Origin of the sequence: Chryseobacterium daecheongense, assembly GCF_003729955.1 — a bacterium.
Classification (GTDB): Bacteria; Bacteroidota; Bacteroidia; order Flavobacteriales; family Weeksellaceae; genus Chryseobacterium; species Chryseobacterium daecheongense.
Map to the genome: position 1 here is coordinate 692,058 of NZ_RJTX01000002.1, position 115,343 is coordinate 807,400.

The 115,343-nt window shown below is 36.8% G+C and carries 92 protein-coding genes (2 of these 92 cut by a window edge); 59 read left to right on the forward strand and 33 right to left on the reverse strand.

What is annotated here, in order from left to right; genetic code table 11:
- Together EGI05_RS11675 and alaS are read right to left on the reverse strand one after the other, a co-directional pair.
- Positions 1-913, reverse strand: the 5' portion of a protein-coding gene (locus tag EGI05_RS11675; RefSeq protein ID WP_123263197.1) for a peptidase associated and DUF5686 domain-containing protein. 1,502 nt of this gene lie to the left of the window's left edge; the window shows 913 of its 2,415 coding nt (coding positions 1-913); it begins with the start codon at positions 911-913; its stop codon lies off the left edge, out of view.
- A gap of 130 nt (positions 914-1,043) precedes the next feature.
- On the reverse strand, positions 1,044-3,647 hold the full coding sequence (alaS, locus tag EGI05_RS11680) for an alanine--tRNA ligase (RefSeq protein WP_123263393.1): 2,604 nt from the start codon (positions 3,645-3,647) through the stop codon (positions 1,044-1,046).
- Positions 3,648-3,963: 316 nt separating this feature from the next.
- Between alaS and EGI05_RS11685 the strand changes: the two genes are divergently transcribed.
- From EGI05_RS11685 to msrB, 4 genes are all read left to right on the forward strand, one after another.
- Entirely contained in the window at positions 3,964-4,515 is a 552-nt protein-coding gene (locus EGI05_RS11685; RefSeq protein WP_123263198.1) for an RNA polymerase sigma factor, read from the forward strand.
- A gap of 15 nt (positions 4,516-4,530) precedes the next feature.
- Positions 4,531-4,803 (forward strand): hypothetical protein, encoded by a 273-nt coding sequence (locus EGI05_RS11690; RefSeq protein WP_123263199.1) that lies wholly within the window; start codon positions 4,531-4,533, stop codon positions 4,801-4,803.
- Positions 4,804-4,883: 80 nt separating this feature from the next.
- Complete coding sequence (locus tag EGI05_RS11695; protein WP_123263200.1) at positions 4,884-5,330, forward strand: DUF417 family protein; 447 nt, start codon at positions 4,884-4,886, stop codon at positions 5,328-5,330.
- A 20-nt stretch (positions 5,331-5,350) separates the two neighbouring features.
- On the forward strand, positions 5,351-6,442 hold the full coding sequence (gene msrB / locus EGI05_RS11700; RefSeq protein ID WP_123263394.1) for a peptide-methionine (R)-S-oxide reductase MsrB: 1,092 nt from the start codon (positions 5,351-5,353) through the stop codon (positions 6,440-6,442).
- 41 nt (positions 6,443-6,483) lie between these two features.
- Here msrB and EGI05_RS11705 read toward each other — a convergent pair whose 3' ends face one another.
- The 3 genes from EGI05_RS11705 to EGI05_RS11715 form a co-directional block, all read right to left on the reverse strand.
- Positions 6,484-7,350, reverse strand: coding sequence for a tail fiber domain-containing protein (locus EGI05_RS11705; protein ID WP_123263201.1), 867 nt, complete (start codon positions 7,348-7,350; stop codon positions 6,484-6,486).
- 265 nt (positions 7,351-7,615) lie between these two features.
- Positions 7,616-8,461: an ABC transporter permease gene (locus tag EGI05_RS11710; protein WP_123263202.1), complete on the reverse strand. Its 846-nt coding sequence runs from the start codon at positions 8,459-8,461 to the stop codon at positions 7,616-7,618.
- The gene (locus tag EGI05_RS11715; protein ID WP_123263203.1) at positions 8,454-9,365 is read right to left on the reverse strand and encodes an ABC transporter ATP-binding protein; all 912 of its coding nucleotides are present in this window, start codon (positions 9,363-9,365) and stop codon (positions 8,454-8,456) included. The genes EGI05_RS11710 and EGI05_RS11715 overlap by 8 nt, the downstream gene beginning before the upstream one ends.
- A gap of 94 nt (positions 9,366-9,459) precedes the next feature.
- Here EGI05_RS11715 and EGI05_RS11720 point away from each other — a divergent pair, with 94 nt between their 5' ends.
- From EGI05_RS11720 to EGI05_RS11740, 5 genes are all read left to right on the forward strand, one after another.
- Positions 9,460-10,842, forward strand: coding sequence for an AAA family ATPase (locus EGI05_RS11720; RefSeq protein ID WP_123263204.1), 1,383 nt, complete (start codon positions 9,460-9,462; stop codon positions 10,840-10,842).
- Between the two features lie 42 nt (positions 10,843-10,884).
- Positions 10,885-12,006, forward strand: coding sequence for an NAD(P)/FAD-dependent oxidoreductase (locus tag EGI05_RS11725; RefSeq protein WP_123263205.1), 1,122 nt, complete (start codon positions 10,885-10,887; stop codon positions 12,004-12,006).
- On the forward strand, positions 11,999-12,301 hold the full coding sequence (locus tag EGI05_RS11730; RefSeq protein WP_123263206.1) for a hypothetical protein: 303 nt from the start codon (positions 11,999-12,001) through the stop codon (positions 12,299-12,301). The genes EGI05_RS11725 and EGI05_RS11730 overlap by 8 nt, the downstream gene beginning before the upstream one ends.
- Before the next feature lie 90 nt (positions 12,302-12,391).
- The gene (gene prfB / locus EGI05_RS11735; RefSeq protein ID WP_123263207.1) at positions 12,392-13,504 is read left to right on the forward strand and encodes a peptide chain release factor 2; all 1,113 of its coding nucleotides are present in this window, start codon (positions 12,392-12,394) and stop codon (positions 13,502-13,504) included.
- An 86-nt stretch (positions 13,505-13,590) separates the two neighbouring features.
- Positions 13,591-14,286 carry a DedA family protein gene (locus tag EGI05_RS11740; RefSeq protein WP_123263208.1) on the forward strand — a complete coding sequence of 232 codons (696 nt, stop codon included), beginning with the start codon at positions 13,591-13,593 and terminating at the stop codon, positions 14,284-14,286.
- A gap of 41 nt (positions 14,287-14,327) precedes the next feature.
- Here EGI05_RS11740 and EGI05_RS11745 read toward each other — a convergent pair whose 3' ends face one another.
- A complete protein-coding gene (locus EGI05_RS11745; protein ID WP_123263209.1) occupies positions 14,328-15,191 on the reverse strand; it encodes an alpha/beta hydrolase in 864 nt (287 codons plus the stop codon).
- A gap of 152 nt (positions 15,192-15,343) precedes the next feature.
- Here EGI05_RS11745 and EGI05_RS11750 point away from each other — a divergent pair, with 152 nt between their 5' ends.
- Positions 15,344-16,225: a DUF808 domain-containing protein gene (locus tag EGI05_RS11750; protein WP_123263210.1), complete on the forward strand. Its 882-nt coding sequence runs from the start codon at positions 15,344-15,346 to the stop codon at positions 16,223-16,225.
- A 103-nt stretch (positions 16,226-16,328) separates the two neighbouring features.
- Here EGI05_RS11750 and dnaJ read toward each other — a convergent pair whose 3' ends face one another.
- From dnaJ to proS, 5 genes are all read right to left on the reverse strand, one after another.
- Complete coding sequence (gene dnaJ / locus EGI05_RS11755) at positions 16,329-17,450, reverse strand: molecular chaperone DnaJ (protein WP_123263211.1); 1,122 nt, start codon at positions 17,448-17,450, stop codon at positions 16,329-16,331.
- Positions 17,451-17,547: 97 nt separating this feature from the next.
- On the reverse strand, positions 17,548-18,084 hold the full coding sequence (locus EGI05_RS11760) for a nucleotide exchange factor GrpE (RefSeq protein WP_123263212.1): 537 nt from the start codon (positions 18,082-18,084) through the stop codon (positions 17,548-17,550).
- Between the two features lie 154 nt (positions 18,085-18,238).
- Positions 18,239-19,573 carry an Nramp family divalent metal transporter gene (locus EGI05_RS11765; RefSeq protein ID WP_123263213.1) on the reverse strand — a complete coding sequence of 445 codons (1,335 nt, stop codon included), beginning with the start codon at positions 19,571-19,573 and terminating at the stop codon, positions 18,239-18,241.
- A 111-nt stretch (positions 19,574-19,684) separates the two neighbouring features.
- Positions 19,685-20,986 (reverse strand): OmpA family protein, encoded by a 1,302-nt coding sequence (locus tag EGI05_RS11770; protein WP_123263214.1) that lies wholly within the window; start codon positions 20,984-20,986, stop codon positions 19,685-19,687.
- A 321-nt stretch (positions 20,987-21,307) separates the two neighbouring features.
- Complete coding sequence (gene proS, locus EGI05_RS11775; protein ID WP_123263215.1) at positions 21,308-22,783, reverse strand: proline--tRNA ligase; 1,476 nt, start codon at positions 22,781-22,783, stop codon at positions 21,308-21,310.
- 167 nt (positions 22,784-22,950) lie between these two features.
- On the opposite strand from proS, the gene EGI05_RS11780 reads away from it, so the two are divergent.
- Positions 22,951-23,949: a prolyl-tRNA synthetase gene (locus EGI05_RS11780; RefSeq protein ID WP_228428607.1), complete on the forward strand. Its 999-nt coding sequence runs from the start codon at positions 22,951-22,953 to the stop codon at positions 23,947-23,949.
- A 31-nt stretch (positions 23,950-23,980) separates the two neighbouring features.
- Positions 23,981-25,381 (forward strand): OmpP1/FadL family transporter, encoded by a 1,401-nt coding sequence (locus tag EGI05_RS11785; RefSeq protein ID WP_166668333.1) that lies wholly within the window; start codon positions 23,981-23,983, stop codon positions 25,379-25,381.
- A gap of 67 nt (positions 25,382-25,448) precedes the next feature.
- Here the strand turns inward: EGI05_RS11785 and EGI05_RS11790 are convergent, their stop codons facing one another.
- On the reverse strand, positions 25,449-26,168 hold the full coding sequence (locus tag EGI05_RS11790) for a ZIP family metal transporter (protein ID WP_123263396.1): 720 nt from the start codon (positions 26,166-26,168) through the stop codon (positions 25,449-25,451).
- The gene (locus tag EGI05_RS11795; RefSeq protein WP_123263217.1) at positions 26,168-26,896 is read right to left on the reverse strand and encodes a class I SAM-dependent DNA methyltransferase; all 729 of its coding nucleotides are present in this window, start codon (positions 26,894-26,896) and stop codon (positions 26,168-26,170) included. Before EGI05_RS11795 ends, EGI05_RS11790 begins: the two co-directional genes overlap by 1 nt.
- A 132-nt stretch (positions 26,897-27,028) precedes the next feature.
- Here EGI05_RS11795 and EGI05_RS11800 point away from each other — a divergent pair, with 132 nt between their 5' ends.
- The 3 genes from EGI05_RS11800 to EGI05_RS11815 all read left to right on the forward strand — a co-directional run bounded on the left by EGI05_RS11800 (position 27,029) and on the right by EGI05_RS11815 (position 29,808).
- Complete coding sequence (locus EGI05_RS11800; protein WP_123263218.1) at positions 27,029-28,189, forward strand: THUMP domain-containing class I SAM-dependent RNA methyltransferase; 1,161 nt, start codon at positions 27,029-27,031, stop codon at positions 28,187-28,189.
- A gap of 50 nt (positions 28,190-28,239) precedes the next feature.
- Positions 28,240-28,437, forward strand: coding sequence for a hypothetical protein (locus tag EGI05_RS11805; protein ID WP_123263219.1), 198 nt, complete (start codon positions 28,240-28,242; stop codon positions 28,435-28,437).
- A gap of 366 nt (positions 28,438-28,803) precedes the next feature.
- Positions 28,804-29,808 (forward strand): glycosyltransferase, encoded by a 1,005-nt coding sequence (locus EGI05_RS11815; RefSeq protein WP_123263220.1) that lies wholly within the window; start codon positions 28,804-28,806, stop codon positions 29,806-29,808.
- Positions 29,809-29,843: 35 nt separating this feature from the next.
- Here the strand turns inward: EGI05_RS11815 and EGI05_RS11820 are convergent, their stop codons facing one another.
- Positions 29,844-31,070 (reverse strand): aminotransferase class I/II-fold pyridoxal phosphate-dependent enzyme, encoded by a 1,227-nt coding sequence (locus EGI05_RS11820; RefSeq protein WP_123263221.1) that lies wholly within the window; start codon positions 31,068-31,070, stop codon positions 29,844-29,846.
- Between the two features lie 145 nt (positions 31,071-31,215).
- Here EGI05_RS11820 and EGI05_RS11825 point away from each other — a divergent pair, with 145 nt between their 5' ends.
- A complete protein-coding gene (locus tag EGI05_RS11825; protein ID WP_123263222.1) occupies positions 31,216-31,674 on the forward strand; it encodes an Lrp/AsnC family transcriptional regulator in 459 nt (152 codons plus the stop codon).
- Here EGI05_RS11825 and EGI05_RS11830 read toward each other — a convergent pair whose 3' ends face one another.
- The 3 genes from EGI05_RS11830 to EGI05_RS11840 all read right to left on the reverse strand — a co-directional run bounded on the left by EGI05_RS11830 (position 31,675) and on the right by EGI05_RS11840 (position 37,088).
- Positions 31,675-32,712 (reverse strand): bestrophin family protein, encoded by a 1,038-nt coding sequence (locus EGI05_RS11830; protein ID WP_123263223.1) that lies wholly within the window; start codon positions 32,710-32,712, stop codon positions 31,675-31,677.
- Positions 32,713-32,822: 110 nt separating this feature from the next.
- The gene (locus EGI05_RS11835) at positions 32,823-34,895 is read right to left on the reverse strand and encodes an alpha-ketoacid dehydrogenase subunit alpha/beta (protein ID WP_123263224.1); all 2,073 of its coding nucleotides are present in this window, start codon (positions 34,893-34,895) and stop codon (positions 32,823-32,825) included.
- Between the two features lie 78 nt (positions 34,896-34,973).
- On the reverse strand, positions 34,974-37,088 hold the full coding sequence (locus tag EGI05_RS11840; protein ID WP_123263225.1) for a S8 family peptidase: 2,115 nt from the start codon (positions 37,086-37,088) through the stop codon (positions 34,974-34,976).
- Positions 37,089-37,357: 269 nt separating this feature from the next.
- Here EGI05_RS11840 and dnaE point away from each other — a divergent pair, with 269 nt between their 5' ends.
- From dnaE to EGI05_RS11865, 5 genes are all read left to right on the forward strand, one after another.
- Complete coding sequence (dnaE, locus tag EGI05_RS11845; RefSeq protein ID WP_123263226.1) at positions 37,358-42,025, forward strand: DNA polymerase III subunit alpha; 4,668 nt, start codon at positions 37,358-37,360, stop codon at positions 42,023-42,025.
- A 276-nt stretch (positions 42,026-42,301) separates the two neighbouring features.
- On the forward strand, positions 42,302-45,199 hold the full coding sequence (locus tag EGI05_RS11850; protein ID WP_123263227.1) for a fibronectin type III domain-containing protein: 2,898 nt from the start codon (positions 42,302-42,304) through the stop codon (positions 45,197-45,199).
- A 316-nt stretch (positions 45,200-45,515) separates the two neighbouring features.
- A complete protein-coding gene (locus EGI05_RS11855) occupies positions 45,516-49,235 on the forward strand; it encodes a fibronectin type III domain-containing protein (protein WP_123263228.1) in 3,720 nt (1,239 codons plus the stop codon).
- Between the two features lie 268 nt (positions 49,236-49,503).
- Positions 49,504-51,798 (forward strand): T9SS-dependent choice-of-anchor J family protein, encoded by a 2,295-nt coding sequence (locus EGI05_RS11860; RefSeq protein ID WP_123263229.1) that lies wholly within the window; start codon positions 49,504-49,506, stop codon positions 51,796-51,798.
- A gap of 128 nt (positions 51,799-51,926) precedes the next feature.
- The gene (locus tag EGI05_RS11865) at positions 51,927-53,516 is read left to right on the forward strand and encodes a GEVED domain-containing protein (RefSeq protein ID WP_123263230.1); all 1,590 of its coding nucleotides are present in this window, start codon (positions 51,927-51,929) and stop codon (positions 53,514-53,516) included.
- A gap of 49 nt (positions 53,517-53,565) precedes the next feature.
- Here EGI05_RS11865 and EGI05_RS18005 read toward each other — a convergent pair whose 3' ends face one another.
- Both EGI05_RS18005 and EGI05_RS11870 read right to left on the reverse strand, forming a co-directional pair.
- Positions 53,566-53,724 carry a hypothetical protein gene (locus EGI05_RS18005; protein WP_166668332.1) on the reverse strand — a complete coding sequence of 53 codons (159 nt, stop codon included), beginning with the start codon at positions 53,722-53,724 and terminating at the stop codon, positions 53,566-53,568.
- A 41-nt stretch (positions 53,725-53,765) separates the two neighbouring features.
- On the reverse strand, positions 53,766-54,593 hold the full coding sequence (locus tag EGI05_RS11870) for an ion transporter (RefSeq protein ID WP_123263231.1): 828 nt from the start codon (positions 54,591-54,593) through the stop codon (positions 53,766-53,768).
- A 249-nt stretch (positions 54,594-54,842) separates the two neighbouring features.
- Between EGI05_RS11870 and EGI05_RS11875 the strand changes: the two genes are divergently transcribed.
- The 3 genes from EGI05_RS11875 to EGI05_RS11885 all read left to right on the forward strand — a co-directional run bounded on the left by EGI05_RS11875 (position 54,843) and on the right by EGI05_RS11885 (position 57,683).
- Complete coding sequence (locus tag EGI05_RS11875) at positions 54,843-55,691, forward strand: hypothetical protein (RefSeq protein ID WP_228428599.1); 849 nt, start codon at positions 54,843-54,845, stop codon at positions 55,689-55,691.
- A gap of 115 nt (positions 55,692-55,806) precedes the next feature.
- A complete protein-coding gene (locus tag EGI05_RS11880) occupies positions 55,807-56,904 on the forward strand; it encodes a Nif3-like dinuclear metal center hexameric protein (RefSeq protein WP_123263233.1) in 1,098 nt (365 codons plus the stop codon).
- Positions 56,905-56,906: 2 nt separating this feature from the next.
- Positions 56,907-57,683: a zinc ribbon domain-containing protein gene (locus EGI05_RS11885; RefSeq protein WP_123263234.1), complete on the forward strand. Its 777-nt coding sequence runs from the start codon at positions 56,907-56,909 to the stop codon at positions 57,681-57,683.
- A gap of 154 nt (positions 57,684-57,837) precedes the next feature.
- Here the strand turns inward: EGI05_RS11885 and EGI05_RS11890 are convergent, their stop codons facing one another.
- The 3 genes from EGI05_RS11890 to EGI05_RS11900 form a co-directional block, all read right to left on the reverse strand.
- Entirely contained in the window at positions 57,838-59,616 is a 1,779-nt protein-coding gene (locus tag EGI05_RS11890) for an AMP-dependent synthetase/ligase (RefSeq protein WP_123263235.1), read from the reverse strand.
- Between the two features lie 136 nt (positions 59,617-59,752).
- Positions 59,753-61,171, reverse strand: coding sequence for a choice-of-anchor L domain-containing protein (locus EGI05_RS11895; protein WP_123263236.1), 1,419 nt, complete (start codon positions 61,169-61,171; stop codon positions 59,753-59,755).
- Positions 61,172-61,173: 2 nt separating this feature from the next.
- Positions 61,174-61,557, reverse strand: coding sequence for a hypothetical protein (locus tag EGI05_RS11900; protein WP_134197415.1), 384 nt, complete (start codon positions 61,555-61,557; stop codon positions 61,174-61,176).
- A gap of 408 nt (positions 61,558-61,965) precedes the next feature.
- Between EGI05_RS11900 and EGI05_RS11905 the strand changes: the two genes are divergently transcribed.
- From EGI05_RS11905 to EGI05_RS11915, 3 genes are all read left to right on the forward strand, one after another.
- Positions 61,966-63,105 carry an acyl-CoA dehydrogenase gene (locus tag EGI05_RS11905; RefSeq protein WP_123263238.1) on the forward strand — a complete coding sequence of 380 codons (1,140 nt, stop codon included), beginning with the start codon at positions 61,966-61,968 and terminating at the stop codon, positions 63,103-63,105.
- Positions 63,106-63,123: 18 nt separating this feature from the next.
- Positions 63,124-63,486 (forward strand): hypothetical protein, encoded by a 363-nt coding sequence (locus tag EGI05_RS11910; protein WP_123263239.1) that lies wholly within the window; start codon positions 63,124-63,126, stop codon positions 63,484-63,486.
- 84 nt (positions 63,487-63,570) lie between these two features.
- On the forward strand, positions 63,571-64,128 hold the full coding sequence (locus tag EGI05_RS11915; protein WP_123263240.1) for a dihydrofolate reductase family protein: 558 nt from the start codon (positions 63,571-63,573) through the stop codon (positions 64,126-64,128).
- A gap of 45 nt (positions 64,129-64,173) precedes the next feature.
- Here the strand turns inward: EGI05_RS11915 and EGI05_RS11920 are convergent, their stop codons facing one another.
- Together EGI05_RS11920 and EGI05_RS11925 are read right to left on the reverse strand one after the other, a co-directional pair.
- Positions 64,174-65,121 carry a DUF4349 domain-containing protein gene (locus EGI05_RS11920; protein WP_123263241.1) on the reverse strand — a complete coding sequence of 316 codons (948 nt, stop codon included), beginning with the start codon at positions 65,119-65,121 and terminating at the stop codon, positions 64,174-64,176.
- A 228-nt stretch (positions 65,122-65,349) separates the two neighbouring features.
- Complete coding sequence (locus EGI05_RS11925) at positions 65,350-66,945, reverse strand: peptide chain release factor 3 (protein WP_123263242.1); 1,596 nt, start codon at positions 66,943-66,945, stop codon at positions 65,350-65,352.
- A 143-nt stretch (positions 66,946-67,088) separates the two neighbouring features.
- Here EGI05_RS11925 and EGI05_RS11930 point away from each other — a divergent pair, with 143 nt between their 5' ends.
- The 9 genes from EGI05_RS11930 (at position 67,089) to EGI05_RS11970 (ending at position 80,268) form a co-directional block, all read left to right on the forward strand.
- Positions 67,089-67,682 carry an AAA family ATPase gene (locus tag EGI05_RS11930; RefSeq protein WP_123263243.1) on the forward strand — a complete coding sequence of 198 codons (594 nt, stop codon included), beginning with the start codon at positions 67,089-67,091 and terminating at the stop codon, positions 67,680-67,682.
- Positions 67,683-67,729: 47 nt separating this feature from the next.
- On the forward strand, positions 67,730-68,560 hold the full coding sequence (locus EGI05_RS11935; protein ID WP_123263244.1) for a CPBP family intramembrane glutamic endopeptidase: 831 nt from the start codon (positions 67,730-67,732) through the stop codon (positions 68,558-68,560).
- Between the two features lie 13 nt (positions 68,561-68,573).
- Positions 68,574-69,164 (forward strand): RdgB/HAM1 family non-canonical purine NTP pyrophosphatase, encoded by a 591-nt coding sequence (gene rdgB / locus EGI05_RS11940; RefSeq protein WP_123263397.1) that lies wholly within the window; start codon positions 68,574-68,576, stop codon positions 69,162-69,164.
- A gap of 51 nt (positions 69,165-69,215) precedes the next feature.
- Positions 69,216-70,130 carry a ribonuclease Z gene (locus EGI05_RS11945; RefSeq protein WP_123263245.1) on the forward strand — a complete coding sequence of 305 codons (915 nt, stop codon included), beginning with the start codon at positions 69,216-69,218 and terminating at the stop codon, positions 70,128-70,130.
- A gap of 10 nt (positions 70,131-70,140) precedes the next feature.
- Positions 70,141-70,908 (forward strand): TIGR02757 family protein, encoded by a 768-nt coding sequence (locus tag EGI05_RS11950; protein ID WP_123263398.1) that lies wholly within the window; start codon positions 70,141-70,143, stop codon positions 70,906-70,908.
- An 11-nt stretch (positions 70,909-70,919) separates the two neighbouring features.
- The gene (locus EGI05_RS11955; RefSeq protein WP_228428600.1) at positions 70,920-71,450 is read left to right on the forward strand and encodes a DUF1003 domain-containing protein; all 531 of its coding nucleotides are present in this window, start codon (positions 70,920-70,922) and stop codon (positions 71,448-71,450) included.
- Positions 71,451-71,792: 342 nt separating this feature from the next.
- Positions 71,793-74,033, forward strand: a complete 2,241-nt coding sequence (locus tag EGI05_RS11960; RefSeq protein WP_228428601.1) for a choice-of-anchor L domain-containing protein — start codon at positions 71,793-71,795, stop codon at positions 74,031-74,033.
- 172 nt (positions 74,034-74,205) lie between these two features.
- The gene (locus EGI05_RS11965; RefSeq protein WP_123263248.1) at positions 74,206-77,793 is read left to right on the forward strand and encodes a choice-of-anchor L domain-containing protein; all 3,588 of its coding nucleotides are present in this window, start codon (positions 74,206-74,208) and stop codon (positions 77,791-77,793) included.
- Between the two features lie 111 nt (positions 77,794-77,904).
- On the forward strand, positions 77,905-80,268 hold the full coding sequence (locus tag EGI05_RS11970) for a choice-of-anchor L domain-containing protein (protein ID WP_123263249.1): 2,364 nt from the start codon (positions 77,905-77,907) through the stop codon (positions 80,266-80,268).
- 61 nt (positions 80,269-80,329) lie between these two features.
- On the opposite strand, the gene rsmA is transcribed toward EGI05_RS11970, so the two are convergent.
- Positions 80,330-81,100 (reverse strand): 16S rRNA (adenine(1518)-N(6)/adenine(1519)-N(6))-dimethyltransferase RsmA, encoded by a 771-nt coding sequence (rsmA, locus tag EGI05_RS11975; RefSeq protein ID WP_123263250.1) that lies wholly within the window; start codon positions 81,098-81,100, stop codon positions 80,330-80,332.
- Between the two features lie 92 nt (positions 81,101-81,192).
- On the opposite strand from rsmA, the gene EGI05_RS11980 reads away from it, so the two are divergent.
- The 5 genes from EGI05_RS11980 (at position 81,193) to rluF (ending at position 84,766) form a co-directional block, all read left to right on the forward strand.
- The gene (locus tag EGI05_RS11980) at positions 81,193-82,092 is read left to right on the forward strand and encodes a cell division protein FtsX (RefSeq protein WP_123263251.1); all 900 of its coding nucleotides are present in this window, start codon (positions 81,193-81,195) and stop codon (positions 82,090-82,092) included.
- A gap of 2 nt (positions 82,093-82,094) precedes the next feature.
- Positions 82,095-82,391: a DUF3098 domain-containing protein gene (locus EGI05_RS11985; RefSeq protein ID WP_123263252.1), complete on the forward strand. Its 297-nt coding sequence runs from the start codon at positions 82,095-82,097 to the stop codon at positions 82,389-82,391.
- Positions 82,392-82,484: 93 nt separating this feature from the next.
- Entirely contained in the window at positions 82,485-83,303 is an 819-nt protein-coding gene (locus tag EGI05_RS11990; protein ID WP_123263253.1) for an undecaprenyl-diphosphate phosphatase, read from the forward strand.
- Positions 83,304-83,331: 28 nt separating this feature from the next.
- Positions 83,332-84,063 carry a tRNA pseudouridine(55) synthase TruB gene (truB, locus tag EGI05_RS11995; RefSeq protein WP_123263399.1) on the forward strand — a complete coding sequence of 244 codons (732 nt, stop codon included), beginning with the start codon at positions 83,332-83,334 and terminating at the stop codon, positions 84,061-84,063.
- Entirely contained in the window at positions 84,041-84,766 is a 726-nt protein-coding gene (rluF, locus tag EGI05_RS12000) for a 23S rRNA pseudouridine(2604) synthase RluF (RefSeq protein WP_123263254.1), read from the forward strand. The genes truB and rluF overlap by 23 nt, the downstream gene beginning before the upstream one ends.
- A gap of 11 nt (positions 84,767-84,777) precedes the next feature.
- Here rluF and EGI05_RS12005 read toward each other — a convergent pair whose 3' ends face one another.
- Together EGI05_RS12005 and EGI05_RS12010 are read right to left on the reverse strand one after the other, a co-directional pair.
- Complete coding sequence (locus EGI05_RS12005; protein ID WP_123263400.1) at positions 84,778-86,022, reverse strand: helix-hairpin-helix domain-containing protein; 1,245 nt, start codon at positions 86,020-86,022, stop codon at positions 84,778-84,780.
- A gap of 487 nt (positions 86,023-86,509) precedes the next feature.
- Positions 86,510-86,854 (reverse strand): MerR family transcriptional regulator, encoded by a 345-nt coding sequence (locus EGI05_RS12010; RefSeq protein ID WP_123263255.1) that lies wholly within the window; start codon positions 86,852-86,854, stop codon positions 86,510-86,512.
- Between the two features lie 228 nt (positions 86,855-87,082).
- Between EGI05_RS12010 and EGI05_RS12015 the strand changes: the two genes are divergently transcribed.
- Together EGI05_RS12015 and EGI05_RS12020 are read left to right on the forward strand one after the other, a co-directional pair.
- Complete coding sequence (locus EGI05_RS12015; protein ID WP_123263256.1) at positions 87,083-89,749, forward strand: reprolysin-like metallopeptidase; 2,667 nt, start codon at positions 87,083-87,085, stop codon at positions 89,747-89,749.
- A 134-nt stretch (positions 89,750-89,883) separates the two neighbouring features.
- Positions 89,884-90,765, forward strand: coding sequence for an AraC family transcriptional regulator (locus EGI05_RS12020; protein ID WP_123263257.1), 882 nt, complete (start codon positions 89,884-89,886; stop codon positions 90,763-90,765).
- A 2-nt stretch (positions 90,766-90,767) separates the two neighbouring features.
- Here EGI05_RS12020 and ccoG read toward each other — a convergent pair whose 3' ends face one another.
- Positions 90,768-92,207 carry a cytochrome c oxidase accessory protein CcoG gene (ccoG, locus tag EGI05_RS12025; protein WP_123263258.1) on the reverse strand — a complete coding sequence of 480 codons (1,440 nt, stop codon included), beginning with the start codon at positions 92,205-92,207 and terminating at the stop codon, positions 90,768-90,770.
- 256 nt (positions 92,208-92,463) lie between these two features.
- On the opposite strand from ccoG, the gene EGI05_RS12030 reads away from it, so the two are divergent.
- Positions 92,464-93,345, forward strand: coding sequence for an SMP-30/gluconolactonase/LRE family protein (locus EGI05_RS12030; RefSeq protein ID WP_228428603.1), 882 nt, complete (start codon positions 92,464-92,466; stop codon positions 93,343-93,345).
- A 14-nt stretch (positions 93,346-93,359) separates the two neighbouring features.
- Here the strand turns inward: EGI05_RS12030 and EGI05_RS12035 are convergent, their stop codons facing one another.
- Both EGI05_RS12035 and EGI05_RS12040 read right to left on the reverse strand, forming a co-directional pair.
- The gene (locus EGI05_RS12035; RefSeq protein ID WP_123263260.1) at positions 93,360-94,667 is read right to left on the reverse strand and encodes a DEAD/DEAH box helicase; all 1,308 of its coding nucleotides are present in this window, start codon (positions 94,665-94,667) and stop codon (positions 93,360-93,362) included.
- Positions 94,668-94,746: 79 nt separating this feature from the next.
- Positions 94,747-95,013, reverse strand: a complete 267-nt coding sequence (locus EGI05_RS12040; protein ID WP_123263261.1) for a hypothetical protein — start codon at positions 95,011-95,013, stop codon at positions 94,747-94,749.
- Between the two features lie 293 nt (positions 95,014-95,306).
- On the opposite strand from EGI05_RS12040, the gene rpsA reads away from it, so the two are divergent.
- The 3 genes from rpsA to EGI05_RS12055 all read left to right on the forward strand — a co-directional run bounded on the left by rpsA (position 95,307) and on the right by EGI05_RS12055 (position 99,315).
- Positions 95,307-97,091 (forward strand): 30S ribosomal protein S1, encoded by a 1,785-nt coding sequence (gene rpsA / locus EGI05_RS12045; RefSeq protein ID WP_123263262.1) that lies wholly within the window; start codon positions 95,307-95,309, stop codon positions 97,089-97,091.
- A gap of 162 nt (positions 97,092-97,253) precedes the next feature.
- Positions 97,254-98,240, forward strand: coding sequence for an EamA family transporter (locus tag EGI05_RS12050; protein ID WP_123263263.1), 987 nt, complete (start codon positions 97,254-97,256; stop codon positions 98,238-98,240).
- A gap of 82 nt (positions 98,241-98,322) precedes the next feature.
- On the forward strand, positions 98,323-99,315 hold the full coding sequence (locus EGI05_RS12055; RefSeq protein ID WP_185144974.1) for an alpha/beta fold hydrolase: 993 nt from the start codon (positions 98,323-98,325) through the stop codon (positions 99,313-99,315).
- 64 nt (positions 99,316-99,379) lie between these two features.
- On the opposite strand, the gene rplS is transcribed toward EGI05_RS12055, so the two are convergent.
- On the reverse strand, positions 99,380-99,733 hold the full coding sequence (gene rplS, locus EGI05_RS12060; protein ID WP_089792393.1) for a 50S ribosomal protein L19: 354 nt from the start codon (positions 99,731-99,733) through the stop codon (positions 99,380-99,382).
- A gap of 275 nt (positions 99,734-100,008) precedes the next feature.
- Between rplS and EGI05_RS12065 the strand changes: the two genes are divergently transcribed.
- The gene (locus EGI05_RS12065) at positions 100,009-102,756 is read left to right on the forward strand and encodes a fibronectin type III domain-containing protein (protein ID WP_123263264.1); all 2,748 of its coding nucleotides are present in this window, start codon (positions 100,009-100,011) and stop codon (positions 102,754-102,756) included.
- A 131-nt stretch (positions 102,757-102,887) separates the two neighbouring features.
- Entirely contained in the window at positions 102,888-103,589 is a 702-nt protein-coding gene (locus tag EGI05_RS12070) for a CoA transferase subunit A (RefSeq protein ID WP_123263265.1), read from the forward strand.
- A gap of 91 nt (positions 103,590-103,680) precedes the next feature.
- Here the strand turns inward: EGI05_RS12070 and EGI05_RS12075 are convergent, their stop codons facing one another.
- The gene (locus EGI05_RS12075; protein ID WP_123263266.1) at positions 103,681-105,489 is read right to left on the reverse strand and encodes an ABC transporter ATP-binding protein; all 1,809 of its coding nucleotides are present in this window, start codon (positions 105,487-105,489) and stop codon (positions 103,681-103,683) included.
- 123 nt (positions 105,490-105,612) lie between these two features.
- On the opposite strand from EGI05_RS12075, the gene EGI05_RS12080 reads away from it, so the two are divergent.
- Positions 105,613-106,266 carry a CoA transferase subunit B gene (locus EGI05_RS12080; protein WP_123263267.1) on the forward strand — a complete coding sequence of 218 codons (654 nt, stop codon included), beginning with the start codon at positions 105,613-105,615 and terminating at the stop codon, positions 106,264-106,266.
- Between the two features lie 71 nt (positions 106,267-106,337).
- Here EGI05_RS12080 and EGI05_RS12085 read toward each other — a convergent pair whose 3' ends face one another.
- Positions 106,338-107,135 carry a DUF4197 domain-containing protein gene (locus EGI05_RS12085; protein WP_123263268.1) on the reverse strand — a complete coding sequence of 266 codons (798 nt, stop codon included), beginning with the start codon at positions 107,133-107,135 and terminating at the stop codon, positions 106,338-106,340.
- 107 nt (positions 107,136-107,242) lie between these two features.
- On the opposite strand from EGI05_RS12085, the gene EGI05_RS12090 reads away from it, so the two are divergent.
- The 9 genes from EGI05_RS12090 to EGI05_RS12130 form a co-directional block, all read left to right on the forward strand.
- Entirely contained in the window at positions 107,243-109,504 is a 2,262-nt protein-coding gene (locus tag EGI05_RS12090; protein ID WP_123263269.1) for a glycoside hydrolase family 20 protein, read from the forward strand.
- 12 nt (positions 109,505-109,516) lie between these two features.
- Positions 109,517-110,149, forward strand: coding sequence for a Crp/Fnr family transcriptional regulator (locus EGI05_RS12095; protein WP_123263270.1), 633 nt, complete (start codon positions 109,517-109,519; stop codon positions 110,147-110,149).
- 79 nt (positions 110,150-110,228) lie between these two features.
- Entirely contained in the window at positions 110,229-111,023 is a 795-nt protein-coding gene (locus EGI05_RS12100) for a sulfite exporter TauE/SafE family protein (RefSeq protein WP_123263271.1), read from the forward strand.
- Between the two features lie 76 nt (positions 111,024-111,099).
- Positions 111,100-112,512, forward strand: coding sequence for an MBL fold metallo-hydrolase (locus tag EGI05_RS12105; protein ID WP_123263272.1), 1,413 nt, complete (start codon positions 111,100-111,102; stop codon positions 112,510-112,512).
- 7 nt (positions 112,513-112,519) lie between these two features.
- Entirely contained in the window at positions 112,520-113,083 is a 564-nt protein-coding gene (locus EGI05_RS12110) for a YeeE/YedE family protein (RefSeq protein ID WP_123263402.1), read from the forward strand.
- A gap of 16 nt (positions 113,084-113,099) precedes the next feature.
- Positions 113,100-113,588, forward strand: a complete 489-nt coding sequence (locus EGI05_RS12115) for a DUF6691 family protein (RefSeq protein WP_123263273.1) — start codon at positions 113,100-113,102, stop codon at positions 113,586-113,588.
- Between the two features lie 103 nt (positions 113,589-113,691).
- Positions 113,692-114,684, forward strand: coding sequence for an isoaspartyl peptidase/L-asparaginase family protein (locus EGI05_RS12120; RefSeq protein WP_185144975.1), 993 nt, complete (start codon positions 113,692-113,694; stop codon positions 114,682-114,684).
- A gap of 18 nt (positions 114,685-114,702) precedes the next feature.
- On the forward strand, positions 114,703-115,260 hold the full coding sequence (locus EGI05_RS12125) for a hypothetical protein (RefSeq protein ID WP_134197413.1): 558 nt from the start codon (positions 114,703-114,705) through the stop codon (positions 115,258-115,260).
- Positions 115,261-115,274: 14 nt separating this feature from the next.
- A protein-coding gene (locus tag EGI05_RS12130) for a copper homeostasis protein CutC (protein ID WP_123263275.1) crosses the window boundary here: on the forward strand, positions 115,275-115,343 show its beginning. The gene runs 594 nt beyond the window's last position; only the first 69 of its 663 coding nucleotides appear in the window; the start codon lies at positions 115,275-115,277; its stop codon lies beyond the right edge, outside the window.

Consider the following 115,343-nt stretch of genomic DNA (forward strand, 5'->3'; position numbering starts at 1 on the left):
TAATAATTCCGTCGTTTTTATTTTTACTGAAATTTTCTATTTTTTTGATCCCATAGGTTTCAGTATCTATATAAATGGCGCCATTGAATTTCCTTTTTTTATCAGGTTTTTTATAATTCACTTCACGGAAACGGATCACGAAATTCTTTCTGCCGTCCAACTCAATGGTATCGGTCAGGAAAAAACGGTAAAGCCCCCTGTTTTCTTGTTTTAATTGATTGGGAAGTTTATCTCTGTTACTTTGCTGCAAGGCTATCATTTCATAAATAGGCTGCTTAAGTCCTGAAATCCTGTTATCCAGGATATTCACCTTCTCACCGTATTTTTTAGAATATAGAAATTCCTGCGCTCGTTCCCAAAGGAATAATTTACTCTTGGAAAATATTTTTCTTGCAGAAATATTATTTAATGAATCTTTTTCTCTTTTCTTTTTGAAAAAATCACTCTCATCAAAAAACTGGTTGAATTGAGAAATGCTGTCTTCATCAATATCCAGGGAAACCTTTTCGTAGGATTTATAGGAATAGGAATCTAAGCTTTTCGGGGAATTCTCTTTGAATTGCTGATTAACTTTTTTAAGAATTTCCAATGCTCTCGGATCACTTTTATCTTCCAGAATGACCGTTTCAATAGCTGTTGTGGCAGAAGAACTTTTGAGAAGAGAAACTTCCATGGTATCTTCTACCGGAACGGTTTCTTTTTGATAGTTGACTGCCTGTATTTCGATACGATTACATTTGGATTTGAATTCCAGAGTTCCCTGATGGTCTGTGATTCCGAGAATTTTCCCGTTACAGGTTATTGTAGCATTGGGAACAGGGGTTTTGTCAACATCATCAATGACTTTAATTTTTGATTGTGAATAACCAAAAGCAAACGCCCAGAAAAATATAAACAATAAAACCCTTTTCATGTGAAAAACAATATCAAAAATAATAATATTTATCTGTTCTGAAAAGTTTTTAAGAATTCTTAATATTCTGGCAGATAAATAAAAACTCCCGAGACCTCGGGAGTTTTTTACTATTATTTATATCCTGTATTTATAGCTGCAATGCTTTTTGATAAGCATTTTCCAGTCCAGCAAGGTTTTTTCCGCCTGCTGTTGCGAATCCCGGATTCCCACCGCCTCCGCCTTGGATTTCTTTTGCTAAATCTTTTACAATAGCTCCAGCCTGGTAATTAGCAGCTAAATCGTCAGAAACACCTACGGTGATCATTGGTTTTCCATCTGCATCAGAAAGAACTATGGTAACAGAAGAAGGGATTTCCTTTTTCAGCTGGAAAACAATGTCTTTTACCGAACCTGCATCCAAAGAAGTTTTCTTTACCAGCAATTGTTTATCACCTTTTTGTTCGTAAGCGTTTTTCCAATCATTGATTTCTCCTTTTGCCTTTTCTTTTTTCAAGGCATCAACTTCGGATTTTAAAGAGGAGTTTTCTTCGAGTAATTTTTCAATAGATTTCACTACATCTTTCGATTTCAGCAATTGAGAAAGTTCAGTGATCTGTTTTTCCAGATTGTTGAAATACTCATCAGACTTATCTCCGGAAATGGCTTCAATTCTTCGGATTCCCGCAGCTGTTGAGCTTTCGGATGAGATTTTGAAATGGCCGATCTCGCTGGTGTTTTTCACGTGAGTACCTCCACAAAGCTCTTTTGAGCTTCCAAATTGGATCATTCTTACATTGTCTCCATATTTTTCACCGAATAAAGCCATTGCCCCCTTATCCAGAGCTTCCTGGATAGGAATATTTCTGAATTCCTGCAAAGCAATACTTTCTTTGATCTTTTTATTTACTTTTTCTTCTACCAAAGCCAATTCCTCTTCCGTCATTTTGCTGAAATGAGAGAAGTCGAAACGAAGGTAATCAGGACCTACGTAAGAACCTTTTTGCTCTACGTGAGTTCCTAAAACTTCTCTTAATGCCTCATGTAAAAGGTGGGTTGCAGAGTGGTTGGCCTGAGTGTTTTTTCTGTCAGTAGCATTCACTTTAGCATAGAAAACAGCTCCTGCATCTTTTGGAAGCCCATTGATCAAAGAAATGATCAGTCCGTTTTCCTTTTTGGTATCTAACACCTCAAAACTTTCGGTTGCATTTTCAAGAACACCTTTATCTCCGATTTGTCCACCTCCTTCCGGATAGAAAGGAGAGTTGCTTAATACCACCTGATAAAATTCCCCGTCTTTATTTTCTACTTTTCTGTATCTTGTAATATACGTTTCAGCTTCGATCTGGTCATAACCAACAAAAGTTTCAGGCTTTTCTTCTAAAATGACCCAATCATACACTTTAGAAGCAGAATCTTTTTTGGAACGCTGCTTTTGCTTTTCCATTTCAGCTTCGAAACCTTTTTCATCAATGGTTAGCCCTTTTTCCTCTGCGATAATTCTCGTTAAATCATCAGGAAAACCATAGGTGTCATATAATTCAAAAACCTCTTCGCTTGGCAATACTTTCAGATTGTCTGCAATAGTCTGCTGAATTAATTTTTCAACCCTGATCAACCCGTTTTCAATGGTTTTTAGGAAAGATTCTTCTTCACTTTTGATTACCTCAGAAACCAATTGTCCTTGTTTTTCCAGTTCCGGGAAGAATGTACCCATCTGGTCTTTAAGAACGGAAACCAACTTGAAAAGGAAAGGTTCTTTCATGCCTAAGAATCTATAAGAGTAAGAAATCGCTCTTCTCAAAATCCTTCTGATTACATATCCTGCACCTCCGTTAGAAGGTAATTGTCCGTCTGCAATAGCAAAAGAAACTGCTCTGATATGGTCTACCACCACACGGATCGCAATATCTTTTTCATCTTCTAAAACTCCGGTATATTTTTTACCGGAAAGCTCTTCCACTTTAGAGATCAACGGAGTGAAAACATCTGTGTCATAGTTGGAAGATTTTCCCTGTAATGCCATACAAAGACGTTCAAAGCCCATTCCGGTATCTACATGCTGTTTGGGCAGTTTTTCTAGGCTTCCGTCAGCTTTTCTGTTGAATTCCATGAAAACGAGATTCCAAACTTCCACTACTTGCGGATGATCATTGTTGACCAATTCTAATCCGGAAACTTTTGCTTTCTCTTCCTCGCTTCTTAAATCCACATGGATCTCAGAACAAGGTCCACACGGTCCGCTTTCTCCCATTTCCCAGAAGTTGTCTTTTTTGTTTCCGTTGATAATTCTATCTTCGGAAATATGAGACTTCCAGAAATCATAAGCATCCTGATCTCTTTCCAGGTTCTCAGTAGCATCTCCTTCAAAAATCGTTACATACAGGTTCTCTTTAGGAATTCCATACACTCCCGTTAAAAGTTCCCAGGCAAAAGCAATAGCATCTTTTTTAAAATAATCACCGAAAGACCAGTTTCCTAACATTTCAAACATGGTATGGTGATACGTATCTCTACCCACATCATCCAAGTCATTATGCTTTCCTGAAACCCTCAGACATTTTTGAGTATCAGCAATTCTGGGAGCGGTAGGTTCCTTATATCCTAAGAAAAAATCCTTGAACTGCGTCATTCCGGAATTGGAAAACATTAAAGTAGGGTCGTCTTTCAATACAATAGGTGCTGAAGGAACGATAAGGTGGTCTTTGCTTTTAAAATAATCTAAAAATTTTTGACGGATCTCTTGTGATGTCATCATGATATATATATTGCTTTGCTTTTTATAATTTTTTGATAAGATGCAAATTTAAGGTTTTTAGTCGATTCGGATATACTTTAAAATATTGAAGGCATAATTTTTTACAGGACCTATGTGGAACTCATGTTTTGGTTTCAAAAAGAGTTGTTTGTCATTCTGAACAGAACGAAGTGGAATGAAGAATCTCAACAGTTCTATGAAATGACAAAATTGATATTTAATCCTTCATTATTCAATTCCTTTTAATATTTTTGATTCTCGATGATTGAGCAGATCATACCGATGATAATGTTGTAAATATATTAGTGCATAAATGAAAAACGAAGTACTGAAAAGCTGGGTAGACCAGTATTCCGGGCCACTTTTGAAAAGAGCGGTTTATCTGCTTTCGGATAAGGAAGAAGCACAGGATATCGTTCAGGAAGTTTTTCTGTCCGCTTTTTCAGCTTATGATTCTTTCGAGGGGAAAAGCCAGCCTTTGACTTGGCTGATGACCATTCTCAACAGAAAAGTGGCAGATTTTTATCGAAAAAAATATAAATCTGAACCGAACATCAGTCTTGATCATTTTTTTGATGAAACAGGCTCCTGGAAGAATAATGATGTGCTGAATGACTGGGATGTATCTGCTAAAGAATCAGAACTTTTAAATGATAAAGATTTTAACACAACATTGGAGGAGTGTATCGAAGATTTGCCCTCCAGGTGGAAGATTCCACTGAAAATGTATTATCTTCAGGAAAAAAAAGCACCGGAAGTAAGTCAGGAATTGAATATTTCCACGACTAATCTTTGGAAGATTCTGCAAAGAGGAAGAATGCAGCTGAGAGAATGCCTGGATTTTAACTGGTTTGCGAAATCATAAAGAAAGAATATAAGAATGTTGAGCAAATTGATACATCTTGTTTTTTTACCATGCAGTGAGGCTACCTTACTGATGGAAAAACGTAATGCAGAAACCATTTCTCCCAAAGAGAACTGGAAGCTTTCTCTGCATCTGAAGATTTGTAAATGGTGCAGAGCATACAAACAAAAGCTGGAAATCTTAGATGATATTTTGAGAAGAAAGCTTTCACAAGCGGAAGATAATAAAATTAATGAATCTGATATTCAGGGTTTTAAAGATAAAATGTTTGAAAAATTAGATTCTTAATAAAAATTTTGTCAGGATTTTGAAATGGTTCCGACTATACTTTTGAAAATAATAAAGTATTCATTCAAAATCTTAAATCTATGAACGGAACTACTACAGAAATCAGTCAACGAAGCCCGACCTCTCAAATCGGTTATTACATTTCGTTATTCGGAGCGGCCCTTATTTTATTGTGGATCGGTGTTTTTAAATTCACCCCTACAGAGGCAGCAGCAATAAAACCATTGGTGGAAAACCATTTTTTGACATCTTTCGTATATGATGTTATGAGTGTTCAGGCAGTGTCAAATACTATCGGAGTTATAGAAATTATCATTGCCTTACTATTGATATTTAGTGTGAAATTTGCATTTCTAAGAAGATATGCGGGAATCGGAATGATTATTACGTTTCTTATGACACTAAGTTATTTGTTAACAACACCGGGTGTATGGAAAATAGTGGACGGAGTTCCGGTGACAGACTTTTTTATCCTGAAAGATCTGATGCTTTTAGGATTTGGATTGATGATACTTCAAAAGAAATAATAATGAATAAAAAGAATACAATGAAAAGTATATTCATATTGCTCGGAATTGTTCTGGGTATAGCAGTTTTTGCCACAAGCTGTAAAGATTCGGCGAAATCAAAATCAACGGAAACTAAAAAAGAAAATGAGACCATTATGGACAGTAAAAATGTAAGAGAAATTTATTTTGCAGGCGGGTGTTTTTGGGGAACAGAGCACTTTTTTCAACAAATTCGCGGTGTTGTAGGAACCGAAGTAGGTTATGCCAACGGAAATACCGAAAATCCCACTTACGAAGAAGTGGTAAGCCACACTACGGGCTTTGCGGAAACAGTGAAGGTAAAATATGATCCTGAGCAGGTTGATTTAAAATTATTAATTGATCTGTATTTCAAAACCATTGATCCTACAAGTATCAATAAGCAGGGAAATGATAGAGGAGACCAGTACAGAACAGGAATTTATTATACAGATAAAGCTGATGAAGCCATCGTAAAAGGAGAAGTTCAGAAATTGGCTAAAAATTACAGCAAGCCGGTAGTGGTAGAAACCATTCCTTTAAAGAACTTCTATAAGGCGGAAGATTATCACCAGGATTATTTGGATAAAAATCCGGGCGGATACTGCCATATTGAACCGGGACTTTTTGAAATGGCGAGAAACGCCAATCCGCTTCCGAAAACAAAATATCAAAAACAAAGTAAGGAAGTACTGAAGGAAAAACTGACTCCGACTCAATATGATGTAACCCAGAATAATGCTACAGAAAGACCTTACACTAATGAATATGACAAAGAGTTTCGTGATGGAATTTATGTTGACATTACAACTGGTGAGCCATTATTTATTTCAACAGATAAATTTGAATCCGGTTGCGGATGGCCAAGCTTTTCAAAACCGATTACCAAAAATCTGATCAGTGAAAAAATGGATAAGTCTCATGGAATGACAAGGGTAGAGGTAAGAAGTAAAACAGGGGATGCCCATTTAGGACATGTATTTACAGACGGTCCTGAAGATAAAGGAGGGTTACGCTATTGTATCAACAGTGCTTCCCTGAAGTTTATTCCGAAAGAGGAAATGGAGAAGAAAGGATATGGAGAATATCTCCCGTTGTTGGATAAAAAATAAAGAAAAGGTCGCTTTAAGCGACCTTTTTAATTTTAGAATATTTAATGTTTTTGCATTAAGTTGTTGATCTTCTTTTCCAGGGCATCAATTTTATTTTGCTGTTCTTTTAAGGCATTCACCAGTACCGGAATGATTTCCGTGTAAGAAATTCCAAGCATTTTATTTTCGGAAGTTTCCACAATTTCAGGAATGATCTTTTTCATTTCCTGTGCACTGAAGCCCAGCTTAACCGCTTTATTGGTGTCATCTTTTAAAGTATATGAAATAGGAGCCATTTCCATGATCTCTTTCAATCCGTAGCTTAGGTTTTTAATATTTTCTTTCAGGCGGATGTCAGAACTTACATTAGGAGAGTTGGTAAGGTAAAGCCTTCCGAAGCGATGATCCGGATCTCCTAAATCTGTGGTATTATTATATCCGGGTCTTATGATTCCTTCCTGAAAAGTATAAATATCAGCTGTTGAACCTTCTACATCAAAGGTCACACTGTTTCGTCCGTTGGCGTTCGTTGCAGGAACTCCTGTTAAAGCAGCAGTATTGTTGTTGGCAATATAACCGGGAGTGATCACAAAACGAGAGGTATTATTGCCTCCTGTGTCCTGGATCACAAATCCTTTAAAAAAGCCAAAATCCGGGGACTGTATTACCAAAGCATCCTTTGCACCGGGTTCAATAATACTTAGCTTTACGGTAGGAGCATTATTATTGATCCCTACATTACCATCATTTAACACTGTAAGAAGTTCTGTGCCTGAAGAATTATTGATTTCTAACGATTTTGTACTGGATGTATTGCCTAAACCAACAATATCTAAGGCGGCGGATGGATTAGAAGTTCTTATTCCAACTTGTGCATCAAACGTTGAAAATAAGGCACAGCTTACCATAAAAGTGATCATTTTTTTCATTTTCTTTGTTTTGTTTTTTTAAGGGGAGACAAAGTAAGTGATTAAAATTTTAATGATATTTTGGTTTATTTATGAAAAAAATAAATTTACTTAAAGTTATTTTAATGAATATTTCATTATTTTAGGGAATGAAATGTTAATAATCTATTATCCTATAGTATTTACTAAAAAAATGACCCAGCAATGAAGTGAATATTTTTTATGAATACTAAAAAAGTGATCCATTTCTGAACCACTTTAATTGTTAAATATTTTAATTTGAGAATTACCAGTCCCTCTTTTTCAAAATCCAGTAAGAGCCAAAAATAAAGATCACACTCCAAACGATACATGCAATTAAGCTTTCCGTAGGATAGGTGAATTCATATTTTAAGCCCATCATTTTTGCCAGATTTAACCGGATCAGAGGATTCGGGATCAAATTAGACATACTTTCCAAAGGTAAAAGTTTTGTAAAGAAGAAAGAATTTTGGGCAACATCGATTCTCTGCTGTTGGGTTAAGCCCTGTAATCTTGTGAACGATTCTACTCCGATTAAGATGCTTTCCGTGATCCAGAAAACAAAAAATGCAAGGAAAACGAAAACAGATTTTCTCAGTAATACCGAAAGGAACATCAGGAAACAGAAGAATGTAAATAACTTCAGGAAGTAATTTCCTATGAAGAACATTTCTTCAAAAACTTTTGCAGAATCTGTTACCTTGGAATATTTATATCCTAAGAACATGGTGATTACAAAGACAATTAAGGTAGAAATTATTGTGAATATAGTAATCGTTAGTAACTTAGAGCTAATAAATTCCTTTCTGCTCAATCCATCAATCGTATTCTGTTTAAACATCCTGTTGCTAAATTCCTGTGAAATGGAAAATACAATAATAAGCCCTAGGAAAATCTTTAGCAAAGCCACGATCCATGTTGTAAAATTCCAGATTTCAGGGAAATTATAAATACCCTGTTCCTTTAAATTGATTGGATTTCCAAAAATTTTAAGATCTACCAATCCAATGAAAAGCAAAGCAATGAGAATAGCAAAATAAAGAATCGTGAAAACCTTGAATGGTCGGTAATTCAGGTTTTTATAATATTCGAGTTTTAATAATTTAAGCATGGTTATTCGTGTTTTTTACAAGTTCAAGGAATTGGGTTTCAAGAGACAGCTTTTTCTTCGTTAGATGCGAAAGAAAAATCCCTTTTTCAGCAAGCTTCTGATTTAATCCAGATGCAGAGATAGAAGCATCTTCACGGATCTGGGCCTTAATAATATCACCTTCCAAATGAACAGAAGTAAACCATTGAAGTTCCTCCAGTACACTCAAAAGCTGTGTGTTGTTATCCGCCTTCAATTCAAAAAATCCTTTATTATTAGTCATTTCATCCACTCTTCCGCAGTAGATTGAATTTCCTTCTTTCAACACGATCACATGGCTGCAAATTTTTTCAATTTCATCCAACAGGTGGCTTGCAATAATGATAGTAATTCCCTGCTTGGCAATATTGCCGATGATTTCCCTAATCTGAATGATTCCTTCCGGATCCAGTCCATTCGTAGGCTCATCCAAAATGAGAACCTCCGGATTGTTAAGCATTGCAGAAGCGATGGCCAAACGTTGTTTCATTCCTAAAGAGTAGGTTTTGAAAGCATCTTTTTTTCTTTCAAAAAGTCCAACAGTTTTTAAAACTTCGTCGATTCTCTCATAAGGAGTGTCCTTAATTTCTGCCACGATTTTCAAGTTGGTTTCAGCACTTAAATAAGGATAAAAATTGGGCTGTTCAATAATGGCTCCTATTTTTTTCAGAGTGTCTGAATTTGTTCCTTTCTGCCCAAACCAGTACCAATCTCCTGCGGTAGGATTAATGGTGGAAAGCAGCATCCCGAATGTAGTGGATTTACCACTTCCGTTAGGTCCGAGAAGACCATAAACATTCCCTTTCTCTACATCAAAAGATATATTGTTTACGGCAACTCTTTTGAATTTTTTAGTCAGATTTTTTACTGATAAAATTTTTTCCATGTAATTTGTTTTACATAGTAGTAGTCCATGTAAATCATAAAATGTTACAACATTCAGATTAAAATATTTAAATTTGATAGAACAATAGGTAATTATGAAGTTAATTGAACTTGCCAAGGAATTAAAAATTTCAGCGGAAGCTATTAAAAGATTTATCCAGGATTTTGATCTTGAGTTGGGAGGCTGCATCAGTACCAATTTTGAGGTGACAGAAGACTTTGAAAAGTTTGCCCGTGAAAATGTGGATTTTTTAAAGTTATACGAAAAAGACCTCGATAAAAATAAAACACTGGAACAGATTGCAGAAACCATCAATCAACCTAAAGAAAAGATAGAAAAAGCCATCAAAGAAGATCATACCAATATTTTTGACAATGGATTTTTCCGTTCCTCCATTTCAAGCTATGGAATTGATAATAAGCTGGGAGGGAATTATAAGTTCGTATATGATTATTTTGGGCATAAAACAAGCCTGCAGCATAGAGATTTTATCGGCTACAGAGATTTGTTTTTCTACATTTCTGGCGTGTTGGAACCTTTTTTAAATCCAAAACAGATTACAGATTGGGGAATTCATAAACCGGCGGGAATTATATTGTATGGACCACCGGGAAGCGGCAAAATCTTCTGGGCGAATAAAATTGCAGAAATTATAGGGTACCAGTTTAAGGAAGTGAAAAAACATTACCTGGGAACTTCATTTATAGATGGAAACAGAACTAATTTCAACGATTTTTTGGTCAGCATGATGCAGGAAGACAAAGTACTTCTTTTCCTGGAAGATTTTGATGAAATTATGATGGCAAGAAACGCGGAGACCAATGTGGCATCCTGTAACCTGGAAACCCAGGAAATTATCCTGCATTATATTGGTAAATTCGAACAGGAAGATTTATTGATGGTAGGTTCTGCCAATTCCATTGCGGAAATAGATGAAGAAATTCTGGCTCCGGGGAGATTCGATGTAATGATTCCTGTTTTTCCACCTAATGCTTCGGAACGCTCTGAAATTATCCTGTATGCGATGACCAAAGAGCTTCAGGAAGACTCCTTACTATACACAATTCTTAAAAATAATAAAGCGGATAAGATTCCTTTCTGGCACGGTGTTTCTTCACAGATGAAGGCTTTCAGCAATACCATGGTTATAGACTTTACCCAAAGTCTGAAAAAACGGATCAAAAATCTTTATTCAAGAACGAGGAATGAAAAGCTGAAGATCGACCAGTCCCTGTTGAATGGAGCTTTAAGAGATGCAGCTGCAAAACTTACTGAAGAATATCTTGACCAGATTGCAAGGTTCCTGAATGATGTGATCATTAATAATTATGACGATTTCAAAAACAGGGTAATTGCTTTAAAAAATGAGCTTGATGCTTATAAAGTGGTTGAAATGCCTCGGAGAGCTATCGGTTTCCAGCATAACGGTGAAGATGAGAATAATGAAAATGAACCCCAGAAAGACAGTTCTAAATAGTTTTTAATTGCTACTCCTTAAATTACTCATTACTCATCATTTATGAACAGTATCTGGGAACTCGAAACTTTCTACAGGAAACGTGATATCATCATTGTAGGAGCCGGTTTTACCGGACTTTGGACTGCCGTTTCCATCAAGGAAAAATATCCTGAAAAATCTGTATTAATTATAGAAAGAAATGCAATTCCACTAGGTGCTTCTTCAAGAAATGCCGGTTTTGCATGCTTTGGAAGCCTTACTGAGGTGATCGCCGATTCACAAAAAATGGGCTGGGAAAAAACAAAGCAATTGGTAAAGATGAGGTTGGAAGGATTGAAAAAAATTCAAAGCTATTTCAAGAATGAAGAAATTGATTTCGAATTGACCGGAGGCTACGAAATTCTAAATAACGATGAGCCTTTGCAGAAAATGGATGAAGTCAATCAAAAACTTTCAGCCATAACGGGACTTGATACAACATATTCTCTTGCACAGGACAAAATACAGCGGTTTGGATTAAGAAAATCCGAGTTTTTAATCGAAAACCCTTTGGAAGGATGCTTACATTCAGGAAAACTATTGCAAAAGCTTTTGGAAAAATGCCAGGAATTGAAGGTGGAATTTCTTTTCGGAACTGAAGTCAAAAATATTCTTGAAACTCCGGATACAATTGAAGTTCAACTCTCAGATACGCTTTCTGTTGATGCTAATCAGCTTATTTATTGCACCAATGCTTTCAGCTCTAACTTTTTGGAAAAGGAAGAAATCATTCCTGCTCGTGGACAGATTCTTTTAACGGAACCTATTGAAAATTTAAAACTGCGGGGAACATTTCATTATGACGAAGGATTTTATTATTTCAGAAATCTGGAAAACCGTGTTTTATTAGGGGGTGGGAGAAATCAGGATTTTACAACAGAAGAGACCACCGCTTTTGAAACCACAGCATTTTTACAGAGTCATTTGGAAAACTTCCTGAGAGAAGTCATTCTTCCTGGTCAGGATTTTAAAATTGCTCATCGCTGGTCCGGAATTATGGCCATGGGATCAGAAAAAACTCCTATTATAAAACAACTTTCAGAAAGACAGTTCTGCGCGGTCCGACTTTCAGGAATGGGAGTGGCTTTAGCACCAAAAATAGGAGAGATTGTTACAGAAGTACTTTCAAATACACATGTATAAATACACAATATTATTTTCTTTATTAGCAATTCCACTTGCTATTATAACGATATTTCTTGCAGGCGGCGGTCATGGAACTTATTTGCCCTTTCTTATATTTTTTCCTTTAGGTTTGTTAGGTACTGTTCTCGAGAATGAGATTACAACACTATTTATAGTCCTTGGAATATTGCAATTTCCTGTTTATGGTTTTGTGATGGATAAATTCGGTTTAAAAAAAGCTTGGCCTTTTCTTCTTGGTATTCATCTAATATTAATAGCAGTGATTTTTATTCTTAAAAATAATAATTTTTAGAGTACACAATAATTTGCAAAAAACTGCTTTATCCGCTAAATCTGCGAGACATAAATTAAATATCATTATTTTTGCAAAAAAGTAACATTCGTGATTAACAACGACCAGATAAAAGAAGTTCAGTCCAGGATTGAAGATTTATATAAATACCTTCAGATCGAGAAAAAGAAGATCGAAATCTCCAATGACGATGAGAAAACAGCGGCACCAGAATTTTGGGACAATCCGAAAGAAGCCGAAACATTTCTGAAACAGCTTCGTTCCAAGAAAAGATGGGTGGAAGACTATGAAGAGATCAACAGTCAGTTTGAAGACCTTCAGGTGTTAGCGGAATTTGCCAAAGAAGATCCGGATTCTGAAAAAGAATTGGATGAAACCTTTCCGCAGTTAGTAGAGAAAATTGAAGATTTAGAATTTAAAAATATGCTTTCCAACGAAGGTGATGAGCTTTCTGCCGTATTGCAGATTACCGCCGGAGCAGGAGGAACGGAAAGCTGTGACTGGGCATCCATGCTGATGAGAATGTATACCATGTGGGCGGAAAAGCAAGGGTATAAGATCAGAGAACTTAACTTCCAGGAAGGCGATGTTGCCGGAGTAAAAACAGTAACGTTGGAAATTGACGGAGAATATGCCTTCGGATATTTAAAAGGAGAGAACGGAGTTCACCGATTGGTAAGGATTTCACCTTTCGACAGTAATGCAAAACGTCATACGAGTTTCGTTTCCGTATATGTATATCCTTTGGTAGATGATACGATCGAGATCAATATTAATCCTGCTGATATTTCCTTTGAAACCATGCGAAGTTCCGGAGCAGGAGGACAGAATGTCAACAAGGTAGAAACTGCTGTACGTCTTCGCCACGCTCCTACAGGTATTATCATTGAAAACTCAGAATCCCGTTCCCAGCTTCAGAATAAAGAAAAGGCCATGCAGTTGCTTCGTTCAAGATTATATGAAATGGAGCTTGAAGAACGTATGAAAGCCAGAAACGAGATCGAAGCCAATAAGATGAAAATCGAGTGGGGAAGCCAGATCAGAAACTATGTGATGCACCCGTACAAACTGGTAAAAGATGTTCGTTCAGGCCATGAAACCTCGGATGTGGATTCCGTTATGAACGGAAATATCACTCCATTCCTGAAAGCATTTTTAATGGCAGACGGAACGGCAGTTTCAGATGACGATCTCGACCTATAGAATATCATGACCTGAATTTGTTAAAAACTTATAATTAATTTTTGTTTCAGGTTTTTTAGGCTTATTTTTGTTACTCATCAATATTTATGGAAGATTTCAATAGTTGGAAGGATTTACTGAACCCTGAGTTTTATATCAAAATGGGTGGGTTCTGGCTTATTTTATTTATTATTTTCGCAGAGACAGGTCTTTTTGTAGGATTTTTTTTACCAGGAGACTCCTTATTATTTGTTTCTGGAATTTATGCAGTAGAAATTGTCAAAGAAACTTTTGGTTCTACCGGAAGTGATTTTCTGGATACTACCATTTTGGCCGCATGTGTTTCTCTGGCAGCAATTATTGGAAATGAAGTGGGATATTATTTCGGACTAAAAGCGGGACCTGCTTTATACAAAAGACAAGATACAACATTATTTAAAAAGAAATATCTTTATCAGGCTCATGATTTTTTTGAAAAACATGGTGCTTTAGCCGTTATTATGGCAAGATTTTTACCCGTAGTGAGAACTTTTACCCCTATTGTAGCCGGAATTGTAAAAATGGATAAGAAAGAATTCCTTCGAGATAATATTATTGGTGCAGTTCTATGGTCGTTCTCTTTAATCTATGCAGGACATTATTTAGATAAAGTATTCAGAGATGAGTTCGGAATTGAATTAAAATCCAAGCTGGAATATATCATTATTGTAATTGTATTGATAACAACGCTTCCTGTGATCATCAAATTCCTTTTCGGGAAAAAACAGGACTTCTCTAAATATGAAGATCAGGATTTTGAATAATACCATCATACAAAATAAATAACAACCTGCTTTCAAGCAGGTTATTTTTTTATCCAGTCCAGAATATTCGGATAAATAATGCTGTCTCTTCTTCTTTTGCTGAAAAACCTTGGAGCATGACCTGCCCCTTCCATGAAAACCAGTTTATGCGGAACATTCTGCTGAGCCAACGCAGAATCTAAGGAAAGTCCCTGTCTTTGATTCACCAAGAAATCCTTATTTCCCTGAAATAATAGAGTAGGAATATAGCTGATATTGGCAATAGGGCTCGCTTTCTGAAACTCTTCGGATAAGTTTTTACGGTTGAATTTTGTTCCCACAACTTTTTGAATGGTAGGGGAAGTGTATTTTGAATAGAATGAATCAAGATATTCTTTAGAAAAGAAATCCGTAGGTGCACTCAGAGAAATGATTTTTTTGATCTGATCAGCGTGTTGATATCCATAAAGCAATGCCAAATGCCCACCCGCACTTTCACCAAGGAGAATATAATTATTAGGCTGTAATTCCGCTTTTTGAGCCAATGAATTGAATTTTTCAATAACGGCTCCAATGTCCTCCAATTGCTGTTTGTAGGTGATTTTTTTGGAAACCAGGCGGTAATTCATATTAATACTCGGAATATTGTTTTTAAACAACATTTTCTGAATATGGATCATGTGTTCTTTTCTTCCGTACTTCCATGCTCCGCCATGAACAATAAGAACTACGGGAGAATTTTCCGGGTAATCGGAAGGTAAGAAAACATCCATTTTCTGTCTCTTATGTTCTCCGTATTTTAAATTGTAAATCTTCTGTTCATTATTAGTTCCCACCCAAACCCTGAATCTGGAATTACAGGAGTTTAATATAAACCCGATACATCCTAAAACAAAAAAGTGATACCTGAGAACGAACCTTTTCATACATTAAATTTAAACAAAAATAACTGCTTCAGCCATTACCCGAAGATGATTTTTTACCATTGTACAATTACATACCTTTTTCATATCCGGAAATCGGATTAAAACCTTATTTTTGCCGTACTTAACATTTATTAAAAAAATATTAAAATACTATGGCATCTGGTTTTTTTGCGATTTTGGATGATATTGCCGCTTTAATGGATGATGTGGCGGTTACGAGTAAAATAGCAACTCAGAAAACGGCGGGGATTTTAGGTGATGATTTAGCTGTGAATGCAGAAAAAGCCACAGGCTTCCTTTCTTCCCGTGAATTACCGGTTTTATGGGCAATCACAAAAGGTTCATTCATCAACAAGCTTATCATTCTTCCTATTGCCTTTCTGCTCAATTGGCTGTATAAGCCGGCAATTGAAATTATTTTGGTGCTTGGAGGGCTTTATCTTGCTTTTGAAGGAGTGGAAAAGATCATTGAATTTTTATTCCACCGTTCCAAGAAAGGACATGAAGTTATAGAAGAAAGCCAAATTGATGAGGATGAGCCGGATTCTGAAAAGACCAAGATAAAATCAGCTATTGCAACAGATTTTATCCTTTCCATAGAAATTGTAATCATCGCTTTAGGGACTGTTATCCAGGAAAACCATCCATTATTAACACAGATTCTTACCGTAACTTTTGTCTCATTCCTGGCAACTGTAGGAGTATATGGCATTGTTGCACTGATCGTAAGAATGGATGATGCAGGTTTCAAACTGATCCGAAAAAGTAACGACAAAGGATTCTTCTCCAAATTAGGGCATTTATTAGTGAATGCATTGCCAATCATCATTAAGATTTTGGGAATTGTAGGAACGCTTGCTTTAATTCTGGTTTCCGGAGGAATTTTTGCTCATAATATCGCATATCTTCACCATTTCCTTCCGACATGGCCTGATATGATCAAAGAATTTACATTCGGAATCATTGGAGGATTAATTGCTGTAGCGTTATTTACCATAGGTAAAAAGATCTATTCAGCGGTTATTCGTAAATAAATATAAAGTATAACTATAATAATTCGGCGCGGGAGCAAAGCTCCCGCGCCGAATTTCAAGAAAAAAAGCGGATTATTAATAAGCCGCTTTTTTAATTATATTCTTAGTTGAATAAATCTTTTACTTTATCAAAAAAAGTTTTCTCTTTTCCGGAGGGTTCAGCCACCATTTCACCACTTGACATCTGCTTTTCGAAAAAATCCTTTTGTTCCTTTGTAAGCTTTTGTGGGGTCCATACATTGATGTGGATGAACATATCACCTTTTCCATAGCTGTCAATGCTTGGAAGACCTTTTCCTGCCAATCTTAAGATCTTACCGGACTGGGTACCAGGATCTACCGTAATCTTCACTTTTCCACCCACTGTAGGAACCTCTCTTTTAGTTCCTAAAGCGGCTTCTGCAAACGAAATATATAATTCCTGGTGAAGATTGTCACCTTCTCTTTTAATAACTTTGTCTACCTCTTCTTCAATGATCACCAATAAATCTCCCGGAACACCTCCGAAAGGAGCATCGTTTCCTTTTCCTCTTACATTAAGCTGAATACCATCTCTTGCTCCGGCTGGAATGTTGATGGTCACTTCCTCTTCATCTTTGATCAAACCTTGTGCATTAGCACCTGCAGGAATTTTATCGGCTACTTTTCCGATTCCCTGACAGGTTCCACAAGTTGTTTGGGTCTGCATTTGTCCGAACATTGTATTCATTACTTTGATCTGGACACCGGAGCCGTTACAGGTAGGACATGTTTTTGAAGTAGCACCTTCCGCCATCTTCATTTTCTTTACTTTGATGGTTTTCTGGGTACCATTTACCATCTCTTCAAGGTTCAGCTTGATTCTGATTCTAAGATTGGAACCCTTCACCTGCTGATGTCCTCCGCCACCAAATCCACCGAATCCGCCACCGAAATGCCCTCCGAAAATATCTCCAAACTGGCTGAAAATATCTTCCATATTCATTCCGCCGCCAAATCCACCACCGAATCCTCCGTTTCCACCTACACCGGCATGTCCGAACTGGTCGTATCTTGCACGTTTCTGGTCATCACTCAGGATTTCATAGGCTTCAGCCGCTTCTTTGAATTTTTCTTCGGCTGTTTTATCTCCCGGATTTTTATCGGGGTGATATTTGATGGCCATTTTTCGGTAGGCTTTCTTTATTTCATCAGCTGATGCAGATTTACTTACTTCAAGAACCTCGTAATAATCTCTTTTTGACATGATTTTATAATTGATTATTGATAAATGATAACAGACATTCAGAATGGTATAAGTGAGATCTCATCAATTATCACTCATCATTTATCATTTATTAATATTAGTTTCCTGTTACTACTTTGGCAAAACGAATCACCTTGTCATTTAAAGTGTAACCTGTTTCAATAACATCTACGATTTTACCTTTCAGATCTTCCGTAGGAGCAGGGATCTGAGTAATCGCTTCATGGAAATCTACATTAAAGCTGTCTCCAGGTTTTACTTCCATTGCTTTTAATCCCTTTTCATTAAGTTTTCCTTTGAACTTCTGGTAGATAAGTTCCACTCCTTGTAAATCCGCTGAATTTCCGTTTTTGGCAATTTCTTTTAAAGCTCTTTCGAAATCATCCAGAACTCCCAGCATAGAAATCATCATATCCTGATTAGCGTACTGGAAGAATTCCATTTTCTCCTTCGATGTTCTCTTTTTATAATTTTCAAATTCAGCATAAAGACGAACATAACGATCTTTTTCTTGTGCCAAAAGTTCCTCTGCTGTCGGCTCAACTGTCACATTTTCTCCAGAATTGTTTTCATTAGGAGTAGTATTCTCTTCTTGCTTATTGATGTTTTCTTCGTTGATATCCTGATTTTCCATATTCAATAACTATTTTACAGAATTGTTTGTCAAAGATTCTGCCAAAGAAAAAATCAGGACATTAAGTCAGAAAATTTGGTTAAATAGTGGAAAAGTCAATAGTCAATTGTGAATAACCAATCTAAAATTCTCGATTGACCATTCACTTATTATATTATTCTCCGAAGAAAGTCTGGAATAGCAGATAGAGATTCAGAATGATGATCACCAAAGAAATGAGCCATACACAAACTTTCAAGAATGGTTTATTGGCAAATTCTCCCATTTTAGCCTTGTCATTGGTGAACATCACTAGCGGAACCACGGCAAAGCTGAGTTGCATGGACAGGATAACCTGGCTTAAAACTAAAAGATCGGTCGTACCTTTTTCACCGTAAATAATGGTGACAATCAATGCCGGAATTACAGCTATAAGTCTTGTGATTAATCTTCGCAGCCAAGGTTTTAAGCGGATATTTAAAAAACCTTCCATTACAATTTGCCCGGCAAGAGTTCCGGTAAGGGTAGAATTTTGCCCGGAAGCTAATAAAGCAATAGCAAAAGCAATACTTGCCATGGAAGCGCCCAGAATAGGCGTTAACATTTTATAAGCATCATGGATATCTGCCACATGCTTATTGCCAGTGGTATGGAAAGTGGCAGCAGCAAGAATTAAGATGGCTGCATTAATAAAGAAAGCTAATAATAAAGAAACCGTACTATCCAATGTTGCAAATTTGATAGCTTCTTTTTTCCCTTCCCTGTCACGGGTATAATCCCGGGTCTGAACAATGCTACTGTGAAGATATAAGTTATGGGGCATTACGGTAGCTCCTAAAATTCCGATGGCTATATAAAGCATGGCGGGATTTTGAATAATTTCTTTCCGAGGAACCAATCCTCCAAGAATTTCATTAAATGCCGGTTTTGATATAACGATTTCGTATACGAAGCAGGCCAGTATGATGAAAATAAGCCCGCCTACAATACTTTCAATCCATCTGAAGCCTTTTGCCTGGAGCAGAAGGATAATAAGTACATCAATGGTTGTAATCACGATTCCCCAAGTGAGCGGTATATGAAATAATAAATTCAATGCAATGGCAGAACCGATGACTTCTGCTAAGTCACAGGCAGCAATGGCAATCTCACAAAATACCCATAAGATAAAATTGGTTGTAGGATTAAAATGATCTCTACAAGCTTGGGCCAAATCTCTTTCTGCTACTACACCCAGTTTTACGGATAAGTGCTGCAATACCATAGCGAAAATATTAGAGATAAGGATCACAGAAAGCAGGGTGTACCCAAATTGTGCACCTCCGGCAATATCTGTTGCCCAGTTTCCGGGATCCATGTATCCAACGGCTACCATAAGACCCGGTCCGGCAAAAGCGAGATATTTCCTCCAAAAAGTAGCCTTTTTAGGAACTTTTATCGTTGAATATACTTCTGATAATGAGTGCGAAGTCTTATCTTTTCTCCAGCCTTGTTTTATATTAAAATTCATAAATGTTAGAAATGACTAACAAATTTAATTAAATAAATGAAAATGCAAAAATTATAAAAGAAAATCCCGGAAAATATTTCTCCGGGATTGGTTTATATGGTTTGTAAAAGATTATTTTGCAAATCTTACAGCCATTTTTCTGTCAACTGCTCTTTCAGCATCAGAAGCTTTTGCATCTACGGTAGCAAATTTGCTTCCATATCCTTCTGCTCCTAGAACCTGAGCTCCAACTCCTGCTTTAGTTAAAGCAGCTTTAATAAAGTCAGCTCTGGCTTGAGATAATTTTACATTGGATGCTTCATTACCTGTTTTGTCAGTATATCCCCCGATTTTAATTTTTGCATCAGGGAATGCTTTAAGAATAGCTACTAAATTATCCAGCTGTCCTTGAGAACCTGCTTCCAATTCAGTAGAGCTACCCATTTTGAAATTCACATGGTCAAAATCGTACCATACATCTTTCAATGCAGCATCATCTTTAGCATTTTTATAACCGTCAGACTTTAAGAAAGAAATCATTCTGTCTTCCATTCCGCCTTTGTATCCTTTTAATGCTACACCATTAAGGTCGATGCTTTCATCAACTTTTGTTGTCGTAGCTGTAGCTGCTGCCGTATCTGTAGTGGATACCGCTGCTGTATCAGAAGATACTGCTGCAGAATCAGAAGTTGTGGTGGTTGTAGTTGTTTCTTTCTTATTACATTGTTTCCATAAGAAATATCCTGCTGCTAACAGTAACAGTAATGGTAATAACCATTTCCAGATAGAACCGCCACCTCCGTCATTTCTGTCAGGATAAGTTCCGGTAGGAGTTGTACTTCTTGTTACTTCTATTTTAGGTTCTTCATGAGAAGTCACTTTTACCTTGTCATCATCATTATCGAACTTATATCCTTTTGCCCAATCACCAAGATTAAGTGAAGCTAAAGAAAGTCCGGCAGGCAATAATGTAGAAATGATACCTTTCTGTTCGCCTAATAGATTGGAAATACCAGATTGTCCTAAATTGTTATCAGAAGCATATTTTCCGATAGAGCCTAACGTAGCACCTGTCACCATATTCAACAAAGAGCTGGATGAATTGTTGCTGATGCCTGCATAAGTTGCAATAGTATTCACTAGTCCATTTACCTTATCACCAAAGATTAATGATAATAAGCTACTTATCCAGGAATTATTATTCTCAGATCCACCTAATAAATTTCCCAATATGCCACTTGATGAAGCATTGGTAATGGCATCCAAAACCGCAGGATTATCAGAATTGTTGGCTAAACCTCCTACAACTGCAGGTAATAATCCTCCAATTGCTTTTGAAATACCAGACTCACTTTCTCCAAGCTGTGATGCTGCCTGAGAAACTAAAGCGGGACCTAATTGTCCTTTAATTAAATCAATTACATTTAAAGACATAATAAATTTATTTTAAAATTAATGTTGACATAAATTTAAACAAAAAATAGTCCAAATAATATTTTTTTTGAAATATTTGACGTGTTATCTGAATTTTTTTTGAAGAATTGATAAAAAATATTGTGTGATTTTATAAATAATGCTCGACTGTGAGGCAGTTTGCCGGAAATTGGAAAATGTTTTAATCAACAATCACGAATGGGAATTGTTTTTCTCTAAACTGTGAGGTTATATGAAATAATATGGAATATAATTGTGATTCCATATAAAGAAAATCCGGATATTGCCAGCAATATCCGGATTTTTATGTTTTTTGTCTTTTTAATACGCTTTTGCGAATAATACTCTTCTTTTAGATGCTTTTCCTGAGATAAGAGAAATTCCTTCTTCTATATCATCATCTAAAGGGATGCATCTGATGGTAGCTTTAGTCTCATTTTTAATCTGTTCTTCTTCTTCGGCAGTGCCATCCCAATGAGCATAAATGAAACCTCCTTTTTCATCTAAGACTTTTTTAAACTCTTCATAAGTATCCACTCTGGTGATATTATCTTTTCTAAAATTATAAGCTTTATTATAGACATCTTTCTGAATAGTATTCAATAATTCTTCGATATAGGAATCTAATCCGTCAATAGAACGGACTTCTTTGGTAAGATTATCTCTCCTCGCGATCTCTACCGATTTATTTTCCAGATCTTTTGGTCCGATAGCAATTCTTACCGGAACTCCTTTTAATTCATACTCTGCAAATTTCCAACCTGGTTTATTTTGAGTGTCATTATCGAATTTAACAGAGATTCCTTTGGCTCTTAGTTTAGTTTGAATATCCAATGCAACCTCACTGATCTGGTTTAATTGTTCTTCACCTTTGAAGATAGGAACTATAACTACCTGAATCGGAGCCAGAGTAGGAGGTAACACCAATCCGAAATCATCAGAGTGGGTCATAATAAGAGCTCCCATCAGACGGGTAGAAGTTCCCCATGAAGTTGCCCATGCATGTTCAATCTTACCTTCTTTGTTAGTGAATTTCACATCAAAAGCCTTTGCGAAATTCTGGCCTAAGAAGTGAGATGTACCTGCCTGAAGCGCTTTCCCGTCCTGCATTAATGCTTCAATACAGTAAGTTTCATCAGCCCCTGCAAATCTTTCAGAAGGCGTCTTTAATCCTTTGATAACAGGAATTGCCATGAATTTTTCTGCGAAATCAGCATATACATCGATCATTTTTTCCGTTTCTTCAATAGCTTCATCCTTTGTAGCATGTGCAGTGTGTCCTTCTTGCCATAGGAATTCTGCCGTTCTTAAAAACAAACGGGTTCTCATTTCCCAACGCACCACATTAGCCCATTGGTTGATCAGGATAGGTAGATCTCTATAAGATTGTATCCAGTTTTTATAAGTACTCCAGATGATCGCTTCTGAAGTGGGACGAACGATAAGTTCTTCTTCAAGCTTAGCATCCGGATCTACAATTAATTTTTGAGGGTTGTTTGGATCAGTTTTTAGTCTGTAATGGGTAACAACCGCACATTCTTTAGCAAAACCCTCTGCATTTTTCTCTTCGGCCTCAAACAAGCTTTTGGGTACAAAAAGCGGGAAATAAGCATTAACGTGACCAGTTTCTTTAAATTTTTTGTCCATTTCATCACGCATTTTTTCCCAGATGGCGTATCCATACGGTTTAATAACCATACATCCACGTACCCCTGAGTTTTCAGCCAGATCTGCTTTCACTACTAACTCGTTATACCACTTGCTGTAATCTTCGCTTCTTGAGGTTAATTTTGCCATTACGATTTTAACTTTTATATATTATTGTTATCTAAAAATAAAAATCTATTTTTGATAGATTTTTATGACCAATATTTGGTACATTTTTGGTACAGATTGCAAATATAATTTAAATTAAAAATTTTTACATTATCATGAAAAGAAATATACATAAAAATTTGCTTGGTATGCTAAAGTCCAAAGGAATTTTAGCTATATCAGGTGGATTGCTGCTGGTGTCCTGTGGAGCGCAAATGGGCGGTTACAGTGAGACAGATGGGGTATATTACGATCCCAACAAAGATACCCTTCCTGAAGGGGTAATCATTAATGATGACAGAGGGAACAGAGTAGGTGAATATTATGATTATTATCAGGACTCCAATGTTATCCAAAATGCAGAGATCAATTCCAGAGAACAGGATAATAGGTACAATGCATGGAGCGGCAATGAATGGAATATGAATGCAACGGACTCCGACTGGGGTAATTTTGCAGGAAGCGTAACGAATTACTATGACAATTCCTGGGGATGGGGATATCCTTGGGGTTGGTACGGATATAGCCCATATTGGGGCTGGAACCGAGGTTGGGGCTGGAATATAGGCTTCTCTTGGGGTTGGGGCGGCTCTTGGGGGTATAACCCATGGAACTGGGGCTTTGGATATTCACCTTATTGGGGCGGATATTATGATCCTTTCTGGGGCTATTATGGATACCCTTATTATGGAGGATGGTATGGTGGAGGTTACTGGGGTAACGGATATTACAACAGACCTATTTACAGAAGAAGCGGTGCAGACGGCAGAGGATTCAACAGCTACAATGCAGGAGGCTTGAATAAATATGGAGCTGGTTCAGGATTCAGAAACGGTAACGGCAATACGTTGAGAAACAATACCGGTGGTTTCAGAAATACCAATACAGGAGGCTTCAGACAACAAGGAAATACCACTAACAGTGGTGGTTTCAGAAATTCGGGAACAAGACAACAGAATCCAACATATAATCCACCTAGAAGAAATGACAGCGGTTTTAGAAACGACAGTGGTTTCAGAAATGATAGCGGTTTCAGATCGGGAGGTTTTAACAATTCCAGCAGTGGAGGCGGCTTCAGATCCGGCGGTTCTACCGGCGGAGGCTTCAGATCCGGTGGTGGAGGCGGAGGCTTCAGAGGTGGAAGATAATTTCAAAACATAATAACTATTCAAAAAAATAATGTTAAAAAAATCTTTAGTCTTAATGAGTATTTCTGCTGCTTTTTTTGCGCAGGCTCAGGATGTTTCTGTGATCAGAAATTCTATTGATGTATATTCCGGATCCCCAATGGTTGGATCATCCAAATTCAATGCAATGGCCGGAGCTAACGGAGCTTTAGGAGGAGACGCAAGTTCCCTGCTTACAAACCCTGCCGGTTTGGGAGTGGCCATTTCTGGTGAAATTAATGGAACATTGTCTATCAATAATAATAAAAATACTTCCTCTTTGGCAGGTTCGTCCATCAATTATAACATCAATGATGTAGATCTTGGAAATGTGGGTGGGATCATGACGTTTCAGCTGATGACTGAAAGTGCATGGAAGTTCATCAATGTGGGAGTGAATTTTTCCAATCAATCTATTGAAAATTATGTGGAAACACCAGGTAATAGTAACCTGATGTATGATTTTGATGTAGACAGAAGTTCTTCGTACGCAGGGCATGCTTACAACAGATATGGTAATCTTTCTAAGACCAGCTTTGGGGTAGGCGCAAATTATAATCATAACCTGTATTTAGGGGTAGGATTTAATTTCTTCAATGCAAGTATCGATCAGTATGATACAGCGGCTTTCAAATCTCTTCAAAATGGAGCAATAGATTATTTTGATAAGCAAAACACGCCTTATTTTGAAAGATCAACCGGTTTTTCTGCTTCTCTTGGGGTAATTGGTAAGGTAAGTCCTAATTTCAGAATCGGTGCAGCTTTGGAAACACCTACTTTCTGGGAGATTGACAGAAGTTATGACTTTTATAATGATCCTGAATTAGGAGATGATTTCGGATATGAGAACAGAAGATTCACTTCTCCGCTTAAGGCGACAGTGAGTGCCGCAGTAGTTGCAGGTAAGAACTTCTCTTTGAATGCAGATTACAGCCTTGGCTTAACGACGCCAAAATATAAGGTGTACGGACCGGCAGAAACTGAATTAAATGATTTCTTCAAGGATAATTATAAAAATGTATCAGAAGTAAGAGTAGGTGCTGAATACAGAATCAAGCAGCTAAGATTGAGAGGAGGATACTCTTATGTATCCAACCCGTTAGATGCTTTAACGATTAACAGGTTTACGAATGAAGGAAGTACCGGAGATCAATCTTACAATAATCTGATTTTAAATGACAGAAATTTATTGTCTTTCGGTTTAGGGTATGATTTCAAATCATTTTATATAGATGCAGCCTATCAGAATGTGACTTCTAAGTACAGCAATCCTTTTATGAGAGGAGTTCTGTCTGATAATATAGATTCTGCTTATTATTCACCAACAGATATTGTAACCAGTGATGCTTACATTGTTTCCGATGTGAAAAACAGCAGAAATAACTTCTTTATTACATTCGGCTGGAAATTCTAATTTCCGGATTGTGTAATGAGTGATTAAATTGAGGCTCCGAATTTTAACAATTCGGAGTTTCTTGTTTTTAATGATGATGGATGTGTGAATGAGAATGGAAAAGATGCATCGTTAAAGCCAGCATAACTCCTAAAATTACAAGTCCTATTTTGGTCCAGTCGATATTGTGGTTTTTATTGCTTTCAAATATAATGACTGATGAAATATGCAGGAAAATACCGCCCACAATAGCCAGGAAATAAGGTTGAAGATCCGGGTTGAAATAATTTCCTAATAACATTCCCAGGGGTGATGCGGAAGCAAACAAAGCTATGATCAATAATGAGGGATAAGATGGAACTTTACTTTCGTTCCTGTTGAATAGAAAAGCCCCCAGAATAAAAGAGATTGGGATATTATGCACCAAAATCCCCAATAAATAAGGAGATAAAGTTTCCTGTTCGTTAGCCAAAGGAATTCCTTCAATAAAGGCATGAATGAATAAGCCCACCATTAATGCCATCGGAAGGATATTATTCTCATTATGATGATGGAAATGCCCGTGTTCAAAACCTTTGGTAAGTGCTTCCAGAATCATTTGAAGCAAAACCCCGAGAATAACGAAAATTCCCAGATTGGTACTTTCTTCTGAAACATACACCTGAGGAAATACCTCATTAAGGCAGATTGTAATTAAAAATCCGGCACTTAAGATCAATAAATTTTTAGCAAGCTTTTCTTTCTTACCAAAATATTTTCCCAGGAATACGCCTGCAATAACACTTAAAATCAGTAAAAGAACCGAGATCATATTGTTTTCTTAAATAAATTGATGCAACGTGGTGATGTTTGTTTATCAAATGGATTCAGTTGATAATCGCCCCATATTTTTATTCTTTCGAAACCGCATTCCGTAGCATACGACAGGATGGTTTCGGGAGTGTGAAGTTTTACTTTTTCGAAAAAGTGGAAAGATCTTCCATCCGCAACAAATTTAATATCCTTAATGATATGTCTTCCCTCTATTTTTTTATTGATTTTAAAATCTATATTTCCTCTTGTAATTTCAGATTCCGGAATGATGCTTTTTCTTACGAATTCTTCATTCAGGTAATCCAAAACAAAATATCCTCCCGGTTTCAATACATTATACACGGACTGAAAAACCTTTTTATCATCACTTTCCTTATCAAAATACCCGAAACTGGTAAACAGATTGAAAACCGCATCCATCGGATCGGCATCAATAGGGTTTCTCATATCATGAACATCGAAAATAAGAGTCTGATTCTCAAATTGCTTATCATACTCAATGCTTTGTCTGGAAAGGTCTAATCCTAAAACATCATACCCTAATTTATTGAGGAAAACAGAGTGTCTTCCCTTTCCGCAGGCAAGGTCAATAATTTTAGAAGATGGCGGTAGCTGGAGATCAGCCGTTAACTTTGTAATGAAGTTTTCCGCTTCAGTGTAATCTCTGTTACTGTACAGCAAATGATAATAAGGGGTATCAAACCAAGATTCAAACCATTCCATAATGCAAAAATAACTAAATTTGTGCTCTAAAAAGCAAGTATTTCCTTTCTGTAAAGTAAATATTTAGTTTTAAAGGGTTTACAAATAAAAATGAAACGATAGAAAAAAACTAATATCGTTGATCTTTACACTATGAATACAGACAATCTACAAATTCAGATAAAAACATTCTTTGGACTGGAGCAGGTTTTGGCAGAAGAAATCAAAAAGCTGGGCGGCCGTAATGTTGAAATGAAGAACCGTGCGGTGAACTGTGAAGGGGACCTGGGTTTTCTTTATAAAATCAATTATTCTGCGAGAACGGCTTTGAAAATCTTAGTTCCCATCCATGAATTTAAAGCTTTTAACCAGCATCAGTTTTATGACAGATTATTAAAGGTAAGCTGGGAAGAATTCTTAGATGTTGATCAGACTTTTGCTATTGATGCCACCGTAAACTCAGAAACGTTCAAACATTCTCAGTTCATGACGTTGAAGATGAAGGATGCCATTGTAGATTATTTTCAGGATAAATTCAAGAAACGTCCGAGTATTGAAACCAAAAATCCGGATATTAAGTTTCATCTGCATATTGACAGGGAATTGGTGACTATTTCCCTGGATTCTTCCGGAGATCCTTTATTTAAAAGAGGATACAGAAAAGAGCAGGGACAGGCGCCAATTAATGAAGTTTTAGCAAGCGGAATGCTCCAAATTGCAGGTTGGGATGGAAAAGGAAATTTTCTTGATCCGATGTGCGGTTCCGGAACATTGTTGATAGAAGCTGCCATGATAGCGATGGATCTTCCGGCTCAGATTTTCAGAAAGAAGTTTGCTTTCCAGAACTGGAAAAATTATGATGCGGACCTGTTTACAAAAATCAAAGAATTCAGAATTAACAGGATCAAAGCATTTGAAGGGAAAATTGTAGGGTACGATATCGATGCAAGAATGCTCAATGCAGCAAGAATGAATATTGAAGCGGCCGAGATGGAAGATGTGATTGAGGTAAAGAAACAGAACTTCTTTGAATCCAAAAAAGAGCTCTTCCCTTTGTTGATTGTTTTTAATCCACCTTATGATGAAAGAATCTCAATCAATGATGATGATTTCTATAAAAAAATAGGAGACACTTTTAAAACAAGCTATCCGAACACATTAGCATGGCTGATTTCATCTGATCTTGAGGCGGTGAAGAAAATAGGATTACGTCCTTCCAGAAAAGTAAAGCTTTTCAATGGAAAACTGGAAACCAGATTCTTACAGTATGAGATGTACGAAGGGACGAAAAAAGTACATAAAATTGAAAATTAATACACATTTTATGCAATAAATATTTACATTTATTGTCCAAAAATTGAATCATGAAATTATTAGTAATTAGTCCTTTTGATATAATAATAGCTGCTTTAATGATCATCACGTTATATGCTGTTGCTATTGCCATGCTGTTCAAAAATAAATCAAATATCTGGCCTTATTTGGCATTGCTGTTTTTCCCTATAATTGCCCCGATAGGCATTATTGCCGGATATTATATGACCAAAACAATTAAATCTTAACAAAGAATAATAGAAAATCCGCCGTAAAGGTGGATTTTTTATTTTAAATTCTTTCAATCACCTCACTAAAGAAGGCGCAAAACCAAATTGTTTTTTAAAAGCATAGGAAAAATGCGATAAATCTTCAAAGCTACTTCTATATATACATCGGATGCTTTTTTTTGATTTTTATTGATGAGACAAAGTTATCATGAGGAGTAATGAAGCGTTTTGTTTATAATTTCAATTGCTTTGTTGAAAATGCCATATTCAGAAAAAGTAGTCCAATGAATATGATTTTTACCATTTAAGCGTTAATTAATTGAATAAGTAAGAAAACTGTTTGCGGGTTCTTCCGTGAATAATTAATTTTGAAAAATTTTCAATTTGAAGCCTACCATTTCTATCATTGTCGCTATTTTTAACCGGAAGGATGAGCTTTTTGAGCTTTTAACTTCACTCACTCAACAGACTGATAAAGACTTTGAGGTGATTATTGTTGATGACGGTTCTCTGATTGACCTGCAACCCACCATACAGCATTTTGAAGGAATGTTAACCATTAAATACTTCAGAAAAGATAATTCTGGTCCGGGTTTAACTAGAAATTACGGAGCGAGAAGAGCTGAAAATGAATGGCTGGTTTTTGTAGACAGCGATGTTATTGTAGAAAAAGACTACATCGAGAACATCAAAAAAGATATCATTGAAATTCCATGTGATGCTTTCGGAGGGGCAGATAAAGCTCATAAAGGGTTTAATCTGATGCAGAAAGCCATTTCCTATTCCATGACCTCGGTTTTTACAACAGGTGGGATCAGAGGGAATAAAAAGGCGGTTTCCAAATTTCAGCCCAGAAGCTTCAATATGGGAGTTAAAAAAGAAGTTTTCAATCAGGTAGGAGGGTTTTCCGAAATGAGAATAGGAGAGGATCCGGATTTGTCCATGACACTTTGGGAAAATGGATTTACAACGGCTTTTTTTGATGATATTGCCGTGTATCACAAACGTAGAGTAGATTTTGGGAAATTTTCAAAACAGGTATATCAGTTTGGCTGTGCAAGACCTATCCTTAATCAGAGACATCCGAACTACGTAAAACTATCTTTTGCGTTTCCTACACTTTTTCTTTTAGGATATATAATGGGCTTCCTGGAATATTTTGTTCTGGGTAATGGTTTTATACTGGCTTTGTACGGATTATATACTTTCCTCGTGTTTTTCCATGCCTTAATGGTAACAAAAAATATCAGCATCGCCGGAATGGCAGTGATTTCCACATATATTCAAATGTTTTCTTACGGATATGGATTTTTGAAATCATGGATTTTCCTTAATATCTTCAGAATGAAACCTGAAGATGCATTTCCGGGTCACTTTTACAAGAAATAAAATAAAAATCGGCTGAATTATTCAGCCGATTTTCTTTAGTATATTGAAATAGTTTCATGGTTGAGAACGCCTGTTTTTTTCATGCATTCTTTCATTTTTCTGTAGGTTCTCTCGATGTCGTGGTCTAATCCGATAGAGAATCTGATCAAGCCGTCGGAAATTCCCATTGCTGAACGTTCTTCTTCAGGAATTTCTGAGGAAGTTGAGCTTCCTGAGCAAGAGAATAATGTTTTATAGAATCCTAAACTTACGGCAAGATATCCAAGATTTTCCTGCTGCATCAGTTCCATAAGTTCATTGGCTTTTTCGGTAGTTCCGGCATCTAAAGTCAGCAATCCACCAAATCCGTACTCTTCATTCATCATGCTTTTCATCAATTCATGATCCTTATGGGATGGTAATCCGGGATAAGAAACTTTCAAACCGTCTTTTTCAAATCTCTCAGCTAAATACATGGCATTATAGCTGTGCTGTTTCATTCTGATATGAAGTGTTCTCAGGTTTTTTAAGATGCTTGCAGAACGCATACTGTCCATGGTTGGTCCAAGCAGCATACAGGCACCTGTGTTTACATTTTTAGTGTCATTGATGAATTCCTGTGTTCCACAGTACACTCCTCCTACGGTATCACTGCTTCCGTTGATGAATTTTGTTAAACTGTGAATAACGATATCCGCACCCAATAATTGCGGGGAAACGGAAAGAGGGGAGAATGTGTTATCAACAATCAGTTGTAAATTATGTTTTTTACAGATCTCAGATAATTTTTTCAAATCAGCCACTTCAAGCAATGGATTGCTTACTGTTTCACAATAAATAACTTTGGTATTGGGCTGAATTGAATTTTCGATAGATTCAAAGTTGCTGATGTCTACGAAAGTTGTTTTTATATTGAAAGAAGGCAGGAAGTTTTTAAGGAAAGCGTAGGTTCCGCCGTAAATGGTTCTGCTGGAAATAATATGATCATCTGCTTTACAAACCTCCATAAGCACAGAAGTAATAGCACCCATTCCTGAAGCCGTAACATTAGCTGCTTCTGTATTTTCCATCTTTGCCAAAGCCTGGGAAAGATACAGATTCATCGGGGATGAATGTCTTGAATATAAATAGCATCCGTCGGCGTTTCCTTCGAATGTGTCGAACATAGTTTTAGCAGAAAGGAAAGTGTAAGTAGAACTATCTGAAATAGAAGGGTTCACCCCACCAAATTCTCCAAAATATTGCAAATCCTGAATTTCATTTGCGGCATTAAAAGTCTCCATTATTTTTTCTTTTAAATTTCACTCCTTTCCAGAATTATTACAATACTTTCTGTAAATATTAGATGATAAAACTATAATTATGTTATATTGGTGAAAAAATGTTTATTATATTTGAATGTGCTAAACTTTTACCAAAAAATTATCTATGAACTTTGATGAAACTGATAAAAAACTGTTGTCTTTTTTACAGGAAGATTGCAAACAAACCACCAAAGAGCTGTCTTATAAGCTTGGATTATCCGTTACAGCAATTTATGAACGTATAAGAAAACTGGAAAGCAGCGGAGTGATTTCAAAGTATGTTGCGATTCTCGATAAACAAAAAATAGACAGAAATTTTATCATTTTATGTCATATTAAGCTTACCCAACATAAAAAGGAGTATATTCTTCAATTTGAAAAAGAAGTAATGAACTTGGAAGAAGTTACCGAATGTTTCCACGTAAGTGGTGATTATGATTATATCATTAAAATAGGTGTAAAGGATATGGATGACTATCGTAATTTTATGCTGACAAAGCTGACTACTTTACAGCACATTGCAAGTACTCACAGTTCATTCATGATCTCAGAGGTGAAAAATACAACAGCAATTGTTTTGTAATTACACTAAAACGCCGTTCTTCGAGGCAATAGGATCCGGAAGATCTTCGTTTTCGCCTATAATCTGTAGTAAATCGATTTCTATGGTTCTGCAAATAGAAAGCATAGGGACATCAAACATCAATCCTGCAAACGGGTTTTCGGAATAATCTCCTACAAGTTCCATGATGATGTAAATCCAGCCAATAATGATACAGAAAGGAATAGAGGTCCAGATTCCCCAGTCGCCGAGTTTAGCGAATTCATTAACCAAACCTAAAGGAAGCAGCAAGATAAAAAGAACGTTGAAAACGAATGCCGTACTTGCAAACTGCCTTGGAGAAGGGAACTTTTTAATTCTTTCTGCCTGACCCTGAAAACCATAAAACTCATTCAACGTGGTTTGTAGCTGCATTTGATTAAAATCAGAAATGGCTTTGATGTTTTTAAGCGCATTGATATCTTTTGCCTGTTGAGAAATCAGGTAGGTAGCAAAATTTTTATACGTTGCTTGTAGTTCTGCTTCTTCTTCCGATAAATATTTATGAAGGAAAATAGGAGTTCTTCCATAATCGGGGAAACCAGCTTTAATCAAACGGTTACGTCTTTGGTTAACATTGTGATGAGAATGTTCTTCTTCCGCACTGATGTGCTCCCATTCAGTTGGGACCAATAACTGCTCACGGAAAGCATATAGCCAGGCGATGTGGCGATATACAATTCTCTTTTTTCTGTCTTCCAAATCAAAAGTACCTACTTCTTCATTCTCAGTATTAAATGCGGAAACCATGGATGCAAAAGCACGGCTGGAATTCACGATTCCACCCCATATTTTCCGGGCTTCCCAAAGTCTGTCGTAAGCTTGATTGTTTTTAAAACCTACCAAAAATGCTTCCGCTGTACCAATCAGAGCTACGGGAACCCAAGGAATGATCATCCATTGCCAATTGAAAAAATAGAAAAGAGTGGCGATCAATGTACACCAGATCGAGATCCAGATCAGATGAACGCCGGATAAATTAAGTACCTGCCTGTAATTGACATATTTGGTTGTGATCATACATTATGCGTTTTGATGAGACGTTTGGAAAACGTTATTACAAGTTTATTAAAAAAATAAAAAATGAGCATAAAAAAACCTCTAAAAAATTAGAGGTTGATATATTTGATCTAGTACTGTAGCATTTCTTCAATCTTCGCAGCCAGCTTCTCGGCATTAGGAAGCATTTCTTTTTCTAACACCAGGTTAATTGGAACTGCTGGTAAATCTAATGATCCCATGGTTTCCACCGGAGCATCCAGATATCTGAAACAGTTTTTAGAAATACGATGGGCAAAAGCTTCTGCAAAGGAGTTATTCAATTGCTCTTCTGTAAGGACGATGCATTTTCCATGGGCTTTCACTCTTTCAAAAACAAGCTCTTCATCTAATGGAATTAATGTTCTCAGATCGATCACTTCAACTCTCCCGTTAAAGTTTTTAACTGCTTCTTTAGCCCAATATACTCCCATTCCATAAGTCACTACAAGTAATGTTCTGCCTTTATCAGTTTCATCTTTATCCGCTTCAATAATTACTTTTCCTTTTCCGAAAGGTAAAATATAATCTTCCGCCGGCTCTATCGTTTTGGCATCTTCCGTTCCCGGAACCTTACTCCAGTATAGACCTTTATGTTCCAGCATTACCACTGGGTTCGGATCGTAATACGCCGCTTTTAAAAGTCCTTTAAAGTCTGCTGCATTACTTGGATATGCTATTTTAATACCTTTGATATTCGCCAGAATACTTTCAACACTTCCACTGTGATATGGACCACCACCTCCGTAAGCTCCGATAGGAACACGGATGATATTGCTTACCGGGTATTTTCCGTTGCTTAAATAGTTCGATTTTGAAATCTCTGTAATCAATTGGTTGATTCCCGGATAAATATAGTCTGCAAACTGCACTTCAACAATGGGCTTTAATCCAACCGCACTCATACCGGTTGTAGAACCGATAATATACGCTTCCTGAATAGCCGTATTAAATACTCTTTTACTTCCGAATTTCTTTCCTAATGTTACAGTCTCACGGAAAACTCCGCCGATTCTTTCTCCAACATCCTGCCCGTAAAGTAACGCTTCAGGGTGCTTCCACATCAACTCCTGGATAGCATGGATGGCCGCATCTACCATTACGATCTTTTCTCCGTCTTTTGGTTCGCGGGTTCCCACTTCTTCGATAATAGGTGTAGGAGCGAAAATATGATTCGTTACAGTTTCAGGTTTAGGATCCGGAGCGTTTTTAGCTCTTTCAAAAGCTTCTTCGGCTTCTAGTCTTGCTTTTTTGGTGATTTGTTTTAGTAATTCTTCATCCACTCCTGCTTCCAGCAATTGATTTCTTAAAATCTCTCCCGGGTCTTTAGCTCTGTGCTTGGCAAGATCTGTCTCATCTCTATAGAATTCTCTTCTTACCCCTGAAGTATGATGTCCGATTAAAACGGTTTTAGCGCAAACTACTAATGGTTTTCTTTCTGTTCTAACAAAATCAACAGCCTTTTTCATGACCTCGAAACTTTCAGCAAAGTCAGTTCCGTCCACTCTCATTCTGCTTAAACCGGTAAATCCAGCTACAAAATCATAGGCATCACAAGTCCTTGCCTCTTCTTTCGTTACGGAAATTCCCCACTCATTATCTTGAACAAGGAATATGATTGGAAGCTGGTGTAAAGCAGCAAACTGTAATGCTTCACTTACTTCACCTTCAGTCACGGAATTATCACCCAGGCTGCAAATAACAACCGGATTATTTTCAAACTGCTGTAAATTAAAGTCCTGGATATATTTGATTCCCTGTGCAACTCCTGTAGTTGGGATTGTCTGCATTCCTGTTGCTGAGCTTTGATGAATGATTTTCGGCATCTTTTCATCTCTGCTTGAAGGGTGTGAATAGTAAGATCTACCTCCTGAAAAAGGATCATCAGCTTTGGCTAATAACTGAAGCATCAATTGGTAAGGCTCGAAACCCATTCCAAGAAGAATACTTTCGTCTCTATAATATGGAGAAACCCAATCTTCTTTCGTTAATTGATAAGCGGTTGCCAATTGAATGGCTTCATGGCCTCTTGACGTACTATGAACATATTTACAGATATTTCTGTTTTCTTCGTAAATATCGGCCATAGCTTTGGCAAGCATCATATGGTTATAAGCCTTGAGTAAAATTTCCTGAGAAACTTTTTCGTGAAGTGTATTTTCCATAGAAAGCAAAGATACATAAAAAAACAAAATACTAACAAGTGTTAGTATTTTGTTGTATCCTGAATATTTTTTTCTGAATTATTCTTTGATAACCTTCTTAGAAACTACATCTTTATCTGTTTTTACTTCAATGATGTATATTCCTTTAGGGTATGATGATAAATCTACAGACTCTTGGTCATTGTTGATTATTCCATTTTGTAATTTCTTGCCAGAAAGATCATACACATTGAAAGTAGATTTTCTAGGTGCTTTCATGACTTTTACGATGTCCTTAGTAACCGTAGGAGCAATAGTAATTCCATTAGTAATTTCAGCATCTTTAGTACCTAGGACTTGTTGACTGTGACCCGTAACAATAATAGAATAGTTTTGAGGGTTGTTTGACCCTACATTGTCTACCAACGTTCCTTTGTTAGAGATCTCAATTCTATAGTTTCTTCCGGCAACCGGAGCATCGATAACCACTTGTTCTACATTATCAACATTGTTGTCAGCTTTTGTTGCAGGTGTATTTGGACTTGCAGCGTTAAGCTTCCATGGATAATAAATAAGGTTATTGGTTGTATCGATAATTCTAAGATCTAAATCATTAACTAATCTGGATGTTCTGTTATTGTGAATAGTTTGATAAGTAGTAGGAAGGTTTGTATATGCTGGGTCAATCCACGAAATAGTTACCTTTAATGGTTCACTTCCTGACGCCGTTACTAGTTTTTTATTTGAAACTCCACTTGTTAAACTTTCGTTATTAAAGATTACTGTACCATTAGATTTTCCTACTAAAAGTTCAGCACCTTTTTTGGCATCAGCATATCCCCAACCGAATAATGGATCAGGACCAACATTTCCTGCTTCTTTTGCTGAGTGTACTAATAAAGTTTTAGCGGAAGCTGCATTTAAAAGACTTCCGGTAAATAATTGTTTATGAATTTGTGTCCAAAGTCCGATGATCCCAGTAATTACAGGTGCAGAATATGATGTTCCACTACCATTAGTATAGGTCTCACTTCCTGCAGTGCTTGAAGAAGGAGCAAAAACATCAGTACCCGTTGTAGCGATATCTGGTTTGATACCTCCATCATCTCTAGGTCCTGCACTACTGTAGCTTGAATGTACTACATCTGTAGGAGCTGTATAACGAAAATTATTAGTAGTGATAACATCTGTAGCAGCAACTACGATAATATTTTTAGCCAAAGAACCGTTAGTAATACAGTCCGCACCATTACTACAGTTGTTTGGTGGAAGAGTTGCTCCTGCCGGGAATGCTACATAACTGGATCCGCTTCTGTAGTATGCTGAAGTGACTGAACTTCCTGTAGGCCCGTCACCAAAATAGTTACCAGCTGATTTTACAATAATATTAGATGGATTTTGATATACAATATCATCATAATTTGCGTCATTATCTAAATATGCTCCTTGCAGATCATAAGCTGTACCAGCTGTACCTCCCGAATAATAGCCGCTCCAGTACCATGCACTTTGAGGAAGCCCATAGCTAGGCCCCCATAACCATCCTCCGTTACTTCCATATGAATGGTTGGAGATATTCGGGTTTGCTAATAATATTTTATCAAATACATCACTTGCTGAAGATTGTCCTGGCAAAGTGGTATCATCAAACATATAAGAATCGATGGTAGAATTGATGGCAACACCTTTGATGTCTCCACTTAAACCACCACCACTTACGGTTATAGAACGTGCCCCAATAAATCCAGCTACACTTGTTGAGTGTCCACTGTAACTTTGAGTAGAGGCTTCTTTGTTAGTGATTCTTCCGGCTGCATTGGCAAATGCTGTATGGGTTGCAAATACTCTTCCACCATCAAAAATGGTATACTTTATATTTTCACCATTAAAAGCTCCGGTTAATCCTACTACATTTCCTGCAGTATTAAGAGCATCAGTATTAGCATTGTAGCCCTGTCTTATGTCTTCGGTTGTATAGAAGAAAGGATTACCATCAAATACAAAAGCCACTCTTCCCTTTAACTGATCAAGCTTTGCTTTTAATTCTTGATTTTTGTTTAAATCAATAGTACTGTAATTACTATTTATATAGTTTTCAAAAGCTTGTTGTTTTATAGCTTTTTGTTGATCAAATTTTCTATGCAAAGCTTCATTGCTTTGCGCACTTATTAAAGTTATAGCTAATGTACTGACTAAAAGTAAATGTTTCTTCATAACACTTAAAAAATATTGAATAAAATATTAAAAAGCAAATATATACAAAAATATTAAGGTGGATAAATATGATATGGAAAAGTTGAATTATTATTGATAGATTTTTTCTAAAATATTGTTTTTATTAAGTTTTTCATGTTTTTAAATGATGTTGGAAAATAGTGAAAAATTGAAATTGTCTGCTTCCCAAAGACAGTTGTAAAAAAACTTAATATTGAAAAAATTGAAGTAACTTTACATTCTCTTTCTTAAAAAAGTTAGAAAATTATATGTACTTAATTTTTGATACAGAAACCACAGGGTTACCAAAAAATTTCAACGCTCCTCTTTCAGATTCGGAAAACTGGCCAAGAATGGTTCAGATTGCATGGCAATTACATGATGATGATGGAAATCTGATAGAAAACCAGGATTATATCATTAAACCTGAAGGGTATGATATTCCCTTTAATGCTGCCAGAATTCACGGGATAACCACAAAGATTGCCAATGAAGAAGGACGGGATCTGCAGGAAGTTTTGGAAGAGTTTTCTAAAGTTCTGGAAAGGGTACGTGTGGTATCCGGACACAATGTTGAGTTTGATTATAATATTGTAGGTGCTGAGTTTTTCAGAAAAAACTTAAAAGATAATCTTCAGGAAAAGCCAAAAGCAGATACCATGATCCTCGGAACGGATTTTTGCCAGCTTGGAGGCGGAAGAGGTGGAAGATTCAAGCCGCCAAAGCTTGAAGAATTATATGAAAAACTATATGGGAGTAAATTTGATGAAGCACATAATGCAGCGGCCGACGTAAATGCTACAGCACAGGTTTTCTTCGAAATGATGAGGGTAGGGATAATTCCTGCTGAAGTGCTGAAGATTTCCGAAGACCAGCTAAGATATTTCAAAACGCTTTATCCGGACCCGATAAAACCTTTCGGAATAGTGATCCGAAGACAGGTTGCGGACTTCCATAACAAGAAAAAGCAGACCGATTTCGGAAGTATTGATGAAATTGATCTTGGGAAATATTTCAATTTCGACAACCACAGTGTTTTTTCAACATTGATGGCAACGTCGAGCATTTCTGATCTTATCAAGCGAGCTTCGGATGATAATTTCCCTGCTGTAGGAATGGTGGATCTGGGGAATATGATGGGAGCCTTTAAATTTGTTTCTGCCGTAGAATCAGCCAATGCAGACAGAGCTAAAAAGTATAAAGAATATCTTGCCAAAAAGCAGGAAGCAGAAGAAAATGGTGGAGCTTTTAATGAAGAGGAGCCTGTTTTAGAACCTTTAATTCCGGTTGTAGGTTGTGAATTCTATATCTCCGATCGTTATGAACAAAAGCAATTTACCAAAGATGATCCGGATAGAAGAACACAGGTTGTTCTTCTGGCAAAGGACTTCAATGGATATAAAAACCTGGCGAAGCTTTCGAGCATTGGATTTTTAAAAGGATTTTACTTCGGAGTTCCGAGGATCAGTCGTGAACTAATTGCAGAATATAAAGAAGGTTTGATAGCCTTAACTTCCGGGATTCATGGAGATATTCCTGATGCGATCTTAAATACAGGGGAACAAAAAGGGGAAGAACTTTTCAAATGGTGGAAAGAAACTTTTGAAGATGATTTTTATGTTCAGATCCAAAACCACAAACTACCGGAAGAAGAACATTTAAATGAGGTTTTATTATATCTGGCGGATAAATACAATGTAAAGATCCTGGCTCAGAATGAAACTTTTTATACTGATAAAGACGATTCCAATATCCAGGATATTGTAAGCTGTATCAAAGACGGTGAAAAACTGTCAACTCCTGTAGGAAAAGGTTTTGGGAAGCGAAGAGGATTGGCAACCGGTGAATATTATATCAAAAACAGCGATGAAATTAAAGAAGCATTTCTTGCTTATCCGGATGCCTTTGAAGCCTATGAAGAATTTTTGGCTAAATTCAGTCCGTATACATTAAAAAGAGATGTACTTCTTCCTAAATTTGATATTCCTGAGGAGTTTGTTCATCCTGAAGATGAGGTTGACGGAGGAAAACGTGGCGAGATGGCTTATCTTACTTATTTAACTTACGAAGGAGCTAAAAAAAGATATATTGATACAGGGATAACCGATGAAATTAAAGAACGGCTTGATTTCGAATTGGATGTTATTGCCAATACAGGGTATCCGGGATACTTTCTTATTGTTCAGGATTTCTGTAATGAAGCCAGAAAAATGGGAGTGTGGGTTGGTCCCGGACGTGGTTCCGCAGCAGGTTCTGCTGTAGCCTATTGCATTGGAATTACTAATGTGGACCCTATTAAATATGACCTCCTTTTTGAGAGATTCCTGAATCCGGAAAGGATTTCAATGCCCGATATTGATATCGACTTTGATGATGAAGGAAGGGACAGAATTATCAAATGGGTAATTGATAAATACGGACAGAGCCAGGTTGCCCAGATCATTACGTATTCCGTTCTTGGAGGAAAATCTGCTATTAAAGATGCAGGAAGGGTACTGGATGTTCCGATTCCTGAAACTAATAATATTGCCAAATTGGTTCCTTCGACACCGGGAATGAATATTGCAAAGGCATTGTCAAAATATGACAAATTAAAGCCCGAAGAACAGATGCTTGTCGATGAGATGAGGATGGTTCTCAGTAATCCCGAAGATCCACGTTTTGATGTTCTGGAGAGTGCAAAAAAAATGGAAGGATGTATCCGAAATACGGGTATTCATGCTTGTGGAGTAATTATTACGCCGGAAGAGGTAAGTAATCTTGTTCCGGTAACCATTGCTGCAAAAGATGCAGACATTCTTGTTTCACAGTTTGATAACTCCGTTGCAGAAAGTGCCGGGTTATTGAAAATGGACTTCCTGGGTCTTCGTACATTAACCATCATCAAAGATGCCCTGAAGCTTGTTAAAGAAAGGCATGGTGTTGACATTGATCCGGATACGATCCCTCTTGATGATCAAAAGACTTATCAATTATTTAAAGAAGGAAGAACAGTAGGGATTTTCCAGTATGAAAGTCCGGGAATGCAGAAGTATATGAGAGAGCTTAAGCCAACGGTTTTTGCTGACCTTATTGCGATGAATGCGCTTTATCGTCCGGGGCCTATCAAATATATCCCGAATTTCATTAACAGGAAACACGGTATTGAAGAGATTGTTTATGATTTACCTGAAACTGAGGAATATTTAAAGGAAACCTATGGGATTACCGTTTACCAGGAGCAGGTAATGCTTTTATCTCAAAAATTGGCCAATTTTACCAAAGGTGAAGCCGATACTCTGAGAAAAGCGATGGGTAAAAAACAGATTGACGTTCTGAATAAAATGTACCCTAAATTCATTGAAGGTGGACGTAAAAATAATCTTGATGAAACCCGTCTGGAAAAAATCTGGAACGACTGGAAAGCGTTTGCGGAATATGCGTTTAACAAATCCCACTCAACGTGTTATGCGCTGGTAGCTTATCACACCGCTTTTTTAAAAGCGAATTATCCTGCAGAATACATGGCGAGTGTAATGAGTAATAACATCAACAATACAGCGCAGATCACCATGTTCATGGAAGATTGTAAGAGTATGGGGGTGGATGTTTTAGGGCCGGATGTGAATGAATCACAATATAAGTTTTCGGTAAACGAAAAAGGACAGATCCGTTTTGGCCTGGGAGCAATCAAAGGGATTGGGGAAGGACCAAGTGAAGCCATTACTAAAGAAAGAGAAAACGGAAGATTTAAAGATATCTATGACTTCTTTGAAAGAATTCCTTCATCACAGGTTAATAAAAGGGTAGCGGAGAGTTTGGTGATTGCCGGGGCTTTTGATGAATTGGATAAATATCACAGAGGACAGTATTTTGATATCGATGTAGCAGGAAGAACCAATTTGGAAAGGCTTTTAAGATATGGTCAAAGTTTCCAGGAGAGTAAGAATGAGGTGGAAAATTCTCTTTTTGCCGACTTTGCTGAAGAAATCCAGATTGAACAGCCTAAATTGGCTCCTTGTCCTGAGTGGCCGAATATGCATAAGCTTAATAAAGAAAAAGAAATTATCGGATTCTATCTTTCCGCACATCCATTGGATGAGTTCAAATATCAGTTCCAGTTTATGCAGGGACAGCTTTCCAAGAAATCTGTATTGGAAAAAGAAGAAGGTGAAAAAATAGTAGTAGACGAAGCTCCGATTTTGGAACAGGATACGGTGGATGAGGTTGCCGATATTGTGGAGATCGTTTCTGATGAATTACTGACTGGAGAAGAAGAGATTATTGAAGAAACAACAAAAAAAGCAGAACCTAAAGGAAACTTCGGGTTCCTGAATCTTGATGAAGTAGACGCTTATAAAGAGCAGGCATTTAGTAATAAACCACCGGAATTATTCGAAGAGAAGAAAAAAGACTGGAAACAGATCCAAAAAGAGAAAGAAAACGGAGGCGGAGGAAAAGAATTTACTGTAGCCGGATTGATTACAGAATATAGAGTGCAGGATGGTTTTAAAAGTGGAGAGAAGGTTGCTTTTCTTACATTAGAGGATTATACAGGTTCTTATTCTTTCAGGTTGGGAGACAGGGATTATATGCGTTTGAAAGAAAAGCTTGAAGTACAACGCTTTGTGATCTTAAAAATAAAGTTTGCACAAGTAAAAGACGGCCGTGTATTCGTGAACGTAAATGAGGTAATTGAGCTTAAAGAAGCATTTGAAAGATTTGCTAAAAGTATATCTTTGGTCATGGATGTGATGGATTTCAGAAAAGAAGATTTGGAGTTTTTCAGAAATGTTCTTGAAAAAAATAAAGGTGAGCAGAAATTAAAATTCTATCTTAAAAACATTGAAGATGATTCCCATATAGAGCTTCAATCCATGAAATATTCTGTTGATCTGAATGGAGATCTCATTAAGGAAATTCAATTACTCAATAAATATGAGTTTTATTTAAACTAAAAATTGATTTTTGTAGAATAATATTAATAAAAGACAGCTTATGCTGTCTTTTTTATTTGAATGTAAAAATTAGAGTTATTGTTATATATTATTGATTTTCAATTTATTATAAATAATTCATTTATTGATGAATTTTTATTTAACTAAATGAATGTTTAGTTTTTTGTTAATTAAAACTGTTTTAAATTATTGATTTTCTAATAAAAATTGTTTTAATATATTATTTATATAATTTATTTTGTAAATTTATACTTTGAATTTTAAATAAAACTAAGTATGAAAAAATTAAATCTACTCTTTATGCTTTTGGTGAGTATATTATCTTATCAATCGTATTGGGGACAAAGCTACACTGTTCCTGTTTGTAACGGAACGATTGGGACAAACAGTTATGGGACACCAAATAGTAATGCAACAGCAAATTCTAAAAGCCGGGGAGCTTTTATTATTCCTGCTTCACAATTAACGGCTATTGCTAATAACACAATTACGGCAACCTATTTCAAAAGATATACTGCCTCAGGAACCCTTAATGCAGATGCAAATTTTAAAATCTATATGATGAATACAACAGCTACGGATTTTGGATCCGGAGCGTTAGATTGGGCAACAGCAATTTCCGGGGCAACACTGGTTTATGATTCTAACCCTCAAACTGCCGTAGGGAACTCTGCCGGTTTTAAGCAATTTGTTCATTCTGTTAACTTTCCTTACACATCGGGGAGTAACCTAGCCGTATTTACGGAATATACTCAGACTACAGCGCAGGCAGCAACAATTAACTGGGAATATGAATATTCTTCTCCCTGTGTAAATACTGCTAACAGCAACACAACAAAATATGTAACCACAACTTCTGCTTTTGGAGCTACTCTTACGTCTTCTGATTACAGAAGGCCACATATTGCATTTGATGTACCTCCAACATCTGCACCATCTTGTACGGCATTAACTTTTCCCGCTAATGGAGCAACCAATACTCCATATTCTCCGACTTTAACATGGAGTGCAGTAACAGGGTCAGCTGCCGCTTCTAGTTATAAACTAAAAGTAGGTACTACTCCTGGTGGAAGTAATATTGTGGCAAACACAAATGTAGGGAATGTAACTTCTTATGCTCTTTCTAATCTTACTGCTTCTACAACATATTATGTAACGGTTACTCCGGTTAATTCACTTGGGGAAGCTACGGGATGTACCGAAACTTCATTTACGGTAGCCAGCCCTCCTGCTAATGATAATTGCGCCAATGCAATTCCACTAACTGTAAATTCTGATTTGAATTGTACAGTAACAGCTTCAGGAAATACATTAGGGGCAACCAATTCAGGAATTACTATGGTATCGCCATGTAGTACAACGGCAGTTGGTGATGATGATGTTTGGTATTCATTTGTAGCAACATCAACATCTCATCAAATTTCATTAACTAATGTTGTTTCTACAGGTCCAACAAGTACCACCGATGCATATTTCCAAGTATTAAGTGGAGTGTGCGGTTCCCAGACGAGTGTGCTTTGTTCAGATCCTAATGCAGCTGTGGTTACAGGATTGACAGTTGGACAAACTTATTATATAAGAGTATTCACCTTTGGCGAATCTACAGCCGGAGGGAGAAATATAAGCTTTAATATCTGTGTGGGAACACCGCCACCGCCACCTTCTAATGATAATTGTGTGAATGCTACTCCTTTAACGGTAAGCTCGGGATCATTATGTACTAATTCGGTGGCAGGAACTACTTTATCCGCTACGGATTCTGGGGTTGCTATTTCTCCTTGTACGGGAACAGCTGATGACGATGTTTGGTATTCGTTTGTGGCTACTTCTGCAACTCATGTGGTAGCTTTAACCAATGTTGTATCTGTAGGAACTACTTCTTCAACATCGCTGTACCTTCAGGTATTGGGTGGTAGTTGTGGATCACTGACGAGTGTTATTTGTGATACATCGTATGCTACACCAACTCAGCTTACAGGCTTAACGGTAGGGAATACTTATTATGTAAGAGTTTATAATTCTAATTCCGGAACCGGATATGCCAATACATTTAATATTTGCGTTACTACACCTGTGGCGCCACCAAATGATGAATGTGCTAATGCTGTATCTTTGACAGTGAGCCCAACTTCTACGTGTGTAAGCCCAACTGCAGGAACTACAGCTTCTGCTACCAACTCAGGTCTTGCTGTATCTCCTTGTACAGGAACAGCTGATGATGATGTTTGGTATTCATTTGTAGCTACCGCCGCCACTCATATCATTACATTGTCAAATGTAGTTTCTACAGGTACAACATCATCTACGAGTTTGTATACTCAGGTGTTTAGTGGTGCATGTGGAAGCTTGACAAGTATTGCTTGTGGAACGACTAATGGTACAACTGTTACCGGACTTACTTCAGGACAGACTTATTATGTGAGATTGTATAACAGTAATGGGGCAGGATATAGCAATAGTTTTAATATTTGTGTAACAACGCCACCTCCGCCTCCGGCAAATGATGTTTGCTCGGGAGCAATAGCCTTAACAGTTGGAAATAATTTTAATTCTAATGTTATTACTACAAGTAATGATGGTGCTACAACAGATGGAACAACGACCTGTCAAACCAGTAGAGGAGATAATGTGTGGTATTCTGTAGTGGTGCCTGCAAGTGGAACACTTACCATAGAGACGCAAGGTGTTACAGGTTCAGGATTTGTAGATACTGTTCTTTCTGTTCATGGTGGAGCGTGTGGATCATTAACGGATGTTGCATGTGATGATGATAGTGGTGTCGATAATTTCTCCTTATTGTCACTGACAGGACAGACACCAGGTGCTACTTTATATATAAGCGTATGGAGATATACAGGTACAGCAGGAGGAGGAAGTACTACTGGTCAGTTCAAGCTTTCTGCTTATGATGCTTCTGTGCTAGCTACTAATGAAACATCCTTGTCTAAAGATAAGATTAAAGTGTATCCAAATCCATTCAAAGATGTGTTGTATATATCTGACATCTCGAATGTGAAATCAGCATCCATAGTGGATATAAGTGGAAGAATGATAAAAACAATTGACAAGCCTGAATCTGCTCTTCATTTGGAAGGGTTAAAGTCAGGAATGTATGTGGTTATTCTTACTATGAAAGATGGATCAAGAAAAACAATAAAAGCAATCAAGCAATAAAAATAAATCTGATAATAATTAAAGTTAATTGATAGCAGCCAGAATCCTGGCTGCTTTTTTTTATGAATATTTTTTTATGTTAAGTGTCTAAATTGATTGCTTATCAGAATTTTGTTATCTGATCTAATTGATTGATTTTATGTGTGTTGTGAAATTGTCCTTATTTGGTGAATATTTTATAAATTTAAATGATTGTTTAATTTTAATTAAAAAAAGATCGATTTAAGTGTGTATTGTTAAAAAAATTATAATTATTTATGAGTTTGTTTGAAAAATATTTTTACTTTTACCTCCCTAATTTTAATTTTTACTAAGTATGAAAAAACTTTTACTAACATGTTTAGTAGCCCTAAGTGTGGGAGCGTATGCGCAAGTGGGTCCACCACAGGCAACGAATCCCAATACTAATAACGGGTATGGTTTTACGCAGAGTAGTGGCACTTATACGCCATTATCAGCTAGCCGAACCATTTGGCAATCAGGTGCTACTTTAGGTACAGATGCTGTATCGGCTGCGATTAATTTACCATCAGCTTTTAAATTTAATGGAAAATCTTATTCCAGTATTTATATCAGCAATAATGGTTTTGTGACATTGGGAACGGCGGCGGTGAGTTCCACTTATACGGGGCTTTCCACTGATACGACAACGCCGTATGAAGGTGCATTTGCCGGATTTGCAGTTAACTTAAGAAATGCAAATACAACAACTTCGGAAATTGCATATGAAACTGTAGGATCGAAATTTATTGTTCAGTTTACAGATCTGCAGGGGAATTCTGCAGCTGCAGCTCAAACCCTTAATTTCCAGATACAGTTTGACCTTATAACTAACATTGTAAATATTGTTTATGGGAACTGTGTTTCTGGAACAGCGGCTTTAACCGGACAAGTTGGGATTAGAGGTTCTGAAAGTTCTGATGTAAATAACAGAACAGGAACTGACTGGACAGCTACAGGTGTAGGAACATCCAATACTTCTACTTGTACCATAGGAACAACTAATGCAACTACTGTTCCTGCTTCAGGACTTACGTTTACCTATACTCCTGGTACATGGATTTCTGCAGCTCCGACGTATGCAACTTTACCTTTTACTGAAAACTTTGGATCATGGGTTAATGGTAATTCCACTGGAGATTTGCCAAATGCTTCGAATTGGAGAACATGGCCTTCAAGAGGAGATAATTCATGGAGAGCAAGTGATATTTCTACTTCTGGATTTACCAGTGCTTCAGGATGGACCAGTACAAGTGGTACAGCTACGGTAGCTACACCAGCTGTAGCACCAACAGCAAGATTCCATGCTTATAACACAGTAAATGCCTCAGGATATATGGATTTGTATGTAAATCTGTCTTCGGGAGGTGCGGGAGCTAGATTTTTAAGTTTTGATTATATTAACCCAACTGGAAGTGATGTTTTAAAAATTCAACTTTCTACAGATGGAGGAACAACTTTTAATACGGTGGGACCTACTTACGGAGTGTCCTCTTCATGGTCTTCTAAAAGTCTCGATTTAGGCTCCAATAGTGCGACTGCAATAGTTAGATTTATTGCAACAGGAGATAACGGAAGTGATGATATTTATATTGATAATGTAAATATAACAGCTTCTACCGCTCTTCCTAATTGTACAACAATTTCTTCGCCTACCAATGCGTCAACAGGAATTTCTGTAACTCCTACAATTACTTGGAATGCATCTACATCAGCAGTTTCTTCATATAAGTTAACAATTGGAACAACACCTGGTGGTACAGATATAATGAATGCGGTAGATGTAGGAAATGTTACCACTTATACTATTCCTGCTGCATCTCAATTGCTATATGGCAAAACATATTATGCTAAGGTTTCACCGGTTAATAGCAATGGAACAGCTACTGGATGTACAGAGATTTCTTTCAAAACTAAAGATATTGGTTGTCCGTCTGTAACGGCTCCGGCAGCGAGTGCAACAGGTGTTTCCTTAACTCCTGCTATTACCTGGTCTGCTGTAACTGATGCTACAGGTTATAGATTGACGGTAGGAACTACTTCAGGAGGTACTGATATATTAAATAATATTGACCTAGGAAATGTAACAACTTATACATTTACGACACCATTAAATAATAGTACAACCTACTTCTATGTAGTTAACGCTTACACATCTACAAGTAATTCAGCTTCTTGTACACAAAGATCATTTACTACTCTTTGTCAGCCATCTAATGCTCCGTATACTGAGAATTTTGATACTACTCTTGTTGGTTCATCTTCTAACACTAATGCGCCAACTTGTTGGTCATATGTAGAAACTTCCGGTTCGGCAGGATATGGTTATGTAACTACTTCAGGAGCTTCTACTCCAAACAGCTATTATTTATATAATTCATCTGCGACTACTGGAAATATCATGCTGGTTTCACCGCAAACCAACAATTTATCTGATGGTACTAAAAGAGTGAAATTCCTTGCAAAAGGAAGTACAGGATATGTATTACAGGTTGGAACCCTTTCTGATCCTGCAACACCTTCATCATTTACGGCAATAGGAAGCTCTATTACTCTTACTTCTTCTTGGAGTCAATATATTGTCAATATTCCTGCTGGAACTAACTTATATGTAGCTTTAAGACATGGATTAGGGGATACTTACAGATCTATCTATATTGATGACGTAACTGTGGAAAATATTCCTGCATGTGTAGAGCCTACAGGCCTTACAAGTTCGGCAATAACATATAAAGCTGCAACCATTTCTTGGACTGCCTCCAGTTCGGCTCCTACAGGGAACTATGATATTTTCGTGAGTACAACAAATTCGGCTCCTGCTGTTAATGCAACGCCGACAGCTACTAATGTAACAAGTCCTTATACATTAACTCCTTTAAATCCTTCAACTACTTATTATGTTTGGGTGAGATCTAATTGTGGAACTTCTACAAGTCCTTGGGCTCCATTGCCTTCATTAACAACAGCTTCGTTCTGTCCTTCAGTAACGGCGCCGACAGCAAATGCTACTAACGTTTCATTGACTCCTACTATAACTTGGACAGCCATGACCGGTGCAACAGGATATAGAATTACAATGGGAACTACACCAGGCGGAACGGATATACTTAATAATGTAGATGTAGGAAATGTATTGACTTACACACTTTCCACATCATTGAACAACAGTACATCTTACTTCTATACAGTAAATGCTTACGATGCACAAGTTACATCACAATCATGTACGGTGAGAATTCTTAATACAGCTTGTGCTCCTATCGTTCCATCATATACCAATAACTTTAATGCTTATCCGGGTGCTTGTTGGGTATCTGCATCAGGAGGAACTCCGGCTACAGGATCTACCGGTACTTCGTCTTATTGGGTGGAAGATGGTTTCTTAAATTCAGGAACCACAGGTGCAATAAGATATAATTCTTATTCAACAGGAAGAGCAGGATGGTTCAAGACTCCTGTCTTTAACTTATCTGCGGGAGGTTATAGAGTGAAATTTAATTATGGACTAACTAATTATGCAGAAACAACACCAGGTACATTAGGATCTGATGACGTAGTTCAGTTTTTAGTTTCACAAGATGGGGGTACTACATGGACTGTATTACAAACATGGAATGCCGCTAACTCGCCGTCTAATACATCCAATAACTATAGCTTGGACCTTACAGGTTATGTATCTGCGAACACAATGTTTGCATTCTATGCAAATGATGGCTCTGTAGATGATCCAAATGATGTTGATTTCTCTGTTGATAATTTCATCATTGAGCCTACATCTACAATGGGTACTGTAGAAACAAAAGGTAACAAAAATAATATTAAAGCTTATCCAAATCCGTTTGCTGATGTATTGAATATTTCTGATATATCCAATGTAAAATCAGTTTCTATAATGGATGTTGCAGGAAGATTGGTGAAAACTATCGATACTCCTTCTTCGGCTCTTCATTTGGGAGAATTGAAATCAGGATTGTATTTAGTAGTTCTTACTATGAAAGATGGATCAAGACAAACAATCAAAGCAATTAAAAAATAGAATATAAAACTATTTAACAGATGGCGACTAAAATATTAGTCGCCATTTTTTTAATGATATTGAAAATAATGAAATCAGTGTAAATTGTTGATATCCAGAATTTAAAGAATTTATAATTCAATTGTGTTTGAATTATTATTATTCAGTATTTGTTTTGTTATTTATAATGAAAGTGCTTTTTATTTAAAATTATTTTCAAAAAAACACTATAATCATGGAATTTAATTGAAAATATGCCTAAATTTATTTTCCCTAATAATTTACTGTAATGAAGAAACTACTATTTTTTATTTTAACCTTGCCTATCTTGTGTTTTGGGCAATGGACTGAAAATTTTGATGCTGGTACTACGATGCCGGCGGGTTGGGCTGTTATTAATAATGGCGGTGCCAATGGCTGGGTATTTGGAACTCCGGGAGCTGGAACCGCTCAGTCGGGATCTAATGTTGCTTCTCTAACGTATAATACCACAGCGCATGATGATTATTTAATTACAAAAGCAATTACTGTAACTACCGGAGTAAGTGACAGAATATCTTTCTTTGTAAAATCAAGAAGTTCAACTTATCTTGAAAATTATGAAGTCTTGCTTTCTACAACAAATCAGACATCAGCAGCATTTACTACGGTACTGCAAGCCACACAAAAAGCACCGGATGTATGGACGCAGAAAACCTTTAGTTTAGCTGCATATGCCGGGCAAACAGTATATGTGGCAATTCATGCTACAGATACCGATCAATGGCAACTGTATGCAGATACATTTGTTGTAGATTCCGCCCCTACGACTGCTCCGGGTTGTGCTACATTGACCGCCCCAACCAACACTGCTACGGGAGTAAACCCTGATGGTGTTTTAAGCTGGAATACCGTTGCTTCGGCTACCGGCTACAAAATTAAAGTAGGAACTACCAGTGGAGGAACAGATGTTATGAATAATGTGGATGTTGGTAATGTCACTAGTTATAATATTCCGGGAACTCTTAATTCAGGAACTACCTATTATGTTACTGTTACACCATATAACGGAGTTGGAAATGCTGCCGGATGCTCACAGATTTCATTTACAACAATTTCTGCACCTGCTAATGATAATTGTTCTGGAGCAATCGCTTTAACGGTAAACCCGGATTTAAATTGTGGCTCAGTAGCTTCAGGAAATACATTAGGAGCAACTCAATCTTTGGCTGCCACACCATGTAGCGGAACCCCGGATGATGATGTTTGGTATTCTTTCGTAGCTACAGCAACTTCACATGTTATAACATTGTCCAATGTGGTTTCTACAGGGACTACAAGCTCAACAGATACTTATTTTCAGGTTTTGAGTGGAGCTTGTGGAAACTTAACGAGCGTTTTGTGTAGTGACCCTTTATCAGGGACAGCTACTGGATTAACGGTTGGACAGACTTACTATGTGAGAGTTTATAGCTATTCGGGAGAGGGATATGCCCAAAGCTTCAATATCTGTGTAGGAACATTACCTCCTCCTCCGGCCAATGATAATTGTTCAGGTGCAATCACTTTAACAGTGAACCCTAACCTGAACTGTGGAGTAACAACAACAGGAAACACGACTAGTGCAACAGAATCTATGGCAGCAACACCTTGTAACGGAACTCCTGATGACGATATCTGGTATTCATTTGTGGCTACTTCAGCTTCTCATGTGGTGACCCTTTCCAATGTTTCTGGCTCTACCGATATGTATTTTCAAGTTTTGAGCGGAACATGTGGCTCACAAACAAGCATCATTTGCTCTGATCCTAATTCTGCTACTTTGACAGGATTAACACCAGGACAAACCTATTATATAAGAGTTTACACCTATAGCAGCGGAAATAATGCGAGCTTTACGATTTGTATTGGAACGCCACCACCACCGCCTGCCAATGATGAATGTTCAGGAGCTATACCATTAACGGTAGGTACTGATTTTGCTTCAGGAGCTATATCTTCAACTAATGCAGGGGCAACTACTAATGTTACTTCTACTTGTGCTTCGTCAAACTCAGTGAACAATACATGGTATTCTGTTGTGGTGCCGGCTTCAGGAAATGTAACCCTGGAAACGGGTGCGGTATCGGGATCTCAATTTACAGATTCTATATTGGCTGCATATAGTGGAACTTGTGGATCTTTAACGCAAATTTCATGTAATGATGATATTACAACAACCACTAATTTGTATTCAAGAGTTTCTCTTACCGGAAGAACACCAGGCGAAACCATTTATGTAAGTGTTTGGAGATATTCTACAGCGGGTGGGGATGGGCCAATTCAGGTTTCTGCTTATGATTCAAGTAGTTTGGCTACTATTGAAGTTGCTCAAGCTGAAAATAAGATCAAAGCATACCCGAACCCGTTTGCTGATGTATTGAATATTTCAGATATATCTAAAGTAAAATCAGTTTCCGTAACCGATATGACGGGAAGAGTACTGAAAACTATTGATGCTCCTTCCCCTGCACTTTATTTGGGAGAACTTACATCAGGAATGTATTTGGTAACATTGCAAATGAAAGATGGCTCTAAGCAAATAATTAAAGCTATTAAAAAATAATTTCTTTTAATTATTAAAATTAAAAATGGAGACTGGTTATTTAGTCTCCATTTTTTTTAATTAATAATTGAATTTTTATTAATAATATCTGTTTTTTATTTAAATTAGTGCGAAACAAAATTATTAACATGAAAAAATTTCTATTATTGGGCTTTGTAAGCCTAGGGATTGGAGCGTTTGCTCAAACATACTGTACACCACAATACACTTACGGCTGTGATGACGGAGATCAAATTGACAGTTTTGAAATACCAAGTGCCAGTTTCAGCCATTTGAATACAGGATGTTCTACAAATGCTTATGGTGATTATACCACACAAACTATCAGCATGAATGCGGGGCTAAACTATCCGTTTTCAGTGACACACAATTATGGAAGCCAGAACATACGTATCTGGATAGATTTCAACAATGATGGAAATTTTGATGATTCCGCTCCTGAGTTGGTAGCTTCTGCAAGCAGCTCCAACATCAATGGTTCGGATATTACCAACGGTGCAATCATTTTACCGGCTACTGCAACAACCGGAGTGCATCGTATGAGAGTAGGGGACAGATATTCTAGTCAACCGATACCATGTAATGCAGATGGATATGGAGAAGTACACGATTATATGGTTAATATTGGAGCCGCTCCAAGCTGTCTTGCTCCAAGCAATGTAACGGTAAACGGAGTGACGTCCAATTCAGCTACAATTAGCTGGGTTGCATCTCCTAGTACTGTGGGTGTAGGATATGAATATTATGTGTCTACTTCCAATACAGCCCCTACTACAACCACTAATGCAACAGGAACTGCCGGACCGTCTGCTGTTTCAGTAACTTTACCTTCTAATCTGGCTGCGGCCACCAATTATTATGTGTGGGTGCGTGCTGCCTGTAGCGCTACAGATAAAAGCCAGTGGTCTATAGGAGCTACCTTCACAACGGCGTGTGCTACTATTGTACCTACTTATACAAATGATTTCGCAACATTCCCACCTACATGTTGGGAACAGTTATCCGGAGGATCACCAACGGGAACTCCTCCTACAGGAACATATGGATATTGGTATGAAGACGGCTTCCTGGGTTCAGGTTCTACAGGTTCTGCAGTAATTAATCTATATACTACAGATACAGAGGGATGGTTGAAAACAGTACCTTTCAATCTGTCAGCTGGAGGATATCGTGTGAAGTTTGATTATGGTATAACCGAATATAATGGAACTGCATCTTCTGCAATGGGTTCTGATGATGTGATACAATTTGTGGTTTCTTCGGATGGAGGAAATACCTGGACAGTGCTACAAACCTGGACTGCAGCCAATGCCCCTTCCAATACATCAACACAGTTTTCGCTTAATCTTACATCTTACACAGGAGCCAATACGATATTTGCTTTCTACGGATCGGATGGAACAGTCAATGATACTGAGGATTATGAGTTCTTTATAGATAATTTCACTGTGGAGCCTGCTCCTTTGGCTACTTCTGAAGTTTCTGGAACTAAAAACAATATCAAAGCATATCCGAATCCATTTACGGATGTATTGAATATCTCAGAGATCAGAAATGTGAAATCGGTATCTGTAACAGATGCAGTAGGAAGATTGATCAAGACTATTGATAATCCGGGATCAGCTCTTCATTTAGGAGATTTAAAACAAGGAATGTACTTTATAACACTGAATCTGAAAGATGGTTCTCAGCAAACAATTAAGGCTATAAAAAAATAATAGTATAGACTAAACCAAAGAAGCCGGCTTAAAGCCGGCTTCTTTATTTTTATTTATTTGGGACAGGTTGCAAATCTCCTGTGTTCAAATTACTGAATACGGTTGGGAAAAACATGACTAGAATAAAATAAATAATGATCATCAATACTACTAAAGCGAATAAAATGATCACAAGGCTGTTGGGTTTGTTTTTCTTTTTTGGTTCCATGATCTTGTTGTATTTGGTTAATAGATTAATTATAAAAAATATTAAGCTAATTTCTTGCCACACTGTTTGCAGTACCTTGCATCATCATCAATATCTTCATTGCCGCACCTGTCGCAAATCTTTTCCAGGTTTTGTCTTTTATTCCTCATTTCAGCAGTTACAATTCCTGTAGGAACAGCAATAATAGAATAACCGGCCAACATCAATATGACGGCAAAAAACTTTCCGAGCGGAGTAATCGGAGAAACGTCGCCATATCCTACGGTAGTTACCGTAACGACTGCCCAGTAAATAGATTGCGGGATACTTTCGAAACCTGGTCTTCCTCCTTCTACCATAAACATCATGGAACCGACAATAACGGAGAAAATGATTAGAAACAGAAGAAAAATATAGATTTTTCTGGAACTATTCTTTAAAGCTTTTACGATGAGGTATCCATCATTCATAAAATCCATAAGATTAAAGATCCTGAAGATCCTTAGCATTCTTAGCATTCTGAAAATAAGAAAGTACTTTGTAACAGGAAAAAATAGACTCAAATAAAAAGGAACCAGTGATAAAAAATCTATGATCCCGAAAAAGCTGAAAATATATTGTCTTTTATTTTTAACCACGGCGATACGCATGGTATACTCAATGGTAAAAAGCAGAGAGATAACCCATTCCAGAACTAAAAAAGTGATATGAAATTTTTTGTCCAGCCATGGTACACTTTCCATCATGATAATGAGCGTGCTTACCAGGATAAGAATTAATAAAACAATATCAAACAATTTTCCCAGCCTTGTATCCGAACGATTGATAACACGATATAGAAATCTTTTCCATAAAGTGTCTTCGGGAATAAGATTATGCTCTCTTTCCATACTACTTAAAATTATAACCTAAGATAAGATTTTAATGAACTAGTTTACAAATATATCTCAAAAAGCTTTTAAGGAAAAGGATGGGAGAAATTATGCTCATCAATTTGTGAATTATTTGTACTTAAAGTGTTGGTTTTCAGAATATTGATTTTAGCAATATATGTAATTTATATGACATATAAAAATAAAATTTTAACAATATATTATGGTATTCTTTGTAATTTTAATTCACAAAAAAACATTATAATCATGAAAAAAATTATTACTTCAGCCCTCTTGGGGGCGTTATGCTCTTTGCTTAATGGTCAAGTAGGGATTAATACTACCAGCCCTAATGCAGCAACAGTATTGGATGTTACTTCCAATCAGAAAGGAATTCTGATTCCACGTCTTTCAGACACCGAAAGAAATACCAATTTAGCAGATAATGATCCTCTTACAGTTCCTCCAGCAGGAGTTGTCAATGCCAATCTGGCTATTGGTACCCTTATTTTTAATACTACACCAGGCGCATTCCAATATTGGGATGGTACGTTATGGAGACAGCTTTTTGTAGCTACATCTTCTCAGGCTGGTAATGATGGAGTTGTGAAAATAAACTCCGGAAATGCAGGGGTAAAACCGACTCTTAATCTTACTGCAGCGGGAAATGGATATGGCCCGAAACAACAAGTTATATATGCTGTTCCATTGGTATTTGCTCCAAGTCCTACCACCAGTTGGCCGGAAACAACAGTGCCGTTTCCAGGTGTAACATCTAATATCTATCTTTCATCAACCAATAAATGGCGTGAAAACGAAATTAATGGTCAGGTACATATCTGGAGACTTATAGCCAATGTAAGTCCAGGGTCTAACAGCTCGGGCTCTGTGAAGGCCACTATGACGAATCCTGATTCAGGTTTTGTGGTTAATTCCATTCAGTTCTTACCAAGTGGTTCCAGCGGAGTTGGGAATGTTCTTACGTTCTATTTCTATACTATTGCAGACCCGGCAAGTTTGGATCCCGGAAAAGGATATCAGCTTTTTATGGAAGCAGATACCGGCTGTACTGTAGTAGTGGATTCCTTTACCAGGGTATCGCTTTTCAAAGATTAAAAAATCTCATGACTATATTGGAACCCGGTTTGTGTAGGTACATGAGCCGGGTTTATAATGAAAATCTGTTTTATTTTTCATAAAATTAATATCTTCGTTGCTATAAGTACATCTCATGAAGCTAAAAGAAGTCATTTCCAAAATTGAGGAAAAAATAAAAATTAATCAGGCAGAAGATTTTGATAATGTTGGTTTATTGTGTGGCGTTCCGGATCGTCCTGTTTCCGGAATTTTAGTCTGCCATGACGCTTTGGAAAAAGTAGTGGAGGAAGCTATTCATAAAAGCTGCAATCTTATTGTATGTTTCCACCCCATTATTTTTTCGGGATTGAAATCGTTGACAGGTAAAAACTATGTGGAAAGAGCTGTTTTGAAGGCTATTGAGAATAAAATTGCTATTTATGCCATTCATACAGCATTTGATAATGATTTCTTCGGAGTGAATGCAGGAATCTGTAATCAGTTGGGATTGAAAGATCTTAAGATTCTTCAGCCTAAGAAAAATAACCTGAAGCAATTGACGGTATATGTTCCTAAAGACTATACCGAATCGTTAAAAAATGCCCTTTTTTCAGCAGGAGCAGGAAATATAGGTTTTTATGATGAATGTAGTTTCAGCATCAATGGAAATGGAACATTTAGGCCTATTGAAGGCTCTAATCCTTTTTCCGGGCGGCAACATATCCGGGAAAACGCAGATGAGGATATGATCTCGGTAATTTTTGAGGGCTATAAACAGGGACAGATCATTTCAGCGATGAAATCAGCACATCCTTATGAAGAAGTAGCTTATCAGATCTATAGTTTAGATAATGAAAACCAACACACAGGATTGGGAATGTACGGCGAGCTGGAAGAGGAGATGGATGAAAAAGATTTCCTGAAGATGGTGAAGGAAAAATTTAACCTTGAAATAATTAAGCATTCTGATTTCTTAGATAAAAAAATAAAGAGGGTAGGAGTATTAGGTGGATCCGGGGCAAGCGGAATTAAATCTGCCTTATCCCAAAAATGTGACGCTTACCTTACAGGAGATATCAAATATCATGATTATTTCTTGGCAGAATCTCAAATGCTGATTTGTGATATTGGACATTATGAGTCTGAACAATTTGTTGTTCAACAATTATTTGAAATTTTGTCACAAAAATTTAGTACATTTGCAATCTCAAAATCTAACGAAAAAACAAACCCAGTAAATTATTTCCTTTAGATATGGCAAAAACCACCGATATTTCAGTTGAAGAGAAATTAAGAGCTTTATACGATTTGCAGATCATTGATTCAAGATTGGATGAAATCCGAAATACAAGAGGAGAATTGCCAATTGAGGTGGAAGATCTTGAAATCGAAATTGAAGGACTTGAAAAAAGAGCTGAAAAATTTCATACGGATATCAAAGATCAGGAAGACCAGATCAAAACCAAGCATGAAGTAATCAACCACGCTAAAACTTTAATTGAAAAATACAAATCTCAGCAAGATAATGTAAGAAACAATAAAGAGTTTGAAGCATTGGGTAAAGAAATTGAATATCAGGAGCTTGAAATTCAGCTTGCTGAAAAAAGAATTAAAGAATTCGGAGCTAAAATCGCTCACAAAAACGAAACTTTATCTGAGCTTACTACCAAGATCAATGAACTGAAAAATCACTTGAAATTCAAAAAAGATGAGCTTGACGGTTTGATCTCTGAAACACAGAAAGAAGAAGAATATCTGTTGGAAAGATCTAAGGAATTTGCTTCCAAGATTGATGACAGATTACTGGCATCTTATAATAAGATCAGAACCAGCTCTGTAAACGGTTTAGCTGTTGTAGGATTGGAAAGAGGAGCTCCAAAAGGGTCATTCTTCACTATTCCGCCTCAAAAACAGATGGAAATCGCTCAGAGAAAGAAAATCATTATCGATGAGCATTCAGGAAAGATCCTTGTTGATGACGAATTGGTAATGGAAGAAACAGAAAAAATGAAATCAGTAATCAAATTTTAATACTGATTTTAAAATAATAAAAAGCTGTCTCAATTTGGGACAGCTTTTTTATGGGAATAGGTCAACTTCATGATCATAAAACAAGATGACCTATTTATCATTCTGTAGGAACCCAATCATAAAATAAAAAACCGCTTAATCAAGCGGTTTTTATTTATTCATGATGATCATACATCTTATTGTACAGATCAATAAACTTTTCTTTGATAGCCTTTCTTTTCAGCTTTAACGTAGGTGTTAGAAGTCCGCTGTCTATTCCCCAGACTTCTGGAGTCAGTTCAATTTTCTTGATCTTTTCCCAGTTACCGAGATGCTCATTAATGCCTTCTATTTCTTTTTCAATTCTGTCCTTTAATTCAGGGCTTTTGGCAATTTCTTCCGGAGTGGAACCAATGCTTAAATTATTACGCATTGCCCAGCTTTTGGCAAATTCAAAATCAGGTTGGATCAGTGCACAAGGCATTTTTTCGCCATCACCTACAACCATAATCTGTTCTATGAATTTAGAAGCTTTGGCAAGGTTTTCAATGGTTTGTGGTGCAATATATTTTCCTCCTGATGTTTTGAACATCTCTTTTTTACGATCGGTGATCTGCAAGAATCCGTCGCTATCAATATGTCCAATATCTCCAGTTTTAAAATAACCATCCTCTGTAAAGGCTTCTTTAGACATTTCTTCATTCTTAAAGTATCCTTTGAAAACAGACGGGCCTTTTACCGTAATTTCACCATCTTCCTGAATCTTCACATCAAGATTATCCAAAGGCAATCCAACAGTTCCCACTTTCATTTTTTCAAAACTGTTCACAGAAATTACTGGTGATGTTTCTGTGAGGCCATACCCTTCAAGAATAGGAATTCCCGCATTTTGAAACATTAAATTTAATCTTGTAGATAAAGCTGCGGAACCTGAAACCAGAGTAATGATTTCGCCTCCTAAACCTTCTCTCCACTTGGAGAACACAAGTTTATCGGCTATAATTTCCTGTAGTCCGGATGGTTTGGATACTTCTTTCTTTTTAGTAATAAGATTTAATGCCCAGAAGAATATTTTCGATTTTAAACCTCCGGCAGAAGATCCTGTATTGTAAATCTTATCATATACCTTTTCTACCAATCTAGGAACAACACTCATATAATGGGGCTTTACTTCCTTCACATTCTCGCCCATTTTCTCAATACTCTCTGCAAAATATACAGAGAAGCCATTGTATTGGAACAAATAGAACAGCATTCTTTCAAAAATGTGGCAGATCGGTAAAAAGCTGAGAACTCTTGTATCTTTATAATCTAAACTTTTCTTTCTTGGAATCCTTGGAATAGAACCTAAAACATTGGAAACAATATTGTGGTGCGTAAGCATTACGCCTTTAGGTTTTCCCGTTGTTCCTGAAGTGTAGATGATCGTTGCGAGATCTTCAGAATTGATGGTGTTAGACAGGTCTTCCACTTCAATTTGGGTAGAATCATCTTCACCAAGGTCCAGAATTTCTTTCCAGTTGGCGGCACCGGTTATATTGTCGAAAGTAAAAATACCCTGTAAAGATGGGATATTGTGCTTCACTTTCATAACTTTATTTAAAAGATCCTTATCAGAAACAAAACAGTATTTGATTTCAGCATCATTGAAAATAAATTCATAATCTTCCGGAGAAATACTTGGATATACAGGTACAGAAACTACCCCGATCTGTGAAAGCCCCAAATCCATAATGGCCCATTCTGTACGGGAATTGGTGGTGATCAATGCAATTTTATCGCCTGGCTTGATTCCCAGCTTTAATAGTCCTCTGGATATTTTATTTCCTTCATTGATAAACTCCTGAGTAGAGGTTTTCTTCCATTCTCCATGATATTTAGTGACAAACATATCATTTTTAGGATATTTCTCTAGAGCATACTGAGGTATATCAAATAATCTCTTAATCGTCATAATTTTTTAAGCAGTTTTAAACAATTCTAAATATAAGCATTTTTATAAAAATAGCACCTATCTATATGATAAATAACAAAAAAGTGACACTTCTTTTGAAGTATCACTCTCATAAATAGGCTAATTGATATTATTTTTATTCTATGATAAGTTTTTCCTGTGATGTTTCGCCTTCAGCGGTGGTAACATTTACAAGATATACTCCTTTCTTTAAATTGCCGAGCTTCAGGTTTTCTTCAAACTTTTTATCTGTGGTTTTATTATTTTCAAATGAGATCGCTTTGTTTCCGGACATATCAATAATATCAACCGTAAACTGAACATCTTTTGTTGTGGTAAACCTCATATTTAGAGTACCTGTATTATTAGGATTAGGTGAAAGTGTTAATTTACCTATAGGCCCCCCGATACGGGAACAGTATGTGGAACATAAGGTACTTGAATAAGGAGACTCTTTGCCACCGGGGCAAATGGCTTTTACTCTCCATGTAAAGCATGGATAATTGGCACTTACTGAAAAGGAATTGGTGGAGGTTGTTGTATTGGCCAGTGCAAATGGCAGTGAAGAGCCGCAGCATCGTGTATCATTGACAATAATTTCCAAAACATAGTAAAGAGCGCCAGGTACAGCTGCCCATGTTAAATTGGTAACACCATATTGATTTTTCTCACAGCTCAGATTAGTAGGTGAAAGAATGCTTTCACAGGCAACACAATCTGTCATTGCTTTAGCCGGAGCAATAAGCACAGGTGATGTTATAGATTTTTTTTCGATGAATAGGGCACTGTCCAGCAACATATCTTCAACATCGGCAATGGCAATGGTCATTCGGTATGTTTCGCAACGGGTCAGATTAGAGGCAGTGGCACGCAAAACCTTCGTAAACCCATCATATTGATGAACTTTCCCGAAGCAGTTGTTTTCAAAATATGCACAGTTCATGCACCCCGTTCCTGTATTGCTGTCACATTCTGTAGAATAGCCCTCATTTACATTATTTACGCAAACCGGGCTGCTGGTTCCTGGAACCAATGAAATATTCTGAACTCCTGCAATACCAGGCCCGGAAATGAAAATACCCATCACATCATTGTACTGATCATCTACATAATTGGGATATTCTTCAGAGGCGAATACATACTTTAAAGAAATACTATTCCCTTGAGGTACTATATCAAATGAAATGACACATGCATCCATTGTAGTCCCCAGGCCTAAATTGTCAAGTAATGGTTCTCCTCCTGTTCCATTTTCTACGGTTTTTTCAGGAGAGTTGACATTGGATCCTACAGCATCACTTATTTTACCGGTAGTGAGGATTACTCCTTCATTGATTCCGAGTCCTTTATATACTGAAGCTGGATTCCCATTAGTGAAAAATCCATAGGAATGGGATGGGGTCCCATTGACCGTTATATTGCTGATCGTGACACCTGAACCTACCAATGATTGTATCAGTGGATAAAGATTCTGGCTGCCTACCTGTATTGATTGTCCAAAAGCTAATATTGGGAATATTGTAAAAAACAATATTGTTATACATATTCTTTTCATGGTTATAGTTGATTTATTTTTTTATAAACGGATTTTAATCTGCCAGACAGGTGTAAGAAGAAAGTGTTCATCTTTTCGATAGTAAACTGTCTTTCCAACAAAGATTTTTTGTTGAAACTGATTTTCATTTGCTTGGTTTCATAGTCTCCGGATAGCGTGTAAAAGTCAAAAGACATTACTTTGCAAAATTTCTGAAGATCTTTCTCAGATTTAAAAGTCAAATCCGGAATATCTAATGTATAGCTTTCAGAAAGTTGATCAATCTGATCAGCATATACTGTGATGACCATATTGGGGCTCATAGTGACCTGCCCATTTTGTGAGTAATACTTTGTGAACATGCATAGGCAAATCACAATCATCAGGTTTAAAATGTTTTTTTTCATAATAAATAGTTTGTAAGTATAATTTTGGATAATAGAATAAGGATGTGGGTTAATGGATCATTATTTCCGGTGGCGGGAGCTGGATTTTTGTAAGCTGGATTTTCATGGTTCATATTTTATCCAAACTTACCTATAAGTCTAAAGGCGTAAAATGAGTATTTAATAAGTGTCGGTTTTTTTCCTGTAAGTGTAATGCGATCCTAAAATGAAGGAAAGCTGTTTTCAACTAATTTAAAAACCAGAATGTGTCCCTTTTTATAGTTAAATGAAACAATATCTTATAAAAATATGTCTCCGATATTATTTTTAAATATTGTCAGTAGGGAAGGGCTTTTGAAGGGCTTCAATTATTTTTTTTCAGGTTTCCTTAAAAAGTGTAAATTTACGACCATCTAATTATTCAATTTTATGGACTTTAATTTATCGGAAGAACAGCTGATGATTCAGCAGGCAGCAAGGGATTTTGCGCAAAACGAACTATTACCGGGAGTAATCGAAAGGGACCGCGATCAGAAATTTCCTACTGAGCAAGTAAAGAAAATGGGAGAAATGGGACTTTTGGGAATGATGGTGGATCCTAAGTACGGAGGAGCCGGTATGGATAGTGTTTCTTATGTTTTGGCAATGGAGGAGATTGCAAAAATAGATGCTTCTGCAGCTGTTGTGATGTCTGTAAACAATTCATTGGTTTGTGCAGGTCTTGAGAAATTTGCAAGCGAAGAGCAAAAGGTAAAGTATCTTACGCCTCTTGCAAGCGGTCAGGTAATCGGGGCATTTGCTTTATCTGAACCTGAAGCAGGATCTGATGCTACTTCTCAGAAGACGACTGCGGAAGATAAAGGAGATTATTATCTTTTAAATGGTATCAAGAACTGGATTACAAACGGAGGAACTGCTTCCTACTATATCGTAATTGCTCAGACTGATCCTGAGAAAAAGCACAAAGGGATCAATGCATTTATCGTAGAAAGAGGTTGGGAAGGTTTCGAAATCGGTCCAAAAGAAGATAAATTGGGAATCAGAGGTAGTGATACACATTCTTTGATCTTCAACAACGTAAAAATACCAAAAGGAAACAGAATCGGTGAAGATGGGTTTGGATTCAACTTTGCAATGGCAGTATTGAATGGGGGAAGAATCGGGATCGCTTCTCAGGCTTTAGGAATTGCTTCAGGAGCTTATGAATTGGCTTTGAAATATGCTAAAACAAGAAAAGCTTTCAAAACTGAGATCATCAACCATCAGGCAATTGCTTTCAAATTAGCAGATATGGCTACTCAGATCACGGCGGCAAGAATGCTTTGCTTCAAGGCTGCAACTGAAAAAGATGCCGGAAAAGATATCTCTGAAAGCGGAGCTATGGCCAAATTATATGCTTCTCAGGTGGCAATGGATACTACCATTGAAGCAGTACAGATCCATGGTGGTTATGGATACGTGAAAGAATATCACGTAGAAAGATTAATGAGAGATGCAAAAATCACTCAGATCTATGAAGGAACTTCTGAAATCCAGAAAATTGTGATTTCAAGAAGCATTGCAAAATAAGCAGATTTAAACTACACTATGAAATACTTGTGGATCACTCTCGGAGTCATACTTTTGCTTTTAGGAGTCTTTGTATGGTATAAGTATTACTTCGTTTTCGGGGAAGGAGTAAAATCCGGTTACCTGAACTATGCGATGAAAAAAGGATATATTTTCAAAACATACGAAGGAAAACTGATCCAGGAAGGTTTCGGAAGAGGAAAAACAGGTACCATAACAAGCTATGAATTTGAGTTTTCTGTAGAAGATCCAAAGATCTTTCAACAACTGGAAATGAATAGCGGGAAAACCTTTGACCTTCATTATAAAGAATATAACGGAGCATTACCTTGGAGAGGAAATACTAAGTATGTTGTAGATAAAGTAGTCAATATGAAATAACAAAAAGCCTTTCAGATTTTCTGAAAGGCTTTTTATTTCTAATTCTAAAAATGAAATACACTACCACTATCAAAAAAAAATAATATGGGAAAGTTAATTGCAGCCATCAACATGACCCTTGACGGATTTTGTGACCATACCTTAATAGCTCCGGATGATGAAATTCATCAGCATTACACTGATCTGTTAAAGACAGCGGATATTATTCTGTATGGTAGAATAACATATCAGCTTATGGAATATTGGCGGCCATTGGTAGCTAATCCCACAGGTAATGCATCGATGGATGAATTTGCTGTTGTAATGGATGGTATTACCAAAATTGTTTTTTCCCGCACCCTTAAGCAGGTAGATTGGGAAAGTGCAAAATTAGCCGTTCGAAATATTGAAGAAGAAGCATTGGCGCTTAAACAGGAATCAGGTAAAGATATTTTAGTAGGCAGCCCCAGCTTGATTGTGGCTTTGGCAAAACTTAATTTAATAGATGAATATCAAATTTGTGTCCACCCTGTAATAGCGGGAAATGGTTTACCATTATTTAAAAATATAAGCGAAAGGATTGATCTTAAATTCATAAAGAACAAAATATTTAGTGGTGGGGCAGTGATTCTTTATTATGAGCCCGAAAATAAAAAACAATAATCCTTATTATAAAAAAGCCTTCCAGATGTTCTGAAAGGCTTTTCATTATTTATTTTGATCAGTATGATCCGGAGAGTCCTGTGTTTTTCTCTTTTTATATAGATAATATCCGATACCAACAATGATGAATAAAGGCCAAAGAGGAAGCAAAAACAGGAAAATAGAAGTGATCACGTTCCATCCTGAAGAAATAGCGGCAAAAGATTTTTCACCGAAAGTTTCAGGCTCTTTTTTCGCAGCATAGTCTCCTTCTGTAGTTCCGTAAAGAGTAACTTCAAGATCACACATGGTATTTTCCGCGAAGTCTTGTCCTGAAACCTCAATTCCTTTATTCTCAATTTGCCCCAGATTACCAATGTCATCTATTAAGTATTCAAATTTTTGAATAGGGACTTTTACTTTCAGATAGGCAGTTTTCTTATCATCGCTGTTTAAGGAAATATTTTCGCTTTTGATGTATCCATCATATTTACGAACTTCTTCTTTTACGATTTCTTTAGCTGTTTCTGCATCGTTTACGGATAATTCCAGTGTTCCGGTTTTCATCATCCTGTTTTTAGACATATTAAGCTCGTAATTGTCATTTTTAGGTTGATCTTTATAAACAACTTTGGTTTCTTTGATCACCTTTGGAGCAGGAACATTTACTACAATTTTTTCAGGTTTCTTTTCTGTGGAGTCTTTCTTTTTTTCAGACCTGGATTCTAATTTTACAGAGGCGATTTTGTCAGAAAGAGAATCGATGCTCTTTGTGGTGGATTCTATTTTTTCTTTTATATCTTCTTTTGTTTCCTCATATTCTTTGATTTTTACATTGGCTGAGTCTAAAATCTTATCAGCAGAATTTTGAACAGAATTTACAGTTTCGGTAGCAACGGTTGCCACACTGTCTGCAGATTTAATTGTATCTTCAATTTGAGATTGGCTTACTTCTCCTTTTTTACACATGATAAAAGTGCTTGATACAACAGCTAACAATATGAACTTTTTCATAACATTAATTTTTTTGATGAAGTAAAATTAGGAGGGAGGAGGAGGTATCCTTTGTAAATGGAAAGTATTATTCTGGTAAAATTATAAATGGAATACAATCAGATCTTTATGTTTGTTTTACAAATGATTTACAAGAGATTTTCTAAGGTTCTTGATCTTTTTCAACGAAATAAAATAAAAAATCCGTGAAAAATTTTTCACGGATTCTTATGATGATGGAGTGATCAATTAACTGTTATGAAATTCGCTGATGAAATGCAGCTTTACATTCGGGAATTTTTCCTGCGTCATATGAATAGTAAAAGAAGAATCTGCCAAAAATACCAATTGATTGTATTTATCTCTGGCCAGGAATCTTTGCTTTAATCTTGCAAACTCTTTGAATTCTTCTGATTTCTCATCAGCTTCCACCCAACACGCTTTATGCATAGCAAGTGGTTCATATGTACATTTTGCACCATACTCATGTTCAAGACGGTATTGGATAACTTCATACTGAAGTGCCCCTACTGTTCCGATGATCTTTCTTCCATTCATTTCAAGTGTGAATAACTGGGCAACTCCCTCATCCATCAACTGATCAATCCCTTTTGCCAGTTGTTTCGCTTTTAACGGATCATTATTATTGATATAACGGAAGTGTTCCGGTGAGAAGCTTGGAACTCCTTTAAAGCTCAATTTTTCACCTCCCGTCAAAGTATCTCCGATTCGGAAGCTTCCGGTATCGTGAAGACCAACAATATCTCCCGGGAAACTTTCATCCACGACCTCTTTTTTATCCGCGAAGAATGCATTCGGAGATGAGAATTTCATCTTTTTACCTTCTCTTACCAATAAATAATTTTCATTTCTTTTAAAGGTTCCGGAAACAATCTTTACAAAGGCTAATCTGTCTCTGTGTTTCGGATCCATATTCGCATGGATCTTGAATACAAATCCTGTGAATTGGTTTTCTTCCGGTCTTACAATACGAAGATCACTTTCTTTCGCCTGTGGCATAGGTGCAATTTCAATGAAAGCATCCAGCAATTCACGTACCCCAAAGTTATTCAATGCAGATCCGAAGAAAACTGGTTGTAGTTCACCTTTCATATAATCTTCACGGTTAAATTCCGGGTAAACGGATTGTATAAGATCAAGCTCTTCTCTTAAAGTGGCAGCAGCTTTTTCGCCAATGGCTTCGTCTATAGAAGGATCATTAATGTCATCAAAGGTAATGGATTCACCTACTTTTTGCTTTTTTTCTTCCAGAAACAACTGGATGTTGTTTTCCCAGATATTATAAATTCCCTGGAAATCACTTCCCATTCCGATAGGAAGAGACAAGGGGACAACACGTAATCCTAATTTTTGCTCCACTTCATCCAGCAAATCGAAGGCATCTTTCCCTTCACGGTCAAGCTTATTAATGAAAACCAGCATCGGAATGTTTCTCATTCTACACACCTGTACCAGTTTTTCCGTCTGTTCCTCAACCCCCTTTGCTACGTCGATTACAACAATTACGGAATCAACAGCTGTTAAGGTTCTGTAAGTATCTTCAGCAAAATCTTTGTGACCCGGAGTATCCAGGATATTGATTTTATGGTCTTTATATTCAAAAGCCAATACGGAAGTTGCAACAGAGATCCCTCTCTGTCTTTCGATCTCCATAAAGTCAGAAGTCGCTCCTTTTTTTATTTTATTGGATTTTACTGCCCCTGCTTCCTGAATAGCACCCCCGAAAAGTAGTAGTTTTTCCGTAAGAGTCGTTTTTCCGGCATCGGGGTGGGAGATAATCCCGAAAGTTTTTCTTTTCTGTATTTCTTTGATTAAATCTGACATAGTGTATTTTGAAGTTGCAAAATTCGTGATTTTTTATTGAAAATGAAAACTTTCCCTACATACGAATTTCATCAGTATGATAAACCTTGATTTTTGTTTGACAGAATATTTTTAACGATTATATTTGTTTTAAATTTCTTTCCATGAAGACTAAAAGATTAATTCTTGTTACTTCACCGCCTGCTTCAGGAAAAACGTATATTTCAAAGAAAATTTCGGAAAAACTAAGACATGTGGTTTATCTTGATAAAGACACGCTGATCCCACTCAGTAAACAGATATTTGTGGTTGCAGGACAGGAGTATGACCGGAGTTCTGATTTTTTTGAAAAATATATCCGTGATTATGAATATACTGCCATTGTAGACCTGGCCTTAGAGGCTTTGCAATATGATGACAAAGCATTGATTAATGCCCCTTTTACAAGAGAAATCCGTTCACCGGAATATATGAATAATCTTAAAGAAAAACTAAAAGATTACCATGCAAAACTTACAGTCATTTGGGTCATAACAAAACCTGAAGTTATTCATCAGCGTATGATTGAACGAAACTCTGACCGTGATACATGGAAGCTGGAAAATTGGGATCAATACATTTCAGAAGTAGATTTTTCCATTCCTTCAACTATTGATGATAAGAATGATGATCTGGATTTCCTGGAATTTTATAACTCCTCAGAGGAAGAATATACTGAATCTATGGAAAGAATTGTGTCATTATTGGAAAATGAATGACCTATTTAGAAGTAATTACTTTATTTTTGACAAAAAATTAGAAATTAATGGAAAACAGCAGATATCCGAAGTTTACTTTTACATGGATCGGGGGGCTTGTTCTATTGGGCGGATTGTTGGCGGGAACTATATTCGTTTCCTTTTTAAACGTTTTTTGGATGTTTGTTTTTAAAGAAAATCTGCAATACAAAGAATGGTTTTTAATGCTTTCAAATGCTGCCGGTTTTCTTACAGCCATTGCCTTTTTTGATTTCTTTATTGTAAGACCCAGTACAAAGAAAAAACTGAATTTCAATTTTTCTCCCACCAATTTTTATACCTATCTCTTGGTTTTTCCCTTAATGTTGGGAATGATGTTCATAGCAGAGTTTATCACGGCTCAGATCCCTACTACAGGACCTTTCTTTGGAAAGTTCTATGAGTTTTTCTCGGATCTGATGAACCAATTAACGGATGATAAGGCAGTAATGATCATGACGGCCGTTATTATGGCTCCGATCTTTGAAGAAATTATTTTCAGGGGGATTATACAAAAAGGATTGATTAATAAAGGAGTAAAACCCTGGAAAGCCATCTTATATGCTTCCATTATTTTTGGAGTGGTTCATGCGAATCCGTGGCAGTTTGTAGGTGCGGTTTTATTGGGATGTGTTTTAGGATTGGTCTATTATAAAACCAAATCACTGCTGTTGCCAATGTTATTGCATGGCTTTAATAATTTATGCTCATCATTACTGATCATGTATACTAAAAATGAAAGCTTTGCAGATGCATTCAAAGTTTCCGAATGGATCATATTAGGAATCGGAATTGTAATTTTTTCACTTTTCTATTACCTGTTTATGAAAAAATATAAAGTGCATTACGCTGAAATTTAAATAAAAAATGAAAATGGATATGGAATTATTGGTTGCCACACACAACGAACATAAGAAAGAGGAAATTCAACAGATTTTAGGAAATGATTTTATCGTTAAAAGTCTTACGGATTATGATATTCACGATGAAATTGTGGAAGATGGAGATTCTTTCAACGCCAATGCATTAATTAAAGCCAAATATTGCTTTGAAAAAACAGGAATTCCAAGTTTAGGAGACGACAGTGGGCTAGTTGTTGAAGCGCTGGACGGAAGACCGGGGATTTTTTCCGCCCGTTATGCAGGAAATCATGATTTTGCTAAAAATATTGAAAAAGTGTTGGGCGAAATGGAAGGTGAAGAAAACAGAAAAGCGTATTTTATTACCGTTCTATGTTATTATGACGAAAACGGGGCAAAATACTTTGAAGGTAGGGTTCATGGGAATCTGTTGACTGAAAACAAAGGCTTCAAAGGGTTCGGGTATGATCCTATTTTTGTTCCTGAAGGCTACGACAGAACCTTTGCTGAAATGAACCCCGAAGATAAAAACCAGATCAGCCACCGTAAAAGAGCACTGGATTTATTTCTGAATTACCTGAAAGTCGCTGACCAGCAACAATAAATTCGGGTTTTAGGTTTTTCTGTTGTACATTTGTTATCATAAACTATTGATTTGAGTACTTATTTAACGATATTAGGTTTTAATTCAGCGATACCCACGATCAATTCATCTCCCACATCACAATTGCTGGAAATGGAAGAAAGGCACTTCCTGATCGATTGCGGAGAAGGAACACAGGTACAGCTGAGAAAAGCAAAAGCAAGGTTTTCAAAGATCAATCATATATTTATTTCTCATCTTCATGGAGATCACTGTTTCGGACTCCCAGGGCTTATTGCCTCCTTCAGGCTGTTGGGAAGGGAAAACCCTTTACACGTTTACGGGCCTAAAGGAATCAAAAATATGCTGGAAACCATTTTTACCATTACGGAAACCCATCGTGGTTTTGAAGTGGTGTATCATGAACTGGATAAAGATTACTCCGAAAAGATCTATGAAGATAACAGGGTAGAAGTATATACAATTCCTTTGGATCACAGGATCTATTGCAACGGTTATCTGTTCAAGGAAAAACCAAAAGACAGACATCTTAATATGAAGGAGATTGCGAAGTATGATGAGATTGAGGTCTGTGATTATCATAATCTTAAGGCTGGGAAAGATTTTGTCTTAAGTGACGGATATGTTCTTAAAAATGAGGTGCTTACAGTGGAACCCACTCCATCAGTTTCTTATGCTTTTTGCAGTGATACGAGATATCTTGAAAGTGTGATCCCGATCATTAAAAATGTAACGGTTTTATATCACGAATCTACTTTTTTACATGATCTGAAGGAAATGGCAGATTATACAGGACATTCAACGGCTCTAGAAGCTGCAAAAATTGCACAAAAGGCTGAGGTGGGGAAATTGATTTTAGGACATTTTTCCAATCGTTATGCGGATCTTACGGTGTTTACGGATGAAGCCAGAAATGTTTTTCCGAATACATTTCTCCCGAAAGCACTGGAGTGCGTGAAAATTTAAAGAAAGTATGTTGAACTCTGAAGAATTGAAAAGCTTTTTGAATGAAAAAGCTGATCAATACAATAATGCAGATTTTATAGAAAATGATCCGGTGCAGATTCCGCATCGCTTTTCTATACAGCAGGATATAGAAATTGCAGGATTTTTGGCAGCAACCATTTCCTGGGGAAACAGAAAATCAATTATCAAATCAGCAGAGAAAATGCTGGATCTGATGGGGAATTCACCCTATGATTTTGTATTGAATTACTCTGAGAAAGACTTAGCCTCTATTCAGGATAAAAGTATTCACCGGACATTTAACGGGCAGGATTTTACTTATTTTATCAGACAGTTCAATAGAATTTATAAGAATCATGGAAGTCTGGAGGATTTATTTAAGGTTGAAAAACCAGAAATCAACTTCTATCATTCTATTGAACGCTTCAGGAAGCAATTTTTAGAGTTGGAAAAACATAGAAGCCATAAGCATGTAAGTTCACCGTATAAAAATTCTTCAGCCAAAAGAATCATTATGTTTCTGCGTTGGATGATCCGTAAAGATCAGCGTGGCGTAGATTTTGGAATCTGGAAGAATATCGATCAGAAATACCTGTCGATTCCTTTGGATGTACATACCGGAAATATTTCAAGAAAGCTGGGATTGATTTCCAGAACGCAGAATGACTGGAAAACAGTAGAAGAATTGGATATTGCCATTAGAAAATTTGATGATCAGGATCCGGCAAAATATGATTTTGCCTTGTTTGGATTAGGGGTTACTAAAGAACTGTTATAAAATTAAGAATGATGAAAACAGATAATGAAAAAATAGAAACTTTAGAGAAAATTGCCAACGGAATAACTTGGTGGATCGGGTCTATTCCTTCTCTTATTGCCCATACCTTATTTTTTATTATTTCGTTTCTGCTTCCTTTGCTGGGAATCGTGGAGTTCGATAAAATGCTTTTAATCCTCACCACAGTGGTTTCACTGGAAGCTATTTATCTGGCTATTTTTATTCAGATGTCAGTAAACAGGAGTCATGAAAAAATTGAAGATATCCAGGAAGATATTGAAGATATCCAGGAAGACATCGAAGAAATCAGTGAAGATATCGAGGAGATCAGCGAAGATATTGAAGAAATTAATGAAGATATTGAAGATATCCAGGAAGATATCGAAGAGATCAATGATGAGGAAGATGATGAAAACCATAGTGAAAGAGCGAAAAATGTGATGCTAAAGAGCAATGTGAGCTCCAATAAAAACGAGATCAAAGCATTAAAAGATAAAATTCAGGAGCTTCAGGATAAAATTGATGAACTGAAAAAAGATTAGTTTCGGTTCTGAAATTCAATGTTTTATATTTTTTTTAATTATTTAATATTGGGGAAATTTTCTAGATTTATGAAGTATTTCAAATAATTTATTGGCTAAAATTCAACATTGTTTGATTTAATTTGCTGGATAATCAAAAAATCACGATGTTTTATCTGATATTACTTTATTGTCTCATTTCTAAAAAATATAACATCATATGTTTATTTTTGCTATTTTTGAATAAACAATGATAAAATGTTACATTATAGGTTAGAAAAATACTTTTTATTTTTAGTATTACTATTAGTTTCAACGTCTGTGTTTTCTCAAACTAAGCAAAGAAAACCGCAAAGAGAGAAGATGAGTACGGAGAGTATGAAAGCAGGAGCATTTATAGATGTGAATGCTGCTTCTTATACGCCTTCCGGCTATACACCCACTCAACTTGTAAGAGATGTGCTGATCACGGGAGGAAGTACTTGTACAGTACCTAATGTGAGCAATGTTACAGTATCTCCTAACCAGCCGGTTACAGATGCTAACAGAGTTTGGGGATATTTTCATAGAGGAACTACCAATTTTCCTTTTAAAGATGGTATTATTCTGGTAACAGGTGCAGCTAACAAGGCTGGGAATGCTTTCGAAGTCAATACTTTGAGTGATAGTCCGGGAACAGGGAGTGATGCCGATTTAGTGGCTGCTATTAACCCATTAGCGGGACTTCATGATGCTGTTGCGCTGGAATTTGATTTCGTACCGAACAGTAACCAGGTTAAATTCAATTATTTATTTGCTTCGGAAGAGTATACTTCCAGTTTCCCATGCGGGAATTTTTCCGATGGTTTTGCCTTATTATTGAAAAAAGTAGGAGATCCTACCTATACCAATATGGCTATTTTACCAGGTGGGGCAGGACCTGTTAGTGTTACTAACATAGTACCGTCCAATTATACTTGCGGACCAATTAACGCACAGTATTTTGCAGGACAGAATACTGCTAACATTGAAACGAACTTCAACGGGAGAACAATTCCTTTAACAGCTGTTGCCGATGTAATTCCAGGGCAAACTTATCATTTCAAAATGGTATTGGCAGATGCTTCAGACTCAAGTTATAATTCTGCGGTATTTATTGAAGGAGGTTCATTTGATATAGGTATTAAAATTGTTGATGAAAATGGAGTTGTACTACCGGATACCATTAATATGTGTGATAATACACCTAAAATATTGAAAGCTCAGGTGGGCACTGTTGCAGGGATGACTTTCCAGTGGTATAAGGACGGAGTTTTGATTCCGGGAGCTACCAATCCGATTTATACAGCTACACAACCTGGTGTATATGAAGTAAAAGTAATGGTTCCGGGAAATCAGTGTCCGGGAACAGCTAAAATCACTATTATTGGTGGAACTACACCCGCAGCGCAGAATGCTTCATTAAAACTTTGTACTACGCCAACAGTTACCAACTTTAATTTGAATGATGCTATTCCTTCCATCACAACGACTCAAGGAGCTGTGATCAAGTTCTATGCAAACCAGGCAGATGCAACGGCACAGAATAATAACTTTATTACTAACCCTACAAGTTATAACGGAAACGATGGACAAGTGCTTTATGTGTTGGTTTCTAATGGAGGATTCTGTAGCAAAATAGTTACATTAACCTTAATAAAAGAGGCTACACCTGTTGCTCAGGTTGCTGCTTCTAAAATGAAAATATGTTTGGGGGAATCTGTAATCCTAACGGCTTCAGGAGGTTCAACTTATCAGTGGAATAATACAACAACTTCGGGAGCAACACAAACCTTAAGCCCAACTCAAACCACTACGTATACAGTATACGCAATCGGAGCAAAAGGATGTAAATCTTTACAACCTGCAACAATAACAATAGAAGTAGTTCCTGCAATCACTTCCGGATTGAAAGGGGGAATGATCTGTATCGGTGACAAAATTACGCTAGATGCAGGAGCGGGACCAAATTATACTTATCTATGGAATAACGGAGCAACAACTCAGACAATTATCGCAGATGAAGCAGGACCTTATACTGTTACGATCAGCAACGGAGTTTGTAGCAAAGATTTTACCACTCAGGTGATCCAGGCTATTGTTCCTGAAATTACCAACGTAGACTATAATGAGAATGGGACTCTTACGATTACGGCAGTAAGTAACGGACCAATGGAATATTCTGTAGACAATGGCTTAACTTGGCAGTCTTCAAATGTATTCACCAACATTCCTAAGAATAAATTCATTCCTATCAGAGTACGAGTGAAAACTACCACTTGTGTGGGGATGTTAGATTACTTTACGTTTGTAGTGAAAAATGTAATTACACCTAATGGAGATAATGTAAACGATATTATTGATTTCAGAGAAGTGATCAACTATAAAGAATTTAAAGCTACTATATTTGACCGTTATGGAAAAGCGGTTTACGTAGCAGAGAAAGTTAGACCATACTGGGATGGCTATTTCCAGGGTAAAAAACTTCCTACAGCATCTTATTGGTATCAAATCTCTTATGAAGACCCAGCCAATAAAGTTACAGCAGTAAAAACAGGATGGATATTATTAAAAAATATTGAATAATATAAATTTTAACAGATATTTTGAAAGGCTAACAATTTGTTAGCCTTTTTTATGTTTTTATAAAATAGATTTGATATTTGAAAATAGATAAGTTTATATGAGTAACAATACAATTTGTCTTGAAGTGAATTTCAATCAAAAAAAATAGTATTTTTGTTTAAAATAATATAAAATGTTAAATTGTAGGACAAGAAGCTTATTTTTGGCTTTCTTTTTAGTTCTTATAGGTAACTTTACTTTTTCCCAAAGTAGAGGTAAAACCGTAACTACCCAAAAAGCGAGTGCCCAAACTATGAAAGCGGGAGCTTTTATAGATGTTAATACTCCTGGTTATCCTGAATCAAGCTACGGTATCACCCAATTAATAAAAGATGTTCTAATCAATGGAGGTTCTACATGTTCCAGTGCCAATGTAAGCAATGTTGTAGTCTCCCCCAACTTATCTCCGAGTGATCAAAATCGTACCTGGGGATATTTCAATAGAGGAACTACCAATTTCCCGTTTGCCAAAGGGATCATACTTACTACAGGGCATGCAAGAAAAGCAGGTAACACTTTTCAGTCTCCCCAACTGGGAGATGTTTTTGGCCACATAGGAGACCCTGATTTGGCAGCCGCTCTGGGAGTTAACAACAATTCACTGAATGATGCTACTTATATAGAATTCGACTTTGTACCTACTTCTACGGAAGTTAAGTTCAGATATTTATTTGCTTCGGAAGAATATGAAGGAAACTTTCCTTGTACAATTACAGATGGATTTGCGTTGCTATTGAAAAAAGTAGGTGATCCTACTTATACCAATCTTGCTGTACTTCCCGGAGGAGCAGGACCTGTAAGTGTAACAAATATAGTTCCTGCGACATATGTTTGCGGACCTAAAAATGCAGCGTATTTTGGTGGGCAGAACACAGCTAATATAGAAACCAATTTCAGTGGGCGCACCATACCATTGACGGCGCAGGCTACTGTAATTCCGGGACAGACCTACCATTTCAAAATGGTTTTGGCGGATTATGATGACTCCAATTATGATTCCGGGGTTTTCCTGGAAGCCGGATCATTTGATATTGGGGTTCAGATTTTAAACTCCGCGGGGGTGGCGCTTCCGTCATCAATTAATGTTTGTGATAATCAGCCACAGACGTTTACGGCATCTGCACAAATTCCGAATGCTACTTATCAGTGGCTCTTTAATAACAATCCTATTCCGGGAGCCAACTCCATAAGTTATACAGCTACACAACCCGGTTTATATACAGTTCAGGTTTTCATTCCTGGGAATACATGTCCGGGAACAGCAAGTATAACTATAGTGGGAGGAACTTCTCCCACAGTACAGGATGCTACATTAACGAGTTGCTATGTTGCAGGAAATGCCACTTTCAACTTAACTACGGCACAGCCTTCAATCAGTACCACGCCGGGAGCAACGTTCGCATACTATGCCAACCAAAGTGATGCTCAGGCTCAAAATGGAAATACAATTGCAGCTCCTACAGCTTATTCGAGTCCGGGAGCACAAACAGTATATGTACTTGTTAAAAATGGATTCTGTTCCAAAATAGCTCAACTTCATCTGGTAAAGGCACCTCAGATGACAGCTACTATTGCAGCACCGACACCATTAACCTGTACAAATTCTCAGATCACATTAGATGCTTCGGCTTCGGTATATCCTGCAGGCTCCACTTTTAACTGGACCACAACAGGAGGAAATATTGTTTCAGGAGGAAATACGCTTAATCCGGTAGTGAATGCAGCCGGAACGTATACTTTAACCATTTCCAATACATATCAACCGGGAAATATAACCTGTACTGCAACTTCAACAGTAACTGTTGTGGGTGACAGTGCACCCCCTACTACAGGGCTTACGGCTACAAAAGTTCTAATTTGTGCCGGAGAAACTGTAACATTAACGGCATCCGGTGGGGCAACGTATAACTGGACTTCATTACCGGGTACAGGGAATACCCAAACCGTTACTCCTACAACTACAACTACTTATACGGTAACCGCGGTAGGAGCGAATGGCTGTGTTTCTCAAAATCCAGCAACCATTACCATAGAGGTTTCTCAACCTATTACGGTACAAAATGCTTCATTGCTTAAATGTTATGAGCCGGGAAATATTACCTACGATTTAACTTCAGCTCAACCACAAATTACCACAGCAACAGGAGTAACGTTTACCTACTATGTGAATCAGGCAGATGCCCTGGCTCAGAATGGAAATACAATTGCAGCTCCAACGACTTATTCAAGCCCGGGAGGACAAACAGTCTATGTATTGGTAAAAAGTGGAGGCTGTAGTTATGTGGTTTCATTACAGTTATTAAAAACTGCAACAACTACTTTAACGATAGCTGCCCCGCAAACCATAACATGTACAACCACTCAGATTACCTTGAATGCATCTGCTTCAGTAATTCCTGCCGGATCCACCATCGCCTGGACGACTACGGGAGGAAACATTGTTTCAGGAGCTAATACATTGACACCGGTTGTGAATACGGGAGGAACATATACTTTAACAGTTCAGAATACTACTCAACCTGGAAATTTAACCTGTACTTATACAGCTACTGTAACCGTAACTGAAGATAAAGTACTTCCGGTTGCCGGACTTACATCATCACAACCACAGATCTGCGTTGGAGAATCAGTAACATTAACGGCTACAGGAGGAGCTACCTATAACTGGGGTGGTGGTTTACCTGGTAACGGAAGTACACAAGTGGTATCGCCTACGGTAACAACAACATATACAGTGTTTGCAGTAGGGGCTAACGGGTGTGTATCTGCAAACCCAGCTACTGTAACGGTCATAGTTGGTCCTCCAACGGCTACTGTAGCTGCTTCAAAATCTAAAATATGTGCCGGTGAATCTGTTACACTAACGGCTTCTGGAGGTATTACTTATAATTGGGTCGGATTAACAGGAAATGGAAATACCCAAGTTGTTACTCCTACCACCACGACTACCTATTCAGTGTATGCATTAGGAGGAAACGGATGTAGTTCCGTAAATCCTGCTACCATTACTATAGAAGTAGTTCCGGCCATCACTTCTACTTTACACGATGTGTATGTTTGTGTCGGGGATTCCGGAGTTTTAGATGCAGGAGCAGGACCTGGCTATACTTATTTATGGAGTACAGGAGCAACTACTCAGACAATAACTACAAATGTTGTAGGTACGTATAGCGTGACAATAAGCAATGGAGTTTGTTCTAAAACTTTCTCTGCTCAGTTGTTGAATCCGGATCTTCCGCAGTTTACGAATGTTGTATACGAGAATCATGTTCTGACGCTTACGGCTTCTAATCCAACGGGTGGAGTTTTAGAATACTCAATTGACGGTGGTGTAACATGGCAGACATCCAATATTTTCTATAATGTATTGGATAATACCAATTATAATATGATGGTAAGAGTAAAAGATGCCAAATGTAGCACTTCATTGAGTTATTACACATTTGTGATCAGTAATGCCATCACTCCAAATCAGGACGGTATTAATGAAGGGATTGATTTCTCAGGGATAAGTAACTATAATAATTTTGCGGCTTCTATTTTTGACAGATATGGGGCGGAATTATTTAAAGCTACAAAATCTGAGCCTGTATGGAGAGGTTCGCTTAAAGGAATAAATCTTCCGACAGCAACGTATTGGTATAGGGTTCAGTGGGAAAATCCTGCTAGTAAGAAACTCGAGCTTCGTTCGGGCTGGATATTGCTTAAAAACAGAAACTAAATATAAAGGCGCCTCAACAGGGCGCCTTTCTTTGTTTTTCAATCATAAAAAAAGTTAAATATTAGTGCGATATATTCAAAAAAAATTTAAATTTGTTAAAACAAAAATATTATGAATAGAAATCTACTGTTTATTTTCTTTTTATTAATTACACCGTCCTTTTTCTTTTCTCAGAATCTTCCAAGGAAACCTCAGAAAGAACAGGCTTCGGCATTATCAATGAAAGCAGGAGCTTTTATTGATATCAATGCAGTGGGCTATAATGAATCCAATTATAGCATTACCCAATTGGTAAAAGATGTTTTAATTTCTTCAGGAACGAATTCCTGTATAACTCCGAATGTTTCCAATGTGGTGGTAAATCCTAACCTTCCGGTAGGAAATGCCAACAGATCTTGGGGATACTTCCATAAAGGAACCACTAATTTCCCTTTTAAAGATGGGATTGTATTATCTACAGGATATGTAGTGAAAGGAGGGAATTCTTTGAATGCAGGGACACTTGGTGATGATTTACCAACAGGGAGTGATCCGGATTTAGTAGCAGCAACCAATCCTACTGGGACATTGAATGATGCTGTGATTCTGGAGTTTGACTTTGTACCGACTTCCAGTCAGGTGAAATTTAATTATTTGTTTGCTTCTGAAGAATATACAGGAGGATTTCCATGTAATTTCTCAGATGCATTTGCGCTCTTACTGAAACCTGTTTCAGGAGGACCGTATGTTAATATGGCAGTACTACCTAGTGGAGCAGGACCTGTGAGTGTGACCAATATTCACCCGGCTACTCAGTTCAGTGGGGCACCGCTTAGCTGTGGAGCTGCAAATCCAACATTTTTTGGAGGATATAACACTGCCAATATCGAAACTAACTTTAACGGAAGAACAATTCCACTTACGGCGACAGCAACTGTAGTTCCTGGGCAGGCTTATCACTTCAAAATGGTGTTGGCTGATGCTCTTGACAGCTCTTATGACTCTGCTGTATTCCTGGAAGGTGGTTCTTTCAACATTGGTGTGGAGCTTCTTGATAATAACGGAGCTACTTTACCGGCAGAAATTAATGTTTGTGATAATGTTCCTCAGGTATTAACAGCTTCTGTGAATGACCCTGTGATGACATTCCAGTGGTTCTTTAATGGAACTCCAATACCAGGAGCTACAACAAACACAATTACAGCTGTTCAGCCAGGAACATATACAATTGAAGTAAGTGTTCCGGGAAATCCTTGTCCGGGAACAGCCTCTATTCAAATTCATGGAGGTACAACACCATTGGCTCAGGATGCAACCTTATTGCTCTGTACCACACCGGATATTACGACCTTTGATTTGACGAATGCTATGTCATCAATAAGTCCGACACCGGGAGCTGTTTTCTATTTCTATGAAAACCAGACTGATGCTCAGGCTCAGAATGGGAACTATATTCAGAATATTTTGAGCTATAACGGTACAGACGGACAAATTTTGTATGTTGTTGTATCCAATGGCGGTTTCTGTAGCCAATTGGTTAAATTGAAATTGTTGAAAGAAGCTACACCAGTAGCTCACCTTACATCTTCCAGAATAAAAGTTTGTCCGGGTGAGACTGTAAACTTTACGGCATCAGGAGGAAACACTTATTTGTGGAGTAATTTCCCGGGTACAGGTAATACTCAATCTGCAACACTTTATCAAACAACAACGTTTACAGTATACGCTTTAGGAGTAAAAGGATGTAAATCTTTACAGCCTGCAACTGTAACCGTAGAGGTTACCCCTGAAATTACATCTCCTCTAAAAGATGTTGAAATGTGTATTGGAGACAGAGTTACTCTGGATGCAGGAGCAGGACCAAATTATAAATATTTATGGAGTACCGGTGCAACAACGCAGACTATCAATGTAGATCAGTTAGGAGTATATACGGTGACTATTGACAACGGATATTGTACAAAAACGTTCACATCGAAAGTAATGGGCGCAGCTACACCATATATTACTAATTTACAATATGGTAATAACACACTAACAGTTACTGCACAGAATACTTCGATTAATAATATTTATGGAACCCTTGAATATTCTATTGATAACGGAATTACATGGCAAGAATCAAACGTATTCACTAACCTGTTGAATAATACAACTTACCATATTCAGGTGAGAATACAAGGTACCCACTGTACAGGAGAGATTGAATTCTATACCTTACATATCAATAACCTGATTACACCTAACCAGGATGGTGTGAATGATGTATTAGACCTTACCGCTTTTGGGGACTTTAAAAACTTCACCGGATCTATCTATGACAGATATGGAGTTGAAATGTTCAGATTCTCAAAAGAAACTCCAATCTGGGATGGTTCAGTAGGAGGTAAGAGACTTCCGACAGCTACATATTGGTACAAGTTCAATTTTGAGTATCCTAAATCAAAAGCTCAAATGAACTGGTCCGGATGGATTATGTTGAAAAACAGAGAATAATAATTAATAGATAATGCAAATAAAAAAGCCTTTCAGTATTGAAAGGCTTTTTTATTTAATTTTATTGATTCATTTTCCAAAGATTGGTAAAATTAATAAAGTCTGCTACACTAAGTTCCTCGGCTCTTTTATCCATGAACTCATGAGTTTTTAATGCTTCCGGAATATTTAATATTTTCAAGGCATTAGAAAGCTTTTTTCTCCTTTGATTAAAGCCTGCTTTTACAATCTGCTTGAAAAGAACTTCATTGCCTGCAAGGCCTTCTTTCGGATTTCTTGTCAGTCTGATGACTCCGGATTTTACTTTAGGAGGTGGATTAAATACATTCTCATGAACGGTGAAAAGATAAGAAGTGTCATAATAGGCCTGTACAAGGACAGAAAGAATTCCGTAATCCTTTGTTCTAGGAACGGCTGCTGTTCTTTCGGCAACCTCTTTTTGGAACATTCCCACCATTTCAGGGATCAGTTCATAATGGTCAATGATCTGGAATAAAATCTGTGAAGAAATATTGTAAGGAAAATTACCTATAATGGCAATTTGTTCATCCTTTACAAATGAGAAATCCTGTTTTAAAAAATCTCCAACGAAGGTTTCTTCAGTAACAGCAGAATAGTTGTTCTTCAAATATTCTATGGATTCCTTATCAATTTCAGCAAGATATATTTTCTGATCTTTTTCCAAAAGATATTTCGTGAGAACACCCATTCCGGGTCCCACTTCCATAACATTTTTATAGTTGTTGAAGCTTAACCCTTCTACAATTTTTCTAGCGATGTTTTCATCTGTCAAGAAGTGTTGACCAAGATGTTTTTTTGCCTTTACACTCAACGTTTTTTTATGATTTTGTTAACAATGATTTTCTGAATTTCGTCCCAAATTTCGGAAGTTTTTTTCTATTTTAGCCAAAAATTTTAATATTAATGGCTAAATCTGTAGATGAATTTAATAAGAAAAGGCTTCGGTCCAGCAATATTACTGTAGTAATAAGTATTGCCTTAGTGTTATTTTTGTTGGGATTAATGGGATTGATTTTAATAAATGCTCAGAAATATTCCGACTATATCAAAGAACAATTGGTGGTGAACGCCTACTTTGATGAAAACTATGATGCTAAAGATTCTTTGAAAATTGCTAAACTGGAGGAAGAAACTTTTAAAAAAGTACAGACTTTGGCACCCGTAAAAAAAGCGACTTACATCTCAAGGGAAATGGCGTCCCAGGAAGCCAAAAAGAGTATGGGAATTGATGCTGATGCACTATTCGAAGAGAATATCTTCCCGTCATCTATAGAAGTAGCTTTAAAACCGGAATATGTAGATCCGGCTAAAATTGATGAAGCCATCAAAATAATCAAATCTGTTCCGGGAATTGTAGATGTTAAAAATGACAGCACCTTAATGGTGGAAGTTTATAATAACCTGACCAAGATCCTGAGATGGATATTAGGTTTCTCCATTTTATTCCTGGTCTTAGCAGTTGTTTTAATCAACAATTCAATCCGTCTGAAAATATTCTCAAAAAGATTTATTATCAAAACCATGCAGCTGGTAGGAGCAAAAAGAAGGTTTATCTTAAAGCCTTTTATTATTGAAGCCATTGTTTTAGGTGCTATTGGTGCTGTGATCGGACTTCTTGCTTTATTCGGGGTTTGGTATTATTTCACGAATCAGATTGGGTCTGCCTTTGTACAGAACAATCAACAATACTTCTGGTTAATTTTATTGGTACTTGGAGTGGGGATATTGATTACGGTTTTAAGTACTATTGTAGCAACCTGGAGATTCCTGAGAACAAATGTTGACGATTTATATTACTCTTAATAATGAGCAAAAAAACAAATAAATTTTCCGCTGCGGATTTCGGCACGGATACTGAAACTCCACAAGAAAGAACCTTCTATTTCGGACAGCAGAATTTTAAATGGATGCTTATTGGTTTAGCATTTATTGTAGTTGGATTTCTTTTAATGATGGGGCCCGATGCAAATACAGTGGAGGGGAAATTAGATCCTAACCAATGGAACGATGATATCTTCTCTGTTCGCAGAATCAGAATCGCACCGTTGTTTGTTGTTATCGGTTTTGTTATAGAAGTATATGCAATCCTAAAAAGAAAATAATACAATTTACTTTGAAGATTAAGGAATTAAGAGATTTGGATGGTCACATTCTAAATTTCCTATTTCTTAATCTTTAAATTTTTTAGATAGAATATGGATTTAATAAAAGCAATTATTATTGCCATTATAGAAGGACTTACTGAATATTTGCCTATCTCCTCTACGGCACACATGGGGTTTACGGCAAATTTGCTGGGATTGCAGGATGATGAGTTCCTAAAAATGTTTCAGGTTTCCATTCAGTTCGGAGCCATTCTTTCTGTGGTAGTGGCGTATTGGAAAAAATTCTTCGACTTTAACAATATCAAATTTTATTATAAACTGGGCTTCGCTGTAATACCGGCTTTAGTATTGGGATATATCTTTGATGATAAAATAGAAGCGGTTCTTGGCAACCAGATAGCGATTTCCTCAGTATTAGTTCTAGGAGGAGTTGTTTTGTTATTTGCGGATCAGTGGTTTAAAAATGCAAAGATCGATGACGAAAAAGGAATTACCGTAAGAAATGCAATTACTATAGGCTTTTGGCAATGTTTGGCCATGATGCCCGGAACCAGCCGAAGCGCGGCTTCCATTATCGGAGGTATGGCGCAGGGATTGACCAGAAAAGCAGCCGCTGAATTTTCTTTCTTTTTAGCTGTTCCCACAATGCTTGCAGTTACGGTTTACTCTGTATTCCTGAAAACCTGGGGTAAGGAAACAGGAAATCCACAAAAAGGATATGAAATGATCCTTTCTTCACAAGAGCATATCACTATTTTCATTGTAGGTAATATAGTAGCTTTTGTTGTGGCTTTGATCGCTATTAAGGCATTTATAGGAATGCTAAACAAATATGGTTTCAAACCTTGGGGATGGTACCGTATTTTTGTTGGAATTGCTTTGCTTATTTATTTCTATTTCTTTAAATAACGGAATTTATTACCATTATTCATCATTAATGACAGCCGAAGAATTACAGTCAGGACAGATATTTTTATTGGACAAGCCATTGGATTGGACTTCATTTCAGGCGGTCAATAAAATGAAATATAAGCTTAAAAGAGAATTTAAACTTCCCAAAAAATTTAAAATAGGACATGCCGGAACACTTGATCCGAGAGCAACAGGTCTTCTCATTGTATGCTGTGGAAAATTCACTAAGAAAATCCCGGAAATTCAGGATGCCCCCAAAGAATATTGGACGGAGATCAAAATAGGCGTTCAAACAGAAAGTTACGATACAGAAAAGCCTGAAATCCTTCACCAGGATATTTCTCATATTTCAGAAGATTTCATCAAAGAAACCTTAACAAAATTTGTTGGAGAAATAGAACAAAAACCACCGGTATTTTCAGCCATAAAAATAGATGGTGAAAGAGCTTATAATCTGGCAAGAGCAGGAGAAGAGGTAGAGATGAAATCCAGAAAGACCACCATTTTTTATATTGAAGATATCAGAATAAACTTTCCTCACGTAAGTTTTATGGTAGGATGTTCAAAAGGAACTTATATCCGTAGTCTGGCTCATGACATTGGTCAGGAACTTGGAGTAGGAGCGTACCTTACTCAATTGAGAAGAACCAAGATCGGAGACTACCGGATTGAGGATGCCACAGATCAGTTTCTGGATAATGATTTTAGATTTGAAAGTTTTAAAAACGAAGATCATGCAGGAGAAAACACGCATTAATAAATATCTTTCAGAAGTAGGATACTGTTCCAGAAGAGCAGCGGATAAGCTGTTGGAAGAAGGAAGAATAAAAGTAAATGGAAAAATTCCTGAACTTGGAACGAAAATTTCCGATGAAGATGTAGTGGAAGTTGATGGAAAACCGATTCGCGAGCCTCAGGAAAAAACTGTATATATTGCTTTCAATAAGCCAGTAGGGATTGTCTGTACAACGGATACTAAACGTGAAAAAAATAATATAGTAGATTACATCAACCATCCTAAAAGAATCTTCCCGATCGGAAGACTGGATAAACCCAGTGAAGGGTTGATTTTACTGACAAGCGACGGAGATATCGTCAACAAAATTCTGAGAGCCAGAAACAACCACGAAAAGGAATATCTGGTAAGAGTGGATAAACCTATTACGCCTAAATTTCTGGATAAAATGAGAAATGGGGTTCCCATTTTAGATACGGTAACCAGAAAATGTGAAGTGGAGAAAATTGATGAAATGAATTTCCGTATTGTTCTTACCCAAGGTCTTAATCGGCAGATCCGCAGGATGTGTGAATATTTAGGGTATGAAGTTAAGAAGTTGAAAAGAATCCGTATTATGAATATTAAATTGGATCTTCCCATTGGTAAGTGGAGAGACCTTACGGATGAAGAGCTTTTAGCTCTTAATACACTTCTCGAAGATTCCAGTAAAACAGCAGATTAATTAACTCAAAACTATTTTAAATACAACTTCATTCTCGTTTCATATTCCGGCTTTAGCTTCAAAAATTTCCAAATCTTCTTTTCATCCGGGTTACTTACTCTGTAAAAAATGATCTTATCCGCAGAATATTTAAAGTATGGGTGATTTTTTAGCCATTCTTCGGGAGCATCCAGCAAAGTATATTTTTGAACTTCTGATGCATTTAATGGGCAAATAGAAATTAATTTTTCAGCCAGTTCTTTGTCGATATTATAAGTTTCTAGAATTTGTTGTTTATTAACAAAGCCCCCAAGTTTTCTTCTAAAACCTATTAATGAAGCTGCACTCCTTTCATCAAGCCCAAATTCTAAAAGTTGCTTAAAGGTAATTACATTCAAGTCAATTTTTGAGAAATCTGTTTTCTCCTGTTTAGTAGAAATAGAAGGAAGAGCTATCTTGATGTATGGTTTCAATTCTTCGAATTTTTCTGCAGAAATAACGAAACATTTCTGAACGTCTTCCAGACTCTTAAAACTTCCTTTTAAGTTTCTGTCCCGATAATTAATGATAACTTTCGTCTGGTTTTGTGAAAAGCCCAAAGATTGCCATCCATCCATATCAAGAATGTTAGGATCAAAAGTATGGTATTGTATTTTTGTTGTATGGTTAGATGAATTCGTAACGTCTTTGTCTGGTAATAGGAGATAGGGCTCTAATTGGTGGTATTTCTTTTCACTAATGATAAAGCATCCTTTAAATTTTTCTTTACTGACGAAACTTCCACCAAGATATTTTTTATATTTTAAAATAGCCTCTGCCTGCTTTTCAGTGAAGCCCATTTGAATCCAACGATCAGCAGAAATGTGATCAGGATTAAATTTTCCGGAAAGATTAAGTGTTTTTTCAACGGGATTTTTAGGCGTATAAATGCCAGTTTTCTGTGTGTTTTCAGGAAGCAGAATGTAAGGGCTCAGCTCTTCAAATTTTTCTGCTTTAATCGCATAGCATTTCTTTAATTGTGTCTTGGAAATAAATTTTCCGCCAATCAGCTCCTTGTAATGAAAAATGGCAGCAACCTGCTTCTCAGAAAAACCTAATTTCTGCCATTGCTTGACATCCAGATCATTGGGATCAAATTCTGATAAGGGAACTGTACTTTCCGTAATGAACCGTACATCGGTAAAATTATCCTTCTTATCTGTATATTTTTGAAATCCGGACAGGATAATGAGCAGCACTCCCAGAAATGCTACCTTTTGGTAATAATCTTTTTTCATCATAAGGTAAACTTAATGACAAAATTGAAAATTTCATAAAATAATGGGTAAATATTTGATTTTTAATTGGTTTTAAATAAATTAATCCCATTATGGTGATTGAAATAAATTGAATTTATACTTTGAAAGAATTTTTTTTGTTATTCTTAAGTTGATTTGGTGACCTCTTTTTTGGTTTTTCAGAATAATCGTTCCTTGAATGTATTTTAACTCATTGATTACCAGTTTATATTTTTCATTTAGGATTTTATTTTAGTTAAAAGTTTTTCTTAATTGTGTTAAATATAATTTGTTTTACCGTGTTTTAATGAAAAAATAATCACCATTTGGTGATTAAATGTTTTTTTAATATTTTTGAAATACTAAAACACAAATGCCAAATGATGAAAAAGGCAACAACTTAGGCTGCCTATGTGAGCAGCCTAAGTTTTTCTCTGGTTTTAAAAAAATAAGCCTTCCAATTTGGAGGGCTTGTTTATTATGCAATTTATTCAGTATCCTTTTCTACTAATGATTCTTTAAGTTTCAGAAGTTCAGCCTTTACGAATTCAAGCCTGTCTATCAGTGTAATGGTTTCAGAAATTTTGCTGTTGGTTGTCAATGCGATACGGGCACCGTCTAAAGTATATCCCTTTTCTTTTACGAGATGATAAATGATCTGAAGGTTTTTAATATCCTCCGGAGTGAAGTAGCGGTTCCCTTTTTTATTTTTTTTAGGTTTGATGATAGGGAATTCCTGCTCCCAATAACGTATTAGTGAGGTGTTTACATCAAAAGCCTTAGCTACTTCTCCTATGGAATAATACAGTTTATCAGGTAAATTTATCTTCATTTTACTAATCCTAAACTCCAAAGATAAAATTTTTTAAAATGTATTACAACTATGAGTTTTAAATATTATTCAGAACCATATCTTATGATGTTTTTCGCAGATAGTATTTATTTTAATTAACATAATAAAAATAACCTTATGATTTCCTTAACAAATCATGTTTTTTTGTAACTTTAGACGAAATATCCCCCTTACAATCAATATAATACAAACCTAAAATATTCAAATATGAAACGCTCTTTATTTATTATGATGCTGTTGATCCCTTTTTGGGGATTTTCACAGTGGTCTAAAACGGAACTCCGGTCCCAAAAAGTAAAAAAATCTCAGGAGAAGCTGGAATATTCAGCACTGTACTCACTTAATACAGATGAGCTGAGACAAACATTAAAAAATGCTCCAGAACGTTCATCAAATAGTAAAGGAATTATTGTTTCAATTCCTGGTGCCAGTGGTGAGGTTGAGAAATTCCAGGTTTGGGAGTCTTCTAGTATGGCTCCTGAATTACAAGCACAACATCCGGAAATCAGATCTTATGTAGGAATAGGAGTAGACGACCCATCTGCCTATTTGAGATTTAGCTTATCTCATATTAATTTTTCATCCATGATTTCCAGATCAGGGGCTTCGGAATATATAGAACCTTATTCTGAGGATAGAAAGATCTATGCAGTTTTTGATTCAAAAGCCAGGAAAAATCAGACTGATGAACCTTTCATCTGCTCTACTATGGGTGAAGTAGAAAAGAATATTGCGAACGGAAACATTTCTACGAATAAATTGGCTGGTTATAATGTTTTCAGACTTGCTTTATCGTGTACAGCAGCTTATGGAGATTATCATCTAACTGCCGCGGGAATTCCGGGTTCAGCTACAGATGCTCAAAAGAAAACAGCTATTCTTGCGGCCATGAATGCTACCGTAACAAGGTTAAACGGCGTATTTGAAAGAGAATTGGCTTTACATTTTAACCTGATCGCCAATACCAATGCTCTAATATTTTATACCGGTGGTACGGCAGAACCTTATACGACAGGAGGACCTGATGATGCCATAACGGGAATAACAGGTATAATTCCGTCTACAGACTATGATCTGGGACATTTGATCGATAAACAGAATGCTAACGGGGCTGCTTATTTAGGAGTGATTTGTAGCAGTGGCCAGAAAGCAGGAGGCTGGACAGCTCATAACTTCCCTGAAGGGGATAAATTTGATATCGATTATGTAGCTCACGAGATGGGACACCAATTGGGAGCAGGGCATACTTATACTTTTTATACTGGTCAGCTAGATCAAAGAGTAGAGCCGGGTAGTGGAAGTACCATTATGGCTTATACGGGAATTGCCGATGGAAATCTGGATGTACAATTCAACTCCAATGACTATTATCATATTAATAGCATCAACCAGATCAGAACTAAGGTGAATTCAGTGACCTGTGGCACCAATACACCATTTACCATTGCTGCTCCGACAGTGACATTAAGTGGTAGTAGTTATACGATTCCAAAGTCAACTCCTTTTGTTATCAGAGGAACAACATCTGATGCAGGCAGCGCTTCTTATACTTACACGGTAGAACAAACAGATCAGGCTGCTAATGCGCAGATTGGCGCCAATTCTATTGCCTATGCCGCAAAACCTACGGGACCTTTATTCAGATCTGTAAGCCCAGTAAGTACTCCGGCAAGATATTTCCCTGGTTTCAATAAAGTATTGGCAGGCGTATTAACGACTACGTGGGAATCCGTATCCAGCGTAGCAAGAACACTTAACTTCAATATGTCTGTAAGGAATAATAATCCTACACAGGCACAAATAGGTCAGGCAACCATGGCCGTAACAGTTGATGCTGTTTCCGGTCCGTTCCAGGTTACTGCACCTACATTTGGACAGTCATTAACTTCCGGGGCCAATACTACTGTTACTTGGAATGTCGCAGGTACTACAGCAGCTCCGGTAAGTACGGCAAATGTCAACATCAAGCTTTCTATTGACGGTGGAGCTACATTTACAACCATTGCAGCCAATACGCCTAATGACGGAACTCAGCAAGTAACTATTCCGGCAGGATCTACATCTGCTAACGCTTATATCTTAGTTGAAGCCGTAAATAATATTTATTATGCAGTTAGCCCAAGCTTTGTGATTGATTATACCGTAACGGGAGAAAGCTGTACTACATATACGTATAGCGGACCTGCAGTAACCATTACAGACGGACCTGGAGGAGATGCCATCTCTTCTCCTAGAGTATTAGCGCCTTTAACAATCAATAATACGGGTACTATCACAAAAATTAAAGTGACTCCAAACATTGCACATACTTATGTTCAGGATTTAGCAGTGGGAATTGAAGCTCCTAATGGTGCTTCTGCTCTTATTTGGAACAGATCGTGTACTTCTCAGGATAATATCATAGCTGCGTTTAGTGATACGGGAGCTACAGCTACTTGTGCTACTCCGATCCAGGGAGATGTTAAATCTTATGAATCTTTAGGAATCTTTAAAGGTCAAAAGGCACAGGGAACTTGGAAATTATTTGCATCGGATAACTATGTAGGAGACCAGGGAACCATCAATTCATGGGCTATTGAAGTATGTACTCAGACTACTCAGGCTCTAGGAGTTAATGAAGCACCTGCTGTAAATAATGACATTAAGATTTATCCTAACCCAAGTAATGGAAACTTCTTTATCAAATCAAGAAACTTATCCGGAGATGTTAAAGTAACATTGTTCGATTCAAGCGGTAGACTGATTCATTCTTCTTCTTATCAAGGAGCTGGAGACCATACCGAAGAATTTAATCTAAGCATGCCTAAAGGAGTTTATATTATCAAACTCAACTCTTCTAAAGGAGTACACAGTCAAAAGCTTATCATTAAATAATTTTTAATACCTCAATAACTACAGGGATTAGCATTTTGTTAATCCCTGTTTTTTTGTTGGTGGTTTTGCGCCATGAAGGGCTGATTTTAATGATAAAATAAAATCCTTTGTTTATTTTTGAAATAAAAAAAGAAATGGATTCTATTTCGGTGCTTCATATTAATCTTTTTCAGCCTGAAAAAAATGCTTCGGATTTCTATTTTAATACATTGAAGAATCATTTGGTTTCAAGCCACAAGCATATTGAAAACCCACACCGGCATGATTTTTATGTTACCGTTCTTTTCACCAAAGGAGTCGGAATTCACGAAATCGATTTTCAGAAGTATGACGTTTCCGAAGGAAGCCTGTTTTTTTTATCTCCGGGTCAGGTTCACAGTTGGGAACTTTCACAGGAAGCAGATGGTTATATTTTCTTTTTTTCCCAAGAGTATTATGATATGCATTATGTAAATCAGAAACTCAGGAATTTTCCGTTTTTTAATTCAGCTGCCTTTCCAAGAAAGCTCCTGTTAGAAAGGTTGGATTTGGAAAAAACGATTGCTTTATTCCGGGAAATCGAAAATGAATATAATGCACAGAACTTGATGAAAAATGAGAGTATTCTTTCCCTTATTTCCAAGATATACATCAATGCTTCAAGAAAGTTTTCCAAAGATTATGATGCATTGGTATTGCCGGCAAGCGTTTCTTATTTAAAGCATTATCAGGATTTTGAAAATCTATTGGAAGCGCATTTTTCTACTGAAAAATCAATTTCTCATTACGCTTCTATGATGAATGTTTCTCCTAAACATTTAAACAGGATTACACAAACGGTAGTTCAGAAAACGGCTACAGAAGTAATTACTGAAAGACTGATGCTTGAGGCCAAAAGAATGCTGATGTATCTTGATGAAAGTCTTGTGGAAATTGCTTTTCGCCTGGGATATGAAGAGTACTCCTATTTTGTAAGGGTATTCCGGAAAAACTCCGGAATGACACCTACCCAATTTATCAAAAAATATAAATCATAAGATTATAAAAGCAACTTAAATGGACCTTCAAATGTGGTTTCAAATGAATCTACAAGTTTTCCTTTCTCATCGAAGACACCAATGACCATATCTTGTTTGGAGAACTTAATTTCCTTTTCAGGAAAAGAAATATTGATATTTCCTTTCAGCATCTGATCACCTTTTAATATGATCTTTTCAGCACCAAAATAAGTGATTTCTGCATTTTTAGGTGCGATCACTTTTATTATAAGGGTCTTTTTCTCATTAGACTTATTCAGAAGAGTATAAATAAAAGAGTTGGTGATTTTGCCGTTTTTCACGAAAAATGTAGAGCCTGCCGGTTTAATGAATTTTGCTTCCATTGAACCACGGTCATACATTAAAAAGCCAAGAAATCCGATCAGTAATGCTAAAATTACGGTTGTGGCTTTCATTCTAGCCGTAAATCTGAATTTTTCCCGGTTTTCAATTTCGGCCTCTGTAGCATAACGTACCAATCCTTTAGGCAGCCCTACCTTTTCCATTACTTCATCACAAGCATCAATACATGCGGTACAGTTTACACATTCCAATTGCTGCCCGTTTCTGATATCAATTCCTGTAGGGCATACTACAACGCACTGATGGCAGTCAATACAGTCTCCTTTACCATTTGCTTTTCTATCCTCCCCACTTCTCCATTTGGCACGGCCTTCCCCTCTTTTAAAATCATAATATACATTGATCGTCTGTTTGTCAATCAGTACACCCTGAAGTCTTCCATAAGGGCAGATCAATGTGCAAACCTGCTCACGGAGCCATGAGAATACGAAATAGAATGCCATGGTGAAAAATATCATGATGGTAAACTTCAGTGAATTTTCTGCAGGACCTTCGCTCATAATGTGGAAAACCTCTTCATACCCTACAATGTACATAAACATGAAGTGGGAAATAATAACAGAAATCAAAAGGAATGCTGACCATTTCATCAGCCTTTTTCGGATTTTTTCTGCGTCCCATCCCTGTCTGTCAAGTTTTATCTGCTTATTTCTGTCACCTTCGATCCAATATTCAATCTTACGGAAAACCATTTCCAAAAAAAGAGTTTGCGGGCAAAACCAGCCACAGAATATTCTACCGAAAACCACGGTAAACAACATGACAAAAATGACAGACGTTACCGCTCCCAAAGCAAGGATGAAAAAATCCTGTAGATAAAACGGCTGTCCAAGAATAAAAAATTTCCTGTCGATGATATTGATAAGCAGAAAAGGATTATGATTGATCTTTATAAAAGGCAATCCAAAAAATAAAGCCAGAAGAAGATAGCTCGTATAATTCCTGTAGTTGGTATATTTCCCTTTCGGCTTACGTGGAAAAACCCATTTTCTTTTTCCCATTTCATCCATTGTTCCCACTGAGTTACGAAAGGCTTCATTTTCTATTTCAGAAATTTTAATGTCGGGCTGTGCACTCATCGTCTTACAGATTTATTATCTTTGATTTTAATAATCTCGTATTTTATACATTGATGTCTGAAAAAAATACTTAAGATTTAATGAGTACAAAGCTCTTAATTAAACTTTTTTATAACTAATATTATCTACTTACAGAATAGGATAATTAGGACATTTTTTTATTTTTTAATTTTTGCATCAAAATGAGAAAATAAAAATTGAATCTTATTTATCCATATCGTAAATTGCCGCTTTAAAATCATGTGGTATGAAAATTATGAATAAGATATCTATGATTGGTTTGGTTTTAGCATTGGTAAACTGCCAATCAGTAAATTACAGCCATATGTTTTATGATGTGAAACCTGAAAAAGTTTCAGGCCAGTTTAGTTTTACCGAAGGCCCTTCTTCGGATCAGGAAGGAAATGTGTATTTTACAGACCAGCCTAATGATAAAATTTATGTTTGGGAATGGCAAACCAATAGGATCACTGAATTCTTGGATAAGACAGGAAGAGCTAACGGAACGCACTTCGATAAGGATGGAAATCTGATTACCTGCTCTGATGATAAAGGGGAAATATGGAAAATATCAAAAGACAAAAAAATTCAGGTTTTATTAAAAGATTTTGAAGGAAAACGTCTGAATGGCCCCAATGACCTTTGGAATGATTCCTTTGGCGGATTATATTTTACAGATCCATTATACGAAAGAGAGTATTGGGATGATTTCAAGCAGGAGATTCCACATAAGAGCCTTTATTACAGAAGCAAAGATGGAAAAGTAATTAAAATTGACACTTTTACTCAACCTAATGGAATTGTTGGGAGTGAAAAATTTAGAAAACTTTATGTTTCGGATATAGATGCCAAGAAAACTTATGTGTATGATATTTTAGATGAAGGGAAGCTTTCAGAGAGGAAACTTTTCTGTGAAATGGGTTCCGATGGAATGACGTTGGACAAACATGGAAATCTTTACTTAACGGGAGATGGAGTACACGTTTTTAATCGCAACGGAAAAAAGATTTATCACATTCCGATCCCAGAAGACTGGACATCCAATGTGACTTTTGGCGGTGAAAATAATGATGTACTTTTCATTACAGCTTCAAAATCGGTTTATATTTTACCCACCAAAGTAAGAGGAACAAAATAACTAAAATGGAAGTATCAGTATGCTACTTCCATTTTTACTTTTTTACCTTTTAATTTTTCATTGCTTAGCTTTTTGAGAACAGCATTTACTTTATCCCTTACAACAGCAACATAGGAGGTGGTATCTTTTACTTCTATTAAGCCAATATCTTCCTTTTGCAATTCTCCTTTTTTGATCAGGTATCCCACAATGTCCACTTTATTAACCTTGTCTTTTTTACCTGCACTGATGTAGATGGTTTGAAAAGGTGTTTTTCCCGGAACCTTGTTGAAACCGGACACATTTTCTTCGGGGATATTATTTTTAATGAATGGGAAATTTTCGTCCTCCGTCATTATTAAATAGGCGAAACCTTTGGCATTCATCCTTGCAGTACGTCCATTTCTATGAATAAAAGCATCTTCTTTGGGAGGCAATTGATAATGAACAATAGACTCAACTTCCGGAACATCCAAACCGCGGGAAGCCAGATCAGTGGTAATCAAAATTCTGGCGGAATCATTCCTGAATTTCAATAAGGCGCGTTCTCTTTCATCCTGTTCCATACCGCCATGGAATGTCTCTCTGTCAATCCCCTTTTGTCTTAAGAGCTCAGAAATCCGGTCAACAGCTTCGCGGTGATTGCAGAAAATCAATGTTCTTTTATTTCCTATCTTACAGATCAGATTGAAGAGAGTATCCAGTTTTTCTTCCGGAGTGGTCATTACCTTTTTCAGCTGAATATCTGGTTTGGTTTCGTTTAGTTTTAAGAAATTAATAATCTTCTCATTCTTTAATCCGGTAAATGCCGGAATTTCATCCATGGCAGTAGCCGAAGTCAAAATCCTTTGAGAAACATTTTTCAGGCAATTGATAATAAAATCCATATCCTCCTGAAATCCTAATTCCAGAGCTTTGTCAAATTCATCCAACACTAAAGTTCGAATTGTTTTCGGATCAAAATTGTTATTTCTTAAATGATAAACCACTCTTCCCGGAGTACCGATCAAAACCGCGGGAGCTTCTATCAGATTGTTAACTTCAATCTTTTTATCATGTCCGCCATAGCAAACAGAAACTTTAAAATCCGTTCCCATTGCTTTAAACACCTGTTCGATCTGCAAAGCCAATTCCCTTGCCGGAACTAAAATCAAAGTCTGAATACCGGAATCCTCTTTTTTAAGATTTCGGAGAACAGGGAATAGAAAAGCAAGCGTTTTTCCTGAACCGGTAGGAGAAAGCAGAATAATATCCTGATTATTTTCAGAAGCTTTATAGGTAGACTGCTGCATCTGATTCATTTCCTGAATCTGCAGTTTTTGATAAATTGATTCTAATTCCATTTTGCAAAGGTAGTGATTAAGGAGCAGGAATTAAGAATCAGAAAATTGATAAATAGTTTAAAAACCTTTTGGTGAAATTTTAGTTGATCTGTTCTTCATAATGTTTTACAGCGTTAGAAATAATAAAATTGATCATGTTGAAATCATACTTATCTTTGTGAAAATAGTAGATTCCCAGTTCAACCATAAGTTTTCTGTGAAAAGCTCCGAAAAACTCAATATCATTCAGCATTTGTAATGCATTATCTGCCATATACTCTTTGTACTCTTGTGATGAATAAAGTGAAAGGTTATTATTAAACCGTTTCAGTTCTTCTAATTGGGATAATGTAATCGGTTTAGCCATAATAATTATTTTTTATACTTTACTTTTCAGCACTTTAAAGTTATAGATTTTTCATCAAATAAAAACCGAATGAAAAAAAATAAGATGATTTTATTGTGTTGATTGATAATGATTTAAAAGAAAAATGAATAGAAATGGAATTATTGTTTATCTCAAATAAAATTCTTATCTTTGCACCCACTTTTGTGGTAAAGGTCTGAAGAGTAAAATATTAATAATTAATTACTTCCGTATTTTTTAATCCGCATTTATTCAGACCATTAAAAAAGAAGGAATACAAATTTTATTAGAAAATGTCAAAAGAGACAAATTCAGCAGAGGTTTTATTAAACCAAAACGTAGCACCAGAACAATTTGATTGGGATTCTTTCGAATCAGGTCTTGATGCAGATGCGAGAAAAGAAAAAAGCGATTTAGAAGAAATCTACAACGGATCTTTGAACAACCTAGACGATAATGACGTTTTAGTTGGAAAAGTTGTAAGATTAACTGACAAAGAAGCTATCGTAGACATCAACTTCAAATCAGAAGGTGTTATCTCTCTTAACGAATTCCGTTACAACCAAGGATTAAAAGTTGGTGATGAAGTAGAAGTAATGGTTGACAGAAGAGAAGACAAAACAGGTCAGTTACAGTTATCTCACAAAAAAGCCAGAACACTAAAAGCTTGGGATAAAGTAAATGAGCTTCACGAAACAGGAGAAATCGTAAACGGTTTTGTGAAATCAAGAACTAAAGGTGGTATGATCGTTGACGTACACGGAATCGAAGCATTCTTACCTGGTTCTCAAATTGACGTTAAGCCAATTAAAGATTACGATCAGTTCGTAGGGAAGACTATGGAGTTCAAAGTGGTGAAAATCAACCCTGAGTTCAAAAACGTAGTAGTATCTCACAAAGCATTGATCGAAGCAGATATCGAAGGTCAGAAAAAAGAAATCATCTCTCAATTAGAGAAAGGACAAGTTCTTGAAGGTACTGTTAAGAATATCACTTCTTACGGTGTGTTCATCGACTTAGGTGGTGTAGACGGATTGATCCACATTACAGACCTTTCTTGGTCTAGAGTAAACCACCCATCCGAAATCCTTGAGGACGGACAAACTGTGAAAGTGGTAATCCTTGATTTCGATGATGAGAAAACAAGAATCCAATTGGGTATGAAGCAATTAGAGCCGCACCCATGGGATGCTCTTTCTGCTGACTTAAAAGTAGGAGATAAAGTAAAAGGAAAAGTAGTAGTTCTTGCTGACTATGGTGCATTCGTAGAAATCGCTCCAGGTGTTGAAGGATTAATCCACGTTTCTGAAATGTCTTGGTCTACTCACTTAAGATCTGCTGGTGATTTCGTAAAAGTAGGTGATGAAGTAGAAGCTGAAGTATTAACTTTAGATAGAGACGAAAGAAAAATTTCTCTTGGTATCAAGCAATTGTCTAAAGATCCATGGGAAAATATCGAAGCTAAATATCCTGTAGGATCTAAGCATGTAGGAACTGTAAGAAACTTCACTAACTTTGGTGTATTCGTAGAGTTAGAAGAAGGTATTGACGGGTTAATCTACATCTCTGATCTTTCTTGGACTAAGAAAATCAAGCATCCATCTGAGTTCTGTGCAGTAGGTGATAAATTAGATGTTGTAGTTCTTGAATTAGATATCCAGGCTAGAAGATTATCTCTAGGTCACAAGCAATTGACTGAAAACCCATGGGATACATTCGAAACTAAATATGCTGAAGGAACTATCCACGCTGGTAAAGCGGTAGAAGTTCACGATAAAGGAGCTTCTGTACAATTCGAAGATGCTGAGGTTGAAGCTTTCTGCCCTTCAAGATTATTAGAGAAAGAAGATGGATCTAAAATCAAGAAAGGAGAAGAAGCTGATTTCAAAGTAATCGAGTTCAACAAAGAATTCAAGAGAGTAGTAGTATCTCACACAGGTATCTTCAGAGATGAAGAGAAGAAAAATGCTAAAGAAGCTACTAAGAACGTTACTTCTTCTTCAAACGAAGAAAGATCAACTCTTGGAGATATCGATGCATTAGCAGAATTGAAAAGAAAAATGGAAGAAGGTAAATAATCTTTAACCATTATCATACATGAGCCACTCTTTGGAGTGGCTTTTTTAATGTTAAGGAATCGCCTCGGGCTTTGCCCGAGGCGATTTTATTTATCTATTATACCGATGAACAGAGGAATAATATAGTCAGTTATCGTACCTTTGCTGGCTGAAAAAAGAATTATGAAGAAGAAAAATATACTAAAAGGAGTGTTATTTGTTGGAATTGGGGCAAGTATATATGGGATGTTAGCAACATTCGTGAAAATGGCCTACCAGGATGGATATACTACCTCAGAGGTGACAACATCACAGTTTATATTAGGATTAATAGGGCTTTTGCTTTTAAATTTTATTCAAACCATAACCTCAAAACAAAGATTGTCATCACCAAGTCCGAAAGAAATAAGGACACTTATGCTGGCTGGAACATCAATGGGATGTACAAGTCTATTTTACTACATTGCTGTTCAATATATCAATGTTTCTATTGCTATTGTATTGCTGATGCAATCTGTTTGGTTCAGTGTCGTAGTGGAAAGTTTTTTATCCAAAAAACTGCCTAATGCAAGAAAAATATTTGCTACGGCTGTTGTTTTGTTGGGAACTGTATTAGCAACCAATCTTATCAATGTAGAACTGGAATTAGATTGGAGAGGGATTTTCTGGGGATTATTGGCTGCGGCATCTTATACATTAACAATGTTCACATCGAACACTCTTGCAACCCATTTACCGGTATTCAGGAAAAGCTTGATTATGCTTTCAGGGGGAGCTGTTGTAGTTTTTGTATTTTTATTCTTTGCTCAGATCGGGCCGCTTTATTTTGATGGATTAAAATCTGTTTATTTAAATTTTACGGAATATACAGAACATATTCATTCTTTCAATTACTCTATACTTTGGAAGTATGGTTTGGTCTTAGCATTGTTTGGAACTGTTATTCCACCAATTTTATTTAATATAGGTTTTCCGAATGCAGGTTTAGGCTTAGGAAGTATAGTTTCCTCGTTAGAACTTCCTGTTTCGGTAACAATGGCTTTTGTGCTTTTAGGAGAAAAAGTCTTATTGATTCAGTGGATAGGAATTGTATTGATTCTTTTCGCTATTGTTTTAATGAATCTCCCATCAAAGAAAACAAAGAAATATGAGGTCCCTGAATTCTCTTAAAATAGTATAATTTAATCATAAATAACAATGAAAACCACTTCTTTTGAGGTGGTTTTTTTTAATTTTATATAAAATTAGTTTTATGAGATATATGAAAAATGTAATGTTGGCAATACTATTGATGATACCACTTTGGATATTCTCTCAACTCAAACCTTTAGATGCAATGCTTACGAATTATCAATATCCTTTTGAAGTTCATTTTATCAGCCTGAAATCTCAAAATAATGATCTGAAAATGGCTTATATGGATGTAAAGCCTAAAATACCCAATGGAAAAACAATCATGCTTCTTCATGGAAAGAACTTTAACGGAGCTTATTGGGAACAGACCGCAAAAGATCTTTCTGAAAAAGGTTTCAGAGTTATAATTCCGGATCAGATAGGCTTTGGAAAGTCTTCGAAACCTCAAAATTATCAGTTCTCATTTGCTCAATTAGCCGTCAATACAAAAGCGATTCTGGATGAACTTAATGTGAGTAATACAATTGTTTTGGGACATTCAATGGGCGGAATGTTGGCTACGCGTTTTACATTGATGTATCCTGAGATGGTTGAAAAATTAATTCTGGAAAATCCAATAGGTTTGGAGGATTATAAAGCATTGACAAAATATCAAACCATTGATGAAGCTTATAAATCTGAATTAAAAAATACTTACGAATCATATAAAAATTATCAACTGAAGTTTTATTATGATAATCAGTGGAAACCAGAATATGATAAATGGCTGAATTTGCTTGCCGGTTGGACATTAAGCAAAGATTATCCGAAAGTTGCCTGGAATGCGGCTTTAACCAGTGATATTATTTTTAATCAGCCGGTTGTCTATGAATTCAAAAATATTAAAACACCAACTTTATTGATTATCGGTACCAGAGACAGAACAGCAATAGGAAAGGATAGAGCACCAAAAGAAATTCAGCCTTTAATGGGGCAATATCAGGAATTAGGTAAGAAAACGCAACGCGAGATTGTGGGCTCTAAATTGGTGGAATTAGAAAACGTAGGACATCTTCCACATATAGAAGTATATCCTAAATTCTTTGAGGCTTTATATAATTTTATAAAATAAGCAAAATAAAAAGAGGCTGTTCATTTGGAACAGCCTCTTTTCGTATGTATTGTTGTCTGAATTTCTATTTCTTGAAAGCAGCATCTTTGATTCTAGCTTTTTTACCTCTAAGGTCTCTGAAGTAATAAATTCTAGATCTTCTAACTTTACCTCTTCTGTCAACTTCAATTTTTTGAAGAGCTGGCATGTTGATAGGGAATACTCTTTCTACACCTACATCACCACTCATTTTTCTGATTGTGAAAGTTTTTGTAGAACCAGTACCTCTTAATTGGATAACTGTTCCTTTGAAGAACTGAGTTCTTGTCTTTTGTCCTTCTTTAATTTCGTAATACACAGTAATGGTATCACCTGCTTTGAATTCAGGGAATTCTTTTTTCGCAATGTACTTGTCTTGTACGTACTTTAATAAATCCATTATTAATAAAATAAAATGTTAAAGCTAAGCAACTTACACGGTTATCGTCAGAGGTTGAATAACAGGTTGCAAATATACAAATTAGTTTTTGAAACTGCCAAATATTTACTGTGTAAAAAACTATAATTTTTCAGGGAATAATGAGGCTGAAAATTAACACAACTTTTAAGTTCTCATCAAATAAGGTTTACATAAGGGTTCTACTTTTGCACGAAATAAAATGAATTCATTTTCAATCTGTTACAAACATATAACATCCCTTAAATTATTTTACTATGAAACTTAGATTATTCTTTTTCTGTTTTGTCGTCCAAATGACTTTTGGACAGACCTTGTTTCCTTATTTACAAAATCCAACCCCCAACTCTATGATTGTCAATTGGAAAACGGCTTCCAATAATGAAACAACAGTAATGTACGGAACCACCCCAACAAATCTGAACGTTACGGTTACCGGAACCACCAATGTATTTTCAGATACGGGATATAATAATAACTATTATTACCATACTGCTAAAATCACTAACCTCCAGCCTAATACAAAATATTATTACAAAATAAAAACCGGAACCAGCGAATCTGCAGTTTACAATTTCAGAACCCTCCCTTTACCTGGACAACCTGTTACTGCGGATGGTAAGATCCGTTTCCTGATCATGGGAGACAACCAGATTAAAGCAGAACCGAGATATGACACGCTTACTTTAAATGCTTTTAAGAAATTGAAACAAAAGTTTGGGGCAGCTTCCGATCCTTCAGATAATGTAGCACTTACATTTATGGTAGGAGATCAGGTAGATGTAGGAACGCTGGATCACTATGAAAATGTTCACTTTAAAAAGAATACTAAATTATCCCCTTATTTACCAATTCAAACAACAGTAGGAAATCATGAAACCTACGGAAGTTTGGGAATGAACTCTTATTATGCCCACTTTTATATTGATGAAATCAGCTATAAAGGAATTACATCAGGAAATGAGAATTATTATGCTCAGCAAGCAGGAAATGTATTATTTGTAAGTTTGAGTTCTGAACACACAGGCTCTGCACAACAAACCTGGCTTCAACAGGTTTTAAATGAGGCCAACAATGATTCTACCGTAGATTGGATCATTTCATTAAGTCACAGGCCTTATCAGGCGGAGCAATATGTAGGAGACATTTCTCCTTGGGTAAGAAACAATGCAGTTCCGCTTTTGATTACTTCAGGTAAATATTTGATGCATATAGGAGCGCACCACCATTTGTACCACAGAGGACAATTAAAGAACACTCCGAATTACCAGATTATTTCAGGTGGGACAGCTTGGGATCAGTATTGGGGAATGTCCAACGAGCAGGATTTTGATGATGTTCAGAAAACATTAACCGATTGGACATACCAAATTGTAGAAGTAGACGTAGTCAATGGAAAAGTAGATATCGAATGCTATTCCATTGGAGGTATTTATACCAAAAAATATAATGAGCTGATAGATACCTTCCACCGGTATAAAAATCAGCCAAAACCTGTAAAACCATCTATTACCAATACTTTTACAGGACCGGTAACTTTACCGTTAACGTTAAATGGAAGTGCATTTTCATCTTCCAACGGTGAACTTTTAAATACTACCCAATTCCTGATCAGTAAGGCTCCGGATTTCTCGGTTATCGATAAAGAATTTTACAGGGATTATGAAAACTGGTTTGGAAAAGACGGAAATGGAAACCCAGATCTTACTAAAAACCTGAATGCAGGGGTGGATATTACAAAAGCAAACTTTCCTGCCAATTCCATTTCAAACGGAACATATTATGCGAAAGTCCGTTACAGAGACAGAAACCTGGAATGGAGCGAATGGAGTGATGTAAAACAGTTTGAAGTTACAGGAAGTGTAGTTTCCAATCCTACTTTCACCTTAAATAAAACTGAATATTTACAAAATGAACCCATTACCGCCACCTTCACGGGAGGTCCCGGAAATCAGCAGGATTGGATCGGAATCTATAAAAAAGGACAGACTCCGGCAACCACAACTTCCCAGGTATATTCTTACACCAATGGACAAACCGCAGGAACAGTGAATTTTAATAATGGATTAGCCAATAAAGGACAATACTTCGCTGGTTTCTTCGCAAATAACGGCTACACTGAAATCACTCCGAGAAAAAGCTTTTATGTAGGACCAAAGGTTCAGTTACAGGCAACTTCGGATGTCTATCCGGTGGGAGGAACTGTTATCATTAATTATAGCAATGGTCCAAACTTAGTAAAAGACTGGATCGGTATTTATAAAATGGGACAGGTTCCGGGAACCAACGCCTCTACACAATGGAGTTATGTGAATGCGGCTTCAGGAACACTTAATTTCACGGGGCTTCCCAAAGGATATTATTATGCACAATATTATCTTGAAGATGGTTACACGCCAATCGGTGATAAAATATTCTTTAAGGTAGGAGACATTGTTACAGAACTTTGGATCAATAAACCTGTATATACACTAGGGGAAAGTATTACAGCTTCCTGGACAGATTCCCCGGGAATTATCAAAGACTGGCTGGGAATTTACCCTCAAAACATACAGATTCCGGATGATAACTTTACCTCTTATACTTATTTTGATGGGATCACACAGGGGACTAAAACCATTACAGGAAATGTAAACGGTGTGCCAACAACACCCGGCAACTATTATATGGTTATGTTCACCAATGATTCCTATACAGAGGTTTCCAATAGAGTACAGTTTCAGGTAACTTCATCATCTCTAGGAACAGATGAATTGAAAAACACTACGGAGAAAAATGTTATTTTGTATCCTAACCCTTCAAAACCGGGAGAGCCTACATTCATTAAAAGTGATTACCCGATCGAAAAAATAGAATTAGTATCTGCATCGGGAGAATTACTATATGAATCTAAGAATATTCATAACCAACGTTTTTCTTTAGTGAATGAAAACCTGCCAAAAGGAGTCTATTTCGTAAAAGTACATACCAGAAAGTTATTTACATTAAAATTAATCATTCAATAATATCAGGTTATCATAATGGACAATGCGGAGAATTTCTCCGCATTTTTTGTAAGTAAATTCAAACCGGTTGCGGAATATCCGCAGTTACGAGAAAAATTATTAAATTTAGCGGATAGAAAATCTAATGTTTCATGATAGATAAAAGAGTAAAAAATGCAAAGGAAGCCATCGAAGGAATTCAGGATGGAATGACGCTGATGTTAGGCGGATTTGGGCTTTGCGGTATCCCTGAAAACTCCATAAATGCTTTGGTAGAAAGCGATGTGAAAGATCTGACTTGTATTTCAAACAATGCAGGGGTTGATGATTTTGGATTGGGATTATTGCTTCATAAAAGACAAATCAAAAAAATGATCTCCTCTTATGTAGGAGAAAATGCTGAATTCGAAAGACAAATGCTTTCCGGGGAATTGGAAGTAGAGCTCACTCCACAGGGAACGCTTGCGGAAAAATGCAGAGCTGCACAGGCGGGAATTCCTGCGTTTTATACTCCTGCGGGTTTCGGTACCGAAGTGGCAGAAGGTAAGGAGGTGAAAGATTTTGACGGAAAACCTCATATTTTGGAGTATGCTTATAAAGCAGATTTTTCTATCGTCAAAGCCTGGAAAGGAGATCATGCAGGAAACTTAATTTTTAAGGGATCAGCGAGAAACTTTAATTTCCCAATGGCCGGTGCCGGAAAAATCACGATTGCAGAAGTAGAAGAACTGGTGGAGCCTGGACAATTGGATCCCAACGAAGTTCATATTCCAGGAATCATGATCCAGAGAATTTTCCAAGGGGAAAAATTCGAGAAAAGAATAGAACAAAGAACAGTAAGAAAGAAAGAATAATCTAAATTTCGGACTTTTCTTTAGACTAAAATAAATAAAAAACTCCCTAAGAAATTTCAGGGAGTTTTTATTTGATAATATTCTGAAAATCTTAATTTACCGGAGCTGAAGACTCAACTTTCCGTTCTCCGATCTGCTGTCTCCACATGGCATAATACAATCCTTTTTCTTCAATAAGATCTAAATGTGATCCTGTTTCTACAATTTGCCCACGTTCCAGTACATAAATCCGATCTGCATGCATGATCGTACTTAATCGGTGCGCAATAAGAACTGTAATTTGTTCTTTTTGTTTGGAAATTTCTTTAATTGTGGAGGTGATTTCTTCTTCAGTAATGCTGTCTAATGCAGAAGTAGCTTCATCAAAGATCAGCAAATGCGGTTTTCTCAACAAAGCTCTTGCAATAGCGATTCTTTGTTTTTCTCCCCCGCTTAGCTTTAGTCCGCCTTCACCAATAACGGTTTCTATACCATTTTCGGCACGTTGTAAAAGAGCAGTGCAGCTTGCTTTTTTAAGTGCTAATTGCAACTCTTCTTCTGTTGCAGAAGGATTCACAAATAAAAGATTTTCTTTGATCGTTCCTGCAAAAAGCTGGGTGTCTTGGGTTACAAAACCTATTTGGTTTCTCAATTCATCAAAATCGAACTCTTTTCCATCAATTTTATTATAAAAGATACTTCCTTCCTGAGGTCTGTATAAGCCCACAAGAAGTTTTACCAATGTACTTTTCCCGGAACCGCTAGGTCCTACAAAAGCAATCGTTTCACCATTTTTTACATTGAACGCAATGGAATTAAGCGCTTTATAATGAGCGGTCTGATGCTGGAAAGAAACATTCCTGAATTCCAACTCTTCAATAGCTCCGATCTGCTTAGGAGTATCAGGCTTGGGCTCTACTGATTTTTTCATCAATCCGTCAAAATTATTGAGTGATGCCTGTGCTTCTCTGTAAGAGATAATAATATTCCCGATCTCCTGCATAGGTCCGAAAATAAAGAAACCATAAAACATCAATGATAAATATTGTCCAGGAGTGACTATATTTTTAAAAATAAGCAACAGTAATGTGAACGTAATGATTTGCTGTAAAAAATTCACTAAAGTTCCCTGTACAAAGCTCAGAGAGCGGATACTTTTTACTTTTCTTAATTCAAGGTTCAGGATTTTATATGTATTGTTATTCAGGCGCTCCACTTCTTGATTGGTGAGCCCCATACTTTTTACAATTTCTATATTCCTAAGGCTTTCTGTGGTGCTGCCAGCAAGACTGGTAGTTTCCTTTACAATGCTTTTCTGGATGGTTTTTATTCTTTTGCTTAATAAATTGGTCACTACGGCAATAAGAATGATCCCAACTACATATACGGGCATAATAGACCAATGCAAACGGATAGCATATACGGAAACGAAGATGATGCTTACCAGGATCCCGAAAAACACATTGATGAAATTGTTGATGAATTTCACCGAATCTTCTCTTACTTTCGTTAAAATGGAAAGCGTTTCACCGCTTCTCTGATCCTCAAACTCCTGAAAAGGCAATCTCATGGAATGCTTGAGCCCGTCAGTGAAAATCCGGGCTCCAAACTTCTGGATAATCACATTCACTACATAATCCTGGAATGCTTTTGCGATGCGGCTTACCATTGCGGTGCCGATCAACAGTCCTAAAAAGTATAATACACCATGATAAATATCAGTTCCATATAGATATTCATTCAGATTTCTCGGAATCTGTTTTTCTTTATCGAAAAAGTTAGGGTGAGTAACCAGTTTATCTAATATGTTTCCTGTAATGGCCGGAGCAAACAATGAAAAAACCTGGTTTACAGCAGCTAATATAAGTGAGGCAACAATTAACCAGCGATAAGGTTTTAAATAATATAATAAAGTTTTCATTTTGACAATGGGAAAGTTCGCAATTTACAACAATTTACGAAGCAAAAAATTACCGTAAGGTAAGAACAAAAGTATTTTCATAGTTCTGAAAAATTAATTAATTTGGCAGGATAAGATTATGCTATGCTAACGAAAGAACAAATTGCCAAAAGAATTTCCAAAGAAGTAAAAGACGGGTATTATGTAAACCTGGGAATTGGAATTCCTACGCTGGTTGCCAATTATGTCCCTGAAAACCTTTCCGTAGAATTCCAGAGTGAGAACGGAGTGTTGGGAATGGGACCTTTCCCTTATGAAGGTGAAGAGGATGCGGATATCATCAATGCCGGAAAACAGACGATTACCATATTGCCGGGGGGATCATTTTTTGATTCTGCATTCAGTTTCGGGATGATCCGTAGTAAAAAAGTGGATTTAACGATTCTTGGAGCAATGGAAGTTTCAGAAAACGGAGATATTGCCAACTGGAAGATTCCCGGAAAGATGGTAAAGGGAATGGGAGGAGCGATGGATCTGGTGGCTTCCGCTGAGAATATTATCGTTGCCATGATGCACGTAAATAAAGCAGGAGAAAGCAAAATTCTAAAAAAATGTACACTTCCTTTAACAGGAGTGAATTGCGTAAAAAGAGTAGTGACGGAATTAGCAGTCTTAGATGTGACTCCGGCTGGTTTTAAGCTTGTTGAAAGAGCTCCAGGAGTTTCCGTGGAAGATATTGTAAAAGCAACTGAAGCAGATTTGATTATTGACGGTGAAATTCCTGAAATGCAATTCTAATAAAAATATTTTAGTATAAAAAAAGGCTGTTTTTACAATGAAAACAGCCTTTTTATGTTGTATCATTAAATTTATTTCGCTCCGAATACCTTTTGTAAAAGGGAAGTTGTTCTTAAAGCAGGATTATTTCTGATTCCACTCTCTTTCTCTGCAATCATTTTGAAAACCCCATTGATGGTTTCAGTGGTTACATATTCATTAAGATCGGTTGTTACAGACTGTCCCGTCAATAAATTATATTTTGAAATCAAATTTTTCCAAACAGTATCAGCACCTACTTTCCCTAATGAAGCCTTTACTTTAGGTTGGAAAGCTGTAAATAACTGATTTTGGGTTTTGGTTTGTAAATAATTGGTTGCTGCATTATTTGAACCCAGTAAAATGTTTTTTGCATCTGTAATGGTCATAGAAGTAATGGCATTGGCAAAGATAGGCGCAGAACTCGTTACAGCATCTTCGGCCGCCCTGTTCAATAGTTTTACTCCCTGGTCTGCAAGGCTTCCTAAGCCTACTGCACGAAGTTTAGTATCAATCACTCTTAATTTTTCAGGCATTAAGATTTTTACCATTTCGTTTTTATAAAAACCGTCGGTTGTACTTAATTTTTTTACCCCTTCTGTTACCCCTAAATTTAAAGCTTCTTTTAATCCTGATGAAATCTGAGTTGAGCTCAAACTGCTGAGGTTTACAGAAGAATTACTGGTAGTAGTACTTGTAGGAGTTGTGGTTGTAGAATTGGTTGCTTTTACCGGTTTGTTAAGATCAATCCCTGTTTTTTCTTTAACTGTAGATTTGATGGCCTCTAAAATTTGTGCCTGAGTAGAAACTGAAAATAATAAAAAGGAAACTAAAACAAAATTTTTTTTCATTGTGATATTTTTTGCAAAATTAGATCTTTCTTTGGTGAATAAGTTAAAATTGATGAAGAAAATTTTTTAGAAAATAAGTATATTCGCCTAAATCTTAATCTAATACAATGAAGCGTTGTTTACTGACCTTTCTAATTCTGGCTTCTCATATGTTTTTTACTCAATCTACCCTTAATTTAATCCCGAAACCTCAGAAAGTTGAGATGTTGAAAGGGGAATTTATTATTCCGGAAACACTCGTATTAAACAGTGACCTTCCGAAAGAAGAAACAGAATATTTCAAAAAAAGATTAAATGCTCCGCTGAAATTCAAGTATGCTCAGAAAGGAGGTGGAATTCATTTGACCAATTCCATTATTCCAAGCTTGCCAAAAGATGATGAACAGAAAAAAGAAAATTATTCCTTAGAAATTTCACCCAAACAGATTCATATACAATCTTATACCAAACAGGGATATTTCCTGGCACTTCAAACCTTAATTCAATTGTTTGAAGAACATCAGAATGATAAGAAAATTCCTGCTTTGAAAATTGAAGATCAACCCAAATTTGCATGGCGAGGAATGCATCTGGATGTTTGCCGCCACTTTTTCACAGTGGATGAGGTAAAGCAGTACATAGACTATCTTGCGATGTACAAAATGAATACCTTTCACTGGCATCTTACAGACGACCAGGGTTGGAGAATTGAGATCAAAAAGTATCCGAAATTAACGCAATTAGGTTCAAAAAGAAAAGAATCCATGATCGGGGCTTATGTAGATAACCAATTTGACGGGAAGCCTTATGGCCCTTATTTTTATACTCAGGAACAGATCAAAGATGTGGTGAAATATGCTCAGGAAAGACACATCACTGTTGTTCCGGAAATTGAAATGCCCGGACATGCTTTAGCGGCACTTGCAGCATATCCTGAATTGGCCTGTACAAAAGGACCTTTCGAACCGGCAACAAAATGGGGTGTTTTTGATGATGTTTTCTGCCCGAAAGACGAAACATTTACCTTTTTAGAAAACGTATTGGATGAGGTGATTCAGCTGTTTCCGTCACCATATATCCATATTGGCGGTGATGAATGCCCGAAAACAAGATGGAAAGAATGCGCACATTGTCAGGAATTAATCAGGAAAAATAATCTGAAAGATGAGCATGGTTTGCAGAGTTATTTTATTCAAAGAATTGAAAAATACGTTAATAAGAAAGGCAGAAAAATCATTGGCTGGGACGAAATTTTAGAAGGTGGACTGGCTCCGAATGCAGCCGTAATGAGCTGGACGGGGATTAAAGGAGGAGTTGAAGCTGCAAAAGCTAAACATTTTGCCGTAATGACACCCGGATCTTATTGTTATTTCGATCATTATCAAGGTGATCCTCAAACCGAGCCCAATGCTTTCGGAGGATATACACCACTTGATAAAGTATATTCTTATAACCCGATTCCAGAGGAACTTAATGCAGAGCAGGCAAAGTATATTTTAGGGGTTCAGGCCAATTTATGGACGGAATATATTACAGATTTTAATCATGTACAGTATATGATTTTTCCAAGATTGATGGCTCTTTCAGAAGTAGCCTGGGGAACATCAGACCCGAAAAATTATAAAGAATTTGAAAACAGGGTGATCAGCCAGTTCAAAGTGCTGGACAAAATGAAGATCAATTATGCCAGAAGCATTTACAATATTTCAGCAAAAGTAATTCCCCATAACAACGGAATAGCTTACGAATTATCTACTTCACAAGATCCAAAAGGAATACGATATACTCTGGACGGAACAGATCCAACTGCCAATTCATCAGTCTATCAAAATCCTGTTCCTGTTTCAAAATCATTAATGGTAAAATCGGCCTATTTTGAAAACGGACAATTAAAAAGCGCTATTTCTTCACAGGAATTTTCCGTTTCAAAGGCTACAGGGAAAAGTATTACCTTAGAACACCAGCCAAGTGAAAACTATTCTTTCGGAGGAGCTTTTACTTTGGTAGACGGAATTATTGGAAATCAAAAGCAATTAGGAAAAACCTGGTTGGGCTTCCAGGGAAAAGATGTAGTAGCAACTATTGATTTGGGTCAAAAGATGAGTTTTTCTGAGGTTTATTTTAATACTTTAGAAAATAAGGGAAGCTGGATTCACCTCGCCAAGTCTGCACAGGTCTTTGTTTCTGATGACAATAAGAGCTTTAAAATGATTAAAGAAATCGGAAAAGAAGAAATTCAGAAGGCAAAAGGAAGAATCAAACTGAATGTAGGCAATCAAAATGCTAAATATATAAAGATCAAAATAGAAAATGCAGGGATTATTCCAGCAGGAAACCCTGGTGCTGATTCCAAGGCATGGCTCTTTGTAGATGAAATAGGTATAAAATAAATTATGATATAAATGCAAAATACAGCTTTATCTGCCGAGTTTACCACTTCACCCGAATTGGTGGAAAAACTTCACCGTTTCGGAATCATCAAAACGTATAAAGCAGGGGATATTATTCTGGATGAAAATGCTTCTATTAGATCCATTCCTATTGTGATGAAAGGAATGATTAAGGTCATCAGAACAGAAGAGGACGGGCGAGAGATTCTATTGTATTATATCAAAGCCGGTGAAAGCTGTATTATGTCCTTTTTAGGAGGAATGCATAATGAAAAAAGTATGGTGAAGGCAGAAGTGGAAGAAGATGCGGAAATACTCTTTCTTCCGGTTGATAAAGTCTCGTTATTCATTAAAGAATACCCGGAATGGCTGGATTATATTTTCAGGCTTTACCATAAGCGTTTTGAAGAGCTTTTAGATATCGTCAATGCAATTGCCTTCAAAAAAGTAGATGAAAGACTGCTAAACCTTCTGAATAAAAAATCAGAACTTACCCAATCCAGGACTATTATTATCACTCACGAACAGCTTGCCAACGAACTGGGTACAGCGAGAGTAGTGGTGTCAAGACTGCTTAAACAGCTTGAGGAGGATGGAAAAGTAAAATTAGGCAGAAATAAGATCATCCTCCCTGATTCCTTTTAAAATGATGCTTATGTAACAAAAGTAGCTGTAGGAGCTTTTGAATCTTTTCATTTTTGTTTCAGAAATTATTTGAAAGAAAATGGAAATATTAGGTTATCTGGCAGCAGTTTTAATTGGAGTTTCACTGGGACTCATAGGTGGGGGCGGAAGTATTCTTACCGTACCTGTTCTGGTTTACATTTTTGGGATTGATGCTTTACTGGCAACAGAATACTCTTTATTTATAGTAGGAATCAGCAGTGTTGCAGGTTCACTTTCCTATTTTAAGAATGGCTGGGTTGATCTTAAGACAGCCTTTATATTTGGGACACCTTCACTTATTTCTCTTTTCCTTACGAGAACATACATTTTACCGCTGATTCCTGATGAGATTTTCAGAGCAGGTCATTTTTTACTTACTAAAGATATTTTTCTTCTTTTGATTTTTGCGGTGCTGATGATCCTGGCTTCTTATAAAATGATCAGGAAAAATGTTGAAGTGAATCCTGTTTTAATACAGTCCAATAAAAATAATTCTCTACTGGCGGCAGGAGAAGGTTCCATCGTAGGTATTCTTACAGGTTTGGTTGGAGCCGGCGGAGGCTTTATGATCATACCAGCTTTGGTGAATCTTCTTAAAACTCCCATGAAAGTGGCGATCGGAACTTCTTTAGTCATCATATCATTCAATTCTTTGATAGGTTTTTTTTCTTCCATAGGCTCTGTGAAATTACAGTGGGATCTGTTGATTACTATTTCTGCCATTGCCATATTGGGAATCATCATAGGCACTTGGCTTTCAAAAAAAATTGATGGTAAAAAACTGAAACCTGCATTTGGCTGGTTTATACTCATTATGGGTATTTATATGATTATCAAAGAAATTTTTCTTTAAACTGCTTATGTAACAAAAGTAGCTGTACAACAAATAAGAAAACAGGAATTTTGAACAATAATAACAATAGAACAATATGAAAATAGAACAAATTTATACAGGATGTTTGGCTCAGGGAGCTTACTATATTTTGTCAAACGGAGAAGCGGCAATTATAGACCCGCTAAGGGAAACACAACCCTATATAGAAAAACTGAAAAAAGATGGAGTGAAGCTGAAATATATTTTTGAAACCCATTTTCACGCTGATTTCGTAAGTGGACATCTTGATCTGAGCAGAAAAACAGGAGCACCTATTGTATATGGACCTACTGCACAACCGGAATTTAACGCTATTATAGCTAAAGACAATGAAATATTTCAAATAGGAAATATAAGTATAAAGGTACTTCATACACCAGGGCATACTCTGGAAAGTTCTTCATATCTTCTTATGGATGAAAATGGAGAGGAAAAAGCACTTTTCAGCGGAGATACATTGTTTTTAGGAGATGTCGGCCGCCCGGATCTGGCTCAGAAAGCGGCTGGTATGACTCAGGAAGAATTGGCGGGATTATTATATGAAAGCCTGTACCAAAAGATTCTTCCCTTGCCTGATAATATTATAGTGTATCCGGCGCATGGAGCAGGATCAGCCTGTGGAAAAAATATGCAGAAAGAGACCGTAGATAGTTTAGGGAACCAAAAAAGAACAAACTATGCTCTCCAGCAGAAAGATAAAGAAAGCTTTGTAGAGGCCGTTACAGAAGGTTTGCTTCCTCCTCCTGCATACTTTGGAATGAACGTAGCTATGAATAAAAAAGGGTACAGCAGTTTTGATGAAACCCTGCAAAGAGGATTACATGCTTTAACTCCGGATCAATTTGAAGAAATGGCAGAACATACAGGAGCTCTGATCCTGGATGTGCGAAGTAATAATGAATTTGCCAAAGGCTTTATACCACAATCCGTCAATATCGGGTTGGATGGTGATTTCGCTCCATGGGTAGGAACACTTATTGCTGATGTAAACCAGCCGATTCTGCTTGTTGCCGATGAGGAAAAACAGGAAGAAGCTGTTACCAGGCTTGGAAGAGTGGGCTTTGATCATATTCTTGGATATCTGGAAGGAGGCTTTGAGACATGGAAGAAAAGTGGAAGAGATATCGATAAGATCAACCGTATTTCGGCTGAGCAATTTGAAAGTGATATCAAAGAAAAAACGGTAAAAATTATTGATGTAAGAAAAGAAAGCGAGTACAAGGCAGAACATGTGAATGATGCTTACAATAAGCCTTTAGCTTATCTTAATGAATGGATAGGCCAGATTGATCCATCAGAACATTTTTATCTTCATTGTGCAGGCGGCTACAGAAGTATGATGGCAGCAAGTATTCTCCAGGCAAGAGGGTACAGGAATTTTTCGGAAGTAGAAGGAGGCTTTAATGCGATCAGCAAAACAAATGTCCCGAAAAGTGATTTTGTATGTCAAAGTAAAATTTTAAATTAAAATGAATATGTTGGAAATCATAAAAGAACCTTGGTCGTGGTATGTAGCGGGACCTTTGATAGGACTTACCGTTCCCGCCTTGCTTATCCTGGGTAATAAATCTTTCGGGATAAGTTCTTCGCTGAGGCACATTTGTGCTGCATGTGTACCGGCGAACATAAACTTCTTCAAATATGACTGGAAAAAAGAAGCCTGGAACCTGTTTTTTGTATTTGGGATTTTTCTTGGAGGAATGATGGCGGCCCGCTTTTTAATGGTCCCCGGAGAAATAAAAGTAAATCCCGAATTGAAAACTGAGCTGGCTGCCTATGGAATTACAGACTACGGTAATCTAGTTCCTGTTCAGCTGATGAATTGGGAAAACCTTCTCACGATCAAAGGTTTTGTAACGATGATTGTAGGTGGATTTTTAGTGGGCTTTGGAACAAGATATGCGGGAGGCTGTACCAGTGGACATGCTATTATGGGGCTTTCCAACCTTCAGTGGCCCTCACTTATTGCAACCATAAGTTTTATGGTAGGCGGTTTTTTAGTAGCCAATTTTATTCTCCCTGTTATTCTTTCACAATAATACATTACAGCAAAAAATGATAAAAGATAAAGATTTTGAGATCCGTCATCAGGATACGGTCTGTGTAAATGAAAGCGAACTTAGCCATCGGTGGTATCACCATTTAAAATACCTTATAGTAGGGGTTTTATTCGGAATTGTGTTTGTGAAAGCTGAAGTTGTCAGCTGGTTTAGAATTCAGGAAATGTTCCGTTTGCAATCCTTTCATATGTATGGGATCATTGGAAGCGCCATTCTGGTAGGAGCTGTTTCGGTGTGGATGATTAAAAAATTCAATATCAAAACCATATATGGGGAGTCAATCAGTATTTCTCCTAAAAAGTTTAATAAAGGACAAATTTTTGGCGGACTTATATTTGGTTTCGGGTGGGCGATTACAGGAGCTTGTCCAGGGCCGCTTTTCGCCCAGATCGGAACCGGTGCTTTGGTTATAATTGTAACATTGCTGAGTGCCATCGCCGGAACTTGGGTATACGGATATTTCAGAGAAAAATTACCCCATTAATTTTAATTTCAATAACATCACAATGGCTACAGATTGGCTTCTGTAGCCATTTTATTTTTTTAGTCTCTGAAAAATTGCTAATTTGGACTTCATAAATCTTATCATGGAAAGTAGAAGAAAATTCATAAAAAAATCCGCTGTTGCTTCTTTGGCTTTAGCGATAAATCCTCTGGACCTGATTGCCAAAGAACCTGTTGAAAGAAAAGGAATTGTAAATAAGCCTATAGTTCTTTCTACATGGAATTTCGGTTTAAAAGCGAATGAAGAAGCTTGGACGATCCTTGGAAAAAACGGAAGAGCTTTGGATGCCGTTGAAAAAGGAGTTCGCCTAGTTGAACTCGATCCCAATGAAAGAAGTGTAGGATACGGCGGACGTCCTGACAGAGATGGAAGAGTAACATTGGACGCTTGTATTATGGATGAAAACTATAATATTGGTTCTGTGGCCTGTCTGGAAAACATCAAAAATCCGATTTCCGTGGCCAGAGCCGTCATGGAAAAAACACCCCATGTTATGCTGGTAGGAGACGGAGCATTTCAGTTTGCAATTTCACAAGGTTTTAAAAAAGAAAACCTTTTGACTCCGGAATCCGAAAAAGAATGGAAAGATTGGTTAAAAACAAGCCAATATAAACCCATCGTTAATATTGAAAACCACGATACCATTGGAATGATCGCATTAGATGCACAGGGAAATCTTTCAGGAGCGTGTACAACCAGTGGAATGGCCTTCAAAATGCATGGGAGAGTAGGGGATTCGCCAATCATCGGAGCGGGATTATTTGTTGATAATGAAGTAGGGGCAGCAACAGCAACCGGTCATGGAGAAGAAGTGATCCGAACCGTGGGAACTCATCTTGTGGTAGAATTAATGAGACAGGGGAGAAATCCGCAACAAGCATGTAAAGAAGCGGTAGAAAGGATTGTGAAAATCGCCCAGAGAAGAAATAAAAACTTAAAAGACATTCAGGTTGGCTTTATTGCCTTAAATAAAAAAGGCGAATATGGTTCTTATTGTATTCAGGACGGATTTAGCTTTGCCGTTCATGATCAGAAAGGAAACAGATTGGAAAAACCTGAATTTGCTTTACAATAATACCCTTAACAAACTCCTGTGAAGAAAATAATTATTGCTTCTTTATTTTGTGTCCTTTCCTGTATGGAAGATAAGAAAGGACCTATACCTCAAATACGGCCTCCATCTGTAAATAACGTTTCGGCCAATAAAACCAACGAATCTGAAGCCGCTAAAAAATGGCTGATAAAAAACATTGAAAGTTATTTCCAGGCAGATCCGGGAAATATGGATAAGGTGATGCAAAACATCACTACCAGGGATTACTACAATTATAAAACTGATGCCATGAATGTAGATATGGATGTAGATGGAAGCCTCACTTTAAAAGAGTTTCAGGATAAATGGAGAATGAAATTTGATGTTCAGAAAGCAGGAATAGGGGTAGGATTTTTAATAACCGGACAGGATTGGGATGAGATAAAAGTTTCAAAATGCGATTTGATTTTGGAGACCCTTGATGATACTTATCTATTTGATGTGATTCTCATAGATAAAAAATATGATGTAAAATATCCCATTACAATAAGCGTTATCAAAAATCAGAGCTCTTTTCTGATTGAAGATATATTACAGGAAGTACCTCAATCTAATTAATTATAAAAGAAAGAATGTCAAAAATAGAAATAGCATGTTTCAATCCCGAATCGGCAATGATTGCCTTTGAAAATGGAGCAGAC

Excerpts from the sequence above, each read along its gene's own strand:
- alaS (WP_123263393.1), bottom strand. The coding sequence starts at position 3,647 with ATGACATCACAAGAGATCCGTCAAAAATTTTTAGATTATTTTAAAAGC.
- EGI05_RS11685 (WP_123263198.1), top strand. The coding sequence starts at position 3,964 with ATGAAAAACGAAGTACTGAAAAGCTGGGTAGACCAGTATTCCGGGCCA.
- EGI05_RS11690 (WP_123263199.1), top strand. The coding sequence starts at position 4,531 with ATGTTGAGCAAATTGATACATCTTGTTTTTTTACCATGCAGTGAGGCT.
- EGI05_RS11695 (WP_123263200.1), top strand. The coding sequence starts at position 4,884 with ATGAACGGAACTACTACAGAAATCAGTCAACGAAGCCCGACCTCTCAA.
- msrB (WP_123263394.1), top strand. The coding sequence starts at position 5,351 with ATGAAAAGTATATTCATATTGCTCGGAATTGTTCTGGGTATAGCAGTT.
- EGI05_RS11705 (WP_123263201.1), bottom strand. The coding sequence starts at position 7,350 with ATGAAAAAAATGATCACTTTTATGGTAAGCTGTGCCTTATTTTCAACG.
- EGI05_RS11710 (WP_123263202.1), bottom strand. The coding sequence starts at position 8,461 with ATGCTTAAATTATTAAAACTCGAATATTATAAAAACCTGAATTACCGA.
- EGI05_RS11715 (WP_123263203.1), bottom strand. The coding sequence starts at position 9,365 with ATGGAAAAAATTTTATCAGTAAAAAATCTGACTAAAAAATTCAAAAGA.
- EGI05_RS11720 (WP_123263204.1), top strand. The coding sequence starts at position 9,460 with ATGAAGTTAATTGAACTTGCCAAGGAATTAAAAATTTCAGCGGAAGCT.
- EGI05_RS11725 (WP_123263205.1), top strand. The coding sequence starts at position 10,885 with ATGAACAGTATCTGGGAACTCGAAACTTTCTACAGGAAACGTGATATC.
- EGI05_RS11730 (WP_123263206.1), top strand. The coding sequence starts at position 11,999 with ATGTATAAATACACAATATTATTTTCTTTATTAGCAATTCCACTTGCT.
- EGI05_RS11740 (WP_123263208.1), top strand. The coding sequence starts at position 13,591 with ATGGAAGATTTCAATAGTTGGAAGGATTTACTGAACCCTGAGTTTTAT.
- EGI05_RS11745 (WP_123263209.1), bottom strand. The coding sequence starts at position 15,191 with ATGAAAAGGTTCGTTCTCAGGTATCACTTTTTTGTTTTAGGATGTATC.
- EGI05_RS11750 (WP_123263210.1), top strand. The coding sequence starts at position 15,344 with ATGGCATCTGGTTTTTTTGCGATTTTGGATGATATTGCCGCTTTAATG.
- dnaJ (WP_123263211.1), bottom strand. The coding sequence starts at position 17,450 with ATGTCAAAAAGAGATTATTACGAGGTTCTTGAAGTAAGTAAATCTGCA.
- EGI05_RS11760 (WP_123263212.1), bottom strand. The coding sequence starts at position 18,084 with ATGGAAAATCAGGATATCAACGAAGAAAACATCAATAAGCAAGAAGAG.
- EGI05_RS11765 (WP_123263213.1), bottom strand. The coding sequence starts at position 19,573 with ATGAATTTTAATATAAAACAAGGCTGGAGAAAAGATAAGACTTCGCAC.
- EGI05_RS11770 (WP_123263214.1), bottom strand. The coding sequence starts at position 20,986 with ATGTCTTTAAATGTAATTGATTTAATTAAAGGACAATTAGGTCCCGCT.
- proS (WP_123263215.1), bottom strand. The coding sequence starts at position 22,783 with ATGGCAAAATTAACCTCAAGAAGCGAAGATTACAGCAAGTGGTATAAC.
- EGI05_RS11780 (WP_228428607.1), top strand. The coding sequence starts at position 22,951 with ATGCTAAAGTCCAAAGGAATTTTAGCTATATCAGGTGGATTGCTGCTG.
- EGI05_RS11785 (WP_166668333.1), top strand. The coding sequence starts at position 23,981 with ATGTTAAAAAAATCTTTAGTCTTAATGAGTATTTCTGCTGCTTTTTTT.
- EGI05_RS11795 (WP_123263217.1), bottom strand. The coding sequence starts at position 26,896 with ATGGAATGGTTTGAATCTTGGTTTGATACCCCTTATTATCATTTGCTG.
- EGI05_RS11800 (WP_123263218.1), top strand. The coding sequence starts at position 27,029 with ATGAATACAGACAATCTACAAATTCAGATAAAAACATTCTTTGGACTG.
- EGI05_RS11805 (WP_123263219.1), top strand. The coding sequence starts at position 28,240 with ATGAAATTATTAGTAATTAGTCCTTTTGATATAATAATAGCTGCTTTA.
- EGI05_RS11820 (WP_123263221.1), bottom strand. The coding sequence starts at position 31,070 with ATGGAGACTTTTAATGCCGCAAATGAAATTCAGGATTTGCAATATTTT.
- EGI05_RS11825 (WP_123263222.1), top strand. The coding sequence starts at position 31,216 with ATGAACTTTGATGAAACTGATAAAAAACTGTTGTCTTTTTTACAGGAA.
- EGI05_RS11830 (WP_123263223.1), bottom strand. The coding sequence starts at position 32,712 with ATGATCACAACCAAATATGTCAATTACAGGCAGGTACTTAATTTATCC.
- EGI05_RS11835 (WP_123263224.1), bottom strand. The coding sequence starts at position 34,895 with ATGGAAAATACACTTCACGAAAAAGTTTCTCAGGAAATTTTACTCAAG.
- EGI05_RS11840 (WP_123263225.1), bottom strand. The coding sequence starts at position 37,088 with ATGAAGAAACATTTACTTTTAGTCAGTACATTAGCTATAACTTTAATA.
- dnaE (WP_123263226.1), top strand. The coding sequence starts at position 37,358 with ATGTACTTAATTTTTGATACAGAAACCACAGGGTTACCAAAAAATTTC.
- EGI05_RS11850 (WP_123263227.1), top strand. The coding sequence starts at position 42,302 with ATGAAAAAATTAAATCTACTCTTTATGCTTTTGGTGAGTATATTATCT.
- EGI05_RS11855 (WP_123263228.1), top strand. The coding sequence starts at position 45,516 with ATGAAAAAACTTTTACTAACATGTTTAGTAGCCCTAAGTGTGGGAGCG.
- EGI05_RS11860 (WP_123263229.1), top strand. The coding sequence starts at position 49,504 with ATGAAGAAACTACTATTTTTTATTTTAACCTTGCCTATCTTGTGTTTT.
- EGI05_RS11865 (WP_123263230.1), top strand. The coding sequence starts at position 51,927 with ATGAAAAAATTTCTATTATTGGGCTTTGTAAGCCTAGGGATTGGAGCG.
- EGI05_RS18005 (WP_166668332.1), bottom strand. The coding sequence starts at position 53,724 with ATGGAACCAAAAAAGAAAAACAAACCCAACAGCCTTGTGATCATTTTA.
- EGI05_RS11870 (WP_123263231.1), bottom strand. The coding sequence starts at position 54,593 with ATGGAAAGAGAGCATAATCTTATTCCCGAAGACACTTTATGGAAAAGA.
- EGI05_RS11875 (WP_228428599.1), top strand. The coding sequence starts at position 54,843 with ATGAAAAAAATTATTACTTCAGCCCTCTTGGGGGCGTTATGCTCTTTG.
- EGI05_RS11880 (WP_123263233.1), top strand. The coding sequence starts at position 55,807 with ATGAAGCTAAAAGAAGTCATTTCCAAAATTGAGGAAAAAATAAAAATT.
- EGI05_RS11885 (WP_123263234.1), top strand. The coding sequence starts at position 56,907 with ATGGCAAAAACCACCGATATTTCAGTTGAAGAGAAATTAAGAGCTTTA.
- EGI05_RS11890 (WP_123263235.1), bottom strand. The coding sequence starts at position 59,616 with ATGACGATTAAGAGATTATTTGATATACCTCAGTATGCTCTAGAGAAA.
- EGI05_RS11895 (WP_123263236.1), bottom strand. The coding sequence starts at position 61,171 with ATGAAAAGAATATGTATAACAATATTGTTTTTTACAATATTCCCAATA.
- EGI05_RS11900 (WP_134197415.1), bottom strand. The coding sequence starts at position 61,557 with ATGAAAAAAAACATTTTAAACCTGATGATTGTGATTTGCCTATGCATG.
- EGI05_RS11905 (WP_123263238.1), top strand. The coding sequence starts at position 61,966 with ATGGACTTTAATTTATCGGAAGAACAGCTGATGATTCAGCAGGCAGCA.
- EGI05_RS11910 (WP_123263239.1), top strand. The coding sequence starts at position 63,124 with ATGAAATACTTGTGGATCACTCTCGGAGTCATACTTTTGCTTTTAGGA.
- EGI05_RS11915 (WP_123263240.1), top strand. The coding sequence starts at position 63,571 with ATGGGAAAGTTAATTGCAGCCATCAACATGACCCTTGACGGATTTTGT.
- EGI05_RS11920 (WP_123263241.1), bottom strand. The coding sequence starts at position 65,121 with ATGAAAAAGTTCATATTGTTAGCTGTTGTATCAAGCACTTTTATCATG.
- EGI05_RS11925 (WP_123263242.1), bottom strand. The coding sequence starts at position 66,945 with ATGTCAGATTTAATCAAAGAAATACAGAAAAGAAAAACTTTCGGGATT.
- EGI05_RS11930 (WP_123263243.1), top strand. The coding sequence starts at position 67,089 with ATGAAGACTAAAAGATTAATTCTTGTTACTTCACCGCCTGCTTCAGGA.
- EGI05_RS11935 (WP_123263244.1), top strand. The coding sequence starts at position 67,730 with ATGGAAAACAGCAGATATCCGAAGTTTACTTTTACATGGATCGGGGGG.
- rdgB (WP_123263397.1), top strand. The coding sequence starts at position 68,574 with ATGGATATGGAATTATTGGTTGCCACACACAACGAACATAAGAAAGAG.
- EGI05_RS11955 (WP_228428600.1), top strand. The coding sequence starts at position 70,920 with ATGAAAACAGATAATGAAAAAATAGAAACTTTAGAGAAAATTGCCAAC.
- EGI05_RS11960 (WP_228428601.1), top strand. The coding sequence starts at position 71,793 with ATGAGTACGGAGAGTATGAAAGCAGGAGCATTTATAGATGTGAATGCT.
- EGI05_RS11965 (WP_123263248.1), top strand. The coding sequence starts at position 74,206 with ATGTTAAATTGTAGGACAAGAAGCTTATTTTTGGCTTTCTTTTTAGTT.
- EGI05_RS11970 (WP_123263249.1), top strand. The coding sequence starts at position 77,905 with ATGAATAGAAATCTACTGTTTATTTTCTTTTTATTAATTACACCGTCC.
- EGI05_RS11980 (WP_123263251.1), top strand. The coding sequence starts at position 81,193 with ATGGCTAAATCTGTAGATGAATTTAATAAGAAAAGGCTTCGGTCCAGC.
- EGI05_RS11985 (WP_123263252.1), top strand. The coding sequence starts at position 82,095 with ATGAGCAAAAAAACAAATAAATTTTCCGCTGCGGATTTCGGCACGGAT.
- EGI05_RS11990 (WP_123263253.1), top strand. The coding sequence starts at position 82,485 with ATGGATTTAATAAAAGCAATTATTATTGCCATTATAGAAGGACTTACT.
- truB (WP_123263399.1), top strand. The coding sequence starts at position 83,332 with ATGACAGCCGAAGAATTACAGTCAGGACAGATATTTTTATTGGACAAG.
- rluF (WP_123263254.1), top strand. The coding sequence starts at position 84,041 with ATGCAGGAGAAAACACGCATTAATAAATATCTTTCAGAAGTAGGATAC.
- EGI05_RS12005 (WP_123263400.1), bottom strand. The coding sequence starts at position 86,022 with ATGAAAAAAGATTATTACCAAAAGGTAGCATTTCTGGGAGTGCTGCTC.
- EGI05_RS12010 (WP_123263255.1), bottom strand. The coding sequence starts at position 86,854 with ATGAAGATAAATTTACCTGATAAACTGTATTATTCCATAGGAGAAGTA.
- EGI05_RS12015 (WP_123263256.1), top strand. The coding sequence starts at position 87,083 with ATGAAACGCTCTTTATTTATTATGATGCTGTTGATCCCTTTTTGGGGA.
- EGI05_RS12020 (WP_123263257.1), top strand. The coding sequence starts at position 89,884 with ATGGATTCTATTTCGGTGCTTCATATTAATCTTTTTCAGCCTGAAAAA.
- ccoG (WP_123263258.1), bottom strand. The coding sequence starts at position 92,207 with ATGAGTGCACAGCCCGACATTAAAATTTCTGAAATAGAAAATGAAGCC.
- EGI05_RS12030 (WP_228428603.1), top strand. The coding sequence starts at position 92,464 with ATGAATAAGATATCTATGATTGGTTTGGTTTTAGCATTGGTAAACTGC.
- EGI05_RS12035 (WP_123263260.1), bottom strand. The coding sequence starts at position 94,667 with ATGGAATTAGAATCAATTTATCAAAAACTGCAGATTCAGGAAATGAAT.
- EGI05_RS12040 (WP_123263261.1), bottom strand. The coding sequence starts at position 95,013 with ATGGCTAAACCGATTACATTATCCCAATTAGAAGAACTGAAACGGTTT.
- rpsA (WP_123263262.1), top strand. The coding sequence starts at position 95,307 with ATGTCAAAAGAGACAAATTCAGCAGAGGTTTTATTAAACCAAAACGTA.
- EGI05_RS12050 (WP_123263263.1), top strand. The coding sequence starts at position 97,254 with ATGAAGAAGAAAAATATACTAAAAGGAGTGTTATTTGTTGGAATTGGG.
- EGI05_RS12055 (WP_185144974.1), top strand. The coding sequence starts at position 98,323 with ATGAGATATATGAAAAATGTAATGTTGGCAATACTATTGATGATACCA.
- rplS (WP_089792393.1), bottom strand. The coding sequence starts at position 99,733 with ATGGATTTATTAAAGTACGTACAAGACAAGTACATTGCGAAAAAAGAA.
- EGI05_RS12065 (WP_123263264.1), top strand. The coding sequence starts at position 100,009 with ATGAAACTTAGATTATTCTTTTTCTGTTTTGTCGTCCAAATGACTTTT.
- EGI05_RS12070 (WP_123263265.1), top strand. The coding sequence starts at position 102,888 with ATGATAGATAAAAGAGTAAAAAATGCAAAGGAAGCCATCGAAGGAATT.
- EGI05_RS12075 (WP_123263266.1), bottom strand. The coding sequence starts at position 105,489 with ATGAAAACTTTATTATATTATTTAAAACCTTATCGCTGGTTAATTGTT.
- EGI05_RS12080 (WP_123263267.1), top strand. The coding sequence starts at position 105,613 with ATGCTAACGAAAGAACAAATTGCCAAAAGAATTTCCAAAGAAGTAAAA.
- EGI05_RS12085 (WP_123263268.1), bottom strand. The coding sequence starts at position 107,135 with ATGAAAAAAAATTTTGTTTTAGTTTCCTTTTTATTATTTTCAGTTTCT.
- EGI05_RS12090 (WP_123263269.1), top strand. The coding sequence starts at position 107,243 with ATGAAGCGTTGTTTACTGACCTTTCTAATTCTGGCTTCTCATATGTTT.
- EGI05_RS12095 (WP_123263270.1), top strand. The coding sequence starts at position 109,517 with ATGCAAAATACAGCTTTATCTGCCGAGTTTACCACTTCACCCGAATTG.
- EGI05_RS12100 (WP_123263271.1), top strand. The coding sequence starts at position 110,229 with ATGGAAATATTAGGTTATCTGGCAGCAGTTTTAATTGGAGTTTCACTG.
- EGI05_RS12105 (WP_123263272.1), top strand. The coding sequence starts at position 111,100 with ATGAAAATAGAACAAATTTATACAGGATGTTTGGCTCAGGGAGCTTAC.
- EGI05_RS12110 (WP_123263402.1), top strand. The coding sequence starts at position 112,520 with ATGTTGGAAATCATAAAAGAACCTTGGTCGTGGTATGTAGCGGGACCT.
- EGI05_RS12115 (WP_123263273.1), top strand. The coding sequence starts at position 113,100 with ATGATAAAAGATAAAGATTTTGAGATCCGTCATCAGGATACGGTCTGT.
- EGI05_RS12120 (WP_185144975.1), top strand. The coding sequence starts at position 113,692 with ATGGAAAGTAGAAGAAAATTCATAAAAAAATCCGCTGTTGCTTCTTTG.